This is a genomic window from Pantoea sp. WMus005 (genome assembly GCF_013415305.1).
Classification (GTDB): Bacteria; Pseudomonadota; Gammaproteobacteria; order Enterobacterales; family Enterobacteriaceae; genus Pantoea; species Pantoea rara.
This window is the reverse complement of sequence record NZ_JACBXU010000001.1, coordinates 689,332-804,674: the sequence shown is the minus strand read 5'-3', so window position 1 is coordinate 804,674 and position 115,343 is coordinate 689,332. Positions and strand designations below refer to the sequence as shown.

108 protein-coding genes and 1 tRNA gene (1 of these 109 running past the window's edge) are annotated in these 115,343 nt (G+C 53.5%); 49 read left to right on the top strand and 60 right to left on the bottom strand.

Going from position 1 to position 115,343, the window contains the following annotated elements; genetic code table 11:
• Positions 1 to 584: the 5' portion of a glucose-6-phosphate dehydrogenase gene (zwf, locus tag HZZ01_RS03510; protein WP_179895521.1), read on the bottom strand. 892 nt of this gene lie to the left of the window's left edge; the window shows 584 of its 1,476 coding nt (coding positions 1–584); it begins with the start codon at positions 582 to 584; its stop codon lies off the left edge, out of view.
• 364 nt (positions 585 to 948) lie between these two features.
• Between zwf and HZZ01_RS03505 the strand changes: the two genes are divergently transcribed.
• The 3 genes from HZZ01_RS03505 to HZZ01_RS03495 all read left to right on the top strand — a co-directional run bounded on the left by HZZ01_RS03505 (position 949) and on the right by HZZ01_RS03495 (position 4,694).
• Positions 949 to 1,827, top strand: coding sequence for a MurR/RpiR family transcriptional regulator (locus tag HZZ01_RS03505; RefSeq protein ID WP_179895520.1), 879 nt, complete (start codon positions 949 to 951; stop codon positions 1,825 to 1,827).
• Positions 1,828 to 1,934: 107 nt separating this feature from the next.
• Positions 1,935 to 3,377 carry a pyruvate kinase gene (pyk, locus tag HZZ01_RS03500; RefSeq protein WP_179895519.1) on the top strand — a complete coding sequence of 481 codons (1,443 nt, stop codon included), beginning with the start codon at positions 1,935 to 1,937 and terminating at the stop codon, positions 3,375 to 3,377.
• A gap of 84 nt (positions 3,378 to 3,461) precedes the next feature.
• Positions 3,462 to 4,694, top strand: coding sequence for an MFS transporter (locus HZZ01_RS03495; RefSeq protein WP_179895518.1), 1,233 nt, complete (start codon positions 3,462 to 3,464; stop codon positions 4,692 to 4,694).
• A 241-nt stretch (positions 4,695 to 4,935) separates the two neighbouring features.
• On the opposite strand, the gene lpxM is transcribed toward HZZ01_RS03495, so the two are convergent.
• From lpxM to znuA, 3 genes are all read right to left on the bottom strand, one after another.
• A complete protein-coding gene (lpxM, locus tag HZZ01_RS03490; protein WP_179895517.1) occupies positions 4,936 to 5,910 on the bottom strand; it encodes a lauroyl-Kdo(2)-lipid IV(A) myristoyltransferase in 975 nt (324 codons plus the stop codon).
• A 125-nt stretch (positions 5,911 to 6,035) separates the two neighbouring features.
• Complete coding sequence (gene mepM, locus HZZ01_RS03485) at positions 6,036 to 7,367, bottom strand: murein DD-endopeptidase MepM (protein WP_179895516.1); 1,332 nt, start codon at positions 7,365 to 7,367, stop codon at positions 6,036 to 6,038.
• 13 nt (positions 7,368 to 7,380) lie between these two features.
• Positions 7,381 to 8,328, bottom strand: coding sequence for a zinc ABC transporter substrate-binding protein ZnuA (gene znuA / locus HZZ01_RS03480; protein WP_179895515.1), 948 nt, complete (start codon positions 8,326 to 8,328; stop codon positions 7,381 to 7,383).
• Positions 8,329 to 8,405: 77 nt separating this feature from the next.
• On the opposite strand from znuA, the gene znuC reads away from it, so the two are divergent.
• Together znuC and znuB are read left to right on the top strand one after the other, a co-directional pair.
• Positions 8,406 to 9,161 (top strand): zinc ABC transporter ATP-binding protein ZnuC, encoded by a 756-nt coding sequence (gene znuC / locus HZZ01_RS03475; protein ID WP_179895514.1) that lies wholly within the window; start codon positions 8,406 to 8,408, stop codon positions 9,159 to 9,161.
• A complete protein-coding gene (gene znuB / locus HZZ01_RS03470) occupies positions 9,158 to 9,943 on the top strand; it encodes a zinc ABC transporter permease subunit ZnuB (protein WP_179895513.1) in 786 nt (261 codons plus the stop codon). Before znuC ends, znuB begins: the two co-directional genes overlap by 4 nt.
• On the opposite strand, the gene ruvB is transcribed toward znuB, so the two are convergent.
• The 6 genes from ruvB to aspS all read right to left on the bottom strand — a co-directional run bounded on the left by ruvB (position 9,944) and on the right by aspS (position 15,464).
• A complete protein-coding gene (ruvB, locus tag HZZ01_RS03465; protein WP_003849208.1) occupies positions 9,944 to 10,948 on the bottom strand; it encodes a Holliday junction branch migration DNA helicase RuvB in 1,005 nt (334 codons plus the stop codon). It lies immediately after the preceding gene.
• A gap of 8 nt (positions 10,949 to 10,956) precedes the next feature.
• Entirely contained in the window at positions 10,957 to 11,571 is a 615-nt protein-coding gene (ruvA, locus tag HZZ01_RS03460) for a Holliday junction branch migration protein RuvA (RefSeq protein WP_010670803.1), read from the bottom strand.
• Positions 11,572 to 11,667: 96 nt separating this feature from the next.
• Positions 11,668 to 12,195 (bottom strand): crossover junction endodeoxyribonuclease RuvC, encoded by a 528-nt coding sequence (ruvC, locus tag HZZ01_RS03455; RefSeq protein ID WP_179895512.1) that lies wholly within the window; start codon positions 12,193 to 12,195, stop codon positions 11,668 to 11,670.
• 34 nt (positions 12,196 to 12,229) lie between these two features.
• Positions 12,230 to 12,973: a YebC/PmpR family DNA-binding transcriptional regulator gene (locus HZZ01_RS03450; protein ID WP_090960203.1), complete on the bottom strand. Its 744-nt coding sequence runs from the start codon at positions 12,971 to 12,973 to the stop codon at positions 12,230 to 12,232.
• Positions 12,974 to 13,254: 281 nt separating this feature from the next.
• Positions 13,255 to 13,686, bottom strand: coding sequence for a dihydroneopterin triphosphate diphosphatase (gene nudB / locus HZZ01_RS03445; RefSeq protein ID WP_179895511.1), 432 nt, complete (start codon positions 13,684 to 13,686; stop codon positions 13,255 to 13,257).
• Positions 13,686 to 15,464 (bottom strand): aspartate--tRNA ligase, encoded by a 1,779-nt coding sequence (gene aspS, locus HZZ01_RS03440; RefSeq protein WP_179895510.1) that lies wholly within the window; start codon positions 15,462 to 15,464, stop codon positions 13,686 to 13,688. The genes nudB and aspS overlap by 1 nt, the downstream gene beginning before the upstream one ends.
• 211 nt (positions 15,465 to 15,675) lie before the next feature.
• Here aspS and HZZ01_RS03435 point away from each other — a divergent pair, with 211 nt between their 5' ends.
• The 4 genes from HZZ01_RS03435 (at position 15,676) to cmoB (ending at position 18,738) form a co-directional block, all read left to right on the top strand.
• Positions 15,676 to 16,497, top strand: coding sequence for a DUF72 domain-containing protein (locus tag HZZ01_RS03435; RefSeq protein WP_179895509.1), 822 nt, complete (start codon positions 15,676 to 15,678; stop codon positions 16,495 to 16,497).
• Positions 16,498 to 16,566: 69 nt separating this feature from the next.
• Positions 16,567 to 16,962: an MAPEG family protein gene (locus HZZ01_RS03430; protein WP_179895508.1), complete on the top strand. Its 396-nt coding sequence runs from the start codon at positions 16,567 to 16,569 to the stop codon at positions 16,960 to 16,962.
• An 82-nt stretch (positions 16,963 to 17,044) separates the two neighbouring features.
• Positions 17,045 to 17,773, top strand: a complete 729-nt coding sequence (gene cmoA, locus HZZ01_RS03425; RefSeq protein ID WP_179895507.1) for a carboxy-S-adenosyl-L-methionine synthase CmoA — start codon at positions 17,045 to 17,047, stop codon at positions 17,771 to 17,773.
• Positions 17,770 to 18,738, top strand: coding sequence for a tRNA 5-methoxyuridine(34)/uridine 5-oxyacetic acid(34) synthase CmoB (cmoB, locus tag HZZ01_RS03420; RefSeq protein ID WP_179895506.1), 969 nt, complete (start codon positions 17,770 to 17,772; stop codon positions 18,736 to 18,738). The genes cmoA and cmoB overlap by 4 nt, the downstream gene beginning before the upstream one ends.
• A 4-nt stretch (positions 18,739 to 18,742) precedes the next feature.
• On the opposite strand, the gene HZZ01_RS03415 is transcribed toward cmoB, so the two are convergent.
• Positions 18,743 to 19,366 (bottom strand): LysE family translocator, encoded by a 624-nt coding sequence (locus HZZ01_RS03415; protein ID WP_179897042.1) that lies wholly within the window; start codon positions 19,364 to 19,366, stop codon positions 18,743 to 18,745.
• A 152-nt stretch (positions 19,367 to 19,518) separates the two neighbouring features.
• Here HZZ01_RS03415 and HZZ01_RS03410 point away from each other — a divergent pair, with 152 nt between their 5' ends.
• Positions 19,519 to 20,616 (top strand): glycerol dehydrogenase, encoded by a 1,098-nt coding sequence (locus HZZ01_RS03410; RefSeq protein WP_179895505.1) that lies wholly within the window; start codon positions 19,519 to 19,521, stop codon positions 20,614 to 20,616.
• Between the two features lie 30 nt (positions 20,617 to 20,646).
• On the opposite strand, the gene HZZ01_RS03405 is transcribed toward HZZ01_RS03410, so the two are convergent.
• Both HZZ01_RS03405 and cutC read right to left on the bottom strand, forming a co-directional pair.
• Entirely contained in the window at positions 20,647 to 21,498 is an 852-nt protein-coding gene (locus tag HZZ01_RS03405) for a hypothetical protein (protein WP_179895504.1), read from the bottom strand.
• Positions 21,499 to 21,842: 344 nt separating this feature from the next.
• Positions 21,843 to 22,595, bottom strand: coding sequence for a copper homeostasis protein CutC (gene cutC / locus HZZ01_RS03400; protein WP_179895503.1), 753 nt, complete (start codon positions 22,593 to 22,595; stop codon positions 21,843 to 21,845).
• A gap of 85 nt (positions 22,596 to 22,680) precedes the next feature.
• Here cutC and HZZ01_RS03395 point away from each other — a divergent pair, with 85 nt between their 5' ends.
• Positions 22,681 to 23,826 carry a MalY/PatB family protein gene (locus tag HZZ01_RS03395; RefSeq protein ID WP_179895502.1) on the top strand — a complete coding sequence of 382 codons (1,146 nt, stop codon included), beginning with the start codon at positions 22,681 to 22,683 and terminating at the stop codon, positions 23,824 to 23,826.
• Here the strand turns inward: HZZ01_RS03395 and HZZ01_RS03390 are convergent.
• On the bottom strand, positions 23,823 to 24,383 hold the full coding sequence (locus HZZ01_RS03390) for a VOC family protein (RefSeq protein ID WP_179895501.1): 561 nt from the start codon (positions 24,381 to 24,383) through the stop codon (positions 23,823 to 23,825). The genes HZZ01_RS03395 and HZZ01_RS03390 overlap by 4 nt on opposite strands.
• Before the next feature lie 648 nt (positions 24,384 to 25,031).
• Here HZZ01_RS03390 and argS point away from each other — a divergent pair.
• From argS to HZZ01_RS03375, 3 genes are all read left to right on the top strand, one after another.
• On the top strand, positions 25,032 to 26,762 hold the full coding sequence (gene argS / locus HZZ01_RS03385) for an arginine--tRNA ligase (RefSeq protein ID WP_179895500.1): 1,731 nt from the start codon (positions 25,032 to 25,034) through the stop codon (positions 26,760 to 26,762).
• 89 nt (positions 26,763 to 26,851) lie between these two features.
• Positions 26,852 to 27,769 (top strand): LysR family transcriptional regulator, encoded by a 918-nt coding sequence (locus tag HZZ01_RS03380; RefSeq protein WP_179895499.1) that lies wholly within the window; start codon positions 26,852 to 26,854, stop codon positions 27,767 to 27,769.
• Between the two features lie 155 nt (positions 27,770 to 27,924).
• A complete protein-coding gene (locus tag HZZ01_RS03375) occupies positions 27,925 to 28,923 on the top strand; it encodes an aldo/keto reductase (RefSeq protein WP_179895498.1) in 999 nt (332 codons plus the stop codon).
• 140 nt (positions 28,924 to 29,063) lie between these two features.
• Here the strand turns inward: HZZ01_RS03375 and HZZ01_RS03370 are convergent, their stop codons facing one another.
• The 18 genes from HZZ01_RS03370 to otsB all read right to left on the bottom strand — a co-directional run bounded on the left by HZZ01_RS03370 (position 29,064) and on the right by otsB (position 49,984).
• The gene (locus HZZ01_RS03370; RefSeq protein ID WP_179897040.1) at positions 29,064 to 29,456 is read right to left on the bottom strand and encodes a flagellar protein FlhE; all 393 of its coding nucleotides are present in this window, start codon (positions 29,454 to 29,456) and stop codon (positions 29,064 to 29,066) included.
• A complete protein-coding gene (gene flhA, locus HZZ01_RS03365; RefSeq protein WP_179895497.1) occupies positions 29,456 to 31,549 on the bottom strand; it encodes a flagellar biosynthesis protein FlhA in 2,094 nt (697 codons plus the stop codon). The genes HZZ01_RS03370 and flhA overlap by 1 nt, the downstream gene beginning before the upstream one ends.
• A complete protein-coding gene (gene flhB, locus HZZ01_RS03360) occupies positions 31,542 to 32,693 on the bottom strand; it encodes a flagellar biosynthesis protein FlhB (RefSeq protein ID WP_179895496.1) in 1,152 nt (383 codons plus the stop codon). The genes flhA and flhB overlap by 8 nt, the downstream gene beginning before the upstream one ends.
• Positions 32,694 to 32,881: 188 nt before the next feature.
• Positions 32,882 to 33,523: a protein phosphatase CheZ gene (cheZ, locus tag HZZ01_RS03355; RefSeq protein WP_136196456.1), complete on the bottom strand. Its 642-nt coding sequence runs from the start codon at positions 33,521 to 33,523 to the stop codon at positions 32,882 to 32,884.
• A 9-nt stretch (positions 33,524 to 33,532) separates the two neighbouring features.
• The gene (cheY, locus tag HZZ01_RS03350; protein WP_136196455.1) at positions 33,533 to 33,922 is read right to left on the bottom strand and encodes a chemotaxis response regulator CheY; all 390 of its coding nucleotides are present in this window, start codon (positions 33,920 to 33,922) and stop codon (positions 33,533 to 33,535) included.
• A 39-nt stretch (positions 33,923 to 33,961) separates the two neighbouring features.
• Entirely contained in the window at positions 33,962 to 35,011 is a 1,050-nt protein-coding gene (locus tag HZZ01_RS03345; protein ID WP_090960156.1) for a chemotaxis response regulator protein-glutamate methylesterase, read from the bottom strand.
• Positions 35,011 to 35,883 carry a protein-glutamate O-methyltransferase CheR gene (gene cheR, locus HZZ01_RS03340; RefSeq protein WP_179895495.1) on the bottom strand — a complete coding sequence of 291 codons (873 nt, stop codon included), beginning with the start codon at positions 35,881 to 35,883 and terminating at the stop codon, positions 35,011 to 35,013. Before cheR ends, HZZ01_RS03345 begins: the two co-directional genes overlap by 1 nt.
• An 80-nt stretch (positions 35,884 to 35,963) precedes the next feature.
• Positions 35,964 to 37,640 carry a methyl-accepting chemotaxis protein gene (locus HZZ01_RS03335; RefSeq protein WP_179895494.1) on the bottom strand — a complete coding sequence of 559 codons (1,677 nt, stop codon included), beginning with the start codon at positions 37,638 to 37,640 and terminating at the stop codon, positions 35,964 to 35,966.
• A 105-nt stretch (positions 37,641 to 37,745) separates the two neighbouring features.
• Positions 37,746 to 39,308 (bottom strand): methyl-accepting chemotaxis protein, encoded by a 1,563-nt coding sequence (locus tag HZZ01_RS03330; RefSeq protein WP_179897038.1) that lies wholly within the window; start codon positions 39,306 to 39,308, stop codon positions 37,746 to 37,748.
• 195 nt (positions 39,309 to 39,503) lie between these two features.
• Complete coding sequence (locus HZZ01_RS03325; RefSeq protein ID WP_179895493.1) at positions 39,504 to 41,174, bottom strand: methyl-accepting chemotaxis protein; 1,671 nt, start codon at positions 41,172 to 41,174, stop codon at positions 39,504 to 39,506.
• A 162-nt stretch (positions 41,175 to 41,336) separates the two neighbouring features.
• Complete coding sequence (gene cheW, locus HZZ01_RS03320) at positions 41,337 to 41,834, bottom strand: chemotaxis protein CheW (RefSeq protein ID WP_090960141.1); 498 nt, start codon at positions 41,832 to 41,834, stop codon at positions 41,337 to 41,339.
• Positions 41,835 to 41,857: 23 nt separating this feature from the next.
• Positions 41,858 to 43,840, bottom strand: coding sequence for a chemotaxis protein CheA (cheA, locus tag HZZ01_RS03315; RefSeq protein WP_179897036.1), 1,983 nt, complete (start codon positions 43,838 to 43,840; stop codon positions 41,858 to 41,860).
• Between the two features lie 11 nt (positions 43,841 to 43,851).
• Entirely contained in the window at positions 43,852 to 44,793 is a 942-nt protein-coding gene (motB, locus tag HZZ01_RS03310; protein WP_179895492.1) for a flagellar motor protein MotB, read from the bottom strand.
• Positions 44,790 to 45,677, bottom strand: a complete 888-nt coding sequence (gene motA, locus HZZ01_RS03305) for a flagellar motor stator protein MotA (RefSeq protein WP_003849139.1) — start codon at positions 45,675 to 45,677, stop codon at positions 44,790 to 44,792. Before motA ends, motB begins: the two co-directional genes overlap by 4 nt.
• A gap of 133 nt (positions 45,678 to 45,810) precedes the next feature.
• Positions 45,811 to 46,389: a flagellar transcriptional regulator FlhC gene (gene flhC, locus HZZ01_RS03300; protein ID WP_010258532.1), complete on the bottom strand. Its 579-nt coding sequence runs from the start codon at positions 46,387 to 46,389 to the stop codon at positions 45,811 to 45,813.
• Positions 46,386 to 46,739, bottom strand: coding sequence for a flagellar transcriptional regulator FlhD (gene flhD / locus HZZ01_RS03295; protein WP_179895491.1), 354 nt, complete (start codon positions 46,737 to 46,739; stop codon positions 46,386 to 46,388). Before flhD ends, flhC begins: the two co-directional genes overlap by 4 nt.
• A 1,023-nt stretch (positions 46,740 to 47,762) precedes the next feature.
• Positions 47,763 to 49,199, bottom strand: a complete 1,437-nt coding sequence (gene otsA, locus HZZ01_RS03290) for an alpha,alpha-trehalose-phosphate synthase (RefSeq protein WP_179895490.1) — start codon at positions 49,197 to 49,199, stop codon at positions 47,763 to 47,765.
• Positions 49,196 to 49,984, bottom strand: coding sequence for a trehalose-phosphatase (gene otsB / locus HZZ01_RS03285; RefSeq protein ID WP_179895489.1), 789 nt, complete (start codon positions 49,982 to 49,984; stop codon positions 49,196 to 49,198). Before otsB ends, otsA begins: the two co-directional genes overlap by 4 nt.
• Before the next feature lie 454 nt (positions 49,985 to 50,438).
• Here otsB and eptA point away from each other — a divergent pair, with 454 nt between their 5' ends.
• The 7 genes from eptA to HZZ01_RS03250 all read left to right on the top strand — a co-directional run bounded on the left by eptA (position 50,439) and on the right by HZZ01_RS03250 (position 56,851).
• Positions 50,439 to 52,067 (top strand): phosphoethanolamine transferase EptA, encoded by a 1,629-nt coding sequence (gene eptA, locus HZZ01_RS03280; RefSeq protein WP_179895488.1) that lies wholly within the window; start codon positions 50,439 to 50,441, stop codon positions 52,065 to 52,067.
• On the top strand, positions 52,067 to 52,747 hold the full coding sequence (gene pmrA / locus HZZ01_RS03275; protein WP_179895487.1) for a two-component system response regulator PmrA: 681 nt from the start codon (positions 52,067 to 52,069) through the stop codon (positions 52,745 to 52,747). Before eptA ends, pmrA begins: the two co-directional genes overlap by 1 nt.
• A complete protein-coding gene (pmrB, locus tag HZZ01_RS03270; protein WP_179895486.1) occupies positions 52,744 to 53,802 on the top strand; it encodes a two-component system sensor histidine kinase PmrB in 1,059 nt (352 codons plus the stop codon). Before pmrA ends, pmrB begins: the two co-directional genes overlap by 4 nt.
• A 311-nt stretch (positions 53,803 to 54,113) precedes the next feature.
• Positions 54,114 to 54,680, top strand: a complete 567-nt coding sequence (locus HZZ01_RS03265) for a flavin reductase family protein (protein WP_179895485.1) — start codon at positions 54,114 to 54,116, stop codon at positions 54,678 to 54,680.
• A 59-nt stretch (positions 54,681 to 54,739) separates the two neighbouring features.
• Positions 54,740 to 55,273, top strand: a complete 534-nt coding sequence (gene msrA, locus HZZ01_RS03260) for a peptide-methionine (S)-S-oxide reductase MsrA (protein WP_179895484.1) — start codon at positions 54,740 to 54,742, stop codon at positions 55,271 to 55,273.
• Between the two features lie 176 nt (positions 55,274 to 55,449).
• Positions 55,450 to 55,537: transfer RNA gene (locus tag HZZ01_RS03255), tRNA-Ser, on the top strand.
• 252 nt (positions 55,538 to 55,789) lie between these two features.
• Complete coding sequence (locus HZZ01_RS03250) at positions 55,790 to 56,851, top strand: acyltransferase (RefSeq protein WP_179895483.1); 1,062 nt, start codon at positions 55,790 to 55,792, stop codon at positions 56,849 to 56,851.
• A 70-nt stretch (positions 56,852 to 56,921) separates the two neighbouring features.
• Here the strand turns inward: HZZ01_RS03250 and phoH are convergent, their stop codons facing one another.
• The 5 genes from phoH to putP form a co-directional block, all read right to left on the bottom strand.
• Entirely contained in the window at positions 56,922 to 57,710 is a 789-nt protein-coding gene (gene phoH, locus HZZ01_RS03245; protein ID WP_003852284.1) for a phosphate starvation-inducible protein PhoH, read from the bottom strand.
• 571 nt (positions 57,711 to 58,281) lie between these two features.
• A complete protein-coding gene (gene efeB / locus HZZ01_RS03240) occupies positions 58,282 to 59,559 on the bottom strand; it encodes an iron uptake transporter deferrochelatase/peroxidase subunit (protein ID WP_013358242.1) in 1,278 nt (425 codons plus the stop codon).
• Between the two features lie 2 nt (positions 59,560 to 59,561).
• Positions 59,562 to 60,677: an iron uptake system protein EfeO gene (gene efeO / locus HZZ01_RS03235; RefSeq protein ID WP_179895482.1), complete on the bottom strand. Its 1,116-nt coding sequence runs from the start codon at positions 60,675 to 60,677 to the stop codon at positions 59,562 to 59,564.
• A 55-nt stretch (positions 60,678 to 60,732) separates the two neighbouring features.
• Complete coding sequence (efeU, locus tag HZZ01_RS03230; RefSeq protein ID WP_179895481.1) at positions 60,733 to 61,557, bottom strand: iron uptake transporter permease EfeU; 825 nt, start codon at positions 61,555 to 61,557, stop codon at positions 60,733 to 60,735.
• 190 nt (positions 61,558 to 61,747) lie between these two features.
• Positions 61,748 to 63,232 carry a sodium/proline symporter PutP gene (gene putP / locus HZZ01_RS03225; RefSeq protein ID WP_179895480.1) on the bottom strand — a complete coding sequence of 495 codons (1,485 nt, stop codon included), beginning with the start codon at positions 63,230 to 63,232 and terminating at the stop codon, positions 61,748 to 61,750.
• A gap of 451 nt (positions 63,233 to 63,683) precedes the next feature.
• Here putP and putA point away from each other — a divergent pair, with 451 nt between their 5' ends.
• On the top strand, positions 63,684 to 67,631 hold the full coding sequence (gene putA, locus HZZ01_RS03220; RefSeq protein ID WP_179895479.1) for a trifunctional transcriptional regulator/proline dehydrogenase/L-glutamate gamma-semialdehyde dehydrogenase: 3,948 nt from the start codon (positions 63,684 to 63,686) through the stop codon (positions 67,629 to 67,631).
• A 772-nt stretch (positions 67,632 to 68,403) separates the two neighbouring features.
• Here the strand turns inward: putA and HZZ01_RS03215 are convergent.
• The 11 genes from HZZ01_RS03215 to HZZ01_RS03165 form a co-directional block, all read right to left on the bottom strand.
• The gene (locus HZZ01_RS03215; RefSeq protein ID WP_179895478.1) at positions 68,404 to 69,480 is read right to left on the bottom strand and encodes an acyltransferase family protein; all 1,077 of its coding nucleotides are present in this window, start codon (positions 69,478 to 69,480) and stop codon (positions 68,404 to 68,406) included.
• A 454-nt stretch (positions 69,481 to 69,934) separates the two neighbouring features.
• On the bottom strand, positions 69,935 to 70,687 hold the full coding sequence (gene tcyN, locus HZZ01_RS03210; protein ID WP_179895477.1) for an L-cystine ABC transporter ATP-binding protein TcyN: 753 nt from the start codon (positions 70,685 to 70,687) through the stop codon (positions 69,935 to 69,937).
• On the bottom strand, positions 70,684 to 71,352 hold the full coding sequence (gene tcyL, locus HZZ01_RS03205; protein ID WP_179895476.1) for a cystine ABC transporter permease: 669 nt from the start codon (positions 71,350 to 71,352) through the stop codon (positions 70,684 to 70,686). Before tcyL ends, tcyN begins: the two co-directional genes overlap by 4 nt.
• Entirely contained in the window at positions 71,352 to 72,152 is an 801-nt protein-coding gene (gene tcyJ / locus HZZ01_RS03200; protein WP_179895475.1) for a cystine ABC transporter substrate-binding protein, read from the bottom strand. The genes tcyL and tcyJ overlap by 1 nt, the downstream gene beginning before the upstream one ends.
• A 113-nt stretch (positions 72,153 to 72,265) precedes the next feature.
• Entirely contained in the window at positions 72,266 to 73,252 is a 987-nt protein-coding gene (locus HZZ01_RS03195; RefSeq protein ID WP_179895474.1) for a D-cysteine desulfhydrase, read from the bottom strand.
• Positions 73,253 to 73,452: 200 nt separating this feature from the next.
• The gene (gene fliZ, locus HZZ01_RS03190) at positions 73,453 to 73,956 is read right to left on the bottom strand and encodes a flagella biosynthesis regulatory protein FliZ (protein ID WP_179895473.1); all 504 of its coding nucleotides are present in this window, start codon (positions 73,954 to 73,956) and stop codon (positions 73,453 to 73,455) included.
• Positions 73,957 to 74,006: 50 nt separating this feature from the next.
• Complete coding sequence (locus HZZ01_RS03185) at positions 74,007 to 74,729, bottom strand: RNA polymerase sigma factor FliA (RefSeq protein ID WP_179895472.1); 723 nt, start codon at positions 74,727 to 74,729, stop codon at positions 74,007 to 74,009.
• Between the two features lie 144 nt (positions 74,730 to 74,873).
• The gene (locus HZZ01_RS03180) at positions 74,874 to 75,842 is read right to left on the bottom strand and encodes an HNH endonuclease signature motif containing protein (RefSeq protein ID WP_179895471.1); all 969 of its coding nucleotides are present in this window, start codon (positions 75,840 to 75,842) and stop codon (positions 74,874 to 74,876) included.
• Between the two features lie 171 nt (positions 75,843 to 76,013).
• Positions 76,014 to 79,421, bottom strand: coding sequence for a glycosyltransferase (locus HZZ01_RS03175; protein WP_179895470.1), 3,408 nt, complete (start codon positions 79,419 to 79,421; stop codon positions 76,014 to 76,016).
• 109 nt (positions 79,422 to 79,530) lie between these two features.
• The gene (locus HZZ01_RS03170) at positions 79,531 to 83,052 is read right to left on the bottom strand and encodes a glycosyltransferase (protein ID WP_179895469.1); all 3,522 of its coding nucleotides are present in this window, start codon (positions 83,050 to 83,052) and stop codon (positions 79,531 to 79,533) included.
• Between the two features lie 207 nt (positions 83,053 to 83,259).
• A complete protein-coding gene (locus HZZ01_RS03165) occupies positions 83,260 to 84,465 on the bottom strand; it encodes a FliC/FljB family flagellin (RefSeq protein ID WP_179895468.1) in 1,206 nt (401 codons plus the stop codon).
• A gap of 336 nt (positions 84,466 to 84,801) precedes the next feature.
• On the opposite strand from HZZ01_RS03165, the gene fliD reads away from it, so the two are divergent.
• The 4 genes from fliD to amyA all read left to right on the top strand — a co-directional run bounded on the left by fliD (position 84,802) and on the right by amyA (position 88,584).
• Positions 84,802 to 86,217, top strand: coding sequence for a flagellar filament capping protein FliD (gene fliD / locus HZZ01_RS03160; RefSeq protein ID WP_140033303.1), 1,416 nt, complete (start codon positions 84,802 to 84,804; stop codon positions 86,215 to 86,217).
• A gap of 11 nt (positions 86,218 to 86,228) precedes the next feature.
• Positions 86,229 to 86,636 (top strand): flagellar export chaperone FliS, encoded by a 408-nt coding sequence (gene fliS / locus HZZ01_RS03155; RefSeq protein ID WP_140033302.1) that lies wholly within the window; start codon positions 86,229 to 86,231, stop codon positions 86,634 to 86,636.
• Positions 86,636 to 87,001 (top strand): flagella biosynthesis regulatory protein FliT, encoded by a 366-nt coding sequence (gene fliT / locus HZZ01_RS03150; RefSeq protein WP_179895467.1) that lies wholly within the window; start codon positions 86,636 to 86,638, stop codon positions 86,999 to 87,001. The genes fliS and fliT overlap by 1 nt, the downstream gene beginning before the upstream one ends.
• Positions 87,002 to 87,102: 101 nt before the next feature.
• Positions 87,103 to 88,584: an alpha-amylase gene (amyA, locus tag HZZ01_RS03145; RefSeq protein WP_179895466.1), complete on the top strand. Its 1,482-nt coding sequence runs from the start codon at positions 87,103 to 87,105 to the stop codon at positions 88,582 to 88,584.
• 105 nt (positions 88,585 to 88,689) lie between these two features.
• Here amyA and yedD read toward each other — a convergent pair whose 3' ends face one another.
• Positions 88,690 to 89,163 carry a lipoprotein YedD gene (yedD, locus tag HZZ01_RS03140; protein ID WP_179895465.1) on the bottom strand — a complete coding sequence of 158 codons (474 nt, stop codon included), beginning with the start codon at positions 89,161 to 89,163 and terminating at the stop codon, positions 88,690 to 88,692.
• 242 nt (positions 89,164 to 89,405) lie between these two features.
• Between yedD and HZZ01_RS03135 the strand changes: the two genes are divergently transcribed.
• Positions 89,406 to 89,729 carry a DUF6388 family protein gene (locus HZZ01_RS03135; RefSeq protein WP_179895464.1) on the top strand — a complete coding sequence of 108 codons (324 nt, stop codon included), beginning with the start codon at positions 89,406 to 89,408 and terminating at the stop codon, positions 89,727 to 89,729.
• A 199-nt stretch (positions 89,730 to 89,928) separates the two neighbouring features.
• Here HZZ01_RS03135 and iraP read toward each other — a convergent pair whose 3' ends face one another.
• Positions 89,929 to 90,228: an anti-adapter protein IraP gene (gene iraP / locus HZZ01_RS03130; RefSeq protein ID WP_179895463.1), complete on the bottom strand. Its 300-nt coding sequence runs from the start codon at positions 90,226 to 90,228 to the stop codon at positions 89,929 to 89,931.
• 175 nt (positions 90,229 to 90,403) lie between these two features.
• On the opposite strand from iraP, the gene HZZ01_RS03125 reads away from it, so the two are divergent.
• Positions 90,404 to 90,643: a DinI-like family protein gene (locus HZZ01_RS03125; RefSeq protein WP_003854508.1), complete on the top strand. Its 240-nt coding sequence runs from the start codon at positions 90,404 to 90,406 to the stop codon at positions 90,641 to 90,643.
• 38 nt (positions 90,644 to 90,681) lie between these two features.
• On the opposite strand, the gene HZZ01_RS03120 is transcribed toward HZZ01_RS03125, so the two are convergent.
• From HZZ01_RS03120 to HZZ01_RS03110, 3 genes are all read right to left on the bottom strand, one after another.
• Complete coding sequence (locus tag HZZ01_RS03120; RefSeq protein WP_031593418.1) at positions 90,682 to 90,948, bottom strand: hypothetical protein; 267 nt, start codon at positions 90,946 to 90,948, stop codon at positions 90,682 to 90,684.
• 151 nt (positions 90,949 to 91,099) lie between these two features.
• Positions 91,100 to 91,441: a hypothetical protein gene (locus HZZ01_RS03115; protein WP_179895462.1), complete on the bottom strand. Its 342-nt coding sequence runs from the start codon at positions 91,439 to 91,441 to the stop codon at positions 91,100 to 91,102.
• Positions 91,428 to 91,811, bottom strand: a complete 384-nt coding sequence (locus tag HZZ01_RS03110) for a hypothetical protein (RefSeq protein ID WP_179895461.1) — start codon at positions 91,809 to 91,811, stop codon at positions 91,428 to 91,430. The genes HZZ01_RS03115 and HZZ01_RS03110 overlap by 14 nt, the downstream gene beginning before the upstream one ends.
• Positions 91,812 to 91,947: 136 nt before the next feature.
• Between HZZ01_RS03110 and HZZ01_RS03105 the strand changes: the two genes are divergently transcribed.
• The gene (locus tag HZZ01_RS03105) at positions 91,948 to 92,580 is read left to right on the top strand and encodes a helix-turn-helix domain-containing protein (protein ID WP_179895460.1); all 633 of its coding nucleotides are present in this window, start codon (positions 91,948 to 91,950) and stop codon (positions 92,578 to 92,580) included.
• 59 nt (positions 92,581 to 92,639) lie between these two features.
• On the opposite strand, the gene HZZ01_RS03100 is transcribed toward HZZ01_RS03105, so the two are convergent.
• On the bottom strand, positions 92,640 to 92,888 hold the full coding sequence (locus HZZ01_RS03100) for a hypothetical protein (RefSeq protein WP_179895459.1): 249 nt from the start codon (positions 92,886 to 92,888) through the stop codon (positions 92,640 to 92,642).
• A 319-nt stretch (positions 92,889 to 93,207) separates the two neighbouring features.
• Here HZZ01_RS03100 and HZZ01_RS03095 point away from each other — a divergent pair, with 319 nt between their 5' ends.
• Positions 93,208 to 93,408: a hypothetical protein gene (locus HZZ01_RS03095; protein ID WP_090960039.1), complete on the top strand. Its 201-nt coding sequence runs from the start codon at positions 93,208 to 93,210 to the stop codon at positions 93,406 to 93,408.
• Positions 93,409 to 93,440: 32 nt separating this feature from the next.
• On the opposite strand, the gene HZZ01_RS03090 is transcribed toward HZZ01_RS03095, so the two are convergent.
• Positions 93,441 to 94,334, bottom strand: a complete 894-nt coding sequence (locus tag HZZ01_RS03090; protein ID WP_179895458.1) for a benzoate transporter — start codon at positions 94,332 to 94,334, stop codon at positions 93,441 to 93,443.
• A gap of 347 nt (positions 94,335 to 94,681) precedes the next feature.
• Here HZZ01_RS03090 and HZZ01_RS03085 point away from each other — a divergent pair, with 347 nt between their 5' ends.
• Entirely contained in the window at positions 94,682 to 95,038 is a 357-nt protein-coding gene (locus tag HZZ01_RS03085; RefSeq protein ID WP_179895457.1) for a hypothetical protein, read from the top strand.
• A 161-nt stretch (positions 95,039 to 95,199) separates the two neighbouring features.
• Here the strand turns inward: HZZ01_RS03085 and HZZ01_RS03080 are convergent, their stop codons facing one another.
• Together HZZ01_RS03080 and HZZ01_RS03075 are read right to left on the bottom strand one after the other, a co-directional pair.
• Complete coding sequence (locus tag HZZ01_RS03080) at positions 95,200 to 95,541, bottom strand: hypothetical protein (protein WP_179895456.1); 342 nt, start codon at positions 95,539 to 95,541, stop codon at positions 95,200 to 95,202.
• Positions 95,542 to 95,903: 362 nt separating this feature from the next.
• Positions 95,904 to 96,164 (bottom strand): phage repressor protein, encoded by a 261-nt coding sequence (locus HZZ01_RS03075; protein ID WP_255434094.1) that lies wholly within the window; start codon positions 96,162 to 96,164, stop codon positions 95,904 to 95,906.
• Positions 96,165 to 96,777: 613 nt separating this feature from the next.
• Here HZZ01_RS03075 and HZZ01_RS03070 point away from each other — a divergent pair.
• The 3 genes from HZZ01_RS03070 (at position 96,778) to xisR (ending at position 100,010) form a co-directional block, all read left to right on the top strand.
• Positions 96,778 to 97,887, top strand: a complete 1,110-nt coding sequence (locus HZZ01_RS03070; protein WP_179895455.1) for an acyltransferase — start codon at positions 96,778 to 96,780, stop codon at positions 97,885 to 97,887.
• Positions 97,888 to 98,206: 319 nt separating this feature from the next.
• Positions 98,207 to 98,440: a DNA polymerase III subunit theta gene (locus tag HZZ01_RS03065; protein ID WP_179897032.1), complete on the top strand. Its 234-nt coding sequence runs from the start codon at positions 98,207 to 98,209 to the stop codon at positions 98,438 to 98,440.
• 829 nt (positions 98,441 to 99,269) lie between these two features.
• On the top strand, positions 99,270 to 100,010 hold the full coding sequence (gene xisR, locus HZZ01_RS03060) for an excisionase family protein (protein WP_179895454.1): 741 nt from the start codon (positions 99,270 to 99,272) through the stop codon (positions 100,008 to 100,010).
• 265 nt (positions 100,011 to 100,275) lie between these two features.
• Here xisR and fliE read toward each other — a convergent pair whose 3' ends face one another.
• Positions 100,276 to 100,587: a flagellar hook-basal body complex protein FliE gene (gene fliE, locus HZZ01_RS03055; protein ID WP_090960026.1), complete on the bottom strand. Its 312-nt coding sequence runs from the start codon at positions 100,585 to 100,587 to the stop codon at positions 100,276 to 100,278.
• 231 nt (positions 100,588 to 100,818) lie between these two features.
• Between fliE and fliF the strand changes: the two genes are divergently transcribed.
• The 15 genes from fliF to HZZ01_RS02980 all read left to right on the top strand — a co-directional run bounded on the left by fliF (position 100,819) and on the right by HZZ01_RS02980 (position 114,709).
• Positions 100,819 to 102,543, top strand: coding sequence for a flagellar basal-body MS-ring/collar protein FliF (gene fliF, locus HZZ01_RS03050; RefSeq protein ID WP_179895453.1), 1,725 nt, complete (start codon positions 100,819 to 100,821; stop codon positions 102,541 to 102,543).
• Positions 102,540 to 103,532, top strand: a complete 993-nt coding sequence (gene fliG, locus HZZ01_RS03045; protein ID WP_179895452.1) for a flagellar motor switch protein FliG — start codon at positions 102,540 to 102,542, stop codon at positions 103,530 to 103,532. The genes fliF and fliG overlap by 4 nt, the downstream gene beginning before the upstream one ends.
• Complete coding sequence (fliH, locus tag HZZ01_RS03040) at positions 103,525 to 104,220, top strand: flagellar assembly protein FliH (RefSeq protein ID WP_179895451.1); 696 nt, start codon at positions 103,525 to 103,527, stop codon at positions 104,218 to 104,220. The genes fliG and fliH overlap by 8 nt, the downstream gene beginning before the upstream one ends.
• Complete coding sequence (gene fliI / locus HZZ01_RS03035; RefSeq protein WP_136198748.1) at positions 104,220 to 105,581, top strand: flagellar protein export ATPase FliI; 1,362 nt, start codon at positions 104,220 to 104,222, stop codon at positions 105,579 to 105,581. Before fliH ends, fliI begins: the two co-directional genes overlap by 1 nt.
• A gap of 28 nt (positions 105,582 to 105,609) precedes the next feature.
• Positions 105,610 to 106,053, top strand: coding sequence for a flagellar export protein FliJ (gene fliJ, locus HZZ01_RS03030; protein WP_003854478.1), 444 nt, complete (start codon positions 105,610 to 105,612; stop codon positions 106,051 to 106,053).
• Positions 106,050 to 107,351, top strand: coding sequence for a flagellar hook-length control protein FliK (locus HZZ01_RS03025; protein WP_179895450.1), 1,302 nt, complete (start codon positions 106,050 to 106,052; stop codon positions 107,349 to 107,351). Before fliJ ends, HZZ01_RS03025 begins: the two co-directional genes overlap by 4 nt.
• 127 nt (positions 107,352 to 107,478) lie before the next feature.
• Positions 107,479 to 107,964: a flagellar basal body-associated protein FliL gene (fliL, locus tag HZZ01_RS03020; RefSeq protein ID WP_090960008.1), complete on the top strand. Its 486-nt coding sequence runs from the start codon at positions 107,479 to 107,481 to the stop codon at positions 107,962 to 107,964.
• Between the two features lie 4 nt (positions 107,965 to 107,968).
• Positions 107,969 to 108,976: a flagellar motor switch protein FliM gene (fliM, locus tag HZZ01_RS03015; protein WP_003854473.1), complete on the top strand. Its 1,008-nt coding sequence runs from the start codon at positions 107,969 to 107,971 to the stop codon at positions 108,974 to 108,976.
• Positions 108,969 to 109,376 (top strand): flagellar motor switch protein FliN, encoded by a 408-nt coding sequence (gene fliN / locus HZZ01_RS03010; RefSeq protein ID WP_179895449.1) that lies wholly within the window; start codon positions 108,969 to 108,971, stop codon positions 109,374 to 109,376. The genes fliM and fliN overlap by 8 nt, the downstream gene beginning before the upstream one ends.
• A gap of 10 nt (positions 109,377 to 109,386) precedes the next feature.
• Complete coding sequence (gene fliO, locus HZZ01_RS03005; RefSeq protein ID WP_090960002.1) at positions 109,387 to 109,785, top strand: flagellar biosynthetic protein FliO; 399 nt, start codon at positions 109,387 to 109,389, stop codon at positions 109,783 to 109,785.
• A complete protein-coding gene (fliP, locus tag HZZ01_RS03000) occupies positions 109,785 to 110,516 on the top strand; it encodes a flagellar type III secretion system pore protein FliP (protein ID WP_010247675.1) in 732 nt (243 codons plus the stop codon). Before fliO ends, fliP begins: the two co-directional genes overlap by 1 nt.
• Before the next feature lie 26 nt (positions 110,517 to 110,542).
• Positions 110,543 to 110,812: a flagellar biosynthesis protein FliQ gene (gene fliQ, locus HZZ01_RS02995; protein ID WP_003854466.1), complete on the top strand. Its 270-nt coding sequence runs from the start codon at positions 110,543 to 110,545 to the stop codon at positions 110,810 to 110,812.
• On the top strand, positions 110,812 to 111,597 hold the full coding sequence (fliR, locus tag HZZ01_RS02990; protein ID WP_179895448.1) for a flagellar biosynthetic protein FliR: 786 nt from the start codon (positions 110,812 to 110,814) through the stop codon (positions 111,595 to 111,597). The genes fliQ and fliR overlap by 1 nt, the downstream gene beginning before the upstream one ends.
• Before the next feature lie 628 nt (positions 111,598 to 112,225).
• Positions 112,226 to 112,861, top strand: a complete 636-nt coding sequence (gene rcsA / locus HZZ01_RS02985; RefSeq protein WP_179895447.1) for a transcriptional regulator RcsA — start codon at positions 112,226 to 112,228, stop codon at positions 112,859 to 112,861.
• 141 nt (positions 112,862 to 113,002) lie between these two features.
• Positions 113,003 to 114,709 (top strand): methyl-accepting chemotaxis protein, encoded by a 1,707-nt coding sequence (locus HZZ01_RS02980; RefSeq protein ID WP_179895446.1) that lies wholly within the window; start codon positions 113,003 to 113,005, stop codon positions 114,707 to 114,709.
• Between the two features lie 107 nt (positions 114,710 to 114,816).
• On the opposite strand, the gene dsrB is transcribed toward HZZ01_RS02980, so the two are convergent.
• Together dsrB and HZZ01_RS02970 are read right to left on the bottom strand one after the other, a co-directional pair.
• Positions 114,817 to 115,011: a protein DsrB gene (dsrB, locus tag HZZ01_RS02975; RefSeq protein WP_179895445.1), complete on the bottom strand. Its 195-nt coding sequence runs from the start codon at positions 115,009 to 115,011 to the stop codon at positions 114,817 to 114,819.
• A 62-nt stretch (positions 115,012 to 115,073) separates the two neighbouring features.
• Entirely contained in the window at positions 115,074 to 115,232 is a 159-nt protein-coding gene (locus HZZ01_RS02970; RefSeq protein ID WP_003854456.1) for a YqaE/Pmp3 family membrane protein, read from the bottom strand.
• Positions 115,233 to 115,343: the final 111 nt, after the last annotated feature.

The window sequence follows — 115,343 nt, the reverse complement described above, 5'->3', positions numbered from 1 at the left end:
GAGTTAGCGAAGCGCAGCGCCAGCAGGTTGAGCACGGTTTCTTTGCCGAGATAGTGGTCAATTCGGAATACCTGGCTCTCTTCAAAGTATTCACCCACGCTGTCGTTGATCTCCTGCGAGGTTTCCAGTGAGGTGCCCAGTGGCTTCTCCATCACAACGCGGGCAGGTTTGGCATTCAGCTTCGCGGTGCCCAGGCCCTGGCAGATCGCGCCAAAGGTGCTGGGTGGCATAGCGAAATAGTTGATGGTTGTGCGGTTTTTCTGATCCAGCATCTTACCCAGTTTCGGGAAGTGCGTGGTGTCATTAACATCGAGGTTGCAGAAGTCGAGACGGTTGCTGAGTTTGTCCCACAGCGCTTCGTCAATCTTCTCCTTCATGAAGGTTTCCAGCGCTTCACGTACCACTTTGGTGTATTCCGCTTTATCCCACTCAGCACGGCCGACACCAATAATGCGGGTTTCCTCATGGATCTGACCCGCTTTCTCTAACTGGTACAGTGAAGGCAACAGTTTACGGCGTGCAAGATCGCCTTTGGCACCGAAAATCACCAGATCGCATGCCTGGGCTATTTGTGTTACCGCCATTTTCCTCTCCTCGTTGCAGGATAGTCCGGTGGTGATACATCCTCTGCCACCGGGTCCAGGTTATTATTTTCTTTCAGCACAATGTACTTTTTTCCCCGCGCCAGGTAAACCGACTCGCCGGGTCAACCGCATTAACTCTGTACCGGATGTGCTAAGCGCGTGTGATGACACGTGCGGATTGGCGTTTTTTTCTGTTTCTGTTGGTGTCAGGAAAATCTGGCACCGGTCAAAGTATCCCAAAAAAAAGGGCAATCGACTTGTCAGCCGTTGCGCTTGCCAGGTGCTGGCGCGATATAGTCTCTGTTAATCGGCTCCCGGGACAGTGATAATTGAAATTGATAAAAGTGATTATGGTCATCAGCTTATGAATATGCTGGAAAAAATTGAGGCGCAGTTTGCGGCGCTGAGCAAAGCGGAAATGAAAGTTGCCCGTCAGATCCTGGCTGAACCGCAGGCGGCGATGCAATCCAGCATCGCCACGCTGGCGGGCATTGCCGGCGTCAGTGAACCCACCGTGAATCGCTTCTGTCACCGACTGGGGGCTCGGGGCTTCCCCGACTTTAAACTGCAACTGGCGCAGAGCCTGGTGAAAGGCAGCAACTGGGTCAGCCGGGGCGTTGAAGACGACGACACAGTAGAGAACTACAGCCACAAAATCTTCGACTCGGCGCTGGCCGGGCTACAGCGGGTCCGCGATCAGCTGAATAGCGCGCATCTGCAGCAGGCGGTAACCCTGCTCGCGCAGGCCGATAAACTCGCCTTTTTCGGGCTGGGTGCATCCGCTGTCGTGGCGCATGACGCTTTCACCAAATTTCTGCGCTTTAATCTGCCGGTCATCTGGTCAGACGATATTGTGATCCAGCGCATGAGTTGCATAAATAGTCGAGCCGGTGACGTTTTTGTTCTCATTTCGCATACTGGGCGCACAAAAAATATGGTAGAACTGGCTCGCCTGGCCCGTGTAAACGGTTCCACCGTTATTGCCATCACCTCTCCCGATTCACCCCTTGCCCATGAAGCAGCGATAGCTTTAGTGCTTGATGTACCGGAAGATACGGATGTCTATTTGCCGATGGTGTCGCGCCTGGCGCAGTTAACCGTGATTGATGTGCTGGCGACCGGTTTTACCCTGAAACGGGGTGCGCCTTTCCGGGAAAACCTGAAACGCGTCAAAGAAGCGTTGAAAGCGTCGCGCTACGAAAAGAACACCCTTCGGGAAGAGGATGATCAGCAAAAAAATTAACATCACATTTACAATGTGAGTCGTATCACAACCCATCGATCATATAGAATAGATAACCATGCTGTGTCCACAGTCCATGACACGCTAATCAGTTAACGGAGTCCTCGATGTCAAGACGTCTCAGAAGAACCAAAATCGTAACAACCCTCGGCCCGGCCACCGATCGTGATAATAACTTAGAAAAAATCATCGCTGCCGGCGCGAACGTTGTACGACTCAACTTCTCTCACGGTACCGCAGAAGATCACCAGCTACGTGCCGATAAAGTGCGCGAGATTGCCGCTAAACTGGGTCGCCACGTTGCGATTCTCGGTGACCTTCAGGGTCCAAAAATTCGTGTATCGACTTTCAAAGAAGGTAAAGTTTTCCTGAATATCGGCGATCGCTTCCTGCTGGATGCCAATCTGGGTAAAGGCGAAGGCGATAAAGAGCGCGTCGGTATCGATTACAAAGGCCTGCCTGCAGATGTGGTGCCGGGCGATATCCTGTTGCTGGATGATGGCCGTGTGCAGCTGAAGGTGCTGGAAGTTCAGGACATGAAAGTGTTCACTGAAGTCACTGTCGGTGGCCCACTCTCGAACAACAAAGGCATTAACAAGCTGGGCGGCGGCCTGTCGGCTGAAGCACTGACCGAAAAAGATAAAGCGGATATCATCACTGCCGCCAAAATCCGCGTCGATTACCTGGCTGTCTCCTTCCCACGCTGTGGCGAAGATATGAATCTGGCACGTCGCCTGGCACGTGAAGCGGGTTGCGATGCCAAACTGGTCGCGAAGGTGGAACGTGCCGAAGCGGTTGCCAGCCAGGAAGCGATGGATGACATCATTCTGGCCTCTGACGTCGTGATGGTTGCGCGTGGCGACCTTGGCGTTGAGATTGGCGATCCGGAACTGGTCGGCATTCAGAAAGCGTTAATTCGCCGTGCCCGCCAGCTTAACCGCACCATCATTACCGCGACCCAGATGATGGAGTCGATGATCACGAACCCGATGCCAACCCGCGCAGAAGTCATGGACGTGGCGAACGCCGTGCTGGATGGTACCGATGCCGTGATGCTCTCTGCAGAAACCGCAGCGGGCCAGTATCCAGCAGAAACTGTCTCGGCGATGGCGAAGGTTTGCCTGGGCGCAGAGAAGATCCCAAGTGTTAACGTCTCCAAGCACCGTCTGGACGTGCAGTTCGACAATGTCGAAGAAGCGATCGCCATGTCTTCTATGTACGCCGCAAACCATCTGCAGGGCGTTACCGCGATCATCACCATGACCGAGTCGGGCCGCACCCCACTGATGACCTCACGTATCACCTCGGGCCTGCCCATCTTTGCGATGTCTCGCCATGAGCGCACTCTGAACCTCACCGCACTTTATCGCGGTGTGACGCCGGTGTTCTTCGACAGCAACAACGACGGTGTGGCCGCCGCACACGACGCCGTTAACCTGCTGCGCGACAAAGGCTTCCTGGTCTCCGGCGACCTGGTTATCGTGACACAGGGCGATGTCATGGGCGCCACCGGCACCACCAACACCACGCGTGTGCTGCGCGTGGATTAATTGCGCCCGGGTTAACATTGTCGGTGTAGAATAATCAACGCGACTGCCTGGCAGTCGCGTTTTCTTTTCTGACAAGGAGGCAAGATGCCCCGTTTCCAGCCCATCAGCCAGCTTACCGGCCGAATTTTACTCTTCCCTCTGGCGTTAGTGCTGTTCGAGTTTGCGACCTATATTGCTCACGACATGATCCAGCCGGGTATGCTGATCGTTACCAATGAGTTCTCTGTTGGCCCTGAGTGGGTCTCTACTTCGCTGACCGCTTACCTGATTGGTGGCGTGGTGTTGCAATGGCTGCTGGGTCCGCTCTCCGATAAGTTTGGCCGGCGACCAGTGATGCTCTTTGGCATCCTGTTCTTTGCTGTCGCCTGCATGCTGACGCACTGGGTCAGCTCGATTACGGAATTTGTCAGCCTGCGCTTCATTCAGGGCATCAGCCTCTGCTTTATCGGCGCGGTCGGCTATGCCGCGATTCAGGAAGCCTTTGATGAGGCGCTGGCGGTACGCATGATGGCGCTGATGGCTAACGTAGCGCTACTGGCTCCGCTGGCAGGCCCACTGGCTGGTGCAGCCTGGCTCACCGTGGGCAGCTGGCGCAGCATGTTCTGGCTGTTTGCCGCCTGCAGCCTTGTCGCCTTTGTGGTGCTGTGGCGTGTAATGCCCGAGACCGCAGGCGACCGCAGTCACTCTATCGCCCTGCCCAATCTGGCGCGCAACTATGGCCGACTGATGAAAGATCGGCTGGTGATGTCTGGCTCCTTTGCTATCGGGCTGGTGTTTATCCCGATCCTCACCTGGGTTGCCCTTTCGCCGGTGATCCTGATGCATGACGAAGGTCTGTCACGCATGCAGTACGCCCTGCTGCAGCTGCCGGTGTTTCTGGCAATGATCGCCGGTAATCTGACGCTGAGTAAGCTGGCCGGACGGGTACCGATTGAACAGCCGGTGAAGTTCGCTGCCTGGCCGATTCTGATTGGCCTGAGTCTGGCGCTGATAGCAAGCCTGCTCAACAGTCACGGTTATCTACTGATTACGGCCGGCCTGAGCCTCTATGCCTTTGGTGCTGGCATGGTGAATGCCGGGCTCTATCGCCTGACGCTTTATGCCAGCAATGAAGGCAAAGGCAGTGTAGCGGCGATGCTGGGAATGATCAGTATTCTGACGCTGGCGGTGGGAATTGAACTGGCGAAAAGTGGCTACTTCAGCGGCGGTACGCTGTGGTTCTGTCTGATTAACTTTATCAGCGGCGTGCTGTGGTTTGGTCTGGTGATCGTGTTTATGCGCGAGCGTAAACGTCGCAGCAGGCTGGAAGCGTTATAGAAAAGCGGCACAAGCGCACTGAAGTTGTCAAAACTGCGGGTTGTGGGGTACATCTGATAGCAACGAATTAGCTCAAGCGGAGGGAACACGGGCAGAGGCGGAAAGCATCCCGTTGCCGGGCCGAGCGTGCCATGGATGGCGGTTTTGCGTCTTTCCGATCTGACCGTGTTCCCTGAGCATTCTCGCTCTTACCGCTAAGCAAACCAGACGTACAAAAAAGGCCGCTTTAGCGGCCCTTCTGCTATTTGCGCGGATAAAGCTCTTTGCGCGAATAGGGTTCTATATCACCCTCTTTGCGGGTCTTCAGCAGCTTGAGGATCCAGGTGTACTGCTCGGGATGCGGGCGGACAAACACTTCCACCTCTTCATTCATCCGTCGAGCCAGTTGATGATCATCCGCTTCCAGCAGATCATCCATCGGCGGACGAACATAAATCTCAAGCTTGTGCGTGTCGCTGTTATAAACCGGGAACAGCGGCACCACGCGGGCGCGACAGACCTTCATCAGTCGGCCTACCGCAGGCAATGTCGCCTTGTAGGTGGCAAAGAAATCAACGAACTCACTATGCTCAGGACCATGATCCTGATCGGGCAGATAATAGCCCCAGTAACCCTGTCGTATCGAACTGATAAACGGCTTAATGCCGTCATTACGGGCATGCAACCGGCCGCCATAACGGCGACGTGCCGTGTTCCAGGCATAGTCCATCAGCGGGTCACTTTGATTATGGAACATCGCCGCCATCTTCTGGCCTTCTGATGCCAGCAGCATGGCTGGAATATCCACCGCCCAGCCGTGTGGCACCAGGAAAATCACATTCTGCTGGTCCGCCATCATCTGATCGATAATGTCACGGCCATGCCATTCAACACGCTTAGCGATACTCGCCGGATCGCGCAATACCAGCTCGGTCATCATTGCCATCGCCTGCGGGGCGGTCGCAAACATCTCATCGACCAGCGTTGCACGCTGCTCTTCGCTGAGTTCCGGCAGACAGTAATAGAGATTAATCAGCGCACGGCGACGTGCACCCTTTGCCAGCTTACCGGCGAAACGGCCTAAACGGCCCAGCAGCGGATCGCGTACTTTCGGCGGTAAATAAGCCAGACCCGCCAGCGCACCAATTGCCAGCCAGCTGCCCCAGTATTTAGGTTTGAGAAAAGAACGTTCAAAAACGGGAATAAATTCAGTGTTATTTTTTTTACGGGTTTCCATGCACTCGCCTCAAGCAATGACCGGCTAATGATAGTGACGACATTGAAATTTGCAATCATCCTGCGCCAGATAGCAAAAAACCGACGGGGAAACCGTCGGTTTTTGCGCAGTTTGCCGAAATTCGCTTACTTCAGACCCAGCTGAGGCAGCCAGGATTTAACCTGTGCCATGTAATCGCTGCGATCTTTGCCGGTCAGGCCTTCCATGCGCGGCAGCTTCGCCGTTAATGGGTTGACCGCCTGATTATTGATCCAGATTTCGAAATGCAGATGCGGCCCGGTGGAGCGGCCGGTGTTGCCGGACAGTCCAATACGGTCACCCCGTTTCACTTTCTGACCTGGCTTCACCAGTACTTTTTTCATGTGCATATAGCGCGTCATATATTGACGACCATGGCGGATAGCGACGTAGTTACCGGCGGCACCGCCATTCTTCGCCACGACGATCTCACCATCACCTACCGCCAGCACTGGCGTACCGATCGGCAGCGCAAAGTCGACGCCTTTGTGCGGTGCAATGCGGCCAGTCACCGGATTAAGACGACGCGGATTAAAGTTAGAGGAGACACGATACTGCTTAACCGTTGGGAAGCGCATAAAGCCGCGAGCCAGACCGGAGCCGCTACGATCGTAGAACTTGCCATCTTCGGCGCGGAAAGCGTAATAGTCTTTGCCACCGCTGCGCAGGCGCACCCCCAGCAACTGACTCTGCGCACTCTTACCATCCAGCATTTCGCGTGACATCAGCACGCTGAACTGGTCACCCGCACGCAGCTTACGGAAGTCCATCTGCCACTGCATCGCTTTAATCACAGCGCTGGCTTCAGCCCCGCTCAACCCCGCCCGCATGGCGCTGGCGGCAAAACTGCCACGCACTTCGCCCTGCATCACGCTGTTGCGCCATTCGCCCTTCTGCATCTCCGAATCCATCTTAAAACCGCCCGCTGGGGTGCGCTCATAAGTGCGGGTTTCGCGACGGGAAATTTCCCAGCTCAGGGTTTTCAGGCCACCATCATCATCCAGCGTCCAGCTCAGCTGCTGGCCGACCTGCAGATTACGCAGATCGCGATCGCTGACCACCAGCGCATTAATGTCGCTGATGTCGATGCCATACTGATTCAGTGCACTGCTCAGGGTATCGCCGGATGACACGGTGTAATCGTGAACGCCTGCCGTATCCGGCACGTCGGTGTCAACATCGTCTGCCGGCAGTTCTTCTTCCGGTTCCGGTGTGCTCTGATCGATCGGCTCACTGGCTTCCGGTAACAGTGTGCGGAACGTATTCTTATCCAGCTCAATGTTTTTAACGATGGGCGTTACATCATCGGTGGGATGATAAACGTAGGGCCGCCAGACTGCGACGGCCAGAGTGACTACAGTTAAAGAACCCAGCATTACGCGGTGGGGGCGCGGCAAATTATTAAATGCGAGGGCGACAGAGCGGGCTATCTGCTGCACTTTTACTTATTCCTCATGCTCCATTCAGGCAGCTTTCATACTGGCTCGACAGTTGTGAGAGGAATTTCACATAGCTGTCTTTGGCTAAGCTGATGTCTGTGCCCAGGGGATCGAGCGTGCCTTTACGCACCTGCGTTCCGCGGGAGACAGCATCGATGACTGCTGGTCTGAATTGTGGCTCAGCAAAGACGCAGACCGCCTTTTGCTCAACCAACTGTGTTCGTATCTGGTGTAAACGCTGAGCGCCCGGTTGAATTTCAGGATTGACGGTAAAGTGCCCGGTGGGCGAAAGACCGTAGTGCTTTTCAAAGTACGTGTAAGCGTCGTGAAAAACGAAATATCCTTTATTTCTTACCGGAGCAAGTTGTGCGCTAACGCGTTTGTCCGTGTCCGCCAAAGCTACCTCAAACTGCTGGAGGTTGGCGTCAAGTTTGGCCTTATCTTGTGGCATAAGTTCCAATAATTTTCCATGGATTGCAACCGCGGTTTTCCGCGCTATGTCTGGCGACAACCACAGGTGCATATTAAACTCGCCGTGATGATGGTGGTGAGCTTCAGCATCCTGATCTTCGGATTTTTCCGCTGCGTGTTCTTCTTCCTCTTCAGCACCGCTAATCAATAACGGTTTTACCCCGTCGATGTTCACCATCGCCAGGTTTTTTTGGGCCGGAAGTTCAGACGCCGATTTCGCCATAAACGCTTCCATTTCAGGCCCGACCCAGACGACTAAGTCCGCGTTTTTCAAGCGTTTTGCATCAGAGGGTCGCAGGGAGTAATCGTGTTCAGAGGCACCGTCCGGCAGCAGTACGTCAACGGGCGTAACGCCATCAGCAATGGCCGCAGCAATAAAACCTACCGGTTTGAGTGAAGCCACGACATTCGCCTGGGCAGGAAGAGTAAACAGAGTTGAAACAGATAAAGCCGTTAAGGCGAAAATTGCGCCTTTTTTATTATGTAACATATTGCGTCATTCCATCGTGACCATAAGGTGGAATGTGATATTATAACATTCGAAATCCTGTGCAACCTGTAAATACTATGACCTCACTTGTCACACTCGATAACGTTTCGATAAAATTTAACCAGCGCAATGTGTTATCAGGCGTCAGCCTGACATTGCAGCCTGGCCGCATTCTCACCCTTCTGGGTCCCAACGGGGCGGGAAAATCAACCCTGGTGCGAGTGGTACTTGGCCTGCTCGCCCCTACCACCGGTTCCGTTCAGCGTGATCCCGGACTGCGTATTGGCTATGTGCCACAGAAGCTGCACATCGATCCTACCCTGCCGGTGACGGTAGAGCGTTTCATGCGTCTGACGCGAGGCAGCAGGAACGACGAAATCCTGCCGGCACTGAAACGTGTGCAGGCGGGTCACCTGCTCAAGTCTCCGCTACAAAAGCTTTCTGGAGGTGAAACCCAGCGTGTGCTGCTGGCGCGCGCCCTGCTAAATCATCCCCAGTTGCTGGTGCTGGATGAGCCGACACAGGGTGTGGATGTAAACGGTCAGGTTGCACTGTATGACCTTATCAATCAGTTGCGCGTGGAACTGAACTGCGCCGTACTGATGGTCTCCCATGATCTGCATCTGGTGATGGCGAAAACCGACGAGGTGTTGTGCCTCAACCATCACATCTGCTGTTCCGGCTCACCGGAAGCGGTCTCGCAGCATCCTGAATTTATCGCTATGTTCGGCCCGCGCGGCGCTGAAGAACTGGCGATCTACCGTCATCACCATAATCACCGTCACGACCTTCAGGGACGTATCGTTTTACGCAAAGGACAGGGTTCATCATGATTGAGTTGTTATTACCGGGCTGGATAGGCGGTGTGATGTTAGCGCTGGCTGCTGGTCCGCTGGGTTCGTTTGTGGTCTGGCGCAAGATGTCCTATTTCGGCGATACCCTGGCACATGCGTCTCTGCTCGGCGTGGCGTTTGGCCTGCTGCTGAATGTGAATCCTTACTACGCGGTGATTCTGGTGACGGTCTGCCTGGCACTGGGGCTGGTCTGGCTGGAACGTCGTCCGCATCTGGCTATTGATACCCTGCTGGGCATTATGGCGCACAGTGCGCTGTCGCTGGGCCTGGTGGTCGTCAGCCTGATGAAGAACGTGCGCGTTGATCTGATGGCGTATCTGTTTGGCGACCTGCTGGCGGTCACGCCAGACGATCTCTGGATGATGGGTGGCGGCGTGGCAATTGTGTTGCTGGTCATGGCGTGGCAGTGGCGGTCGCTGCTGTCGATGACCATCAGCCCGGAACTGGCACAGGTGGATGGCGTCAATATTCAGCGTACCCGGTTGGTTCTGATGCTGGTCACGGCGCTGACAATTGGGGTAGCGATGAAATTTGTCGGTGCGCTGATAATCACCTCACTGCTGATTATCCCGGCGGCGACCGCGCGCCGTTTCGTGCGCTCACCGGAAGGCATGGCGGGCGTCGCGGTGGTTATCGGCGTGATTGCCGTCACCGGCGGTCTGACCTTCTCCGCGTTCTACGACACGCCAGCCGGGCCGTCGGTTGTGCTCTGCGCTGCCATCCTGTTTATCTTCAGTATGGTACGCAAACCGGCCCTGTAATTACTCTTCGCGTGTCATGCCGAAGTGACGATAAGCGTGCTGCGTGGCCATCCGGCCACGCGGTGTGCGCTGAATGAAGCCCTGCTGAATCAGGAAGGGTTCAATCACATCTTCAATAGTTTCACGCTCTTCACCAATCGCAGCAGCCAGGTTATCCAGCCCCACCGGCCCACCCATAAACTTGTCGATGATCGCCAGCAGCAGCTTACGGTCCATGTAATCAAACCCTTCACTGTCTACGTTAAGCATATCCAGCGCGCTGCAGGAGACTTCACCGCTGAGATCACCATTAGCCCGTACTTCTGCGAAGTCACGAACACGACGCAGCAGGCGGTTGGCGATACGCGGTGTGCCACGTGCGCGACGGGCGATCTCTAATGCCCCTTCGTCACTCAGTGCCAGACCCAGACAGGCGGCACTGCGACCCACGATGTGCTGCAGATCTTTAACCTGATAGAACTCAAGACGCTGCACAATGCCAAAGCGATCGCGCAGCGGTGAGGTCAGCGAGCCAGCACGCGTAGTGGCACCAATCAGCGTAAACGGGGGCAGATCGAGCTTGATCGAACGCGCAGCCGGGCCTTCGCCAATCATAATATCGAGCTGATAATCTTCCATCGCCGGGTAGAGTATCTCTTCCACCACCGGTGAGAGGCGATGGATTTCATCGATAAACAGGACGTCATGGGGCTCAAGGTTGGTCAGCATCGCCGCCAGATCGCCTGCCTTCTCCAGCACCGGACCTGAGGTCGTGCGAAGATTAACGCCCATCTCGTTGGCCACGATGTTCGCCAGGGTAGTTTTACCCAGTCCAGGCGGACCGAAGATCAACAGATGATCGAGCGCATCGCCGCGCAGTTGCGCTGCCTTGATGAATATCTCCATCTGCTCACGCACCTGCGGCTGGCCGACATACTCGGTCAGCATCTTCGGGCGAATAGCGCGGTCAATAACCTCTTCTTCGCTAATACTGGCAGCGGAGATCAGGCGGTCGGCTTCTATCATGACTTACCTCAAATGGCCGCGCGTAGCGCTTCGCGGATCAGGGTTTCGCAATCCGCATCCGGTCGACCGACTTTACTGATCATACGGCTCGCTTCCTGCGGTTTATAACCCAGTGAAACCAGCGCTGCAACCGCTTCGGCTTCCGCATCATTGGTTTCCGGCTCAGCACTCGGCGTAGTTAGCGTAAACGCAGAATCGCCACCAAACAGGTCGCCATGCATCCCTTTGAAGCGGTCCTTCATCTCGACCACCAGACGCTCAGCTGTCTTTTTGCCTACGCCTGGCAGTTTCACCAGGGATGCGATCTCTTCTTTCTCAACAGCCGTTACAAACTGCTGCGCCGACATGCCAGAGAGGATAGCCAGCGCCAGCTTGGGGCCGACGCCATTCACTTTAATCAGTTCGCGAAACAGCGCGCGCTCCTGCTTGCTGTTAAAACCAAACAGCAGCTGCGCATCTTCACGCACCACGAAGTGGGTAAAAATCACCGCTTCGTGCTGAAGTTCAGGCAACTCATAAAAACAGGTCATGGGCATGTAAATTTCATAGCCGACGCCGTGTGCCTCAAGCAGCACCAGTGGCGGCTGCTTTTCCAGAATATTGCCCCGTAAACGACCTATCACCTGAATGCTTCCTTAACTAACGAATGTGGCGGATTTTATAACATAAAAAAGGCTGGATGAATATCCAGCCTGAGAGTGTGACCAGAGCGATGACGGCTAACCTGAGCGCAAACGTCCGCGCGTCAGCACCAGCTTGCTGTCACTCATGCGCGCCGCATTCTGCGCCACATGACAGTGCGTAATGGCAATCGCCAGCGCATCGGCGGCATCCGCCTGCGGATTTGACGGCAGCTTCAGCAGGGTTCTCACCATGTGCTGCACCTGACTTTTCTCGGCGCTGCCGATGCCAACGACAGTCTGTTTGACCTGACGGGCTGCATACTCAAACACCGGCAGATCATGGTTAACCGCAGCCACAATCGCGGCACCGCGCGCCTGACCGAGCTTCAGTGCGGAGTCTGCATTCTTCGCCATAAACACCTGCTCAATGGCGAAGAAGTCGGGTGAAAACTGCGTGATGATTTCGCAGACGCCCGCATAAATCAGCTTCAGGCGGGCGGGCAACTCGGTGGTATTGGTGCGGATACAGCCGCTGCCCAGATAGGTGAGCTGGCGGCCAGTCTGACGAATAACACCATAACCGGTGATGCGTGAGCCGGGATCGATACCCAGAATAATCGACATTACGCCTCTCCGGTTAACAGGGCGACAGACGCCATTACAGCGTTTCCGCCACCTCGTCGGAGATCTCACCGTTGTGATAAACCTCCTGCACATCGTCGCAATCTTCCAGCATGTCGATCAGACGCAGCAGTTTTGGTGCGGTTTCCGCATCCATTTCGGCTTTGGTCGTCGGGATCATCGCCACTTCTGCGGTATCCGCTTTCAGGCCGAGTGCTTCCAGTGCATCACGCACTGTGCCCATCTCTTCCCATGCGGTGAAGACATCAATCGCGCCGTCGTCATAGGTGACAACGTCTTCGCCACCCGCTTCCAGAGCCGCTTCCATTACCGCGTCTTCATCCTGACCTGGCGCATAGGAGATCACGCCTTTCTTATTGAACAGGTAAGCTACGGAGCCATCAGTGCCCAGGTTGCCGCCCGTTTTGGTGAAGGCATGACGCACTTCGCCCACGGTACGGTTACGGTTGTCACTGAGGCATTCAATCATGATGGCTGAGCCGCCTGGACCGTAACCCTCATAGATGATGGTTTCCATGTTGGCGTTGTCATCGCCGCCCACACCGCGCGCGATAGCGCGATCCATGGTGTCACGGGTCATGTTGTTCGCCAGCGCTTTATCCATTGCTGCTCGCAGACGCGGGTTTGAACCCGGATCGCCGCCGCCCAGTTTGGCGGCTGTCACCAGTTCACGAATGATTTTGGTGAAGATTTTGCCGCGCTTAGCATCCTGCGCCGCTTTACGGTGTTTGGTATTAGCCCACTTACTGTGTCCTGCCATTTTACATTTTCTCCGATCTTTTACAGGGTGCAGGCTATCCTGGCTTCGAACCTGTTCACCGTCCGTGCTCAAACAGATTTTTAAAACCCGTCTGCCCTTAACGGCGAGCTTCGCGCGTCATCGTCACATACCGTACATGTGCGACGTCGTGCTGGCGGTAAACAACTTCGAGGCGAAGATGACGCCTGACTGTTCAATAGGTTGGTGTAGTCCTGTTAAAACTCACCAGATTCATAAAATTTAATCTATTCGCCGCCGGAATACCGGGCGATGGCAAGCATTCAGATAAATTCTTCAATCGCCTGGCGGTTACTCCATGATCGGGTTAATGCTGCAGCGTCTGCGGGTGCCAGCCAGCGAAACGCCAGATGTTCAGTCAGCGTCACAGCGCGCTCTTCTGGCAGTTGCAGGCGAAACCAGTGCTCGTGATTATGGGTGACATCAGGTGCGTAGCGATGCCGGAAATGCGGGAAGATTTCAAAGTCGATTTGACGCTGACAATCCTCCACCTCCAGCTGCTCGGTCAGCACGTCAATGCCAACCTCCTCATTCACTTCACGACACGCGGTCGCCAGCGGTGACTCTCCCGCTTCCAGACTGCCGGTGACCGACTGCCAGAACGTGGGATCGTCACGGCGCTGCAGCATCAACACCCGGCCAGTATCGCGCGCCGAAATCACGACCAGCACTGAAACCGGGTGTTTATAGCCCATTATTTATTCTCGAGCTTTTCTTTTTTAACGACCTGAATGCCGAGCTCCAGCAGAGAAGCCGGGTTCGCTTCGCTTGGCGCTTCGGTCATCAGGCAGGCGGCTGCCGTGGTTTTCGGGAACGCGATGACATCACGAATATTGTCGGTGCCGGTCAGCAGCATCGTCAGACGATCCAGACCAAAGGCCAGGCCCGCATGCGGTGGCGTACCAAACTTCAGCGCATCCAGCAGGAAGCCAAACTTCTCACGCTGCTCGTGCTCTTCGATACCCAGAATGCTGAACACCGTCTGCTGCATTTTGCCGTTGTGGATACGTACTGAACCGCCGCCCACTTCATAACCGTTGATCACCATGTCGTAGGCATTCGCCACGGCACGGGTTGGATCCGCAGCCAGCTCTTCTGCGCTCATCTCTTTTGGCGCAGTGAACGGATGGTGCATCGCGGCCAGACCGCCTTCCTCGTCCTCTTCGAACATCGGGAAGTCGATCACCCACAGCGGTGCCCAGGCTTTTTCATCCGTGATGTTCAGCTCGCGACCCACTTTCAGGCGCAGCGCACCCAATGCATCTGCGACCACTTTGGCGCGATCGGCACCAAAGAAGATGATGTCGCCATCCTGCGCGCCGGTGCGGCTCAGAATACCTTCAACGATCTCTGCATTCAGGAACTTGGCAACCGGACTCTGCACGCCTTCCAGGCCGTCGGCACGGACGTTAACCTTCATCCACGCCAGGCCTTTCCCGCCGTAAATTTCCACGAACTTGCCATATTCATCAATCTGCTTACGGCTCAGCTGCGCACCGGTCGGCACGCGCAGCGCGGCAACACGGCCTTTTTCATCGTTGGCCGGGCCAGAGAAGACCTGGAACTCTACGTTTTTCAGCAGGTCGCCAACGTCCACCAGCTCCATCGGGTTACGCAGGTCTGGCTTATCGGAACCGTAACGATGCATCGCTTCAGCAAAGGTCATCTGCGGGAACTCGCCGAGATCAACGCCCTGTACGTCCTGCCACAGATTGCGGATTAAACGTTCCATGATTTCACGCACCTGTGGCGCGGTCATAAAGGAGGTTTCAACGTCGATCTGGGTAAATTCGGGCTGACGATCGGCACGTAAATCTTCATCGCGGAAGCATTTAACGATCTGATAATAGCGGTCAAAACCGGACATCATCAGCAGCTGTTTGAACAGCTGCGGTGACTGCGGCAGCGCATAGAATTTGCCTTTATGAACCCGGCTTGGCACCAGATAGTCACGTGCGCCTTCTGGCGTCGCTTTGGTCAGCATCGGGGTTTCGATATCCAGGAACCCTTCGTCATCCATAAAGCGACGGACAAAGCTGGTAATTTTTGCGCGGGTTTTCAGACGCGTCACCATTTCAGGGCGACGCAGGTCCAGATAGCGGTATTTCAGACGTGCTTCTTCGCTGTTGGTCTGATTCGAGTCCAGCGGCAGTGGCTCAGAGCGGTTAATAATGGTCAGCGCCTGGGCAAACACTTCGACTTCACCGGTCGCCATGTCGCTGTTTTTGTTCTTCTCATCACGCGCACGCACGGTGCCGGTGATCTGAACGCAGAATTCGTTACGCAGTTCAGAAGCCAGCTTAAAGACGTCCTGACGATCGGGATCAAAGAACACCTGCACGATGCCTTCACGGTCGCGCATATCGATAAAAATCAAACTGCCCAGATCGCGACGGCGGTTTACCCAGCCGCAAAGCGTGACTTGCTGACCCACATGAGACAGATTGAGCTGTCCGCAATATTCTGTACGCATAACACTATCCTTTTAACTTCGCCGCTGCAGCTGACAGCATCCGGCCGCGTTACCTGTTGCGATGCTGTCGCAAAAATGGCGGTCATTATAATGGAAAAAGCCAGACAGGATAAGCAGATCCGCGCCAAACCGCCGATTTCCTGTATGCATTTGCCCCCCTGCCTGACCATAGCCGATAATGGGGTATCTTAACCTGCAGCCAGGAGCGCACGTGACACTTCGTATTGGCCTGCCCCAGTGGCATCATTCACACTGGAAACGCTGGGGTATTGAGAGCCTGGCGGACTATGCCCGCTACTTCCATTGTGTAGAGGGAAATACCACGCTTTATGCGCTACCGAATGCGGAAACGGTGATGCGCTGGCGCGATATGACGCATGATGCGTTTCGCTTCTGCTTTAAGTTTCCCAATACCATCAGCCATCAGTCGGCGCTGCAGCACAGCGATGACCTGCTGACTGATTTTCTGCGCCTGATGGAGCCGCTGGCCGATCGTATCGGTCAGTACTGGCTGCAGTTGCCTGCCAGTTTCTCCCCGACTCAACTCGACGATCTGTGGCGTTTTCTGGATAGCCTGCCGCGCCGTTTTCACTACGGCGTCGAAGTCCGCCATCCGGCTTTCTTTGCCAAAGGTGACGCCGAACGGGCACTGAATCGCGGCCTGCTGGCGCGCGGCATCAATCGCGTGATGCTCGACAGCCGCCCGGTTCACGCCTCCACCTCGCAAAGCCCGGCGGCACTGGTCGCGCGTTCGCAAAAGCCCAAAGTGCCGCCTCATGCCCTGCGAACCGGTTCTCAGCCGATGGTGCGTTTTATCGGCAGCGACAGCGTGGAAGAGAGCGTGCCGCTGTTTCAGATCTGGCGTGACAAGCTGTCGGAATGGCAGCAACAGGGCGACGCCATGCTGTTTCTGCATACGCCTGATATGGGTCAGGTGTTTCCGCTGGTGCAGGCGCTGTGGCCGCAACTGCAGCAGATTGACCCCGGCATTGGCAACGGGCCTGACTGGCCGCAACAGACGTCACTGTTTTGATGACTGCACAGGACAACATGCTGTGCGCTGGATAGAATAGCCGCTTTACGGCTGGATACCGGAGTGACAATGATTAGCGCGTTATACGTCGTACTGGGTGCATTGCTGGTGATGAAATTTACGATGGATGTGGTGCGTTATCGCCGTTTCTATCGCGTGGCCTATGGTGATGGCGGCTATCACGACCTGAAAATGGCGATTCGCATTCACGGCAATGCTATCGAAACCATACCGCTTGCGCTGTTGCTGCTGGTGATGATGGAGATGAACGGCGCTGATATCTGGATGGTGCATCTCACTGGCCTGCTGTTTTTCATCGGCCGGTTTCTGCATGCCTGGGGTTTACGCAGTAGCGCCATGGCAGGCCGCAAATATGGCATGTTGCTGACGCTGTTTTCACTGTGCGGCATGGTGATCTTTAACCTCATCTATCTGCCGTGGGAACTGGTGCTGACGCTCCATTAAGCTGTCCCTGGTTAAGGGGTGCAGGCCGCCCCACTTTCTGCGAGAATAGCGCCCTTTTCCGTCGTCTCTTCGGATTTTCGATATGTCTGACCGCGATCAACTCTTCTCAGCGCCCATTGCAAAACTGGGCGACTGGACTTTTGACGAGCGCGTAGCTGAAGTCTTTCCTGACATGATTCAGCGCTCGGTGCCCGGCTACTCCAACATCATTTCGATGATTGGCATGCTGGCAGAACGTTTTGTTACCCCTGACAGCAAGGTTTATGACCTCGGCTGCTCGCTGGGTGCCGCGACGCTTTCGGTGCGCCGCAATATTCATGTGCCCGGTTGCCAGATCATCGCGGTAGATAATTCCCCGGCGATGGTGGAGCGTTGCCGTCGTCATCTGGATACCTTTCGTGCGGATACGCCGGTCACGGTACTGGAAGCGGATATCCGCGACATTGAGATTGAGAACGCCTCGCTGGTGGTGCTCAACTTCACGCTCCAGTTTCTGGAGCCACCTGCGCGTCTGACGCTGCTGGAAAAAATCTGGCAGGGACTTAAACCGGGCGGCGCGCTGGTGCTGTCAGAAAAATTCAGTTTTGAAGATGCTGAGATCGGTGAGCTGCTTTTCAATATGCATCACGACTTCAAGCGCGCCAACGGCTACAGCGAACTGGAAATCAGCCAGAAACGCAGCATGCTGGAAAATGTGATGCTGACTGACAGCGTTGAAGCGCATAAAGCCCGCCTGAAACAGGCCGGTTTCCCGCACGCCGAACTCTGGTTCCAGTGCTTTAATTTTGGATCTCTGGTGGCGTTGAAATGATCGACTTTGGCCGTTTTTATCAGCAAATTGCGGTGGGTCCGCTGGCGAAGTGGCTGGACGTGTTACCGGCGCAGATCAGCGAATGGCAGCGTGAAAACCTGCATGGGCACTTTCGTGACTGGTACAAGTCGCTGGAGTATCTGCCCCTGCTGGAGCCACAAAAGCTCGACCTGCTGCATAGCGTCACCGCTGACCGCGATGACATCAGCGATCGTCATCGTCAGGGTATTGAGAAACTACTGCGCAACCTGATGCCGTGGCGCAAAGGGCCTTATTTTCTCTACGGTACCCACATCAATACGGAGTGGCGATCTGACTGGAAGTGGGAGCGTGTGCTACCACACATCTCACCACTGGCGGGTCGCACGGTGCTGGATGTCGGGTGTGGCAGCGGCTATCACATGTGGCGGATGATTGGCGCGGGCGCGCATTTGGTGGTCGGCATTGATCCGATGCAGCTGTTCCTGGTGCAGTTCGAAGCGGTGCGCAAGCTGCTGAATGACGATCGCCGGGTGCATATGCTTCCGCTGGGTATTGAGCAATTACCGGTGTTGCAGGCGTTCGATACCGTGTTTTCAATGGGTGTGCTCTATCATCGTCGTTCCCCGCTGGATCACCTGCTACAGCTGAAAAATCAGCTGGTGAGCGGCGGTGAACTGGTGCTGGAAACGCTGGTCATTGAGGGCGATGTCCATCAGGTGCTGGTGCCAGGTGAGCGCTATGCACAGATGCGTAACGTCTTCTTTATCCCGTCAGCCGAAGCGCTGAAAAGCTGGCTGGAAAAAAGCGGCTTTGTCGATGTGCGGATTGTCGATTTTGCCCTGACCACCACTGAAGAGCAGCGCCGGACCGACTGGATGACCAGCGAATCGCTGGCAGAATTTCTCGACCCTGATGACCCGGGCAAAACGGTTGAGGGCTACCCGGCTCCCCTGCGCGCCGTGCTGGTCGCCACCAAACCTTAACGTTTCAGCGGCGAGACACCGCCAGTTTCGCCGCAAATCCAATAAACACGCAGCCAGTCAGGCGATCCATCACCTTCAGCACCCGCGGCTTTCGCAGATGACCGGCGAAGTAGTGGCTGCCGCCAATTAATACCGCATTCCAGACCAGCCCCAACACCATGTGTGCCAGCGCCATCAGACTGCACCAGAGTGCCACGGATGCCCCAGCGGGGATGAACTGTGGCAGAAAGGTGACGTAAAACACGCCCACTTTAGGATTCAGCAGATTCCCCATTAATCCCCGACTAAAGCAGGCCAGATACCCCTGCGTTCGGGCAGGCTGTTCTGCCATCACGAGCGGATCAAGGCGGGGTTTGAACAGCAATTTTATACCCAGCCAGAGCAGCCAGGCTGCGCCAATCCACTTCAGAGTGTTATAGGCGATTTCAGACGCCATCAGCAGCGCACCCAGCCCAAGGCCTACAGCCACTCCCCAGATCAGACAGCCCAGCGTCACGCCCAGAGCGGCGGCGCAGGCACGCTGCCAGCCCTGCGCGATAGCGGTTCGCAGCACCAGTGCGGTATCAAATCCGGGTGTGAGCGTCAGAATCGTTATCGCAAACAGAAATGAAAATAGCGTGGCGCTCATGGTGATTTCTCCGTTGTCGCTCTTCAGATACAGGGGGGTGTTCACGCAGCTTAACAGCCAGGGGTGGATAATGCCCGGAATCCACTGCCACGATGACCGGATTGTGCCAGGCTGGATCAGGTTGATTCATTCATATCAGGGAGTTCTGGATTATGAGTAAATTTATTTTTTCTTCACCCCGTAAATATGTGCAGGGCGCAGGTGTGCTGGATGAATTGGGAACGTACCTTACTGAGCTGGGCGATCAGGCTTTTCTGGTGGCAGATGAAACGGTCTGGACGCTGATTGGAGAACGAACGCAACAGACCCTGCAGTCTGCCGGCGTGAAATTCAGCTGGCAGCAATTCAATGGCGAGGCCTCCAGTAATGAGATCACGCGTCTCAGTGCGCTGGCGAAGAGCCAGGGCTGTAACGTGGTGGTCGGACTGGGAGGCGGTAAAACACTGGACACTGTTAAGGCCGTCGCGGATGAAATCAGACAGCCGGTGGCCATAGTGCCGACGATCGCCTCCACCGATGCCCCCTGTAGCGCGCTGTCGGTCATCTATTCTGACAGCGGCGTTTTTGAGAGCTATCGCTTTTACAGCAAAAATCCGGATTTAGTGCTGGTGGACACCGCCGTTTGCGCCAATGCGCCAGCACGACTCTTTGCCTCTGGCATTGCAGATGGGCTGGCGACCTGGGTTGAAGCACAGGCAGTGGCGCGTTCGCATTCGAAATCGATGGTCAATGGTGATCCGACACTTGCCGGACTGGCGATTGCCCGAGCCTGTGAAGAAACGCTTCTTACCTGGGGTTACAGCGCCTATGTTGCCGTCACGGAAAAACGCGTGACGCCAGCGGTAGAAGCGGTGGTGGAAGCCAATACGCTGCTCTCGGGGCTGGGCTTTGAAAACGGCGGGCTGGCAGCTGCACACGCCATTCATAATGGTTTCACCGCGATTGAGGGTGATATCCATCATCTGACCCATGGCGAGAAAGTCGCCTATGGCACACTGACGCAGATGGTGCTTGAGAAGCGTCCGGACGAGGAAATTGCTCGCTATATCCGCTTCTATCGCGCGATCAATATGCCGACCACGCTTCGGGAACTGCATCTGGAAAATGAAAGCTGGGAGAATCTGGTGAAGATAGGTGCACTGGCGAACAGTGAAGGCGACACGCTGAAAAACCTTAATCCACACCTTTCACCGGAAGATATTGCCAACGCCCTGCTGGCGCTGGATGCCTTTAGTCAGACAGTAAAATAGTCACCCGAGAGGCGATCAACCGATCGCCTTTTATTCTTCTGCCGCCGCAGGCTGGTCCCAGTACTCATACTTGTAGGCGGAACTGAGGTGGCGTTCGACTGTGCCACGCGTGAAGATTTCGGTCTCATGCAGGTAGCTCAGGGTACAGTTGCCGACCTCATCCCAGGACTGACACTCATCAACCGAACGGACAGTGCTCAGCGGGGTATTCGCCGTGCCATTCAGTCTGACTTCACGCCACTGGGGATCGTAGGTGTATTCGTCTGTGCCCTGGGCGGAGGTGGTCCGCGTCACCAGCCCCTGAGAATTCCAGTGGTAGTGAAACTCACCGTTGGTCAGCGGATCGCTGCCGCGCGCTATGCCCTTCTCCAGTCGTAACTGGCGATCGTAGCGATAGAGAGTGTCGGTAAAACCGCTTTTACCCATGCTGATAAATCTGTCGGAGGCGCTGGTGATATTGCCATGCTGGCCTTTCTGCCAGTTGATCGTCCCCTGTCGGTTATCAACCACGACCTGTTTGCCCTCTTTCAGCACTTTGACCAGATACGTATACTCCGCCACCCAGCCGCCCTGCACCCGGGCGATATGTTGCTCCATGCTGAGGATGACGTTGCGTTCACTTTTGTCATAGCTGACGTCAGCGACCGTCAGATCGCCGCAGGCATCAAACTGACCCAGTACCCGCTTTTGCGAATTGACATCTTTGCCAAATTCACCCGCAATCACCTGTTTCACCGCGCCTTTCGCATTACCGCCCAGCAAAATCAGCGTATTGCTGTTCGCAACAGCAGTATTGTTCGGGCTGCATGTGCTGGCCACTGTGTTGCCACTGCACAGCGCAGTCAGCATCAGGCTTAAAACAAGAATCTGATTGCGTTTCATAGGGTCAATTCCAGGCGATATTGCTTTCAGTGTAAACGCTGCAGTGATGAACAGCGGTAATCTGTGATGATTTCAGCCTGCATCACCCGATTAACAGTAGTGATGCGACACAACAGGGGCCTGACGGAGAATGCCTGTAATCAGGTTCCCGGCGGGCACTGACGGCCTGGATGACATTCATTATTCATAAAAGGCAGGGAATTTTAATTGAACCGGGCGAAACGATGCCACTGCAAACGGAGCGTGCTTTACACAAAAAGAACCCCAGCAAGCTGTACTGGGGTTTGGTACTTGCAAACACCACGTCAATGATCGGCGTGCTGCGCGGCAAAATCTGTTGTGGTTCAGGCGACCCGAACGGTGCTCATCTGCATCACGCTTTTCATCGCCTCAACCACATCGCCGTCTACACAATAGCGGCTGAACTCATCGGTCTCGGCTTCTGAACACATGGAGACCCCCGCTTTGCGGTAACGCATCGGCGACGCCAGCAGGCGACTGGCCGAGCTGTGGACTTCCTCAATCCCCATGTCGAGAAACTTTTGCAGGTTGCTGAGACGAACGCCGGCACCCGCCATAATAATAGGACCGGTACTGGTCTCATTAAGTTCCCTGAGTAATGCAATTCCGTTTTCAGCGCTCTGCTGCTGACCGGATGTCAGAATACGCGCCACACCCAAATCTGTTAACGCTTCCAGTGCGCGTTTAGGGCTGTGGCAGAGATCGAAGGCGCGGTGAAAGGTCACGGCCATGCCGTCACACAGCGCCATAATCTGCCGCATCTGACCATGATGAATGTGAGCCTCCTCGTCCAGCATCCCAATCACCAGGCCAGGGAAACCCAGTTCACGTATTAATGCGACGTCTGATTTCATCGCTTCAAATTCGCGTGCGCTGTAACAAAAATCGCCACCCCGTGGCCGGACAATAGGATGAACCGGAATCGAAACGTCGCGCCGGACAGCGTTCAACATGCCCGCTGAGGGGGTGAGGCCGCCTTCACGCGGTGCGGTACACAGTTCCACCCGATCGGCCCCCGCCTGTTGTGCAGTTACAGCGCAATCCACGCCATAGCAGCAAATTTCCAGTGTGGTCATTCTCTTCTCCTTTACATGACTCTGGTTCAAGGCAGATTCATCAGTTAGTCTGGCTGCTGGAATGAGTTTACCGGGAAAGTTAACTATGGCATTCAATTTCGACCAACGGATAGACCGTCGTCACAGCGATAGCCTTAAATGGAACAAATATGCGGACCAGGACATTCTGCCGCTTTGGGTGGCAGATACGGATTTTCGATCGCCTGACTGCGTTATCGATGCGATTAAAGCCCGCGCCGAACATGGGATTTTTGGCTATGGCGACACGCCGGTAGCGTTTATCGACAGCGCCGTTGCCTGGCTTGCCTCACGCTATCAGTGGCACGTTAATCCGGAGTGGATTGTGGTGTTGCCGGGCGTGGTGTGTGGACTGAATCTCACCGTGCGGGCGTTTACCGCGCCCGACGAGCTGACGATCACCCCTGTGCCCATCTATCCGCCGTTTCGTGGTGCAGCAAAACTGGCAGAGCGGGAACAGGTCAATCTGCCCTTAACGCTGGAAGAAGGACGCTGGCTGCTGGATCTGGATGCGGCTCAAGGCCAGCCAGGCGGTAAAGAGCGGCTGTTAATGCTGTGCAACCCGCAGAATCCGGGCGGCACTGTCTATCGCCGCGAGGAACTTCAGGCGCAGCTGGAATTTGCGCAGCAGCACAATCTGATTGTCTGTTCTGATGAGATCCACAGCGATGTGTTACTGGAACCAGGCGTTCAGCACATTCCATTTGCTTCACTGAGTGAAGAGGCGGCGCAGCGCAGTGTGACGCTGATGTCACCCTCCAAGAGTTTCAATATTGCCGGTCTGGGTGCGTCCATCGCCATCATACCCAACGCCGAACTGCGCGCACGCTTTAACCGGTTGCGACGCGGCATTGTGCCGGATGTGGATATTCTCGCACTCACTGCAGCGGCAGCAGCATGGCGCGAAGGTGAACCCTGGCTGAACGCACAGAACGCCTATCTGCGCAGTAACCGTGACTGGCTGGTGTCGCAGGTCAATAAAATGACTGGCCTGTCCGTCGCTGCGCCGGAAGCGACCTATCTCGCCTGGATCGATGCCAGCGCGCTGGGCGTGGCCAGCCCTGCCCTCTATTTTGAGAAGCACGGGCTGGGCTTAACGGCCGGACGCGAGTTTGGCAATGACCAGTTTGTCCGGCTCAACTTCGGCTGTACCCGTGCCCTCCTGGATGAAGCGGTGGCGCGCCTGAAGCGCGCCGTGGCCGCCCGCATCTAGTTCTGTTCGCTGGCGACAATCTCCTCCAGTCGCCACGGGTGAAACTTGATTGTCGTCTGCCCATCCGTCACCGCAAGGGTCGGATTGGGCAGACGTTCATTCTCGCCCTGTGGAGAGCTGGTTTTAAAAGAAATACCCGGCTGCGTCAGTGCCTCATCGGATAGTAACGCCATCGCTCGCATGCCCAGCGTCTGATGATCGCCGCGTAACACCACCTCTATATGCTCCCAGCCTTCATGGCGGTAACGCTTTTCACCCGGCCACGGCAGTTCAACGACATCAATCTGCCTGCCCGCGACCACCAGCGGATCATGGAGTTTAAACAGGCAAATCTGCCGTCCGTTGATCATTGCAGCCGAAAACTCGGTGCCAATCTGCTGCAGGCCTTGTTGCCAGCGGTTCGCCGTCGTGTCCTGATGACAACGCACCGAAATATGATCCACTTCCAGTTCGTTAAGGCACAAACCCAGTCTTTGCGCAAAATTTTGCAACGATTCCTCAAAACGTCCTAAATCTGTCTTTAAATCATCCAATTCTGCCGGAAAAGTTCGCTCCACCACCCTCATTCCTCTCTATTTGTTTAGCATTTATAATCAGTCTGGTTTATTGTGCGCCGCGTTCTCAGCGTCACATAATGGTAAGATTCATCTTATTTGGGCTGAAATTTAATGCAAAACCGTATAATAACATCTTTCATTTCGGATTTATCTCCTGTTTAGGGCCACCAGTTGCTTGATGAAAGCATGTTAAGTTAATGATTTAAATCAACTTCTTTAATACAATAAGATAACTCTCATTTGAAGGGCAAACAATTGCAGCCTTCCCTGCCTTCCTATAAATTTGACCTAACACAACCAAAAGGAATGGCTCTATGTCTATGCTCATCGTTGTCGCTGTCCTGATCGCATTGATGGGATTTGCAATTTCCCGCCATTGGAAGGTGCGTGAAGATAAAAGCGTAAAGAACCCACGCCGTCACTTACGACGTCGTTAACGCCTCAGGGAAACATCTTCTTCAGCTCTGTTTCCCCGCTTCATCCAACTGCTGACGCCCACCCACATTTCACGTATACTTTTCCCCTCATTTTTTTCCGTTTTGTCTGCCCCATCCGTTTCCGCCAATCCGTTACGCGATGCACTCAGGCAAGATGATGACAGCCCGGCTTAGCAGGTCAGGGCATTGTTCAGCATATGAAGGTAACCCGGTGAATATTCAGGCACTTCTTTCCGCAAAAGTCAGTCAGGCAATGGTTTTAGCCGGCGCACCCGCCGATTGCGAACCGCAGGTTCGTCAGTCCGCCCGGGTTCAGTTTGGAGACTATCAGGCCAACGGCATTATGGCTGTGGCAAAAAAGCTGGGACAGGCACCGCGACAATTAGCGGAAACGGTGATTCAGCACCTCGACCTGACCGGCATCGCCAGCAAGGTTGAAATTGCCGGGCCAGGCTTTATCAATATCTTCCTGGACCACAACTGGCTGGCAACCCACGCCCGTGAAGCACTGAGTCTGCAGCGCCTGGGCGTGCAGCTGGCCGAGCCGCAGACTATCGTGGTCGACTACTCTGCGCCTAACGTCGCCAAAGAGATGCACGTTGGCCACGTCCGCTCCACCATCATTGGTGACGCGGCGGTGCGCACGCTGGAGTTCCTGGGTCATAAAGTGATCCGCGCCAACCACGTGGGCGACTGGGGTACGCAGTTCGGCATGTTGATCGCGTTTCTGGAAAAGCAGCAGAATGAAGATCACGCAGAGATGGCGCTGGCCGATCTCGAAGGCTTCTACCGTGAAGCCAAGCGCACCTATGATGAAGATCCTGAGTTTGCCGAGCGCGCACGCAGCTATGTCGTGAAGCTCCAGGGTGGCGATGAATATTGCCGCCAGATGTGGAAGAAACTGGTCGACATCACCATGAGTCAGAACCAGAAAATCTATGACCGCATGAACGTGACCCTGACGCGCAAGGATGTCATGGGTGAAAGTCTCTATAACGATATGCTGCCTGGCATCGTCTCCGACCTGAAGCAGAAAGGCTTAGCGGTCGAGAGTGAAGGCGCGACCGTGGTGTTCCTGGATGAATTCCAGAACAAAGAAGGTGAGCCGATGGGCGTCATCATCCAGAAAAAGGATGGCGGCTACCTCTATACCACCACCGATATCGCCTGTGCGAAATATCGTTACGAAACGCTGAAAGCCGATCGTGTGCTTTATTACATCGACTCACGCCAGCATCAGCATCTGGTCCAGGCCTGGACCATCGTGCGTAAAGCGGGTTATGTACCGGCATCTGTGCCGCTGGAGCACCATGCATTCGGCATGATGCTGGGCAAGGATGGCCGTCCGTTCAAAACCCGCAGCGGCGGCACCATCAAGCTCTCCGATCTGCTGGATGAAGCTTATCAGCGTGCCTACACACTGGTGCGTGAGAAGAACCCGGAGATGAGCGAAGCGGAAGTGAAAACGCTGGCAGAAGTGGTTGGCATCAGCGCGGTGAAATACGCTGACCTGTCAAAAAGCCGCACCACCGATTACATCTTCGACTGGGATAACATGCTGGCGTTTGAAGGCAACACCGCGCCTTACATGCAGTATGCCTACACCCGCGTGCTCTCCGTGTTCCGCAAAGCGGGCATTGATGCCGATTCGCTGGATGCGGCGATTGTGATCAGTGAGGAGCGTGAAGCGCAACTGGCCACCCGTCTGCTGCAGTTCGAAGAGGTTATCACTCAGGTGGCTCGTGACGGTACACCGCATGTGATGTGTGCTTATCTCTACGATCTGGCGGGTCTGTTCTCTGGCTTCTACGAGCACTGCCCGATCCTCAGCGCAGAGTCAGAAGCAACCCGTCTGAGCCGACTGCAGTTGGCCGCGCTGACGGCGAAAACGCTGAAGCAGGGTCTGGATACGCTGGGTATCGACACCGTCGAGCGCATGTAGTCTCAGAAACGGAGAGGGTTTACCCTCTCCGTCTCTGCTCTCAGTTAACCTCCCTGAATGCCCCTGAATCTCCGCAACAGGAGAGTGTTATGTCTGTCGCCGCACACCTTATCAGCAGCCACCTCCCCACCATCAGGCAGTTGCAGTGCTTTCTGGCTGTCGCCCACGAGCTTAATTTTCGCCGTGCCGCAGAACGACTTAACATGACGCAGCCTCCGCTCACCCGCCAGATCCAAAGCCTGGAAAACCTGCTCGGTCAGTCGCTGTTCAGTCGCACAACCCACGCGGTAACACTTACCGAAGCTGGCCGTGCGCTGGTCGCGAAAGCAGAAGCGATCCTGACAGCATTAAGTGCCTTAAAGCAGGCAGCACAGCCCGCCGCCGCACAGCTGCGCATCGGGTTGACCCGCACGCTGAACTTTGAACTGATCGCGCCGCTCAATAAGCAGCTCGCCAGTTTCCTTGCCCGCGATGAGATGGAGATGCCCAGCCTGACTTCCGCTCAGCTGCTCCAGAGCCTGGCGAAAAACAACCTGGATTTGATCCTCACCGGCGAAAAAGGGCCCGAAGCCGAAGAGGTCGTCCGGTACGCCTGGGTTTACCGCGAGCCGCTGCTCGTCGCTATACCGTCGACGCACCCAGCCAGCCTGCGGCAAAACGTCTCGCTGGACATGCTCGCTGACCTGCCGTTGTTCTGGTTTGCACGCAGTGCCAATCCGCAGTTTTACGATAAGTGCGAGCGCTACTTCGCCACGCTCAGCGTCACGCTGAAACGGCTGAGAGAGCCGGATGATTCCCTGCTGATGCTATCGCACATCGCCAGAGGCAAGGGATTCGCCCTGATGCCGCAGTCAAAATGTACCTTTAACCAGGCAGGACTCTGTTATCGCCCGCTGACGGAAGGCGCTGCGCAACAGCTGGCAATTGATGTTTATGCGGCTATTCGCGCCGATGAAAAAAATGCGGCGGTTCTTGATGCGCTGCATGCACTTTCGCAGCCCGCGTAAAGCGATGCCTCTACGCGCGGCTGAGTCGAAGTACCCTCCGTTCAGTTGCTGTCTGAATCCCTCACTTCACTGATACCTTTTTTGCATGACGGAAAGAGCAATTCATTGCTTTAACGCGGAGTGAAACAATCGTGTCTCACTTACGAGGAGAGACAATGAAAAAGCGAACGTTAACTCAGGGTCTGGACGTCAGCGCCATCGGCTATGGCGCAATGGGGCTCAGCGAATTTTATGGTCAGACTGATGATCGTCATTCCCTGCAACTGCTCAGCCAGCTGCGCGACCTGGATATCACCTTCATCGATACCGCCGATCTTTACGGACGTGGCCACAATGAGCAGTTGATCGGTCAGTTTCTTGCCGGGATGAGCAAGGCTGAACGCCTGAAGTTCACCGTCGCCACCAAATGTGGTATTGAGCGTCCGGCAGATGAGGCCTATGCCCGCACCATCAACAATCAGCCGGACTACATTACCCGCAGCTGCCATGCCTCCCTGAAACGACTGGGCGTCGAACGTATCGACCTCTTTTATCTGCACCGCATCAGTCCGGCGACGCCGATTGAGGAGAGCATGCAGTGTCTCAGCCGTCTGGTGCAGGAAGGAAAGATCGCCCGGATTGGGCTGTGTGAAGCCTCTGCCGCAACACTGAACCGGGCGCAGGCGATCCACCCGCTGGCCGCGCTGCAGACGGAGTATTCACTCTGGACGCGGGACATTGAGAAAGACATTCTGCCCACGGTGAAAAAGCTCGGTATCGGTCTGGTGCCCTATTCCCCGCTGGGCAGAGGGTTCCTGACCGGTAAATACCGTAAAAACAGTGATTTTGCCGAGGGTGATTTCCGCAAAAACAATGACCGCTTCCAGCAGGAAAATATTGATCACAATCTCCAGCTTCTTAACGCGGTGACGCCGCTGGCGGAGAAATATCACGCCACCACCGGCCAGATCGCGCTGGCCTGGCTACTGGCACAGTATGAAAAAATTGTTCCGATTCCGGGGACTAAACAGATCGCTTATCTCACTGAAAATGCGCAGGCTGCAGATATCGAGCTGGAGGAGCAAGACCTCCGGTTGCTAAAGAGTATTCATCAGCAGATTGAGGTTAAAGGCGGGCGCTACTCTGAAGAGGGAATGAAAGGCGTTAATGCCTGAATTCTGACCTATACGTCGGTGCCTGATTTACCGGCTGGTAGCAGGTGCGTTAATCGTTGCTCTGTCAGCGACCCAATAGCCGATGCACATATCTGATGGGCATCGGCGTATCCCGCGCCTGAATCATAGTTGCTGATTCATTATTCGTAATTGACCATCACTTCGCTGCTCACCACCCGTAAGCCGGGTGGCAGCGCCCCGCTGCCGGCAAAACCAAACACCATGTGCAGCGTTTCACCCGCGTTCAGATGAGCCAGACCGCGCGTGGTGCCGCTGGCGCCCTCAAGCGACGTGCAACGCTGTTCGCCACACAGCCGCACTTCCATGCCAGACGGGGCCGGCCTGCTCAGCTCATAACGCCAGTTAATGATGCTGACTTCCCCACTGACGTCGGCGGGAGGCGTCAGCGGTTGCGCCCGTTGCCAGCTGCCTCGATTCGCCAGCAGCGGCCCGTTGGCCGTGCCGCTCCAGGCCCCCCCAGCCGCCTGAGCCATCAGCGGCAGTATTAACACGGCAGTCACCAGCCAGCGCATCATTTGCCTCCGATGGTCGCAGTCATACGGATCTGGCGGTTGTCGCTCAGTTCCAGATTGGAGAGCACCACCAGCTGTGGCAGATTGCGGCGCAGAAATCTCGCCAGCAGTGCTCGCAGCGGATGATTGACCAGCAACACCGGCGGCGCACCCAGCATCTCCTGACGCTGCAATGCCGCCTGTGCCTGACTTAACAGCCGATCGGCCAGACCCGGCTCCAGTCCGCCACCGCCCTGCAACGCCTGTAACAGCAGACGTTCAAGCGTGGAATCCAGCCCGATAACCTGCACTTCTTCATTGCCCGGGAACCACTGCTGAGTAATCGCACGGCCCAGCGCCACACGTACCACGCTGGTCAGTTCCTGCGGATCGCTCTGCACCGGCGCATGCTCTGCCAGCGTTTCGATGATGGTCCGCATATCGCGAATCGATACCCGCTCCACCAGCAGGTTCTGCAGCACCTTGTGCAGCGTGGTCAGTGAGATCACACCTGGCACCAGATCTTCAGTCAGCTTCGGCATCTCCTGGCTAACACGATCCAGCAGCTGCTGTGCTTCCTGACGGCCAAACAGCTCGCTGGCAAACTGGCCAATCAGATGGTTGAGGTGGGTTGCTACGACAGTACTGGCTTCAACCACGGTAAAGCCCTGAATCTGCGCCTGCTCTTTCAGTGCGCTGTCAATCCAGACCGCCGCCAGACCAAAGGCCGGATCGACGGTTGCTTCGCCCGGCAGACTGCCGGCAGCTGTGCCAGGGTTAATCGCCATCCAGCGGCCAGGATAGGCATCACCGCTGCCAATCTCCACCCCTTTCATCAGGATGCGATAGCGCGCAGGTGGCAGATCCATGTTGTCGCGGATATGCACCACGGGCGGCAGGAAACCAACATCCTGAGCAACCTTCTTGCGAATACTGCGGATACGTCCCAGCAGCTCACCGTTTTGCTGATGATCGACCATCGGAATCAGGCGATAGCCCACTTCCATACCCAGCGTATCTTCCAGCTGCACATCAGTCCACGACGCTTCGGTGGCGGCTGGCGTGTCTGCCGGTTTGTTGCTGATGCTGCCTGCAACGTCCACTTTCTTCTTCGGCTGAGCTTCGCGACCACGCAACCACCAGGCCAGACCCAGTAAGGCGGCGGTGAACAGCAGGAAGACGAAGTTAGGCATGCCAGGCACCAGACCCAGCAGGCCAATCACCCCGGCGCTGAGCATCAGTACGCGAGGATCCTTGAACAGCTGAGTGACCATCTGCTCGCCGACATCCTGATCGGTGGCGACGCGCGTCACGATAACACCGGCAGCGGTGGAGATCACCAGCGCCGGGATCTGCGCAACCAGACCATCACCGATGGTCAGTAGCGTATAGGTCTCTGCGGCATGGCCTGCATCCATACCGTGCTGCACCACGCCCACCAGCAGGCCGCCGATGACGTTGATGACCATGATCATGATACCGGCAACGGCATCACCACGAACGAACTTACTCGCACCGTCCATCGAACCGTAGAAGTCAGCTTCCTGGGTCACTTCAGCACGGCGGCGTTTGGCCTCATCTTCGCCGATCAGACCGGCGTTGAGGTCGGCATCGATCGCCATCTGCTTACCTGGCATCCCGTCCAGCACAAAGCGCGCGCCCACTTCAGCGATACGACCGGCACCCTTGGTGATAACCATAAAGTTGATGATCACGAGGATGATAAACACCACGATACCGATGGCAAAGTTACCGCCCACCAGGAAGTGGCCGAACGCTTCAACGACCTGTCCCGCTGCGGCGGCACCGGTGTGCCCTTCCATCAGGATGATACGCGTCGAGGCGACGTTCAGCGCCAGACGCAGCAATGTCGAGAACAGCAGAATGGTCGGGAACGCCGCGAACTCCAGGGTCCGCTGGGTGAACATCGCCACCAGCAGGATCATGATCGACAGCGCAATGTTAAAGGTGAACAGCAGATCGAGGATAAACGGCGGTAATGGCAGAACCATCATCGACAGGATCATCAGGATCAGTACCGGCCCGGCCAGTACCTGCCACTGCATATCTTTAAAGCCCGGTAAACGTAGCTTTACGGCCAGGTTATTAGCCATCGTTGTTGTTCTCTCCTGCAAAGTCCATCTCTGCCGGGACCGGCAGGTCTTTTGGTTTGGTTGGGATCAGGCCGCCTTCGCGCTTCCAGCGACGTGACTGCCAGACCCATGCCAGCACTTCGGCCACGGCCGCATAGAGCGCGCCGGGTATGTGCTGACCAATTTCGGTATGTCGGTATAACGCACGCGCCAGCGGCGGTGCTTCCAGAACCGGAATGCGGTGTTCAGCAGCCAGTTCACGAATTCTCAGGGCGATCTCACCCGCGCCTTTCGCAACAACCTTCGGCGCACTCATCTTCTTCTCGTTGTACTGCAGTGCCACCGAGTAGTGCGTCGGGTTGGTGACGATGACATCCGCTTTCGGTACATCCGCCATCATCCTGCGGCGCGCAGCGGCGCGCATCTGTTGACGGATACGCCCTTTAACGTGCGGGTCACCTTCCTGCTGCTTATGCTCGTCGCGGATTTCCTGCATCGACATCTTCAGCTTTTTAAAGTGGCTGTATAGCTGCCAGAAGACGTCATACCCCACCATCGGGATCAGGCCCAGCATCACCAGCGAACAGCAAATCGCAATCATCTCCATGCCGTGAATCAGCGCGGTGACAGGGGCTTCGCTGATCAGCCGCAGCATCTCAGGCCAGTGGCTCCAGATGTACCACCAGCCCACCGAGCCGACCAGAATAGTCTTAAGGATGCCTTTAAACAGTTCGGTCCAGGCCTGAGCAGCAAACATCCGCTTGAAACCGGCCATCGGGCTCATCTTCTTCGGGTCGAACTTGATCGATTTACCGCTGAAAACGATACCGCCCAGCAGCATGGGCGCGGCAATCGCCACCAGCACCAGACCGCCCATCAATGGCAGCAGCGCCATCAGTGCCTGAGTGATCAGGCTGCCGATGTGACCGACGATAACTTTGTCATCTCTGACCATGCCGTGGTCAAAACGGAGCCCGGTTGCGACCATCGCCGCCAGCCGGTGCGCCATCATGTTGCCGCCTATCCACAGGATCATGATGCCGGCCAGCAGCATCAGTACAGATGTCAGTTCGCGCGAACGCGGAATCTGGCCCTCTTCACGCGCTTTCTCAAGTCGATGGGCCGTGGGCGATTCTGTTTTGTCTTCGTCGCTATCTTCAGCCACGACAAACCTCGGTTGGCAGGAATTCTGAGCTTAGGATGCCAAATCTGGCTTAAGTTAAAGCGGAGATAAGAAGGGGGAAACAGGCGTTCTTTCGGGGATGGATCTGACAATGCAGAACGGGGTCACCCAAAGGTGACCCTGTTTAGTTTATTTTGCAGCGGTTTTGCCCGTCCGCAGGCGGACGAAACTTAGAAGCCTAAGCTGTCCAGCAGGTCATCAACCTGATCCTGGTTCGCCACGACGCCGGGGGCATCGTTGTGGATCTGCGGACCGTTCAGCAGGCTGTTGCCAACCTGACGCTTCTCAGCGCTGACTTCTGGCATGTTCTCCAGCAACACCATTAACAGCTGGCGCTCAATTTCCTGGATCACATCCATCATGCGCTTGATAACCTGACCCGTAAGGTCCTGGAAATCCTGCGCCATCATGATTTCAAGCAGCTGCTTGTTCGTAAAGGCGGTGTGTTCTGGCACGGCGGTGAGGAATTCGCGTGTATCCGTCACCAACTCCCGCGCATCACCCAGTTCAATCGGGTTCTCAAACCACTCATCCCAACGCCCTTTCAGCTGCGTTGCTCCGGCTTCCATCTTATCCTGATGGGGTTGTGCTGCTTCGACACAGTTCAACGCACGGTCGGCGGCCTGCGCCGTCATCTGCACAACATAATCCAGACGATCGCGAGCATCAGGAATGGCTTCAGCTGCATCGGCAATGGCTTTATCCAGCCCCAGCTCGCGCAGACTGTCGCGCAGCATGCGCGTCAGAGAGCCAATGCGTGAAATGATGTCGGGTGCCGCGGCATCCTCAGTTGGTTTCGGAAAGTCGCTCATCACATCCCCTTACATGCCCAGTTTTTCGAAAATTTTACCCAGCTTTTCTTCCAGGGTCGCTGCGGTGAATGGCTTCACCACATAACCACTGGCACCCGCCTGGGCGGCGGCGATAATGTTCTCTTTCTTCGCTTCCGCGGTCACCATTAACACCGGCATCGAACTCATTGCCGCGTCGGCACGAATGGTCTGCAGCAGTTGCAGGCCATCCATGTTTGGCATGTTCCAGTCGGAAATCACGAAGTCGAAACCGCCCGCTTTTAGTTTGCCGAGGGCATCCACACCATCTTCCGCTTCTTCTACGTTATTGAAGCCCAGCTCTTTCAGCAGGTTACGCACAATACGACGCATCGTATTGAAGTCGTCTACTACCAAAAAGCGCATGTTTTTATCAGCCATATCTACTCCTGAGTTGTCTCGCCCGGCGGGACGGGCTTGTTAAATACGCAATGCCTGTCCGGCGCTAATTTTCGCCAGCATGTGCTGGCTGATGTTGCTTAAATCTACGACTTCGCTCACGCCGCCTGTGGCGATGGCCTCACGCGGCATGCCAAATACCACACAGCTGGCTTCGTTCTGGGCGATAGTCCAGGCGCCTGCCCGATGCATTTCCAGCATGCCGGCCGCACCGTCGTTGCCCATTCCGGTAAGGATGACTCCTACCGCATTTCGTCCGGCGTACGTTGCCACCGATTTAAACAGCACATCCACAGAGGGTTTGTGCCGGTTAACCGGTGGCCCTTCATTCAGTTTCACCACATAGTTGGCACCACTTCGGGCCAGCTCCATGTGCATTGCGCCTGGCGCGATATAGGCGTGGCCCGGCAGGATACGCTCACCATCTTCGGCTTCTTTCACCGTAATCTGACACAGCTTATTCAGACGCTCGGCAAAAGAGCGGGTAAAGCCTGGTGGCATATGCTGGGTAATCAGCAGTGCCGGGCTGGTCGCCGGTAACGGCTGCAGCACATGGCGAATGGCCTCGGTTCCACCGGTTGAGGAGCCAATCGCAATCAGCTTCTCACTACTCAATAGCGGACCGGCTTTCAGTGTCGCTGGCACCGGCATCGCTGTCCGGTTGTGCAGACGGGCACGGGAAGCCGCACGAATTTTGTCGCCAATCATCTGGCTGTACGCCAGCATCCCTTCGCGGATGCCGAGCTGGGGTTTGGTGACAAAATCCACCGCTCCCAGCTCCAGCGCGCGCAGCGTAATTTCGGAGCCTTTTCCGGTCAGCGATGAAACCATCACCACCGGCATTGGCCGTAACCGCATCAGTTTTTCGAGGAAATCGAGGCCATCCATGCGCGGCATTTCCACATCCAGCGTCAGCACCTGCGGATTGAACTGCTTAATCAAATCGCGGGCAACCAGCGGATCGGGCGCCGTAGCGACCATCTCCATATCCGGATGACTGTTGATGATCTCGGTCATCAACTGCCGCATCAGCGCAGAGTCATCTACGCACATCACGGTGATTTTGCTCATCATCTTTCCTTCGTCAGTCCATAGACGGTTTGCCCGCGCAGCCAGAACTCTTTACTGATCTGACTGAAGTTTTCTGAGTGCCCGGCGAACAGGATGCCGCCCGGCTTCAGCAGTGGGACAAACCGACGCAGAATCTTCTCCTGCGTCTCTTTATCGAAATAGATCATCACATTGCGACAGAAAATCGCGTCGAACTGACCCGGCAGCGCCCAGTCATTCGCCAGCAGATTAAGCTGCGCGTAAGTGACCATATTGGTCAGCTCGGGGCGCGCCCGCACCATACCGGCATGCGGACCGGTGCCACGCAGAAAGTAGCGCTGCATTTGCGCGGGTGACAGCGTACGCAGCTCTTCCTGGCGATAGACACCTGACACCGCTTTTTCCAGCACCTGGGTGTCGATATCGCTGGCATGAACCTGGAACTTACCCGGTCCGGTCCCCAGCGCTTCCGCCAGCGTCATGGCGATTGAATAAGGTTCTTCGCCGGTTGACGCTGCGGTGCTCCAGACGCTGAAGTTGCCCTGTCGCTTACGTGCATGCTCCGCCAGAATCGGGAAGTGATGCGCTTCACGGAAGAACGCGGTCAGGTTAGTGGTCAACGCGTTGATAAAAGCCTGCCACTCGGCGCTGTTCGGATCGGACTCCAGCAGCGCCAGGTAGCGACCGAAATCATCGATGTTCAGCGTACGCAGGCGACGAACCAGACGGTTGTAAACCATCTCGCGCTTGTGATCGGCCAGTACGATTCCGGCACGCTGATAGATCAGCTGGCTGATACGACGAAAATGCGTATCGGAGAGCGGTAATCGCTGCACCATCTGCGACAGCAGCGTTGTCGTCTCACTTTGATCTAAAATTGTCGATTTTTTCATCTCTGCACCTGGCCCGAACTGACTATATTATTTTTCTGCTGCGATGCCCGGCGGCTTAACGGCGACCGGGCCACGGGCGATTAAAAGGTTTCCCAGTTGTCGTCGCTGCGTGTAGCAGCCGGACGACCAACGGCTAACGGTGCTTCTGACTGGAGAGTTTTCATCGCCGTTGTCTTGTTAACGGCCTGAGCGACAAATTCTTTACCAATATTGAACACTGAAACCGCTTGTTTTAAGTGACTTGCCTGATCTTCGAGCGCTGCCGCCGCTGCTGCTGACTCTTCAACCAGTGAGGCGTTCTGTTGCGTGACGCGATCCATCTCCGTCACCGCAAGGCCCACCTGGTCAATGCCACGGCTCTGTTCATCTGATGCGGAGGCGATCTCACCCATAATGTCGGTCACGCGTGTGACCGCGCTGACAATGTTGCTCATGGTGTCACCGGCGCTCTCTACCAGCACCGAGCCAGTATTAACGCGGCTAACGGAATCTTCGATCAGACCTTTGATCTCTTTGGCGGCCTGGGCGCTGCGCTGCGCCAGGCTGCGCACTTCCCCGGCGACCACCGCAAAACCGCGACCCTGTTCACCGGCACGCGCCGCTTCAACCGCCGCATTCAGCGCCAGGATGTTGGTCTGGAAAGCGATGCCATCAATCACACTGGTGATATCGGCAATCTTCCTGGAACTGCCAGCAATCTCTTTCATGGTGGTGACCACACCATCCACCACTTTGCCGCCCTGCTGCGCGGTTTCAGAGGCGGTCAGTGCCAGCTTCGACGCCTGACGGGCGTTTTCAGCATTCTGTTTCACCGTTGCAGTGAGCTGCTCCATGCTGGCAGCGGTCTGCTCCAGCGAGGCGGCCTGCTGTTCGGTACGCGAAGAGAGATCGTTATTGCCAATGGAAATTTCGCTGGCACCGGTATAGATGGCATCTGATCCATCACGCACGGTGCGAACGGTGCGCGCCAGTTCCTGCTGCATGTGCTGCAGCGAGGTGAGTAACTCACCGATTTCGTTTCGCACATTAATCTCCACCGGCTGGGTCAGATCGCCGCGCGCGATGTGCTGGATATGCTCAATGCTCTGACGCAGTGGGCGGATCAGCACTGAACGCATCACGTTCCACACCAGGATAATCATCAGCAAGGTCACAGCCAGCGTGGCAATAACGATCGTGATGGAGCGGCTGTACGCCTGCTGATTGGTTTCAACGCCCTGCTGTGCCAGCGCTTTGTTGTTCTCCAGCCAGGCGCTGTACTCTTTCTGAAACTTGTCCTGGAAGCTCTGCGTAGGCTGGTCGACAAAACCTTTGAAGTTACCGGTGGTGAAGAACACCATCAGTTCTGCCAGCGCATCGTGATAGGCCTTGTAGTTCGCCTGTAATGCCAGGACGTTCTCGGCCGTCTTCCCCTGTTCTGACAGGTTATCGTTGAAGATCTGATAGCTGACTTCAGCCTGTTTCAGCTCCTCACCCGCCAGTGCAACCAGCTCTTTTACGCTGGCACCGGATCCCGACATCTGGGCATCCTGAAGAAAACGGATACCAGCGCGGTTAAGCGTATTACGTGCCTGAACCAGCGAAACCCATGAGGTGCCCATCGCCTGTTGCAAGGTATTCAGGCGCTGGTTATAGGCAAAATTTTCTTTATCTGAACTGACAGTTTTGAAAAACATTCCGCCCGAAAAAAGCTGCAGCAGCGCAAACAGCGCCAGCACACACAGCAGGCCGGAAACGACTCGTACACGACTAAACATAAACACCTCGTTGGTTGGCGATTCGTGTTTATTTATCGGCGGAGTCAGGGGGAACTTTATGTACGGCGGCGGCTTTACGCCGCCGCCATCGTGAAAGGCGGGAAATCAGGCGCGGGAAATTTTGAAAACGGAGACGGCCTGGGTCAGTACGCTGGCCTGCTGCTCCAGTGCAGCGGCAGCGGCGGCAGACTCCTCCACCAGCGAGGCGTTCTGCTGGGTCACGCGATCCATTTCAGTAACAGCCAGTCCGACCTGCTCAATACCCCGGCTTTGCTCATCGGACGCTGAGGCGATTTCACCCATGATGTCGGTCACGCGGGTCACGGCGCCCACGATCTCATTCATGGTGCTGCCGGCGCTTTCAACCTGCAGTGAACCGCTGTTGACGCGTGAAACGGAGTCTTCAATCAGGCCTTTGATCTCTTTCGCGGCCTGGGCGCTGCGCTGTGCCAGACTGCGCACTTCGCCCGCCACCACCGCAAAACCGCGACCCTGCTCACCGGCACGCGCCGCTTCAACGGCTGCGTTCAGCGCCAGGATGTTGGTCTGGAAGGCGATGCCGTCAATCACGCTGATGATGTCTGCGATTTTCTTCGAGCTTCCGGCGATCTCTTTCATGGTGGTGACCACGCCGTCCACCACTTTACCGCCCTGTTGTGCGGTTTCGGAGGCGGTCAGGGCCAGTTGCGACGCCTGACGGGCGTTATCCGCATTCTGCTTCACGGTCGCCGTGAGCTGCTCCATGCTGGCTGCAGTCTGTTCCAGTGAGGCAGCCTGCTCTTCGGTGCGGGATGAAAGGTCGTTGTTACCGGCGGCGATTTCGCTGGCACCGGTGAAGATGGCATCAGAGCCATCACGGACATTACCCACCGTCATGACCAGCGACTGCTGCATCTCATGGATACCTGCCGCCAGCTGGCTCATCTCATTGCGCCCTTCCACTACAATCGGCTGGGTTAAATCGCCAGAGGCGATAGCACGAATCTGTGTCAGCAGCTGTTGCAACGGCTGAATCAGCACCTGACGCAGGCCAAACCAGCAGGAGATAATCACCGCGAGCACGGCGACGCCAATAATGACCAGCAGCCACATCATCTGGGTAAAGGCTTTCTGGTTCTGCGCCATGCCCTTATCGGACAGCGCGGTCTGGAGCTCACGCCATTTGTTGTAACTCTCCTGCATCGCCACCTGTTTCTGTTCTATGTTCTGTTTAAACATCCCTTCCAGGTCACGTGCCTGCAGGCTTTTCACCATCGCTTTCAGGCCATTTTCGTAATTGGCGTAATCGGCTTCCAGCTTGTCGCCCAGCGTCTCATCGAGACCGGGTGTTGTCGGCAGATGGTAATAGATTTTGAAGTGGCGATCCGCTTCCACCAGCTGCTTACTGGCTTTATTGATCAGATCCTCAAGCTGACCGCCATTCATCTGTGATGCCATGCTGGTCTGTAAGCGCAGCATGCCGCGGTTCAGTGTGGTACGGCTGTTGTTTAAGGAAATATAGGCATCCGTCATCTCGGTGACGTTGCGATTAGAGACCTGCGACAGCGCAAAGGACTCTTTATCTTTATTGAGGGCCGACCAGAAAAGGCTGCCAGCGACTAACTGGAGCGCGCCAAAGATAATCAGGACTGCGATTAAACTGGTCACCACTTTTATTCTTTTTAACATCATGTTCCCCTGCAGGTTAATTTAGGTGCAGCGGCTATATCGGCGTACTGACGGGATTAGTTAACGCTTTTCGACGCTTTCAGAAGAGAAGTGGCTTTTGTAATTATTTTTATCAGCATGAGCTGCTGAGTTTGGCTTTAAGCAGAGGAATAACGGGGTGGATGCTGCGCATCCCGCAGGATGCGCAGCTTTACATCAGAAAGTTTCCCAGTGCGTATCACTGACCGGTGCCGTCAGGGCTTTGCGAGTGGCCAGCGTCGCCGTGGCGGGCGCGGCAATCGGCAGATGCTTTGTCAGCGTCTGCCTGGCTTCGCGTTTGATTCTGAAGACCGACACGGCCTGGCTTAACCGGCTGGCCTGATCTTCCAGCGAGGCCGCCGCCGCTGCGGACTCCTCTACCAGCGAGGCGTTCTGCTGGGTCACGCGATCCATTTCGGTGACGGCCTGACCGACCTGATCGATACCCCGACTCTGCTCGTCCGACGCCGAGGCGATTTCGCCCATGATGTCGGTGACGCGCGTAACCGCACTGACGATATCGCTCATGGTTTCCCCGGCGGTGCCGACCAGCTGTGAACCCACATTGACCCGGTTCACAGAGTCATCAATCAGGCCTTTGATCTCTTTAGCTGCCTGGGCGCTGCGCTGCGCCAGACTCCGCACTTCACCGGCTACCACCGCAAAACCACGCCCCTGTTCCCCGGCACGCGCTGCCTCAACCGCTGCATTCAGCGCCAGGATATTGGTCTGGAACGCAATGCCATCAATCACACTGGTGATATCCGCAATCTTCTTCGAGCTGCCAGCGATTTCGCTCATGGTTTTCACCACACCCGCCACTACGTTGCCGCCTTTTTCTGCGGTTTCGGAGGCGCTGTGTGCCAGCTGTGACGCCTGGCGGGCGTTTTCGGCGTTCTGCTTCACGGTCGCGGTGAGCTGCTCCATGCTGGCCGCCGTCTGCTCCAGTGAGGCAGCCTGCTGTTCCGTGCGGGCAGACAGGTCATTGTTCCCGCTAGCGATCTCACTGGCGCCGGTGAAGATCGCATCCGATCCTTCACGCACATTGGTCACGGTGCGCACCAGCGACTGCTGCATATCATGCAGGCTGGCTGCGAGCTGGGTCATCTCGTTGCGCCCTTCCACCACGATCGGCTGGGTTAAATCGCCCTGGGCGATATGCTGGATGTGGTTAATGCTGCTGTTCAGCGGCGTTATGACGATTTTGCGCAGGCCAAACCAGCAGAGCACGATCACCGCCACCACCGCGACCATAATGATGGAGAGGATCCACATCATACGGGTATAGGCACTGCTGTTTTCTGCCACGCCCAGGCTGGTCAGACGACTCTGGTCAGCGCGCCACTCACGGTAGAGCGTCAGAAATGCACTCTGGCTCGGTGCGACCGGGGCTTTAGCGGCCGCGACCATGTCGTTTACCTGCAGCGCGCTCTGCAGGCTGCTCAGCGCGCCCGCATAGTCTCTGAAGCGCTGGTCAAGCTGGCTGCCGAGTTGCTCATCCATTCCTGGGGTTTCTGGCGTCTCTCTGAACGCCTTGTAGAAGCCCGCGGCCGCCTGCTGGAAACGCTGACTCTCTTCAAACAGCGTAGCAACATCCGCCGGTTTGCCTTCCAGTTTACTGGTGGCAAAACGCAGCTGAATGCGGGTCAGCAATACACGGCTCTGGTTAAGACTCATGTAGGCATCATTAAGCCCCTGCGTATTTTGCATGGCCAGCTGGGATACGGCGAAGTTTTGCTTATCGTGACTTAATGCGGAGTAAAAGACAGAACCGGAGAAGGCCTGTAACAGCCCGAACACCAGCAACACCAGTAACAGGCTGGTGACAACACGGATTTTCGTTAACATGAGTAACCCTGAACAAAGTAGGTAATTAAAAAGTGACTCAGGGATTATCGGCAGGTGATCGCAGGAAATTAGGGAGGACGTAACTTTATTCTATGAATTTAAAGGGATTATCACATGAGGAAATTATCACGGGCCAGCCATAACTGGCCCGTGAAGATTCGATTACGCGCTACGCAGGTTATCAACCAGCGCCATCTCGTCGCTGCTCAGCAGCTTCTCGATGTCGACCAGAATCAGCATGCGGTCACCGAGTGCACCCAGACCCGTCATGTACTCGGTAGACATGGTCACAGCGAACTCTGGTGAAGGACGAATCTGATCCTGGGTCAGTGACAGCACGTCAGAGACGCCGTCAACCACAATACCGACCACACGGTTTTCCAGATTCAGCACAATAACCACGGTGTTTTCGTTGTACTCAACATCGGGCTGCGCAAACTTCACACGCAGATCGATAATCGGCACGATAACACCGCGCAGGTTAGTGACTCCGCGGATGAATTCAGGCGTATTCGCAATACGTGTTACCTGATCGTAACCGCGAATTTCCTGAACTTTGAGGATATCGATGCCGTATTCTTCGTCGCCCAGCGTGAAGACCAGAAACTCCTGACCCACGGTTTCGCCAGCGATTTTTGTCACGGTTGCCATTCCATTCATGTTATTTACCCTTTCGTTATCAATCAGGCGGCAGCGCCAGCCACACGTTTTTCACGGTTAAGTGATTGCAGTGCTGAAACATCAACAATCAGCGCTACGCTACCATCGCCAAGAATGGTGGCAGCTGAGATGCCCGGCACTTTGCGATAGTTACTTTCCAGATTCTTCACCACCACCTGATGTTGACCAATCAGCTGATCGACCAGCAGCGCGTAGCGTTTGCCCGCGCTTTGCAGGATCACTACGATGCCCTGGGTGGCTTCGGTTTTGGCATCCTGCACATCAAAGACGTTCCACAACTCGACCAGTGGCAGATATTCGCCACGTACTTCCAGCACGCACTCGCCACCGGCCATTGGTTTCAGATCTTCGGCGCGCGGTTGCAGTGACTCCATCACCGCATTCAGCGGCAGAATAAAGACTTCATCGGCGACGCGAACAGACATGCCATCAAGAATGGCCAGCGTCAGCGGCAGCAGGATACGGATGGTGGTGCCTTTGCCCTGCTTCGAGGCGATTTCGACGTGACCGCCCATCTCCTGAATATTTCGTTTCACTACGTCCATACCGACGCCGCGTCCTGAAACATCCGTCACCTGCTCTGCTGTCGAGAAGCCCGGCGCGAAGATCAGCATGCCGACCTCTTCATCGCTCATGTTCTCGTGCACCGGCAGGCCCGAAGAGAGCGCCTTCGCCAGAATACGTTCACGGTTCAGACCGGCACCATCATCAGAGACTTCAATACAAATGTTGCCGCCCTGATGTTCCGCAGAAAGCGTCAGGTTACCGGTAGCCACTTTACCGGCCACCAGACGTTTCTCCGGGGTTTCGATACCGTGGTCAAGACTGTTACGCACCAGGTGCGTTAATGGATCGATGATGCGTTCAATCAGGCTCTTATCGAGTTCAGTTGAGCTGCCCAGCAGAGTCAGTTCGACCTCTTTGCCGAGTTTGCTTGCCAGGTCACGCACCAGACGCGGGAAGCGGCTGAAGACATACTCCATTGGCATCATACGAATCGACATCACCGATTCCTGCAGATCGCGGGCATTACGCTCCAGCTGACCCATGCTGTTCAGCAGGTCACCATGCGCCACCGGATCCAGTTCACCGGAACGCTGCGCGAGCATTGACTGGGTAATGACCAGTTCGCCCACCAGGTTGATCAACTGATCGACCTTCTCCACGGCCACACGGATGCTGGTGGATTCACTCGATTTGGCTGGTGCCGCGGCGCGCTTAGTTTCACGCTTCGCCGCTGCCACTGGCAGTTCGGTGACGGTCGCAGTGTGAACTTCTTCCACCACGGGTGCAGCAACGGCAGCAACAGCTACCGGATCTGCAACCGCTTCGTCAGCAGCCGGGAAACGGATCTGCGCTTCGTCGATCACGAAGCAAAGCACCGCCACGATGTCATCTTTACCAACGCCATCGATGCAGACATCCAGCATGTTGCTGCCTTTCTGCACATTGGTCAGCGTGCCGAGATTACTCATCTCTTCCAGCATCAGATCGACTTCTTTCTCTTTGAGATCGATCAACTGGACACGAAGGCCGCTGTTACTGACAGGCTCTGCGCTGGCAGTTGTCACACTGGCCGGTGCGTCAACCGGCAGACCTTTGGCCTCTAACGCCAGCTGGCGCAGCGCTTCACAGATATATTTGAAGCTTTCCGCGTTAGGCTCCTGCGCGGTTTTATAAGCATCGAGCTGTTCCTGCATAATATCTTTGGTTTCCAAAAACAGGTTGATGATGTCGGTGCTGAGCTGCATCTCGCCGCGACGAGCACCATCCAGAATGTTTTCCAGGATATGAGTCGTTTCCTGTAATACCGTAAAACCAAAGGTTCCGGCCCCACCCTTAATGGAGTGAGCGGCACGGAAGATGGCGTTAAGCTGTTCCGAATCTGGCTCCTGCGGGTCTAAGCCCAACAGGTGTTGTTCCATATCCGCTAATAGCTCATCGGCTTCATCAAAAAACGTCTGGTAAAAATCGCTGATGTCCATACTCACGGGAATCACCTCGGCTGTGAGGGGGCTGCTGTATTCACCGCGCTGCCTGGTGTTGCAGGTGCGGTAATCTGTTGGATGGCCGCCGGATCGCTGATCTGGACGGCATCACTTTCTGCGTTCTCTTTTTCTATTGCCGCTTCAGTGTCATGGTTCAACACCAGCAGGCTGATGCGGCGGTTAACTGCGTCATTACCGCCACGATTTTTCAGGCTCATGGTGTCGGCCATGCCTAACACCCGTAAAATTTTTCCGCTGTCTAAGCCGCCCGTTACCAGTTCACGGCGTGAGGCGTTAGCGCGGTCGGTCGACAGTTCCCAGTTGCTGTAGCCTTTGTCACCGTTGGCATACTGAAAATCATCGGTATGGCCGGCCAGGCTGATGCGGTTAGGGATGTCGTTGAGGATGGGCGCTATGGCACGCAGAATATCGCGCATATAAGGCTCCACCTCGGCCCGACCGGTCTTAAACATCGGGCGATTCTGGCTGTCGATAATCTGAATACGCAGCCCCTCTTCCACCATGTTGATGATCAGATGCGGGCGCAGCGCTTTCAGACGCGGATCCGCTTCAATCATCTGGTCGAGCTTTTCACGCAAACGGTTAAGGCGAATCTCTTCCAGCTTGCGTTTCTGTGCATCCATATCGACGACTTTGTTCACTTCGCCAATCTTTTTCGTTGGATCATCACCGCCGCCGGGGATCGGGCTTTCGCTATCGCTGCTGCGCGCCCCGCCGGTAAGTGCAACCTTCAGCGGTGTTTTAAAGTAGTCTGCTATCTGCACCAGCTCCTGCGGGTTGGCGATCGACAGCAGCCACATCACCATAAAAAAGGCCATCATCGCCGTCATAAAGTCGGCGTAGGCAATTTTCCACGATCCGTGGCTGCCTTCATGGCCTTTATGTTTGCGCTTTTTAATCAGCACAATTGGGCGATTGCCGTGTTTCATGAAGCCTCGTCTGAAGTCTGTTTAGCCGGGTTCTTAGCGTTACGCACATGCTCTTCCAGTTCACTGAACGATGGGCGCTCAGCGGAGTAAAGCGTCTTACGACCAAACTCCACCGCAATCTGCGGCGCGTAACCATTCAGGCTCGACAGCAATGTCACCTTAATGCACTGCATCATCTTGGTCGTTTCCGCACACTTCTGACGCAGTACTGATGACAGTGGAGAGACAAACCCATACGCCAGTAAAATACCCAGGAAGGTTCCCACCATCGCATGTGCCACCAGCGCACCCAGCTCAGCAGCCGGACGGTCAGCAGAAGCCAGCGCATGAACTACGCCCATTACCGCAGCGACGATACCGAATGCAGGAAGACCATCACCCACTGCAGCAATACTTTGCGCTGGTACGTCACACTCGTGTTCGTAGGTCTCAATCTCTTCATCCATCAACGCTTCGATTTCAAAGGCGTTCATGTTGCCACTCACCATCAGGCGTAAATAGTCAGTAATAAAATCTACTAACTGTTTATCGGCAAGAATGCGGGGATAATTAGCAAAAATTTCACTCTGGCTCGGATCTTCAATATCGCGTTCCAGCGATAACATCCCTTGCTGACGCGACTTCGCCATCAGGCGATAAAGCAGCGCCATTAAATCCATGTAAACGGCTTTATTATACTTGGAGCCGCGAAATAACTTAGGCAACGCTTTCAGTGTTTTTTTAATCGACTTACCATTGTTGCCGACTAAAAAAGCACCTGCGCCAGCGCCGCCGATCATTAATAACTCAGCGGGCTGATAAAGCGCGCCCAGATGGCCACCTACCAGCGCATATCCGCCCAACACGGAGCCTAAAACAATCAGGTAACCTATAATTATCAGCACAAAAATATCCTTACGTCCGTAACGTGTTGGTGGAAGTTAAGCCAGTGAGCCGCAGGTGTTATTCCTGAACCGCAAGCAAAAAAAAAGCAGCGGTATTAACCGCTGCTGGATGACTTCCACAATGCGAACAAATTTAAACGGCGTGTTTAACCTGTTCATCCAGCAGTTGTGGAAACATATCGGCAGGTTCTGCAGAAAGTTTACGTCTTTTTACGGCACGTGATGGCGGCTGGCACAGGCTGCAGGTAAAGCTACCAACCGGCTGATGTGCATGGTTAATAAAGCTACCGTTGCAGCTCTTACAATCTGCCAGTTCCAGCATACCGCTATCAACGAATCGGACCAGGGTCCAGGCACGAGTCAGCGCCAACAGTGGGCCCTCGTCCGATTGAGGACACTGTTCAAGATACAGGCGGTAAGCTTTGATCACGGCATCGACGCCGCTGCACAGGCCAGTTTTCAGTAAAAACTTCCAGGCGTTACAGAACATAGAAGCATGAATGTTCTGCTCCCACGTCATAAACCAGTCCGTGGAGAAAGGCAGCATGCCTTTCGGTGGCGGACTGCCACGCAATTCTTTATAGAGCTTGATCAGACGACCACGGCTCAGTTGAGTTTCACTCTCTAACATCTGTAAGCGCGCACCTAAAGTGATGAGTTCCATCGCGAGATGAATATCACGGGCTTCCTGAACAATACTTTTCTCACTCATGACATTGCTCTCTTTTTAGCTGGCGCTTCATCTTTAGACGCATTACGCAGTAAACGGCTGGATAATAAAATTCCGGTGTGGATTTGTTGTAAATCATCCACGCGTGATTCCTGCGTCAAACGATTAATGGTGCTGCTTTCGGTAAAACGAAACTGACAAACCAGTTGATTGGTTTCCGCCATTTTCACCATCTCAGGCAATGTTAATTCAGATAATGTGTTTGCCATTTTTTCGTCAATTCCGAGACGAAACATTGCAGACGCCTCATCCTGGTTAATTAAACGCTGCGCCAGAAGTAAATAAGACAAGTTGAGGTCGTAAATATGTTTTAGTACTTCAGAGGTATTCATTATTTTTTCCATCCTGAGAGATGCGACGTAACTGTATCGCAGATTATTATCTGCAGTTCGAGCTGCTGTTTGTTAAATCAAAAGATGGCAAAAAAAACCTCACATAACCTTAATGTCACCGTTTTTCGCCTTCTGTTTTTTTGTGGGTTTCAGACCCACTGAAGGTCGAAAATCCATGCCATTCTATTTTCGAGTTCTGGACATCTTCCGTGACATCTTCTTACGTTTTTTAGGACTATTCCGAAAACAACGCAAATCTATATCGTCTGATTTCCACATACAACGACAGGGAAGCGTAATTTTAGATAAAGTGTGACGTGGATCACACTTTTAACGCAAATTTCTTCAACAAAGCTTTACGGTTCCTTACTTACTGATCGTTTTTTGTACAAAAAATCCCGTTTTTAAGTCCAATTGGTCCTGAGAAAGGTTTAATAGGGGGTAAAACCATCGCTATTCGACGCTTTGAGCAGTCCGAAATGAATATTGGGTGTTATTCGTTTTAACACCCTATTTAGAACCAGATAAACAAGAGTTATCAGAAGATTATGCTGACAAGGCAGACAGGTAATTGCTTCTAAATTAGTTACTTAAGGGGAGTATCGCAGGAGGTGAGTAATGAAATCGTTAAGACTTCTACGGTATCAGGAGAGATTTATGGTAACCTGGTATTAACAGCAACAGCAGTGTGTTCAGGATCCAACATCCACTCTGACAAGGGGTTACATAAGAAAGTCGAATGAATTAACAAGAGGTTATGCGTTGGCACTATTACTATCGGCAGTCTGGTGAAGAACTTGAGTTAAGAAGGTAAAGAAAGTCTCAGAGCCTGATTTGGCGGGGTTTACGGGTTCACCTGCATTAATCAGGCCACTCCAGGAAGTCTTTAAACGGGTCAGCGTGCTATCGCACGGTAAGTCGTTAACAGATACGTCGCGTGCTTTCTGTGATCGACGCCAAAAAAAAAGCAGTGATACCACCGTTTGGGTATCACTGCTTTCAACACCTTAATCAGGACTTATTTCAGGCGAGTTTTGGGAAGGTCGCAACCTTGTTGGCCGTGTTGTGGTCAACGCTGCGTGGGTCGATGCGTTCCAGGTCTTTCAGGAAGCTTTCACGCCATGCAGTAATATCATTCTTACGCAATACCGCCATCATGTCGTTGTAGCGTGAAATCCTTTCGGTACGCGGCATGGTAATGGCCTTATCCAGTGCAGCGGCCACTTCATCACGGTCATAAGGATTGACTATCAGTGCTGACGTCAGCTCATTGGCCGCGCCGGCAAAGCGCGACAGCACCAGTACACCTGGATCATCCGGGTCCTGCGCAGCAACATACTCTTTCGCCACCAGGTTCATGCCGTCACGCAGCGGCGTCACCAGACCGACATCGGTGAGTCGGAAGATCTTCATCAACAGGCGACGGTCGAAATGCTGATTAAGGTAGTAGAGCGGGGTCCAGCCCAGCGTACCGTACTTACCGTTGATGCGCCCGGCTTCGGTCTCCAGCTGATGACGGATATCCTGGTACGCCTGCACATCGCCACGCGAGGTTGGCGCGATCTGCGAATAACGGATCTTGCCGCGATGCTCAGGGAAGTTCTCCAGCAGCGCTTCATAGGCAAGGAAACGCTCTGGCAGACCTTTGGAATAGTCGAGACGTTCGCAGGCAATAATATTGCGTGCATCACCCAGCTCTTTCTTCATAGCCGCCATTTTCGGCGGCAGCGGTCCTTCTGCCATCTCTTTAATACTGTCTGGCTCAATCCCGATCGGATACACCTCAGTCATAAAGGTGTTGCCAAAGGCGCGATGTTTTTTGTCGCCCTTATTCTGTAACTGTGTGAGCTGGCTGACGCTGTCGAGGAACGCCACCCGGTCGGATTCAGTCTGGAAGCCCAGCAGGTCATATTCACACAGCATTTCCAGCAGCTCTTTGTGCGGAGGCAGTGCGTTAAAGATTTCAGGCGTCGGGAATGGAATATGCAGGAAGAAACCGATGCGGTTATTAATGCCCGCCCGACGCAATGCGGCGGCAAACGGTAAAAAGTGATAATCGTGGATCCAGACAATGTCATCAGGCTTAATCAGCGGTTTTAAACGCTGTGCTACTGCATCATTGACGTCACAATATCCTTCCCACGCTTCACGCTGGAACTGCACCAGGTCGAGGCGATAATGGAAGGCGGGCCAGATAACCGTGTTAGAGAACTGGCAATAATAGAGATCGTAATCGTTCTGGCTCAGCGGGAACGAGGCATACTCGATACCCTCATGCTCCTGAACTTTGACGTCTTCAACGTCTTCGCCTGTGAACTCGCTGATTTCACCGTTCCAGCCAAACCACATTCCACCAGTGCTTTTCAGTGCATCGAGGATACCGACGGCCAGGCCGCCAGCGCTGGTTTTAGACCCATCTGGCATGGCGACACGGTTAGATACAACCACTAAACGACTCATAACCTAAACTCCTTACCGACGTTGTCTTGCTCTAATAGTAATAATGTTCTTTCCAGCCAGCCATAAACCGCATCGACATCGCTAAGCCGATAATCGGCCTGACTGGAACCTTCGCCGACTTTGATCGAGACGCCCTGGCGTTCATTGACGGCCAGAAAGCCCTTCTCATCAGTGAGATCGTCGCCAATAAAGACCGGCGTTCGTCCGGCAAAAGGGGACTGCTGCATAAAGTCGCCAATGGCGGCGCCTTTATCAATACCTGCGGGTTTGATCTCAACCACACATTTTCCGGGCTGAAGCGCCAGTCCGGGGAAGCGCTTCACTGACTGCTCAGCCAGACGCATCACATCCTGCTCATGCTGCATCGCCTGACGGTAGTGAAGGGCAAAGGCCATGCCTTTGATCTCCAGCTGGGTGCCAGGCCAGGAAGCCATTGCCTCCTGCAGCTCCGCTCTGAGCGGTTGCTCGACTTCAGTCGGCAGGCTGATACGTTGCAGATTACCCTCTGCATCACGGCGCTCAGCACCATGCACGCCCGCAGCCGGGCCATGCCACGGCGCAGCCAGCGCATCAAGTTGTTCAATAGGTCTGCCGGAAACCAGCGCAAGTGCGCCTCCAGAGAGTGCAGAGAGCTGCTGGAGTTGTGCGATGACCTGCTCAGGAATGAATACCGCTTCGGGACGGGACTGAATCGCTGCCAGCGTGCCGTCGACATCAAAAAAGAAGGCGTACTGCCCGCTCGTTAATGTCGGGTACCTGGCATGGGTGTCTGCCGCTTGAGTCACGTTACGTCTCCTGAAAATCGAAATTTAATAAAACATTGAGTTAAAACAAGAATGTCCTGACGCAGTCAGGTCAGCAAGCGGGAAATTCTGATAAAGCGGTGATTGAGGGATAAAACGTGGTGATTTGATAGGTCACACTCCTCAAACTTGCAAGCGCATTGCTGACAATACTGCCTAACTGAGAACATCTTCACATTCAGTGTAGTCATTAACAGGGGTAATGCCAGAAAGATGCAGTTTTCATGCCAGCCGCTGCGGTTAAGTCAGCATAAACGTTCCGTTCTGATTGACATGGTCTTTCATGAACAGGCCGGACCCGATCCACGGCTGGCTGGAGTCACCGCCGTATTGCTCTTTATAGAGAGGACCTGCCCCGAACCTTAAGCATCTTAAGGTATTCCTAATATTGAAAGCGCAATCTCATGACACTTTTATTACGCTGGTTCCTGCTCATATGGCATTTACTCTCAAGAGGCCGCTGATTAGCCGCCTTACCTTGCTGATTCTGGCTGCCGTTTATATCGCGGTTTTCCTTAATATTGTCTATTACCGTCAGGTACTGGCGGTGATGCCGCTCAACAACCTGCACACCACGCTGGTGTTTTTATCAATGCCGCTGGTCGCCTTTAGCGTGATTAACATCGTGATTACGCTGGCCTCTTTTATCTGGCTGGACCGACTGCTGGCCGCACTGTTTATACTGCTCTCGGCGTCGGCTCAGTATTTTATTCAGACTTATAATATTGTGGTCGATCGCTCGATGATCACCAATATGATGGATACCACCGCGTCGGAATCCTTTGCGCTGATTACGCCGAAGCTGCTGCTCACCCTGCTCACCTCGGGCGTTCTGATGGCGCTGCTGGTGTTCTGGCCGCGAATCAAAAAGCAGCAGTGGCGCGGGGTACTGGCGCGACTGCTCAGCGTGCTGCTGTCAGCCGCACTGATCGTGCTGGTCGCCCTGCTCTTCTACAAAGATTACGCCTCACTGTTCCGCAACAATCGCGAACTGGTTAAAGCGCTCAGCCCGTCTAACAGCATTGCGGCGACACTCTCCTGGTATAAGCATGAGCAGTTGCAGAACGCGCCGCTGATTCGTATCGGTGAAGATGCGCACCTGCAGCCCAGCCGCAGCAGTGGCAAGCCCAATCTGACCATCCTGGTGCTGGGTGAAACCTCACGTGCACAAAACTTCTCGCTCGGCGGTTACGGTCGTCTGACCAATCCCTTACTGGCGAAAGATGATGTGATCTATTTCCCGCACACCACCTCGTGCGGCACGGCGACAGCGGTTTCCGTGCCCTGCATGTTCTCTGACATGCCGCGCGCGCATTACGATGATGTACTGGCCGCACACCAGGAAGGATTGCTGGATGTGATTCAGCGCGCGGGGATCAGCGTCTTGTGGAATGAGAACGACGGCGGCTGTAAAGGTGCCTGCGATCGCGTTCCGCATCAGGATATGACCAGCCTGAACCTGCCCGGCATGTGTATTGAAGGTGAATGTTATGACGACGTGCTGTTTCACGGACTGGATGAATACATCAGCCAGCTAAAAGGCAACGCGGTGATTGTGCTGCACACCATTGGCAGTCATGGCCCGACCTACAGCCATCGCTATCCGCCGCAGTTCCGTCAGTTTGAACCGACCTGTGATACCAATCAGATTCAGGACTGCTCGCAACAGCAGTTGATCAACACCTATGACAACACGCTGGTCAATGTGGATCATATCGTCGATAAAGCGATAAATGTTCTGCGTGCGCATCAGGATCGCTTCACCACCAGCCTGGTTTATCTTTCTGACCACGGTGAATCGCTGGGTGAAAATGGCGCTTACCTGCATGGCCTGCCCTATGCCATCGCGCCGGATACCCAGAAACATGTGCCGCTGCTGATCTGGCTTTCCGATGATTATCAGAAACGTTATGCGGTTAATCGCGGCTGCCTGAATAAACTGGCGGCGACAGACGAATTTTCACAGGATAATCTGTTCTCAACCATGCTGGGATTAACCGGCACCGCGACCCATGAATATGTGCCTGCGGATGATATTTTGACGGCGTGTCGGAGCCAACCTTAATGAAAATATTGATAGTGGAAGATGATGCCCTGCTGCTGCAGGGGCTGATGCTGGCGCTGGAAGGTGAAGGCTATGTCTGCGACGGCGTGACGCGGGTGCGGGATGCTGAAGCGCACTTCGCCAGCGGCCTCTATAGTCTGGTGGTGCTGGACCTTGGTTTGCCGGACGAAGATGGCCTGCATTTCCTGATACGACTGCGTCGCCAGAAGAAGATGACGCCGGTGCTGATCCTGACCGCGCGCGACACCATCAGCGAGCGCATTGCCGGTCTCGACGCTGGTGCGGACGACTATCTGATCAAACCGTTTTCGCTGGATGAGTTGCTGGCGCGTATCCGCGCACTGATTCGCCGTCACGTTAATCAGGGCGACAGTCATGTCAGAGTGGGTGCGCTGGCGCTGGATATGACGCATCGTCAGATCATGCTCAACGATCTCCTTCTGGATCTGACGCCTAAAGAGTTTGCGATTCTGTCACGGCTGATGCTCAAGGCCGGGAATCCGGTACACCGTGAAATTCTCTATCAGGATATTTATAACTGGGAGACCGAGCCTTCTACTAATACTCTGGAAGTGCACATCCATAATCTGCGCGACAAAATTGGTAAAAGCGCCATCCGCACCGTGCGCGGTTTTGGTTATGCACTGGTGACGCAGGATGGCGTTCGCGAGGGAACATGATAAGACGTTTCGATCACCGCAGTATGCGCTTTCGCCTCATCCTGACCATTGGTCTGATCCTGCTGGTATTCCAGGTCATCAGCGTGGTCTGGCTGTGGCATGAGAGTAAAGAGCAGATTCAGTTTCTGGTAGAGGCGCAGCTGCAGAAGCGCAACATGGACAGTCACGTTAAGCGTGAAGTGCATGAAGCGGTGGCCAGTCTGGCGGTACCGAGTCTGGTGATGATTACCCTGACGCTGCTGCTCTGCTATCAGGCGGTGAAGTGGATCACCCGGCCGCTGTATCAGTTGCAGCGTGAGCTGGAGAGTCGCAGCGAAGAGAATCTCGAACCCGTCGCCTGCTACAGTGAGGTCCATGAGATCGATGCGGTCACTCAGGCAATCAACCAGCTGGTCGCCCGCCTGAACAGCAGTCTGGAACGCGAACGGCTGTTCACCGCCGACGTGGCGCACGAGTTACGTACGCCCCTGGCGGGATTACGCCTGCATCTGGAATTAATTGAACGTAACAGCGATATCAAAGTTCAGCCGCTGGTGCAGCGTTTGGATCAGATGACGCATAGCGTGTCGCAGCTGCTGAATCTGGCGCGTGCCGGACAGTCGTTTACCTCTGGCACCTATCAGAACGTCGGGCTGATCGAAGATGTGATCCTGCCGATGGAAGCAGAGCTAAGTATCATGCTGGAGGCGCATCAGCAGACACTGGTGCTTGATCTGCCGCAGGAGCAGTTTGTGCGCGGTGACGCCACGCTGCTGAAGATGCTGCTGCGAAACCTGGTCGAAAACGCCCATCGCTATAGCCCGGAGAACAGCACTATTAGTGTACAGCTGCTCTCTGTGCCCCACCTGATGATGGTGGTGGAAGATGAGGGGCCTGGCATTGATGAGAGTAAAAGTGGCGAGCTGAGTAAAGCATTTATCCGCATGGACAGTCGCTACGGCGGTATCGGACTCGGGCTGAGCATCGTCAGCCGTATCGTCCAGCTACACCGGTTTCAGTTTTTCTTAGAGAATCGTCGCGACCGAAGCGGATGCCGCGCCGTCGTTAAATTTTAAGCAGCAAACCAGGCTGACAGGAAAAGAACAACGGTGGCTGCGGCAATCAGCAATGCAGCATATTCACTCATCGGACGCGAAACAGGGGCAGACAGGGTAACAGGAGCAGTTTTCATAGCATCATCCTCAGTTAATGCTGGCAGTATCGCGAGGCTATATTAAGGAAACCTTAGGCTCGCGTAACGGCCGCTAAAAATGTTGAATCTGCCCAAACGCCCTCATCCACCTCGCATTTCTGACCACGGGTGTTCCTGCTGCGCCCGCAGTGTGCTCTACACTTAATGGCACCCTTCCGTTAAAGGAGTTACGCCATGAGCCAACGCATGCACAAATATGCTTTTCCGGTCAGCAAAGCCCGCAAGTACCTTGAACCCGGACCCGTGCTGCTGCTCAGTTCCCAGTATCAGGATCAGCACGACATCATGACGCTCGGCTGGCACACAGTTCTGGAGTTCTCGCCGTCCCTGGTCGGCTGCATGATTTCCGGAATGAATCACAGCCACGAGCTGATCCGCAATAGCGGTCAGTGCGTTCTGAATATCCCCGCCGCTTCCCTCATTGATGAGGTTGTCGCCATCGGCAATAGCCACGGCGACCAGCTTGATAAGTTTGAAGCATTTGGTCTGACCCCGGAACCCGCTCAGGTCGTGGGCGCACCGATGATTGCCGAATGTTTTGCCAGCTTTGAATGTCAGCTCTATGACGATTCGATGGTCGCCAACTACAACCTGTTTATTTTTGAGATTGTGAAAGCCCATGTCGCCGAGCAGCCGGAATATCCCGCTACCCTGCACTACACGGGCGAAGGCCGCTTCAGCGTGATGAGCGACAAAATGCTCGATAAGAGCGGCGATTTTAAACCGGAGATGCTGATCTAGTTGAAAGCAGTCTGCCGCGCCCCCATTCACCTCTTTCGACCTGACAGGAGTAAATTATTATGGCAATCGAATACGCAGTTATCGCTGGTGGCTGTTTCTGGTGTACCGAAGCGGTATTTAAGGATGTGATCGGCGTTGAGTCGGTTGAAAGCGGCTATACCGGCGGTGCCCGTCCTAATCCAACGTATGAGCAGGTCTGCAGCGGGGCAACCGGACATGCCGAAGCGATACGCATTGGCTTTGATCCAGAGAAAGTGACCTACGGCGATCTGCTGGATATCAGCTTTGTGACACACGATCCTACCCAGCTTAACCGTCAGGGTAACGATATCGGTACCCAGTATCGCTCGGCGATCTTCCCGGCTAATGCAGAGCAGCAAGCGGAAGCGCACGCGGCTATTGCCCGTGCTCAGGCCGATCATGAGGTGCCGGTAGTGACCACTATCGAGCCGCTGAAAGAGTGGTATCCGGCTGAAGCCTATCATCAGGATTACTGGGAAGGCGCGGGCCAGCGCAACGGCTACTGCATGGCGGTCATCCCACCGAAACTGCAAAAGCTACGCAAAAGTTTCGCGAACCGGGTAAAGAGCTGATTTAGCCTTTGACGGGGCACGCTATGCGGCATAAATCCCCGGTTTTATGCCGCAGTAAATCGATTCGTTCAGAGCTTAAGCGAATAGAACAAAAGAGGAAAATAGTGCTTGACCGTTTTCAGCCGACTCCCTATAGTACCGCCCCGTTGACCCAGCGCGGTCAGTGAAGTAAATCTGGTGAGGTGTCCGAGTGGCTGAAGGAGCACGCCTGGAAAGTGTGTATACGGCAACGTATCGAGGGTTCGAACCCCTCTCTCACCGCCATCTTCAAAGAAGAGCCTGAACGAAAGTTCAGGCTTTTTTTTGCATCAGAAAGAGGGAGTAAAAATCCCCGGCGGGCAAGACCGCGTGCGCAGCCCGTCGTATAACCAAGCCTGCGACGCTGTTCGCAGGGTGAGAGACGCGAATCCATTCTTTTCAAGGCCACATTCTGCCAGACGTATTAATTTCGTACATATGGGTAGGTTGTATTAAAAGACTAACTAATTATAAATTTATTCTGGAGTAACGCCCCTGATGAAGCATTTGCCAGTAAGTCAATTTTTGGATAAAGGTAATAACAATCTCGACTTAATCAGGATTGCATGCGCACTCTTTGTTATTTACTCGCATGCATTTGCCTTGTCTCCTGCTATTGGTAGCAATGATATTCTTTATAATTTTACATTACTGGGGTATGTTGCGTTTGGTGGTGTAGCCGTCAAAGCTTTCTTCCTCATCAGTGGATTACTGGTTACCAATAGCCTGCTTAGTAATGGGAGAATAGCGCATTATGTAGCCTCGCGAGTTTTTAGGGTTTATCCGGCATACCTGGTAGTTATTGTTACTTTTACTTTGATTATTGGCCCATGGTTAAGTAGCGTTTCTGTTGGAGAGTATTTCACATCCAAAGAGACCTTACATTACATTGTCAGGACCTTGAAATTTAATGTCCAGTATACGCTGCCTGGAGTCTTCACCCACAATACACTAACGGCCGTTAATGGCTCTCTCTGGACTATCCCCATAGAGGTGAAGGCTTATTTTTACTTATTGATCATATATTTAGTGAGCCTTGTTTTCGGACCTTACAAAAAAGCATTTATCGCGATGATCTCGCTAGCCATACTCATCGAACCCTTTACTCCGTTTAAAGGAATGCTGATTTCGAAATCAGATGACCCAAGCATCTATCTGTTGTACCCGTTTTTCTCAATCGGGTGCCTTCTGGCTATATTCAAAGAGAAAATCACAACCACATCGTTCTTAGTACTGGCAGTGGTTGCTTTACTGATTTTCTTCCTGGCAAATAATGATTTAACAAAAACCGCCTTGTTTTATATATTCACATCCTTTTTATTACTTTATATTTCCTCCTTATCATTTATTAACAAAATCAAAATCAAGCATGATATATCTTATGGAATATATTTATGGGCGTTTCCAATGCAACAAATTATTGCATCGTTCATTCCAGGCTCACCCTATATCAATATGCTGCTATCAGCTATGCTCTCAGGCCTGCTTGCCTATGCCAGCTTCAGGCTAATAGAACGTCCATCTATGCAATTTGCCAAAAAACTGACTAACAGAGAATGATCGTTAAAGCTGACAAAAGAAAACCCGGCCGGAGCCGGGTTTGGGCGCTACACTTCTACTCAATCAAACGCTAGCTATACGCGTGCAGGGTGCGCTGACACAGCGCAGAACGCACACAATCCTCTTTGCCAAAGCGCACAATGCCTACCATCTCGTCCTCTTCAAAACGCGCCAGCGCGTCCGCGAGACCGGAAGGCACCCCAGCGGGCAAGTCGCACTGGGTAATATCGCCGTTAACAATGACTGTGACGTTTTCGCCCAGTCGGGTCAGGAACATTTTCATCTGCGCAGCGGTCACGTTCTGCGCCTCATCCAGAATTACCACTGCATTTTCAAAGGTGCGGCCACGCATATAGGCGAAGGGCGCAATCTCTACTTTGGCAATTTCCGGACGCAGACAATATTGCATAAATGATGCGCCAAGACGTTTAACCAGAATGTCATAAACCGGGCGGAAATAAGGGGCGAATTTCTCAGAAATATCACCGGGCAGGAAGCCCAAATCCTCATCTGCCTGCAGTACCGGGCGCGTAACGATAATCCTGTCGATATCCTTATTAATCAGGGCCTCAGCCGCTTTCGCGGCACTGATCCAGGTTTTACCGCATCCGGCTTCACCGGTTGCGAAGATTAGCTGTTTCGTTCCTATGGCATTGAGATAGTGCGCCTGAGCTTCATTACGGGCTTCAATCGGCAACCGGTCGCGCGTATCGCGCGCCATGCCAATGGCATCCAGTCCACTCATATGCACCAGCGAAGTGACCGACTCTTCTTCGCGCTGACGATGACTGCGTGAGTCACTGCGAAGCACTCTTCTGGCTTCACGACGCGCTTTGATCACTGCTTTCTGTCTTCCCATAGTGGCACCTTTCAGTTGGTTTCATTTCCTGCGCGAGGCCGGTGGCCTGTTGCGATTACGTGAACGCTTTAGAGGTTTCAGTTGGCTTCCTTTAGAGCCATGACAGGACAGGATAGTGGGTATACAACAACGCACTGGCGTGGCTGAACACCGGATAAAACAGAATGCGACAGGACAAAAGAATGGGTTGAAAGAAGGGAGAAATAACGAGGCAGAATTGCCCTCGCGGTCAGGCGCAATTTATTCAGTGACAGTGACTTTCCATTAAAGACTCGACCCATGCGCGAACTCCAGTGTGATACATCAACACATCCGATTACGCCTGTTTAATAAATTGCACCATTTTACTGGAGCTTTGCAACAGTAATTTTACCTGCTGATAAAGGAATTGCTTAGTACGCGCAGATCTTTCTTTTACGCCAGAATGTAAAATTCATACATTTCAGTGAATTAGCATATTTTATCTGGACCAGACATCCGTGAAATCTCAGTTTAAACTCAGCAGGCTTAGCGCTGAAACTGAATAAGTGGACGGCCAGAATCAGGCTCGCCCACAATGGTTAAAATTTAATCAGGCTTCCAGCAGTGACTGCGCTAAATAATGGCTGGCGTCAGGAATACCAGGTAAAGCGAAAAAGTACCCGCCGCCAAATGGCCGGATATATTCCTCCAGCGCTTCACCGTTCAGACGCTGCTGCACCGTGAGGAAACCGCGTTCCAGATCGTGCTGATAGCAGACAAACAGTAATCCCATCTCCAGCTGGCCGGATGCAGAGATACCCGCGGAGTAACTGTAGCCGCGTCGCAGCATCAGGCTGCTGGCAGTCTCCGGCGTGCGGGGATTCGCAAGACGGATATGCGCATCCAGTGCAATAACATCGCCGTCCGGGTCGCGTGCATAGTCCGGAACGTCACGTTCATGCTTCATCCCCAGTGGCGCGCCGCTCAGCTTCTCGCGTCCAAAGATGGTCTGCTGCTCACCCAGCGGGGTGCGGTCCCACATCTCCACGTGAAAGCGGATGAGACGCACAGCCTGATAGCTACCATTTCGCGCCCAGTCCGGTTCGCCCTGGTCGGCGGTCACCCACAGCAGCTGATTCATCAGCGCAGGATTGTGCGTATCCGGATTAGCGGTGCCATCTTTGAAGCCCAGCAGATTGATTGGCGTCTCCTGCCCCTGACTGCGTGCCGCGTGGTCGGAGATAAAACCTTCGCGCCGCCAGCGTACGCCCAGCAGGTCAGGCGTATGCTTGATGATGTCGCGCAACGCATGAATCACCGTATCCTGCGTGTTGGCACAGATCTGCAACAGCAGGTCGCCATGACACTGACTGGCATCGAGCGAATCATTCGGGAAGCGCGTCATCGGCTGCAATTTTTTCGGCTTGTGCGGTGCTAAACCAAAGCGTTCATCAAACAGCGAATGGCCGACCGACACGGTAATCGTCAGGTTATCAGGCGCGATAGTCGCCCCAAGAATGCCGGAATCCATCGGCGGCAGTTGCGGATTAGTCACCGCGGGTGCCGGACCGCCCGTGGTGAGGAAGGCGATACGCTGCGTCAGTAGCTGAAACAGACGCTTCAGCTCCGCTTTATCACTGCTGAGCAGGTCAAACGCCACCAGCATCATCGATGCCTGCTGGGGCGTCGTGATCCCCGCCTGATGTGGACCGTAGAATGGTTGTGTCTGCTGACGTGCCTGCGGCGTTACCGTACCCGGCGAAAAGCTGTCCGCCGCAGCGGCATGGAACGGGCAACCGCCGCCGATTGCCGCCGCGCCGCCCAGCAGACCCAGGCCTTTCAGTAAACGACGGCGCGCAGGCTGCGCGTCATCTTCCTTACGACTCATGATTAATCCAGACCCAGGGTGCCACGAAGTAATGAAAGATCTTCCGCCAGCGCGGTGATCGGTCCTTTCAGCGCGTTACGGTCGGCGCTGGTCAGTTTCTCGTAAGATTCGAAACCGGTTTTGGTGCGGTACTTGCTCAGGATTGCATCGACTTTTTTGAAGTTGGCATCAACCTTGGCCAGCAACTGCGGATTCGCTTTGCTCACCATCGGGCGCAGCAGCTCAACAATTTTCTGCGCGCCATCAATGTTCGCCTGGAAGTCCCACAGGTCGGTACGGCTGTAGCGATCTTCTTCACCGGAGATTTTGCTGGAGGCCACTTCTTCAATCAGACCAGCCGCGCCGCCAACCACTTTAGCTGGCGGGAAGGCCAGTTCGCTGATGCGCACCTGCAAATCTTTCACGTCTTTATTCAGCTTATCTGCGTAGTCCGCCATGCCTTTGGTGCTGTTATCAGCAAACAGCGCTTTTTCAAGACGGTGGAAACCGGTGAACTTAGGATCGGCCGCTTTCTTTTCGTAGTCATCTTCACGGGCATCAATGCTGCCGTCGAGGTCGGAGAACAGCTCAGCAATCGGCTCAATACGCTCGTAATACTGACGCGTTGGGGCAAACAGCGCTTTGGCTTTTTCCACATCACCCGCTTTAACGGCATCCGTGAACGCCTGGGTGTTGCTGACCAGCTGGTTCACCTGATCCGTCACATAAGCTTTATATTCGGTGATTGGACCTTCCAGCTGCATCCGTGCCGACGTGCTGCTTTTCGCTGCGCCCTCGCCCGCCTGCACAATCAGCTTGCCTTTTGGGTTGCTCAGCAGGCCACAGGTCATCTCATATTCACCGGCTTCCAGATTGGCGGTCAGCTTCTGACTGAAGCCTGGCGCGATGTTTTCACGCTCTTCAACCACCAGCACCCCTTTCAGGATTTCCCACTCCAGCGCCTTCTGGCTGTTGTTTTTAATCAGAAACTGGGTCTTGCCGGCCTTGACCGTTAAGCTCATCGGCTCACACTGCTTGTCGTTGACGCTAACGGTAACCTGAGGAACCGCCGCAGCCGCGGAAGCAGAAATTGCCAGCAGAGGAAGCAGCAGTGCCTTGCGGCGGAAACGCATTGTCATCTCGATATTCCCTGTTAAGTTGCAGGCGCGCCGACCGCGCCCAAAAAATGTCTGATTAAACCGTGGCCGATGCAGCCGGACGCGCAGGCATAAAGAACAGAATCAGCGCCGGGATCAGATAGGCGAAGTAAACCGTCACTTCACTGACGCTTGGGGTCTCCTGATAGCCCAGAATGCCTTCCAGCAGTGTGCCAAACAGCGAATGGGTCGATAAGGTATTGCTGAGATCAAAGGCCATATCCTGAAAGCGATTCCATAAGCCCGCTTCGTGGAAGGCGCGAATCGCACCTGCGGCCAGGCCCGCCGCGACAAACAGAATGAACACGCTGGTCCAGCGGAAGAAATGAGCCATGTTAAGGCGAATACCGCCCCAGTAGAGCAGCATGCCCAGCACAACCGCCGTTGCCAGACCCAGCACCGCACCAATCGGCGGCGCATAACCGACATCCTGAGTAAAGGCCGCCAGCAGGAAAAAGACCGACTCCAGCCCTTCACGTGCCACAGCCAGAAACACCATCAGCACCAGGGCCAGGCCGCCACGACCGGAGCGTTGCAACGCCTGATCGACCGCCTGCTCAAGTTCAACCCTAATATTGCGGGCCACTTTGCGCATCCAGAACACCATTGAGGTGAGGATCACCACCGCAATCAGCGCCACAATGCCTTCAAACAGCTCCTGCTCTTTTTGCGGGAACTCACCGGTAGTGGCATTGATGAACAGACCCAGACCCAGACAGAGCGCAGCGGCGATAAACACGCCCGCCCACATCGCCGGAAACCATTGGGTGCGCTGGGTGCGTTTGAGATAGCTGGCTATCAGGCTGACTATCAGCGCGGCTTCGAGCCCTTCGCGCAGCATGATGAGAAAAGGAACAAACATCGCCAACCTCTTGAATGTTAAGCAGCGTCAATAAACAGTAAAAACAGGTAAAGTGTAAACGATACCGATTATCATTATCGCTGCGAAAAAAACAAGTTACTGACGGAGATAATTTCATCTCTGGGTGATTTATCTTTGTAACAAAAAGGCCCGCCCCTTGCGGGACGGGCCTTCAGACCTGACGCTTCGCTTATTTAGTCTGGAACTCGGCCTCAGCGGCGGCAAAGCGCTGCTGTGCTTCTGCTGACGGCTCACGTCCCATCAGGCTGAAGACAACAATCGCGATGCTGGCAAAGATGAAGCCAGGGATGATTTCATACAGGCCCAGCCAGCCATACTGTTTCCACACCAGCACGGTCAGCGCACCGATAATCATGCCCGCCAGCGCACCGTTGCGGTTCATGCGCTTCCAGCAGACACCGAACAGGACAACCGGACCAAATGCAGCACCAAAGCCCGCCCAGGCGTAGCTTACCAGGCCCAGCACACGGTTTTCCGGATTAGATGCCAGCGCGATGGCAACCAGCGCCACCAGCAGCACCATCAGACGCCCTACCCACACCAGTTCTTTCTGGCTGGCATTTTTACGCAGGAGGCCTTTGTAGAGATCTTCGGTCAGGGCGCTGGAGCAGACCAGCAGCTGACAGCTTAGCGTTGACATCACCGCCGCCAGAATGGCTGACAGCAGAATGCCGGCAATCCACGGGTTGAACAGAATACGCGCCAGCTCAATAAAGACGCGCTCAGCGTTATCATTGACGCCGGTGGCCAGCGTCGGGTTGTTCTGGAAGTAGGCGATACCAAAGAAGCCCACGCCCACGGCACCCGCCAGACAGAGCACCATCCACGTCATCCCGATGCGACGTGCGGAACGGATTGAGCGATGCGAATCTGCCGCCATAAAGCGCGCCAGAATATGCGGCTGCCCGAAGTAACCCAGACCCCAGCCCAGCAGCGAGATCACCGCGACGAAGTTCAGACCCTTGAGCATGTTGAGGTTCTCCAGGCTCTTCGCTTCAATCACCGCAAGAGAATCAGACCAGCCACCCACCGCGATAATCACAAACACCGGCGTCAGGATCAGCGCAAAAATCATCAGGCTCGCCTGAACGGTATCGGTCCAGCTCACCGCCAGGAAACCGCCCACCAGCGTATAGAGGATGGTCGCCGCTGCACCCGCCCACAGGGCCGTTTCGTAACTCATACCAAAGGTGCTTTCAAACAGTCGCGCACCGGCCACCACGCCCGAGGCGCAATAGATGGTGAAGAACACCAGGATCACAATGGCGGAGATCACGCGCAGGATTTTACTGTGGTCCTCAAAGCGGCTGGTAAAGAAGTCCGGCAGCGTCAGGGCGTTGTTGTGGTGTTCGGTCTGAACGCGCAGGCGACCGGCTACGATTTTCCAGTTCAGCCAGGCACCAATGGTCAGGCCAATCGCAATCCAGCTTTCCGAGATACCGGAGATAAAGATGGCACCCGGTAAACCCATCAGCAACCAGCCGCTCATATCGGATGCACCGGCAGAGAGTGCCGTGACCACGCTACCCAGACTGCGGCCACCGAGGATGTAATCATCGAAGTTTTTGGTCGAGCGCCAGGCCACAAAACCGATCACTATCATCCCGAGAATATAAACCAAAAAGGTCACCAGCATTGGTGTACTTACACTCATCTGTCTCTCCACTTATTATTTGATATCCCAGAGAAATCGCCATCTGTCCACCTGCCGGAACGGGGCAAAGCGGGCCGATTTTCTTCGTCAGGGCGTCAGTTATTTCCCAGTGGCGCGGTATCCTGCCGGAAAGGCGTTGTGCGCACAATGGATTTAACACAGGCGTTACAGTGATTTCACTAACCGTTTGTGAAAATGTGCTAATAGGTTGCACTCGCTCACAGTTATCCGGTTGCACCATCGCATTAACTGTCTGAAACCCGCTTTTCATCGGGCCTGGCAACCTGGCGAGGATCTTGCAGCAATATCCGTGCCGCATTGCAAAATTTAACAATCGGCGACATTAAAAGGGTGTTAACTGGCTCACATTTAACACGGTTGCACAAAGTTGCAACTTAAGTGATAGTGCAGCCAACGCCGTATCGAACCACTATCAAGGAGCTCTGGAGTCATGGCTACAACCACCATGGGTGTAAAACTGGATGACGCGACACGTGAGCGCATCAAACTGGCTGCGCAGCGTATTGATCGCACGCCACACTGGCTGATTAAACAGGCGATTTTTAACTACCTGGGCCAGCTTGAAAGCGGCGATGCCGTGCCGGAGGTTTCTCTTTCTGCCCATGTGGTAGCGGAAGCTGACGATATCCAGCCAGAGGAGACGCACCAGCCGTTCCTTGATTTTGCAGAACAGATTTTACCTCAGTCAGTGACCCGTTCCGCAGTGACTGCTGCCTGGCGTCGTCCGGAGACCGATGCGGTGCCGATGATGCTGGAGCAGGCGCGCTTACCGGCGGCGCTGGCAGAGAAAACCCATCAGCTGGCTTATCAGCTTGCCGACAAGCTGCGGCACCAGAAAGGGGCAACCGGACGCGCTGGCATGGTGCAAAGCCTGCTGCAGGAGTTCTCTCTTTCCTCTCATGAAGGTGTGGCGCTGATGTGCCTGGCTGAAGCGCTGCTGCGTATCCCCGACAAGCCAACGCGCGATGCGCTGATCCGCGACAAGATCAGCAACGGTAACTGGCAGTCACATCTGGGACGCAGCCCCTCCCTGTTTGTCAACGCGGCAACCTGGGGCCTGCTGTTTACGGGTCGTCTGGTCTCAACCCACAACGAAGCCAACCTCTCCAGCTCGCTTAACCGCATTATTGGTAAGGGTGGCGAGCCACTGATCCGCAAAGGCGTGGATATGGCGATGCGCCTGATGGGTGAGCAGTTCGTCACCGGTGAAACCATTGCCGAAGCGCTGGCAAACGCCCGCAAGCTGGAAGAGAAAGGCTTCCGCTACTCCTATGACATGCTGGGCGAAGCGGCCCTGACGGCGGGCGATGCCAAAGCCTATCTGCTCTCTTATCAGCAGGCGATCCATGCTATCGGTAAAGCGTCGAACGGTCGTGGTATCTATGAAGGTCCGGGCATCTCCATCAAGCTCTCCGCGCTGCATCCCCGCTATAGCCGTGCGCAGTATGAGCGGGTGATGGAAGAGCTCTACCCGATTCTGAAATCGCTGACGCTGCTGGCACGCTCCTATGATATCGGTATCAACATCGACGCAGAGGAAGCGGATCGGCTGGAGCTGTCGCTCGATATGCTGGAGAAACTCTGTTTCGAGCCAGAGCTGGAAGGCTGGAACGGCATCGGCTTCGTGATTCAGGCCTACATGAAGCGCTGTCCGTTTGTGATTGATGAGCTGATCGATCTGGCACAACGCAGCCGTCGTCGTCTGATGATCCGTCTGGTCAAAGGTGCCTACTGGGACAGTGAAATCAAGCGCGCCCAGATGGAAGGACTGGAGGGCTATCCGGTTTACACCCGTAAGATTTACACCGATATCTCTTACCTGGCCTGCGCCCGTAAGCTGCTCTCCGTACCAAACCTTATCTATCCGCAGTTTGCCACCCACAACGCCCACACGCTGGCGGCGATTTATCAGCTGGCGGGCAATAACTACTATCCGGGGCAGTATGAGTTCCAGTGCCTGCACGGCATGGGTGAACCGCTGTATGAGCAGGTGGTCGGCAAAGTGGCAGACGGCAAGCTTAATCGTCCGTGCCGCATCTATGCGCCGGTCGGTACCCATGAAACCCTGCTGGCCTATCTGGTGCGTCGTCTGTTAGAAAACGGGGCTAACACCTCCTTCGTTAACCGCATTGCCGATACCTCGCTGCCGATTGATGAGCTGGTAGCCGATCCGGTGACTGCCGTCGAGAAACTGGGTGCCAGCGAAGGCGCTATTGGCCTGCCGCATCCTAAGATCCCCCTGCCACGCGAGTTGTATGGCGAGAACCGCGTTAACTCTGCGGGTCTGGATATGGCCAATGAACATCGCCTCGCGTCGCTTTCCAGCGCCCTGCTGAGCAGCGCCGCACAGCCCTGCCTGGCTGAGCCGATGATTGACGGAAAAGCGGGTGCCGGTGAGTTACGCGATATTCTCAATCCGGCGGCTCCTGGTGATCATGTGGGTCAGGTGCGCGAAGCCACTGAGCAGGAAGTCTCTGTGGCGCTGGATGCCGCGGTGAACAGTGGGCCGATCTGGTTTGCCACACCACCGCAGGAGCGTGCGGCAATTCTGGAACGCGCCGCGCAGATTATGGAAGGCCAGATGCAACAGCTGATTGGCATTCTGGTGCGTGAAGCAGGCAAGACCTATAACAACGCTATCGCAGAAGTGCGTGAAGCGGTTGATTTCCTCTATTACTACGCCGGAATGGTGCGCGACGACTTCGACAACGAAACCCATCGTCCGCTGGGTCCGGTGGTCTGCATCAGCCCGTGGAACTTCCCACTGGCGATCTTCACCGGTCAGATTGCAGCGGCACTGGCCGCAGGCAACAGCGTGCTGGCTAAACCGGCTGAGCAGACACCGCTGATTGCCGCGCAGGCGGTTCAGATCCTGCTGGATGCGGGTGTACCGCCAGGCGTGCTGCAACTGCTGCCGGGCCAGGGTGAAACCGTGGGCGCGCAGCTGACCGGGGATAATCGGGTGCGTGGCGTGATGTTTACCGGCTCGACTGCGGTCGCGACACTGCTGCAGTGTAATCTGGCCGGTCGCCTTGACCAGCACGGTCGTCCGGTGCCGCTGATTGCGGAAACCGGTGGGATGAACGCGATGATCGTCGACTCTTCTGCGCTGACTGAGCAGGTGGTGATCGATATCGTCGCTTCGGCCTTCGACAGCGCCGGACAGCGCTGCTCTGCCCTGCGCCTGCTCTGCATTCAGGAAGATGTTGCCGACCATACGCTGAAGATGCTGCGTGGCGCGATGGCGGAGTGCCGCATGGGCAATCCGGAGCGCTTCTCAACTGATATCGGCCCGGTGATTGATGCCGAGGCGAAAGCCAATATCGATCGCCATATTCAGGCCATGCGTAACAAGGGCTTCACGGTTTATCAGGCGGTGCAGGATAACCCGCAGGACAGCAAAGAGTGGAACAGTGGCACCTTCGTTAAACCGACACTGATTGAACTGAATCAGGTCAGCGATCTGGATAAAGAGATTTTTGGCCCGGTGCTGCATGTGGTGCGCTTCACCCGCACCAACCTGCCGCAGCTGGTTGAGCAGATCAACGCCTCCGGCTACGGCCTGACGCTGGGCGTGCATACCCGCATCGACGAAACCATCGCGCAGGTGACGGCGAATGCGCGGGTCGGCAACCTCTACGTTAACCGCAATATGGTGGGCGCAGTGGTTGGCGTCCAGCCATTTGGTGGTGAAGGCTTATCCGGTACGGGTCCGAAAGCCGGTGGTCCGCTCTATCTCTACCGCCTGCTGGCCCATCGTCCGGATAGCGCGCTGCGTCTGACCTTTGATCGTCAGGATGCGGAACGTCCGGCGGACAGCACGCTGCGTCAGGCACTGCTGGCACCGCATCAGGCGCTCAGTAACTGGGCCAAAGATAAGCCGGCGCTGGCAGAACTCTGCCAGCATTATGGCGAGCTGGCCCAGGCGGGCGTTGTCCGCCTGCTGCCAGGCCCGACGGGCGAGCGCAACACCTTCTCGCTGTTGCCGCGTGATCAGGTGCTCTGTCTGGCTGACAACGAGCAGGATGCATTAATCCAGCTGGCTGCGGTCACCAGCGTCGGCAGTAAAGCGTTGTGGCAGGATGATGAGCTGCATCGCGCCCTGCGAACTTCGCTGCCTGACGCCGTGAAAGCGCGCATTACACTGGCGCGTGACCCGTTAACGGCGGAGTTTGATGCGGTGATTTATCACGGCGATGCCGATCAGCTGCGCACCCTGTGTGAGCAGATTGCGGCCCGTGACGGCGCGATTGTGTCGGTACAGGGCTTCGCCCGCGGCGAGACCAATCTGCTGCTGGAGCGTCTGCTGATTGAACGTTCGCTGAGTGTGAATACCGCGGCAGCGGGCGGCAATGCGAGTCTGATGACCATAGGGTAAGGGGCGTTCGCCGGGGTTGTTCGCTGCGCGAACGGGCTATGAGAAGGTTTCGTTCTCCTGGCTGGCATGTCCCTGTTGTTCGCTGCGCGAACGGGCTATGAGAAGGTTTCGTTCGCCTGGTGAGCCGGGCAGTTTCAGTAACCCCTCTGCAGGCGACCCACAAGGGGGCGCCAGTCGCCGCGCCCCCTTGACCCCGCGCTCCGGCCTGCTTCACCGCCGCTTCGCGGTCCCTTCGTGTCTTCCGGATTTCTTACGGATCGCCGGGACGCGCCATCCCTGGCGCGAACCCGCCTCTTCGCGGCATCCCTGCCGCTTGTCCTGAAATCCCTCATCCGCTCAGCGGTTCTGACGGCCTCCCTGAACCCCACGTGGTTATCTCTTAATTTTTATGTTGGGTGATTTATCGCTGTGAATATCAGGGATTAACTTCCTGAACCCGCAGGCAGCTCTTTATGACAGAAAACTTAAAGAAAATTCAGGCGGGGGTTGGGAGAGGCATCCGAAGCGCTGAGGAACAACCGGAGGCGAGGATGAGCCGACAGGACGTCGGCGAAAGGACGGCTCGCGCCAGGGATGGCGCGTCCGGACGGTCCGTGGGCCGCAGGGCGTGGCGAAGGCACCCCGCGCAGCGGGGCGCGCAGGCAGCCGGACGCCGGGATTGTTAAGGGGCGGGCGTCCGCCCCTTGACGCGTCCGCCTGCACGGGCGACCTGAAACTGCCCACCGCCTGGCGGGCGTAACCTGCTCATAGCAATTCCCACAACAAACCGAACCTACCCCCTGCCATGCACCCGCTTAACCAGTGTCGGAAACACAAACAGCGACTGCCCTACTCCCCGATTGGTCAGTGACCAGATTGCCACTGAACAGAGCGAACAAAGCCCTACGATCGCCACCGGATAGAAGCACGCCCACACAAAGGAAAACCACGCTTGCTCAAACAGATGGTGCCGCTGTGCGAACAGAATTGCCGACATGCCAAAGAATTCGATAAAAATACGGTGGATGACATATATCTGCAGCGTATTGCGGCCTACCCAGTTGAGATAGCGCATGCTGAAATGCTGATTCAGCCAGCGGCAGGCGGCAATACTGAATAACACCGCCAGCACACACAGGAACAGACTCTTATCCAGACCGAATATCACATGAATTCCTGCGATGGCAGCCAGTAGCGCCCAGGGCATCAGATTCTCCCGCCGCCATTCACTCAGGCGCAGCATGGTCTGGCTCCAGAACGCCCCTAACAGAAAGAACAGGAAATATTGCGCCAGACTCTGGGGTCCCCAGAACGGAATCACTTTTTCGACTGCCAGATAATTGAGCAGGATCGCCACCGCCACCAGGGCCAGCTTATATTGGCGGAAAACTTTGGCGCAGAGAAAATAAAGCCCCAGCCCATAGAGATACCACGAGGTACTCATCGCCATAAAGGTCAGCTTAAGAAACTCCAGCAGCGAGCCGGCATAGGCGGCATTGAGATTTTTTGAAATACGCTGGCCGGTAATTTCAGTAGAGATACCAATGATTGACCACCACTGAATAAAGCCCCACAGAATATAGAGATAAAAGAGATTGGTGATACGACTGGTAAATACCTGTTTCCAGGGCCGGTTAATAATGCCATTGGTCGCCAGCAATCCTGAAACAAAGAAAAAGGCGGGCATACGCAGCGGCGACAGGACCGTATTAAACTGTATCCATATTTCGGCGGGAATCCATCCGGCAGTGAGGTATTTCATCGTCCCCTCAAAGCCGGGTAAAACCGTATGGTACAGGACCACCAGCAATATGCAGGCGCCCTTCAGGGTATCCACCCACGCTATCTGGTCTGACTTAATATGGCTCATTCAATGACTCCTGCTGTGTAGGTCAGAATGCTGGAAATTAAAAGCGAGAAAATCAGTATTGCTTTTATGATTATCCAGCGATTATTCGCCATTGAACCCGTGATGAATGTAGCGAAACTCTTAAAAACCGCTGACTGGTCCTGTTGCCACAGATATTTACTTAGCAGAACGTTTCCTTACACTTATTAATCAGTGTGGCAATGTATTAATAATACGCGCTGCGCCCAGAGCAAAGCGTAATATCGCTTGATAATCCACAAAATATAAATAAGAGAAAGCGGCAGCAGTTAAAGCCATTAAATAGGCGATGAAAAGAAAAGATTTGTCAGATGTGGCAGAAGGTTTAACAGTTAAATAATTATCTGTGATAACGCCTGGCAAATTTAGCGAGTTGCCGCTGTAAAAATAGGGGGATTGAAGAGGTTAAAACTGCCTTCCGGAGAAGGCAGTGCGGTTACTGATTAAGAAATTTATCAAGGAACTGACGGGTTCGCGGCTGCTGCGGGTTGCTGAACAACGCTTTCGCCTCGCCCTGCTCCACAATGCGTCCCTGATCCATAAAAATGGCGCGGTCAGCAACGTCGCGGGCAAAGCTCATCTCATGCGTGACAATAACCATGGTGCGTTTCTCCTCGGCCAGTGCACGAATGGTGCTGAGCACTTCGCCCACCAGCTCCGGATCCAGCGCCGAGGTAGGTTCATCGAACAGGATCACTTCCGGCCGCATCGCCAGCGCACGGGCAATCGCCACGCGCTGCTGCTGTCCACCCGACAGACGGCGCGGATAGCTCTCCTCTTTGCCGTGCAGCCCGACCTTCTCCAGCAGCGTGCGGGCGCGGGCTATCGCATCTGCTTTCGCTTCGCCTTTAACGATAACCGGTCCTTCAATAATGTTCTCCATCACCGACCGGTGCGGAAACAGATTAAAGTTCTGGAAGACAAACCCAACCTGCTGCCGCAGACGTCGCACCTGCTCTTTCTGCTTACTCTGGGCCAGCGCCGCATCCACGGTAATCTCCCCGACCCGGATCGTGCCGCTATCCGGCACCTCCAGCAGATTAATACTGCGCAGCAGCGTGGTTTTACCTGAGCCGCTCGGGCCGATAATTGCCACCACTTCACCAGCAGCCACATCAAGGTCGATATCGTGTAGCACCCTCTGGCCGTTAAACGATTTCACCAGCTTTCTGACTTCGATGGCGCTCATTTCGACTCCGAATCCTGACGATTAACATGCTGTTCCAGCCGGTTCTGCAACGCAGAAAGCACCGTTGCCATCACCCAGTAGATCAAGGAGGCCGCCAGATACATGGTAAAGACTTCCAGCGTGCGCGAGGTGATCAGCTGTGCCTGACGGAACAGTTCAGGCACCTGAATGGTCGCCGCCAGCGAGGTATCTTTCACCAGACTGATAAAACTGTTACCCAGCGGAGGCAACGCAGTACGCGCCGCCTGCGGCAGGATGACCCGGCGCAGTGTCTGCCAGCGCGTCATGCCGATACTTGCCGCCGCTTCCCACTGACCGCGCTCAATCGAGGCAATTGCGCCGCGCAGAGACTCTGACGCATAGGCGGCGGTATTCAGGGAAAGACCAATCATCGCAGAGGGGATCGGATCCAGCTCAATACCAAACTGCGGCAGACCGTAGTAGATCATAAACAGCTGGGCGATCAGCGGGGTGCCACGGAAAATCGAGACATAGACCCGCGCCAGCCAGCGAACCGGCCAGAAGCGCGACAGACGCATCAGCGCCAGAATAAAGCCCAGCAGCAGACCAAAGAACATCCCGCCGATGCTGAGCTGAAGCGTAAACAGCGCGCCTTTTAATAAAAAAGGTGCTGAGTCCAGCACCAGTTGAAGACTTTCCTGCATTATTTCGTCACGTCCGCGCCAAACCATTTCTCAGACAGCTTGCTCAGCGAGCCATCTTTCTGCATGTCAGCAATGGCCTGATCGATCGCTTTCAGCAGATCGTCGTTGCCTTTACGAATCGCAACGCCTGATTCCTGACGGGAGAATGCATCACCTGCAACCGCCATGGTATTGCCGGTTTTCTTCACCAGATCCAGTGCGGCCAGACGGTCAACCAGAATGGCATTCAGACGACCAGAGCGCAGATCCTGATATTTCGTCGGGTCATCATCATAAGTACGGATGTCCACGCCTTTCACATTCTCACGCAGCCACTGCTCGTAGTTAGTACCCAGACCGACGCCCACTTTCTTGCCCGCCAGATCGGCTGGTTTGGTAATCGTGTTCGCGTTGGCTTTCATGGTCAGCGCCTGAATCCCGGAGACCGTGTAGGGCGTTGAGAAGTCATACTTCTTCTTACGCTCATCAGAGATAGTTACCTGGTTGATCACCACATCGATGCGCTTCGCGTCGAGTGAGGCCAGCATGCCGTCCCATTTGGTCGGTTTCAGGCTCGCCTTGACGCCCATGTGCTGCGCCAGCTGCTCTGCGAACTCCACTTCAAAGCCGGTCAGTTTGCCCTTTTCATCCTGGAAGCTGAAGGGCGGATACGTTCCTTCCAGACCCACCAGCAGCGTGCCGCGCTCTTTAATTTTATTCAGCAGATTTTCCGCTGCAAAGGTTTTAACGTTGACGCCTGCGATCAGCGCCACAGCCATGACGCCCATCACCATCTGACGACCTGCACGAGAAAAGGACATATTCACCCCATTATTGACAGTATTGTGTGTGTGTTTTTATAAGGGCAGCACCGCTTATCGCTGCCAGTCCAGAATGATAACGCACGGAGTATAAACTGTTTTATTCGCTTGTCTCAGACCGAAGGATGATAAGCAAATAACGCCGGTGCCCCGCCCGTATGAATAAACAGCAACGGACCTTCACGGCGGAAACGATTCTGGCTGATCCCATCCAGCAGTCCGGCCATCGCCTTGCCGGTATAAACCGGGTCGAGCAGAATCCCTTCCAGCTGCGCAAGCAGTTTCACTGCAGCCATGCCTTCATCATTCGGCTCGCCGTAGCGCGGCGCGAAATAGTCATCCCACAGGGTGATCGGGGCCTTAGCCTCTACTTCCAGCTTCTCTGCCAGCGACTGACGCAGCCGTTCAACGAGCGGCAACTGCGCGTCGACCTGACGTGAAACGGTGACGCCTACCAGCTCAGTTTCCGGCAGCAGATGCTCCAGACCCACCGCCAGTCCGGCATGGGTGCCGGCACTGCCCGAGGCGACGACTACAGCGGCAAAATCGACCACGCCTTCACTCTGATGAGCGATCTCCTGCGCGCACTCAACATAGCCTAGCGCACCCAGGGCATTTGAGCCGCCGACCGGCACAACGTAAGGACGGAAGCCCTGGGCTTCCAGACGCGTGGCCTCTTCAGCCAGCTGTTCAATGGGATTGTGCAGCGCATCCACCATGATCACTTCCGCGTCCATCAGATCCAGTATCAGACGATTGCCGTTGCTCAGGTAGTTTTCAGCGTGGGTGCCAATCGGGTTTTCCAGCAGCGCCACACACTTCAGGCCAAGACGGGCCGCGACAGCCGCGGTCTGGCGCACATGGTTGGACTGAATTGCGCCTGCGGTCAGCAGCACATCGGCACCTTCGCGCAGCGCATCGGCCGCCAGGAATTCGAGTTTGCGCAGCTTGTTGCCGCCCATCGCAACAGGCGTGAAGTCATCGCGTTTAATAAAGATGTCGCGACCCAGATAGTCGGAGAGCCGTGGCAGATGTTCTAACGGCGTCGGAGCGCCCAGCAGCTCAAGACGTGGGAACTGGTGTAACAGATGTAAAGACAATGCTGCCTCCATTCGGGCACGAGAGTTATCTTTATAGTGTTACAGAAGATGCGTAAAGGATCACCCTGATTCAGGTATCCTCAGATGCGGTGAGACACAGGCACTGAGATCAACGCGAGGGGAAAGAAGCGCCGTGCTCCCCCTTCCCCTTACCCGGCTCGCGGGCAAAGAAAAGGGGGAGCAATCGGTGCAGATCAGGCTTACGCCTGCTGCCAGCCTAAAAATTGATCGTACTTGCGCAGCGCGATGCGGTAATTGTTATTACCGGCATCAGGCAAATCGCTTTCCAGACACTGATGCCAGCTATTTCCTTTAAGCCTGTCGGCCGGGAAATTTTTGGCTTTCAGCATCTCATCCAGTCTACGAAGACGCACCACATACTCACGAATCGTGCTGGGGCTCATCTCTGTCTGCTCAAACAGGTACTGTTTGAACGCCATAATGTCGAAATAATTAGGATGGGTATTGCAAAAAATATCACTGCAAAAACGACAAAGCGCAGTCAGTTCGGGCTGAAGCTTCAGCCACAGCTGCTCATCAATCATCTGGTCCATCCGTGCGATGGCCTCTTTATTGATGATCTGGCCACGAAAAACGAGCGCCATTCGATCTAATACTTTGCCACAGTGTGAACAATTGCTCTGGCTGTGTTTATAGTCTTTAAGATAACGACTTAACGGTCTGGCCTTGGTCTTGGCTCCCATTATTGAGTCCCCGGTTTCTTATAATTTTGAATCGCCAGGAACTGATACTGCTAGCGCGCTCCCGCAAGTCGGGCCCGCAGGCGTTTGATCGCCTGACTGTGCAGCTGGCTGACACGGGATTCACCCACATCAAGCACCGCGCCAATCTCTTTCAGGTTCAGTTCTTCCTGGTAGTACAGTGTCAGCACCATCTTTTCACGATCGGGTAATGCTTCGATCGCTTCAATGACGCGCTCACGCAGACTCCCTTCAAGCAACTGGTGAAGCGGATTAGCCTCTTCATGGCCTTCCGTCACCAGCTCCGCGCTGTCGCCGTGCTCTTCCCGATACTCGTCGTAGGAGAAAAGTTGACTATTGTTGGTGTCCAGCAGGATCTGCCGGTACTCCTCCATGGAAACATTCAGCTGCTGCGCGACTTCCTGCTCAGAGGCAGAGCGCCCCAGCGACTGTTCCACTTTATGCATTGCTCCGGCCACCTCGCGTGCATTACGACGCACACTGCGAGGCGCCCAATCCCGACTACGAAGCTCGTCGAGCATTGCGCCACGAATACGCTGCACGGCGTAGGTGGTAAAAGCTGTACCCTGAAGCGCGTCATAGCGCTCTACGGCATTTAACAGCCCTATCCCACCTGCCTGCAGCAGGTCGTCAAGCTCAACGCTTGCCGGCAGGCGAACCTGCAGACGCAGCGCTTCGTGACGCACCAGCGGCACGTAGCGCTGCCAAAGCGAATGCTTGTCCATCACACCTTCGGCGGTATAGAAATCGTTCACGGTGACTATCCTGCGTTAATGAAGTTATCGGCATGATTATGCAATTCTGTAGCGTTTTCGATTGACTGAATAGGCGGGGTAAAACGAGGCTATTTCATTTTTGTTAAGTCAGAGTGCAGATCCTTCTGCACTCATCAGTGGCAATTAACGACGGGCGCGCAGCCGTTGCCGCGTGGCGGGTGGCACTGCCGCCCACAGGCTGCAGATGCGACCATCCAGCTCCTGATACCAGGGCGCGATATGCTGCCGTGCCTCCTCGCCAGGATGCACCTGAATCTCTCCCGACTCACCATTTATGCTAATCAATCGATTAAGAAATAATCGCTGCAAATCACTGCGTAAAAACAGGCCGTTATCGACGCTGTTATCGGCCAGCACGCCGTCATCGCCTTCCTGTGTGTCGATATGGCAGGCTTCCACCCACGGGCAGCCGTGGCGTTCGGTCAGCTCGGTTCCGGTCATCACACAGGCACCATAGCGGGCTTTGACACCGGCGCTGAATTCGGCCTGACTGGCGCGCTGCAGCACCCGTGCTTTGACGCGACGTCCGACTTCAGTACCCGGCATCACCGCCACAGGGACTTTGTGCTGCGGCGTACTCAATACCACGATGAACTGAATGCGCTGCGACTGCGGAAAACAGGGTTCTGCCTGAGGGCTAAAGAGCTGCCAGTAAGCGTCGTCATCATCCTGATGCATCTGCACCAGTTTGTAACCGCGACTGTTAAGCAGGTTCTGCGCCGTGGCGGATTGCGGATCGATCATCGCGAAAACCTGGCTGCTGCCCATCACCTTCCACAGGTTTTCGCGCTTCTCGTTCTCACTACGACGAAAATAGAGGAAAGAGAGATTCTGCTTAAGGTAGTGCTCAAAGCGACGCAGGTAGTTTTTCCGCTCGTTATCATGGGAGATGAACAGCAGGTCCTCCAGCGGACTGTTGCTCTCTTCCTGCGCGAAAACGGCACGGATTTTCAGCGTGCGCAGGCCGGTTGACGGACTCAGCAAGGCGCGCGCCGTCAGCTCTTTATCATCCGGGTATTGCAAAGCATAACGCCGGGCGATCTCGTCGAAGGTCAGCCGCTCGCCCGGTAAAAGGTCATAATTGAAGCGCATAGACACTCCACAAAGTGAAAATCATTAATGATGTTGTTCTGTAGAGGGTTATCGGCAGGCTGAGGTGGAACTGTAACGGGTCAGGGGATCATCATTACCTGGCTAATATAAGCCATGAGCTGCGAAAAATCATGAGCAGGATGAATACGCTGACGTACCCATCCCCCTCTTTTAATGATCTTTACGGGTCAGCCATGCGGGCAGTTCACCTGGCTGATAAATCCACTCTGCATTAACTTCATGATAGATATTTTCACCCAGGCTGCGTAACAAAAGGGGATTACTGATCATTTTGTTGATCATAAATCGCCACTGCGACGTTTTATTTTTAATGCGCTCAACGCTCATTATCTCTTTATAAGCATCATGATCGCTGGCAAGCACCGGGTAACCACAGGCACCTAACTGTGCAATAACCCGATGCCCTTCCGCCTGATTCAGTAAAGAATCTGAAAGGGGGGCAAGTGCAAGATCTAACCTGAGCGACTGAAACATCTCTGGCAGTCTGTTTTGCGGCACTTTACGATGATATTCATGAATAGCTGTTTTCCATGTGTCAGGACAGGCACCGTAAATAATCCAGCAGATATCTTCACTCATCTCTTTGATAAGCACCTCAATATGTCGCCAGTCTTCCGGTAGCAGATCCGACAGCACGATACCCACTCTGGGCTTATCGTGATTTTCGGGCGGAACCGGACGGGCCCGGATTAAATGCTGCCAGTCTGTACCGAGTTTGTCAGCCTGAAGGACTACATTTTTGTGGCTGAACAATTTCAGCGCAGCGGTATTTCTCACTACCAGTAGGTCGGTGTTCCGCAGGATCTCATCATGACCATACGCAGGACAGTTCACGCTGAACGACCCCCGGGTCGCCTCAACAATAAAACGGGTGTCTGGGAAAAGATGTCTGTTTCTGAACAGCCGCCCGTTTTTATGGGCAATGACATCGCTCAGAACAACACAAGCAGGCTTCATTCTGTAAAGCTCAGCAACAGATAAATGCTGACACATTAAGGTATGTATGCCATTACCGGCTTGCGAAACTGACAGCGAGCGTTCTTTGACCCGCTGTACTTCCGTGGAGTCTTCGGCATTAAATAAAAATAACACATCAGGTTTTAAACCCTGCCGTGCTGCTATCAGCGAACGATTATTCTCCCGGACTAAATGCTCACCTTTCCAGGAGAGGTTAGGATTAACAACAGGATCGCGGGATAAGCGGTCGATCCATTTTTCATAAAAGAGAGAATCAACAGGGATGCGTTCTGCGTCAGAAACGATGTCATCGCAACATATTCGCGACTGAGGCACCGCTAATATTACCGTTTCTTTGTCAGACGCCCTTAGCAGCAGATCGCTGATCGCCTCATTTATCGTCGGAAAGTGTTCATCCAGTCCTCCCGCCTCATGGCACGCCGCGGTTCTTAGCATGATACATTCACTGCTGAGCAGTAAATGTTGTCGGGGAACGCTCAGTTCCGGTGCGTGCATCCCGTTCAGCGAGTCCGCTGTGCAGGACGGACTGTAGCAACAGCGCATCTCTCCTTCCAGCACTTCTGGGGAATAGAGATAGCTGCGTTTATCTGTTAAAAAGGGTGCGCAGGCTAAAAGCTCAGGTCGGCTGCAGTGATTCAATAAGGCGTTAAGCCACAATTTATTGTTAAAATAAATCCCGCATGAAAGATAAAGCGTAAAATCGCCTCTTGCCTCTGATAGAGCATAATTCAGCGCACTAACGATATTGATTTTTTCCTGAACAAAATAGACTCTGAAGACATCCTCATTGATATCAGACAGTGAGGATAGCCATGATCTGACGTTCTCGTCCGCTGAATAGTTATCAATGAAAATAATTTCGTAGTCAATATCGGCGACGGTATCCACAAAGGTCGACAGAAGCCGCTTAACATTAAGAATTTCATCTTCTACGACAATGATGACGCTAAGCTTTTTAATGTCTGACGCATTAAAATCTATATTAAAAGCATTATTCTTTCTTTCAATTAGTGCATTGCTGCACCCTCTAAGGGTCAGATGCTCTGCCAGCAAAGATTGCTTCAACAGGTGATTGTCATTTTCTGTTGATGATACCGCCAGTAAAGGTAGCGGGATATGCTGAATATCAGCGCTAAGCCCTGCATTAACCAACTGCAACATAAAATCCATCTCTACAGTCTGGTGTGAGATGTCGCGCGATTTAATGACCTCTATGCATAATTCACGTCTGAAGAAAGCCCCCCTGGCAAAGTGTTCCGGTAGCGCTAAAAAGTAATCCAGATCGAAATCAGGCAGAAAATGCGACTCAATGATTTCTTCCTCATGCAAGACGATCCTGTCTGAATAAAACGCCAGGGATGTACCTATTTTTTCCCTGAAAACAGAGAGTCCAGAGAATATATTCGGGTAAATCCGATCACCGGCACGCAGGAAAAGTATCCATTCATTCTGGTCTTCAACAAGCAGGTGACTCAGCCAGCGGCTGAAATTTTTCGGTTTTCCATCCTCATCGCCTGTTGCCACAACAGAGTAGATCTGAACATCCACGCCCAATGCATGAAGCAAGGAGAGTGTTGTATCAAGTGCCTGCGGTGATTGCTGATCATCCACGACCACAACGCTGAGAGATAAAGTGCAACTCGCTTCGGCCAGAGATTGTTCAGGCACAGGATAGCGGGCCAGCCAGTTTTCCGTTGCTAAAAACTTCTCTTCACTTTTCTTCTGTGCAGCTTTCTGCGTTTTACTGAAAAAATGCATTAGTTGCTGTGAGAAGTTTGCTTCAAACTTTCTCATATGGTCACGGACTTTATAAAGCCCGGAACGCGTGCGCTGCAATTCTGCGGGATCGTCACTAAAGCAGACGCCCGCCCCGCCCATATCGCGAATCGACGCGTCAGAGATGGCGAGCTTTTCATAACCCGGGGCGACCAGAGAAACCACCGGCACCCCACACAGCGCAGCAAGGTTACAGGTTCCGGACCATTCAAAGGTGTACATCACCGTCGCCGACTTTAACATCTCTGCCAGCTCCGCCAGAGGACGAGGGTTTTGAACCGATATAATCGTGATATCGTCAGGTAACCCCGTAAAATCAACGGTCTCTTCGGGTACCCGATTCAGATAAAGAAGTTTTGTCGTTTTTACTCTGCCGTCATCCGAGAACATCTCTAAATCGGGGCCTACCATCGTTAAAAAATCAACATCAGGTTCTTTCACAATCAGCTGTGAGCTGTACCAGAAAAAGAGATCCTCTTCTGTTTCATTAAGACGATTACCATTGAGTAGCGCTTCATGATTTAACATGTAGCGCACACAGACGTCAGCCTTAATCGGATTACCCGAATAGATTTCAGGATAAACAGCGATGGGTATAAGCGCCGATTTTTTATGCTGATCATAAATCTCAACATCCAGCTTTGGGGTATTCCAGGCAGGATTGATGATATCGCTGTTTACCATCCAGGCATTGCCGCCATGAAGATTTATTTGATGGCAGAGTTTGTGCAAAGCCTGAATACCGCCGGATGACTCCCGATAGTCAGGTGAAACTATATAATAAGGATGTTTAAATTCAGACATTGCAACTCCGGCCTGCCAGGTTTATGGAATCACTTAACCGTTCTGCGCTGTGTCGGGCCATCTGACATTTTCATCAGATAGCCTGAAAGGGTAAAGCTACCGACAGGCATCAGGGCTGCCATGCCCTGGCCCACAGACGCAGACTTTCACCGGTCAGCATCCAGTTGCGTCGGATTTCAGCCTGCAATTCCAACCCCATTTTTGCGCTCGCATCTGGATCAGCGAGGTGCATCCGGATAGCATCGCGCCAGTCAATAAACCGGTTATTAACTCTTGTCACCGGAAGATTATCTTCCCGATAACAGGCTACATTGCTGCAGATAACCGGCACGCCACAGGCACCATATTCCAGTAACCTCAGATTGCTTTTACAGGCGTTAAAGATATTGTCTTCAACCGGTGCCAGCGCCAGATCGAGATTGAGTGACGCGAGCGCTGCGGGATAAAGATCCAGGTCAACACCGCTGTGGATTTCATGCACATAAGGCCGGAGTTTATCCGGACACATCCCCATGAAGACCCAGTCCACGTCATTCGAGAATTCCCGAACGACATCGAAAATCATTTCAAGATCGCCACGATGGCTGACCCCACCAGCCCACCCCACGCGAGGTTTTTTACCCTGCTGACGCAGTGAGCGAAGGCTGCCCCACGTCTCTGAAGGAAGGCGATTTTTCATCACAACGATGTCCGGATGCATATCACGCATCGCGTCGGCCAGTGGCGCGGTTGAGACCACAAAGCGGTCAAAGAAGCTCAGGCTTTTACGTATTAATTTTGCCGTCTCCTGCTTATAAGCGTGACGGCCATGATGTTTCATGGGCAGATTGATGATGTAATCGTCCAGCTCAAACACTTTAAAGACGTTATGAAGTTTACTGACCCGCTCCATCCAGTTATGAAATGCCGGTGCATACCGGCGCTGGATAATCAGGCTATCGGGTCTGAACTGCCCTATTTCGCTCAATGTCAGCAGTGTCATGCCACTTTTTCCCTGCGCAACGCCTTCGGCTATCATCGCCTCAAGCGGTTGCGTAATACGGTAATGTCCGCAACCGTAAATGTCGGCATTATGCGCAAGGAAGGTGGGCAGATTTTCTGCTCTGACCGGCAGCCAGTTAACATCGTCATTTCGTAGTTCGAAGTGACGACTTCGCATTGACAGGTTGGGGTTATATGCAGGATCACTGGCGACAACCGGCATCCATTCAGCATAAATTTTGTCTTCTTCCAGCTGTTTTAATTTACTGGACGTCTGCACGGTTTCATCCGGGAACGGGCTGGTGCGTGCTGCAGGACGATGCAGACGGGCATAAGGTGTCCAGACCGTCAGATAGCCCTGCTCCCGTGCCTTCAGGCACAGATCAACGTCAGCATATAAGCGCTTATCCTGATCAAATCCTCCCAGCTCATCGAATACCGATTTGCGCATCAGCACCAGATCACCCGAAACAGCACTGTAGTTCTGATCGACATTCATGCGCCCAAGATAGTTGGCGTCTTTGTCGTCATTACCTCTGAAAACTTCACCCACTGCACCGTTTACACCGAGAACATAGCCCGCATGCCTGATCTTGTTGTCAGAGGAGAGATGCTTTCCACCCACAGCAAAGACTTCGGGTCGTAGTCCATGATTCAGGAGATTATCGAGCCATTCACCGTCAGTGACCGCCATTTCACAATGCATGAAAAGCAGATAGTCACCTGTGGCCTGCTCAGCGGCGAGATTAGCCATGACACTGTGACTGAATGTGCCGTTAAAGCTCGCCGTTTTTATACGGGCGGGGTCTACGTTACTGATATCCGATAACCATTTGTCCCGCTCAGGCGTACCCTGGTTATCAGAGATGATGATCAACTCATACTGGTGCCAGGAGGTTTTTTCCAGCACGGTCGTTACGCAACTAATCAGCGAGGCGAGATCCCAGTTAGCCAGAATGATGATTGAAACAACCGGCTTATCGGGATGGTTGTATCGCAAACGATAATTGAAGAATTTATCTAATGCCGCCCGTCCATCCGGGTAGCCGCGGTTATGCAAATGCCGCTCAATGATCGCCACATCTTCAAGGATATCTCTGCTTTTCAGGTGGCCTGTTAACAACGGCTCAGCGAGGTGACCAATACCCTCAAACCCCTGTGATTCAATCAGCTTAACAATGAGATCAAACTCTGCTGAAGCAGGATAATCAGCATCCAGTCCTTCCGCCGCTAACAGCAGCTCACGCCGGAATAACCAGTGTTGCGCCATCGTTTTGGGCGAACTGAGCAGTAAATCAAGATTAAAATCGGGCCTGAAAGCGGCACCAAGTGGTGCATTATCGATATAAAAAAACTCATCCGCATACAGGGCTAAATATTGGTTTTGAACGAGTAGCATTTTGCTCAATGCGAGCACACCAGAGGTGTGCAGAATACTGGTCGCCTCAAGAAACATGACCCAATGGTCTACTCGTTCATGGATAAGTTGATTGATGACACTGATTCGGCTCTGCTCTGTTGCGGCATAGCATTCAGCGTCCGAGTCAGGCGCTACGTCGAGGGCAACGATAACCGGTTCAAACCGGATGCCTACTGTCGCTGTCTGGCTGATCGATTTTAAAAGTGGATCCAGACCACTGACGGTCTCTTCTGTAACCGTAATCACAACCAGCACGCTAATGGGGTGCGTGTGTGTCGCGGCAAGATCCACCAGCATATTATGCTGCAACGGATTCAGGGTGCGTGAAGCTCTCCAGGTCGCAAGCGTCTCTAAGGTAAAGTTCTTTTGCTGCTCTTCAGAAAGATTTTTGAGGCTAAAAAGATCAGGTCTTTCAGGGGAAGCAACTCGCGCAAGATGCAGTGCATGGTCGATATCTTTAAACCCGCTTTCGTTACGGATTTTTTCATATAAAGCTTCACGCCCGTTTCTGAACAGGTCGTCACTTTCACGTTGATGAGGTTGATGCTCAACGTCTGACGCGCGCACGCTACACAGCGGCGTGGCAAACCAGAGAAGGTGGCTGTGGCTTAACTGACTATAAAAAATAACCAGCGCCGGAACCGCCTGCAGTGCCGGGTCGCCCGTAGTCAGCAGTGAATGATCGATGAGGCTGAGGGCGAGATCTTCTCTGTAGAACATCGCTGCACTCATTTCCCCCAGCAGGCTGTAAGCTTTCAATGTCTGATTACGCAGCAAATCCTGCCCGTTGATAATGATATTTTCACTGTTGACGGCTGAGGTGGAGATAAGCGCGGGCAACGCTTCGCCCTGAGGTCCGATACGCTCCCGGCGGGACACGGCAACACGGCACGCAGGAAAGGCAGTCAATCCTGACACAAAGGTAGAGACACAGGATGGTTTCAGGAGATCGGCATCTGACAGAAACTTGATATATTTTCCACGCGCCACGTCTACAGCCGCCTGATAAACAGGTGTCGTCGCATCATCAATTTTTAAATAACGGAGAATGTGACTGTATTTGGCAAGATAGCCCTGTAGCTTCTGATGAATGAAAGAAGCATCGCTGTAATCAGCGACGATAATTTCGATATGCGGATAATCCTGATTGAGCGCGCTGTCGAGTGCGTTAGTGAACCAGGCTGAAACGCGTGCGGTAATGATGATGCTAACAAGATCATGTTGAGCCATTTTCTCTCTCTCACTGACTCCTCTCAGTCACGAACGACTAAGAGCAGCGCATATTTTCCATAGCATAATCTTTGCGCCTCAGTTCAATCGGAGAAGTAAAACAGCAAACAGGGCCTAATCTGCCTGAACGGCTTCAACGTTCAGGTTTTTAGCCAAAAAAAAACCCCGCCGGAGCGGGGTTCTGATTGCGTTGCTAAGTGGAACTTATTAGCCCTGCAGCAGAGACAGAACCTGCTGTGGAACCTGGTTAGCTTTCGCCAACACGGAGTTACCAGCCTGCTGTACGATCTGCGCTTTAGACATGTTTGAAACTTCAGTTGCGTAATCAGCATCCTGGATACGAGACTGTGCAGCTGACAGGTTAGTCGTGGTGTTGCTCAGGTTAGTCACGGCTGAGTTCAGACGGTTCTGAATCGCACCCAGTGAAGAACGGAACTTATCCACGCTTGCAATTGCGTCATCCAGTTTAGCCAGTGGATTAGCTGATGCACCAGTGGTCAGGCTGGACAGACTCATGTTAGTGGTGTCCAGTTTGAATGCTGCGGTGCCAGCAGTGGTTGCTGTATCAGCAGACTGTGGATCAACCGCTACGAAGAAGCTTTTCGCGCCGGCTGCGCCGCTGGCGATATCAAAGCCATTCGCTTTCAGGTTGTTAGTTTCAGCATCGCTGCCTGAAGTCACAGTGACTTTAGCGAACATTTTGCCGTTGTCATCTTTATAGACGGTGCCGGTATCTACAGCAACACCTGAAGTTGCCACACCCAGACGGGTAGAGAGTGCATTAGCAGTAGATTCAGCAACAGTCGCGCCAGTTACGTTGGTAGTTGAACCGTAAGCTGCCTTGAATTCAGTTGCGCCAGCTGCAGTTGGGGTGCCTGCAGGACCGTTGACGTTGAAGCTATCCAGACCCAGAGTTTTAGAGTCGATTTTCTTCAGGTCGATAGTGATGGTTTCGCCGTCGTTTGCGCCAACCTGGATGTTCATTTTGCCGTCTTTAGCCAGCACGTTCACGCCGTTGAACTGAGTCTGACCAGAAACGCGGTCAATCTCGTCCAGACGTGATTTGATTTCGTCCTGGATTGAAGATTTGTCAGAATCAGAGTTAGTACCGCTTGAAGCCTGTACAGTCAACTCACGGATACGCTGTAAGTTGTTGTTGATTTCTGACAGCGCGCCTTCAGTAGTCTGCGCAGCAGAGATACCGTCGTTAGCGTTACGAGCAGCCTGAGTCAGGCCCTTGATGTTAGAGGTGAAACGGTTGGCAATTGCCTGACCAGCAGCGTCATCTTTCGCGCTGTTGATACGTAAACCAGAAGACAGACGCTCCATTGAAGTAGACAGAGCTGACTGGTTCTTGTTGATGTTGTTCTGAGTGATCAGCGAGAGGCTGTTGGTATTAATGACTTGGGCCATGATGAATTTTCCTGTTAATCAAGTCTTTCGGTTAAGGTGTGGGCTTCAACCCGCCGGCTTCAGCGCCGTCAAAGTTGTTATCGTCTGCCGTTTAACAACCTTTAGAATTTTTTTAGTACCAGGCGAATTTTTCTGCTTCAACCTGTCACGTTTTAAGTTATCGCCACCCGTCCGAACTTCTTTAGACTTAATTCATTAATTTTCTAGCCGCTGAATTACCCTTCTCTATAGTGCCTATTTACCTCATTACCCTAAGGCAAATAACCTTAAACTTTCCTTATTCAAGGCCGATAACCCAGGTATCAATTTCTCTGTCGACCTTATAAAGGAATTAACATGGCTAGTATAAGCAATCTCGGTGTCGGTTCCGGCCTGCCACTCAGTACCATGCTTGACAGTTTGACCACCGCTGAAAAAGCGTCGCTCACACCGATTTCAAAACAGCAATCGGCTTACACGTCCAAGCTCAGTGCCTATGCCACGCTGAAAAGTTCACTGACAACTTTTCAGACCGCGAACACCAAGCTGAACAGTGCTGACCTGTTTACTGCTACGACCGCAACCAGCAGTTCGACGGCATTCAGTGCCACTACCTCTGGCAGCAGCACCGTAGCCGGCAAATATGCCATTAACGTCACACAGCTGGCACAGGCGCAGGTTCTGACCTCAGGAGTACAGAGTAGCAACACTGCCGCACTGGGCGACAGCTCGGTAGCCAGCCGCAGCATCGCAATTACCTTAAAAGATGGCACCAGCAAAAGCGTGACGCTTTCCAGCGATCAGACTTCGCTGGCTGGCATGCGTGACGCGATTAATGGTGCGAATGCAGGCATCACCGCCAGCATCATTAAGGTGTCGGATGGTAGCTTTCGCCTCTCCATGAGCGCCAATAAAACCGGCAGCGACAATGCGGTGGCAACCATCGCCGTCACCGGCGACAGCACGCTGCAGGGGGTTATAGGCTTTGACGCCAGCGCCAGCAGTAATGTGATGACAGAAAGCGTACCGGCGCAGAATGCCCAGCTCACGGTTAACAACGTGGCCATTGAGAACAGCAGCAACCAGATTAGTGATGCGCTGGAAGGCATTACCTTAAACCTGAATGCTCTGACGGGCGGTAATCAGACGCTGACCATTACCAAAGACACCTCAAAAGCGTCAGGCGCTGTCAGTGCCTGGGTAGATGCGTATAACACATTGCTGGATCAGTTCAATACCCTGACCAAATTCACCAAAGTCGATACCAATAGCGATGCACAGGACTCCAGCAATGGTGCCCTGCTGGGTGACAGCACGTTGCGCACGATTGAAACGCAGCTGAAAAGCATGCTGACCAATGCGCAGAGCACATCTACTTTTAAGTCATTGAGTCAGATTGGTGTTAACACCGATCCTACCACCGGGTCTTTGAAACTGGACTCCACTAAGCTGAGCACCGCACTGGATAAAGATGCTGCGGGCGTAAAAGCGATGATCGTGGGTGACGGTAAAACCGGCATCGCCGCTAAAATTGACAGCAAACTCACTGACTGGCTGGCATCTAAAGGCATTGTTCAGGCTGCCACCGATGGCGTCAGCAAGACACTGAATACCTTAACTGCGCTCTATAACACCACCAGCGATCGCATTGATGCGGATATCGCACGTTACAAGACACAGTTTACTCAGCTGGATATGGCCATCAGTAAACTCAATTCGACCAGCACGTATCTGACGCAGCAGTTTGACACGTCCGATTCATCTAAAAAATAACAGGAGTGTCCATGTATAGCGCTACAGGCACCAAAGCCTATGCAAAAATTGGCGTCGAAAGCGCCGTCATGAGCGCCACCCAGCAGCAGCTGGTTGGAATGCTGTTCGACGGCGCACTGAGCGCGTTAATTCGCGCCCGCTTGTTTATGCAGGATGGCAATATTGAAGGCAAAGGCAGCTCCATCTCCAAAGCAATCAATATTATCGAAGCAGGCCTGAAAGAGGGCCTGGCTGAAAACCGTGGTGATGAACTGGCAGATAATCTGCTGGATCTTTACAACTACATGACCCGTCGCCTGCTGCATGCCAACCTGCACAATGATGTTGCTGCAGTTGAGGAGGTCGAAGGCCTGCTGCGCAATATCGCGGACGCGTGGAAAGAAGTAGTTCAATCTCCCCTGATTCAGGACGCCGTTTAATGACCACTGCACCGCATCTGATTACCGTTTACCACAAGTTACTCGATCTCAGCCATGGAATGCTGCGCCATGCAGAACAAGGCGAATGGGATGAATTGATCAGCAGGGAGATGGAGTATGTCAGTGCGGTGCAGAACTTAGCCGAATCGACAGATGCTGTGTCGCCATCATCACAGACGCAGGAGCAATTACGCCCGGTGCTGCGCCGTATTCTGGATAATGAGTGCGAAGTGAAACGTCTGCTGCAGGCGCGGATGGATGAGCTGGCCTCGCTGGTAGGCCAGAACACCCGACAGAAATCGGTGATGTCCGCCTATAGCAGTCAGGGCGGCTTAGTCATGGTGCCGCGCGAAACGCTCTCCTGATCCCCGCCTCTGCCACGCCGCCAGATTTATTTCTCTGCGCGGCGTCTCTTTTTTGCCGTTTACTCCATACTTGATTTTCATCATCCCCTGGAGTGTGGTACATGCAAAACCCAACGTTATTACAGTTTTTCCATTGGTATTACCCGGATGGCAGCAAACTGTGGCCGGAAGTCGCCGATCGCGCGGCCTGGCTCAGCGAAATCGGTATCACGATGGCGTGGTTGCCACCGTGCTACAAAGGGGGTTCAGGGGGCTATTCTGTCGGCTACGACAGCTACGATTTGTTTGACCTGGGTGAGTTTGATCAGAAAGGCGGCGTTGCCACTAAATATGGCGACAAAAAGCAGTTACTGGCAGCCACCGAAGCGCTGCGCAGCCACAACGTTGGGGTACTGCTGGATGTGGTGCTGAACCACAAGATGGGCGCTGACGAGAAAGAGGCGATCAGTGTTAACCGGGTCAACCCGGATAACCGCGACGAAATTTACGACGAGGTCGTCGAGTGCGAGGCCTGGACGAAATTCACCTTTCCGGCCCGCGCCGGGGAATATTCGAAATTTGTCTGGGACCACAAATGCTTTAGCGGCGTAGACCACATCGAAAATCCGGATGAAAACGGCGTATTTAAAATCATTAACGACTACACCGCCGAAGGCTGGAACGATCAGGTCGATAACGAGCTGGGCAACTTCGACTATCTGATGGGTGCCAACATCGATTTCCGCAACAATGCGGTCAGGGAAGAGCTGAAGTTCTGGGCGCGCTGGGTCATGGAACAGGTGCCCTGCACCGGCTTTCGTCTGGATGCGGTAAAACATATTCCGGCCTGGTTTTACAAAGAGTGGATCGAGCATATTCAGGAGGTCGCTGAGGAGCCGATGTTCATCGTCGCAGAATACTGGTCGTTTGAAACCGAGAAGCTGCAGGAGTATGTGCATCAGGTGGAAGGCAAAACCATGCTGTTCGATGCGCCACTGCACATGAACTTCCATCAGGCCTCAACCGCGGGCAGCGCCTACGATATGAGCCAGATTTTTGCTAACTCGCTGGTCGTGGCTGACCCATGGCATGCCGTAACGATCGTGGCTAACCACGACACCCAGCCGCTTCAGTCGCTGGAAGCGCCGGTTGAAGCCTGGTTTAAACCGCTGGCCTATGCACTGATCCTGCTGCGTGAACAGGGCGTGCCGACCATTTTCTATCCCGATCTGTTTGGGGCGACCTATGAAGATGAAGGCGGCGACGGTGAGAAACATAAAATTGAAATGCCGGTGATCCCGGAACTGGAAGGGTTAATCCGGGCGCGCCAGCAATATGGCTGGGGCGTACAGACCGACTATTTCGATCATCCCAACTGCGTGGCGTTCAGCCGCAGCGGCACTGAAACACAACCAGGCTGTGTCGTCATCATGTCAAACGGTGATGCGGGCGAGAAAAGCGTGCCGATGGGTGAAGGTTTTGCCGGCAAGGTCTGGCGCGATCACCTGGGGAATTGTGAAGAGACGATTACCGCCGACGAGCACGGCACTGCGGTATTTGTCTGTAACGGTGGCAGCGTCAGCGTCTGGGTTGTTGCTGACTAAGCGCGTTCCAGAAGCATTGACGTTATAAAAATGAAAAACCGCCCCGGCAGGCATGAGCGTGAAGTGCGCTCTGCCCGGCCGGGGCGGTTTTGTTATGGGCAATAGTTACGATTTCGCGTTGTTTTCAGTAATCGGTGTGCGCAGCAGTTGCGGTTCGATGTTCTGAATCACGGCGGCTTTGGGCTGCTTCGTGACTTCTTCCAGCGCCTGCTGACACTCGACGGTCGGACGCGCCACTTTACGCAGGGTCATCCGGTCGTAGCGCAGTTCACCATTATCCACCACCAGCGGCATGACCCGCAGCTGACGTGTCACATTGACATAATCACCGCTCAGGCGAGTCAGCTTGCCCGGCTTCGCGATGACCCGCATCCACTGACGGCAATCCAGGGTGCTGCCATCCGCATTAATAATCACACTGGCCATCGCCTTCTCGTTGATCAGGCTGCTCTGTGGGCCGACAGTTTGCCAGGTTCCCTGCAGATCGGCGGGTGCCGGTGTCTGCACCGCGTTTTCATAATCGTTGATTTGCGCACAGCCACCCAGTGCCATTGCGGCAATCAGCATCCACTTTTTCATGTTTAATCCCTAAGATCACGTCAATGGCGGCTACGTTATAATTTTTCCACCGCGTTACGCAAGATATCCGGGTGCTAAACACCCGGGAGAATCTGATTGCAGCAGATTTTAACCGGCAGCGAAATCAGCGGTAACGGTTCTGAACGGCAAATGGCTGGCAGTTTAGGTTCTTTGCCACGCCTGACAAGCGGAAGCCAACCCGTTACACTGGCGCGCTGCAACAGACTTTAAGGAATATGAATATGAAAACGCCAGAAGCGTACTATGCCCAGGCTCGCGAGATGTTTTTTACCGCGCATCCCGACTTTCAGTCTGCACTGGATGAATTAACCGAAAGTGATGCCCGTGCAGCCAACCTGTCCCTGCGACAGCTGCGCGAATGGCATGCCGAACGCATCTATGCGGCTTTTTTGCGGCAGAAGAATCTGGATGGGATGATTTTCTCTATTCAGCTGGCTGAGCCGGATAAAGCGGTGGCGGCTGACGCAATTGAGACCTATCTCAAATCTCATGCTGAGTCGCTGGGGATGAGCTGGGAAGAGTTTTGCATCAAAAATGAGCTGTAATCCGCACAGGGCAGAAGGTGCCTGTTACAAACACCTTCTGCCAGTCTTAACATGGTGGATAAAATTGTACAAAATACAGAAAACTGTATAAATTCAGATCACGACTCAGGTCGTGATTTTCCTGAACGAATAGTGCGCTTGCACTGCCTCTGGAGATGTTGCTGGATTTCCACCTCCAGAGGCGAATTTTTTCCCTGCTCTACTCTCTTTCTTCCGTAGCTTTACCCTTCACTTCGACATAACTTGCGACGGCCAGCAGACGATTAATGTGCGTCAGCAGCAGGTCAACATCAGATTGTAAAAACTCAGTGGATGATTGCGAAGCGGTCACAATGGCATCCTGCACCGTTTCTGAAATGGTCAGTGAGTTGTCCTGTTTCGCCTGCACAAGCAGCGCTGCAACCAGCAGGGATTGCGCTTCTAACTGCGCCGTCAATTCTTTCGCATCGACGTCCATCTTTGCCAGTTTTAGCAGAATATCAATTACCAGTTGTCGCATCGCGGACCTCCTGAAAAGTAAGCCGCCATTATGTCGCGATGCATGCATATTTTGCTAGTCGAAGATCGCGGTTTACGCGACATAAAATTTTACGCGAAATCAGGCGCGCCACCTTGCTACTGTTTTTATTTACAGTATTATATCTCAGCGATTTTGCCCTGAATGGATTGCCATCATGTTTGTTGAGTTAATTTATGACAAGCGCAACGTTGCCGGTTTACCGGGTGCGCGCGAGATGATTCGTGAGGAACTGGAAAAACGGGTGCATCGGGTGTTTCCTGACATTGAAGTTAAGGTTAAGCCGATGGAACGTAACGCGATAGATACGGATCTGAGTAAGAACGATAAAGCGACAGTTGCGCGGATTGTTGAAGAGATGTTCGACGAAGCGGAGATGTGGCTGGTGGCCGATTAATCCCTTAACGGCCACCACATCAGTTAGCGGGAGATGACTTAACTCTCCTGCTCACTGTGATTAATTTCAATCTCGATGTCCTGAATCGCGGCATCCAGATCTTCCAGCAGCTTACCCTGCTTATTAAGCAATGCATCGATTCGGTCGGCATTGGTCTTATCTTTATACTCACCGGCATCAAACGCCAACCACTGGCTGGAAAGGGTTTCGGTGTTGGTCTGAGCATAGTGACGCATCTCTTTTAGCTGAGAAGTCACGTCACGCAGATATTCAGTTTTGGTCTTGGTTTCTGTTGAATCGCTCATGCTAAATTTCCTTCTGGTCATTTATCCAAAGTGAGTAGGCTTAGCGGTTCATCAACCGGCCAATCAGCGGGCCTGCATTCAGGTACAAAATGTTGCCCGGAGATTTAAAACTAGTCGATAATAGCGAAGCCGCACTAAGAATAATCGGAAGTTACGGTTTCTGGCCGGGTTTTGCCGCCGTCTGCCTGCCTTCGATGACTACCTCTTTAACTTTATTCAGCGTTTTATCGGCTGTACTATCCGGTATCACATCAAGCTTATGCTGAAGTGTGGTGACTTTTTCTGTCAGCACATCAACCCTTTCATCACGCCGTGCCGCTATTGCCCGGTAATCCGCACGAATCTCCTCAACCCGCTTGTTTGCGGTGTTACTGACATAAAGAAAAATAATTGTCATCAGGATACAAATCATCGAACAACTCAGCATAATGCAGCCGATGATCACTTTGCGCCGGTATGGCAGGGATTCTTTGCCGCTATTAATCATTACCATTGCTGCGATCCTCCAGAGTTGAGATAAGCCGATCGACTTCATTACGAAATTTATCGTTCTGATCGGTTTCTGTCATTGCCAGTAAAATCCCTACCGCATTCTTGATTAACCGAAGATCGGTTTCCAGTGTCGAGATACGACGCAGATTCTTGTCGTGCCGTTCGCGTAATTCATCGTTTTCCTCCCGTATCATGAGGTTGCTCTCTTTCAGCAACACCACCTGCTCTTTGTAGCTGGTAATAATTTCGCCGCCGGCTCGATTACTGGTCACGATTGACGCGATTCCCGCCAATAATGGTTTCCAGAACAGTGCTGCTGCCCCCCCACCCAGAACTAACGCACCCATACTGGTAATCAGACTACTTTCCATGCCACACCCCTTTTTACGGTAAGGTCTCTGGAACTTACTGCGTGCTGCTTAGCCACGTCCCCCGCATGAAATTTAAGATTGCTTAAATACCAGGCTTAAGTATACTTAAGTCATTCTCAACCAAAAAGTCAAGCTTATGAAAAACGAAACGCTGGGTGACCGCATCCGACTCCGACGTAAATCACTGCAGTTAACGCAGAAGCAATTGGCACAACAGGTAAAAGTGTCCCATGTGGCCATTTCTCAATGGGAAAAAGAGGAGACGCTGCCGCGTGGTGAGAACCTGCTGCGGCTCGCCGAAGCGCTGGGATGCACACCGGCTTTTCTGATAGATGGGGATGGACCTGTTTTCAGCGAAAGCGCCTGGAGCGGCATGCACCAGATCCCACTACTTGCACAGCGCGACGTGCCGCAATGGCTGAGTGAAGCCAGTTCCGTCCGGCATGAACTGCTGATGCACAACGACATGGCGCTTTCACAGCAGAGCTTTGCATTCCGGGTAGAAGAACAGGCGATGACGCCCGCGATTCTGCGTAACGATGTGGTGATTATCGATCCCAGGCAGGCACCTCAGCCCGGCGACTGCGTGCTGGCATTGCAGCAACAGGTCGTACTGCTTCGCACCTGGCGTCAGCGCGGCAGCGAAAATGGCGTCATGCAGTTTGAACTTGCACCGGTCAATATCAATTTCCCTGAGCTACATTCAAGCCGGGATAGCCTGAAGCTGCTGGGTACGCTGGTAGAGCTACGCCGCTATCGCCAGCCATAAAAAAACCCGCCGGACGCGGGTTCACTTTTTCATTGTACAACAGTGGCCTGGCCGAACAGTTACAGGGCGTCGGTCAGTTGATCCACCACGACTTTGCCCTGCAGATCGGTCTGCATAATGCGGTAATTAACCGGCCATGAGCGGCGGGTACTCAGTTTATCGAACAGGGTTACACCGCCTTTTTTAACACCCTGGCGGTTTACAATAATCCATTCGGTGACCTCTTCCTGACCACGATTTCTCAGGCTCAGCGAGCGTTGTTCGATTAACTGATCTTCAGCTTCAATCTTTAAATGGTCTCTTAACATAATTTCTATCTCCTGGTAACGCTGGTCACTATATTCCTTTTGCTAATCCGTTCAATCGAATTTATTTATCGATGTAGTTATCGACGGGAATGTGACCTGCCGCAAGCGACATGACAGGTTTGTCCATTACTGCATCAGTGATTCCCGGTTAGCATGAACCTGCTGTACACACCCAAACATCGAAAAATGACGTGTTCAGTATGAGAGAAACTCCGATTAGCCCGCCTCTGGCGGGCTTTTTTTTCATCTTTAATCCGTTGCGTATGCGGGATGCCAGTGCTGGTCTAGACTTAAGGGACTGGATTAAAAGGAGTGAAGTATGTTTAAGCACAATACGAATGAAGAACGTAAGAAAGAAGGTGATGTCAGCAAAAGCTTGCCGGAAGCCGCGCCACATGCCGGTAATGCTTATGAGGAAGATGATCACCCTGCCACTGATGCCCCAAAGGATCATGGCGAAGTGCCGCGGAAAAATGATGACAGCCAGGATGACAAAAAAGATCCCTACAAAGCAAGCTGATGTGCGAGAGGCGCGCCCGATGGGCGCGCTGGTCAGTGTGATGATTTAATGAGTTCTGTAAGCTGATGCTGATGTTCAACCAGCCAGGCAGGAAAATATTCTGATGTGACCGGCACTATCTCCATCTTTCGCGGACGGTTCCAGATATCAATATTGTTCTCAACGCACCGCCGGATGTGATCCGGGTTGTTGAATTCAGGGCAGTTATGTTCGGTATGAGAAATCGACGCCATTTTTTCACTGATGCGCTCATCGCTCATGACCCAGGAAAAATGCCATCCTCCCTCTTTAATGACCTTTGTCCGGACATTGAGCCACTTCCGGCGCCACCAGCTTTCGCGTATCGGGGTACCCCGGCGCTTAACGTTACGCAGCAATTCCGGTTGCCCCATAAAAAAGGTACGCAGGGTTTTAAAGGTCACCATTTTTGCCAGTGTGGCACAGCGCGGTGTGCCATCGTCATTTAAAACCCGGACATTAAATTTAAAATTAAAATATTGCTGATGCAACGTTGTGCAAAGATGACGTCTGCTGAAGGCTTTAATCGCTTCGGGCCGGGGAATTTCATCGACGTCTGATACAATAATAATATCATCATCCTGCGCGCCAGCCAGTCCCTGCATAATCTGATTGCGTGCAGTGGATTCATTTTCCCAGGGGTCTGTCTCGCCCGCTTTAACCAGAGAGCTATTCGATTTAAACGCCTGTTGATAAAACACAGGCGCAATATCGTTAACGACATAAATAATTTTGTCGCGAAAACGAGCGAACTTCTCAATATCAAAATGAAGCTTTTCCCGACGTTTTCCGGTAAAGGTATAGCGTGATTCCACAATCACAAACCGGTCAACAACATGCTCAAGCGTGTTCAGACGCATTTCAAGCAGGATATCTTCGTCATAGTATAAGAAACAGTCATAAATCATAATAATCAGAGGCACTTAAGAAGAAAAATTTTCATCGGCAGACCTCTGTACATCAAGCATAACAGAGGTGAAGTGACCTGTTTATGAGCCTGATTCAGGTAAGCCTGATGGATGGAGTCATTTGCTGCGTTAAACTTTCCGTGTTTATAGTAAGCCGGCTAACAATATAGCAATGAAATAAAATAATATTGAGGTTCAGGCTTATTCGCTGCTTTATTTATCAGGCCGGATGTTACATTTACTCAGCAACGCTAGCAATATTAAGCGCCATTTTTTGATTGAAAAAGAGCGGAGCAGACGAATTCCGGATATTATCATTCGACAAAATAATCATGTTGGTTTAGCCGATGAAGAAGATAATTATTGCCCTGAGCCTGACTCTGCTGGGTGGATGCGTGGATATGGGACGGGTTGGGTTGCACCCGGAAACGAAAATCGCTTATTTTGACGGTCATCCTTATCAGGTTGAATCCTGCCTTACCGTAGCGGCACAGGATCGGAGACTCTATCTTGAGCAGGATGATCCGCTGCCTGCTGGTGAGAAGCGGTTTAACCTGGTGCAGGATAATGAAACAGTCGCCTGGGTTGAAATGTCAAAGTTCAGTCATCATCAGACCAGCGCGACGTTTTACTATGACCCAAAAGCACCGGAGATAAGCGCATCCGTTTCAGCCATTATTGCGGCGTGTAAAACATCGCTTTAGTGGCATTGTAAGAATGGCATGGTAAGTCGCTAAAATATTGAGCTCAGTTGTCAGGTCAGCAGGAATACCAGTACTTGCCTGACAACCTCAATCACTCATCTCAACGAAAATTTTAATCAGGCCCACTTCAGGTTTCTGACACTTGCAGAAGTGTGCATGACCTATTTTGCCGGTTCGCAATCATAGTCACCCCGGATACGGATCTGACTCTGGCTGGTGCGAACGATTTCCGCTCTCAATAATCCTTTGCCATTCCGTGTCGTCTGCTCCATTTCCACCATACCCGGCGCTTTGCTGTTTTTAACCAGCAGTTTGACCGTGGCATTGTCGTAATCACCCTTCTCTTTCGCAAACGTCACCTTCTGCGTTTTTGCCCGCTCCCCGTTCACGGAGAACCAGCCGCTTTTGTCTGCCTTAAGGTAGAACGGCCCGCATTGCGTCGCGGCAAAGGCTGGAACTGTTAAGCCGATTAACGATGCGATAAGGATGATTTTTTTAAGCATGGGGTGGCGTCCTGCTGGTGGGTGATGAGCCGGCTGCGCCGAAGAGTGAGTTCCCTGCTGCACGACTCGTAATAAAAAGCAGTATAGTCAATGACGCCTGCATCATAAGCAGTAAAGGGTCATAGACTCAATTAAGGAATCGGCTTTTATGCTGCCATTACACACCCTAATCCGCGACTACGCTGATGTACTTAGATCAGCGTGACTTGCTCACTACGACGGTATATTCATAATTTCACTTTGAAGATCATAGCCTTTAAAATAATGCAGGCTGAAGCGTGGTTTTACAGAGACATACTACAAGTCACAAACTGCCGGGGTGGCGGTTTTGAGGTGATTTGCGGTATTTTTTTGTGCTACGGCTAAATGATAGGCCTGCCTGGCTCAGGCATGGAAACTATCCCGGCCGTTACTTTGCCCGGCACGATAATTCCGTCCATGCCCTCTCCGTCGATCGTCTCACCGTCGGAAGTAATAATCCCTGTTTTGAACAGTCTGCCCAATTGCGGAAACTCGTCGAGCTGGAACGTGACTTTATCGCCTGGTACACGCTTCGTTGATTTGTCTGCCAGCACGAACCCGTCAGGCATCTCAATCAGCACCATGTTATTACGGTGAGACATCAGGATGTCGTTCAGATCGAGACGGCGCTCAATGTAGTCCGTTGCTGGTGATGGAAATCCTATGTCAGATACTCCCGTTCGGATTGGACTGCTGATACGTCTTCGCTTCCCTCTCTTGCGTGGACACGTCACGAAATGTCGTTGTATTCGTTTTTACCCATTGATGCACCTCACGCAGGCTGAAGTGCCAGTTAACGCGTTCAAACTAATGCACAAACTCTAGGGTAGTGACGAAGTAGTATCCTAATGGGTATCGTTTTATCGCGCTGGAAAATGCGTCTTTGATTTCATAATCTCGCAGCATGATAAATCCTCCTCTGATAGATACTATATGGTTAATCAGCAATATCGATCGGTATGATTAATCAAGGCGGAACAGGTCACAGATTTGTAAAGGGGTTGATCGGGAAGTGTTTTTAATCGGCCGGTCATGGTGATGGGTGACTAATCTCAATTGACCCGCCCCGTAACCTTCTCAGGCAGGAGAGGTTAAGTCATTGCTCGGTCGCCGGGCTTTTTTATGATCATGCAACATGTAAGCGATTTTTTGTTTTGCACTACAAAAGTTTCACGTACCCTAACATGCAGATTTATAGTTTATTCGAGATATACGATGAACCCAAGGCATTACGATTTCATTGATTCTTTAAGAGGCATAGCTGCGCTAAGTGTTCTAATCGTGCACTTAGGTAGGCTTACAACACCGAAGATAGATGTTCCGGCATGGATATTCCCACTGACTGACATAGGCGGTACTGGTGTATTATTATTCTTCGTTCTAAGTGCGTTCACCTTATCGCTTTCCATGAACTCAAGGAAGGATGAATCCAATCCTCTAAGAAATTATTTCATTCGTCGATTCTTCAGAATAGCTCCACTTTTTTACGTAGTAATGATTACTACCTACTTCAGAGATATCTATGTTTTTGGCGTATGGCAACCATGGAGCGAAGTACTTAAGAGTACATTTTTTGTTCTAAACTTTTTCCCCGGTAGTGAGCAGGGATTTGTTTGGGCTAGCTGGACCATTGGCGCTGAAATGGCGTTCTATGTCATCTTTCCATTAGTCTTTATGTTATCCAGAAGTTTGAGTAGTTCGTTAATGATCTTGCTTTTATCCTTCATAATTAGATGGGCTTGGAAGCTATTTATTTTTAACATGATGGGAACTACTGAGGCTTCCACATTTTACTCAACAAGCATCCTGCATCATCTACCACATTTCATTATGGGGATTGTAACCTATCACATTTATGAGGCTACCAAAGATAAGAGTTTAAATAGAATTGCTTGCTTGGTATTTTTACTGGCTATGCCAGCATTGATCTTTACGTTAATCGCTTACAAAGTAATTAGCTATAACATCCTTGGGGATAGAAGCACTTCATGCTCGTTATTATTCTCTATGCTTTTAATCGGAGTCTCAAGGGTTCCATTTAAAGCAGTTGTAAATAAATTTACCATGTATGTTGGCAAAGTTAGTTACTCTGTTTACCTTATACATGCTAATGTAATTTATTTTGCTGGATCTTACATATCTTCCTTACTTGAAGGGCATATTTATAATGGATGGGCTTATGTTCTTTGCCTGCTGTCGGTCCTGACTATAACTCTGACATTATCAACTTTGAGCTATGAGATGATAGAAAAAAAAGGAAATAGACTAGGCAGAAACTTCATTGGATGGCTCAACCAGCGCAAAATGAAATCTCAGGAATGCTAAAAAAAGTGCTTGGGCAAGCCCTCACTTTTTATGGCTTGACGAGCCATGATATATTCTCATCTATATCATGCTTCCACACCTGAAAATGTTGGGCTTTCGAAAGAAGAAATACTTAACAATTTAATAAAAAACTTACCTTTAATAATCATTTAAACTTTAACTTTAAGAACTCATCGCTACCCACCATGTTAACAAGAAAAAGATGAAGGTAAGAAACATTTAACTTAAAAAATAAAAATTAGATAAGGTTTCTCTATACCAGCATTATTCCTAATATGTCAAATGCATCACTATTCTAACACTAGTCTAATTACCCCAAATTTATCTTAGTAAAATCAAACCAGATCACGACCTTAATAAAGTTCACTTATCGGCATCAGGCCCCGCTTACAAGGAGCGCATGAACCAGCAGATTATCCCAATGGAAGCGGAGATGCAGCGGCCTGAGAACCAGCGAGAGAATTTCAAAGAGAGATTGCATTATTACAGGAACGTTGCGCTGCAATTCCCGCACGGCACGGACCCGGTTTATTTCAAAGAGGAAGGGAAATGATTGAGATATTGTACTTTGATGAAAATAGAGAACCGACTGTTTATCAAAGTAACTAAATAGGTGACTCCGTAAGGATCGAACAAAAGAGCGGCGAATTTCATATAACTGATATAGAGAAATTTACGCCGTAGGTTGATCCGGGCAAAGTTGAAAAATCATATTACGTTTCTTCGTTTTACAAGTTAAGCCTGGAAGAAGTCACCAGAGCAATCAGGCTTAAGAACGTCAAGCCTATCTAAAACTCACTACAAGAACCTCGCTACGGTGGGGTTTTTATTATCTGGAGACTGATATGCACGCAGATATTATGGATGAAGCTGCAGAGCGCGAGCAGCAGATGATTGAGATTGCCCTGGCAAACCGCAAGCATCCGGAGATGGTGTTTACGGGCGCCTGCTATTACTGCTAAGGGGTGGTGCAGGCGGAATGCTTCTGCGACGAGGATTGCCGGAGCGATTACGAGGGCAGTGAGCATGCAAAGCAGCACCGCAGAGTTGCTTCAGCCTGACGCAGGAGAATGCGCTTAGGGCGGTAGCGTGTAAGTACAGGAACGAAATCATTAATGTTATAGATGGCAGGCCCAGGAAAGAACACGACCGCATCATCACATCACTTCTCGATAAACACGCCAAATCAATCATCGCCCTGCCGCCTGATACGTTTTCAGCCAAGCTATGGCTGAGCTATTACGTGTGGCAGGTAGATAAGGAGGCAGCCTCTGCAAAATGAACACCACATGCGACGAAATCACCCCGGGCGAGATCTTAGTTGACCTCGCCCTTTTTATTGCCCTGATTAATACGTGGCCCTGGCCGCCAAAGGAGTAGATATGGAAAGCATTGTTCAGCTGATGCCGAGCAAGTGGGTATCTGAATCAGTGCTGATGACCATCACCGGCATGAAGAAGAACACCATTAAGACTGCCCGCGAAGTGTCATGGATGGAGGATCGCGAATACAAGCACGTTTCGCCCGATGGCTCGCCGCGTGATAACAGCATGTGCTTTTATGACTGGAAGGCTATCCGGTCAGTCATGCAGAAAGATATCCTCAATCTCCGTATTGAGCTTCTGAATGGCAGCTACTTTACCGGCAGGAAGATGAATATCGAAAAGAAAGGCAGGACGGCGGCAACGGTTAACTCCAGCATGGCAGACCTGAAAGCGATCTTCGACTTTGCTCATGGCAACGGGTATATAGAGGCAAACGCGATGACGGGCATCAAGCCTCTGAAGAAGTCCAGTAAGCGGCCGGACCCGATTACGCGGGAAGAGGCCCCTCGCCTCATCGCAGCATGCTCAACACGTCAGACGTCAAACATGTGGGCACTCGCCATCCTGACGGGATTACGCCATGGCGAGATATGCGCGCTGGCGTGGGAGGATGTAGACCCTGAAGCGAAGAAGCTGACAGTCAGCCGCAACCTGACGCCGCAGGGTTTATTCACGCCGCCGAAGACGGAAGCGGGAAACCGCGTCATCTGTCTTATAGACGCAGCCGTTGATATTCTGCGTGATCAAAGGGAGTTGCCTCAGATGTATCCTCAGACCTCATTCACCTTTCATACCTGAGAGTATGGAGAGCGTATTAATGATCAGTCCCATCATACGTTCGCCTGCTGGGCGCTCTCAGCAGGCGCAAACCCGAACTACATTGCATCGCAAATGGGGCACTCCGATGCGCAGATGATGTACCGGGTTTATGGCGCCTGAATGTCAGAGAACAATACCGACCAGCTATCGCTCATCAACATGAAAATGCGCGATCTTGTGCTACATACGTGCTCTACTCAAGTGGCAGTATGATAAACCTCAACATCTTCAGACAGTTACCCGCCTAAACCTGCATATTCATAATTTCACTGTACGCCGACACCAGCTTGTTCCTGACCTGAATCCCCATCTGCATTGAGATTGAAGATTTCTGCAGATCGACCATCACATCATTCAGGGCGATACCGGGTTTCCCCATCTCAAAATCCTGCGCCTGGGTGCGTGCGGTGGTTTGCGTCTCGCTGATCTTATCCAGCGCGGCTTTCATGGTCGCGCCGAAATCGATCTGATTAGGGGATTCACTGCTGCGGTTACTGGCCTGCAGTGAGGTCGCCTGTAGCTGCTGCAGTACGCCATCAATTGCCTGAATGGACATGAACGATACCTTATAAAGAGGGTGATATTTTTGATGTGAGCAAAAGTTAGCACGTTGTCAATGAGACAAAGCCGCTAAATGACATCAAAAACCCTACCTTATCCAGCCATCGAATTTTGGTTATCACTTAATAATGCCTGGCATTGAAGTGGAAATTTTATCTACGCAGGTCAGGGAGTCTGTTTTGCCATCTCAACTTACCCGGTCAATTACGTCAGGCAGGAAACGGTCATGAATGCGAGTACAGCCGCCACAACAGAACAAGAAAAGAAAGGCTTCGGTGACCTGTTTGCTAGCCTGCGCGCAAATCCGCGTATTCCTTTAATCATCGCCGCTGCTGCCGTCATGGCAATTGTGGTCGCGATGGTGCTCTGGGCGAAACAGCCATCGTATAGCGTCCTTTATAACAACCTCACTGATGAGGATGGCGGTGCCATCGTCACGCAGCTGACAGCGATGAACATCCCCTATCGCTTCGCCGAAAACGGCGGCGCATTAATGGTGCCTGAAGCCAACGTGCATGAGCTGCGTCTGCGTCTGGCTCAGCAGGGTCTGCCGAAAGGCGGTTCAGTTGGCTTTGAGCTGCTGGATAAAGAGAAGTTCGGTATCAGCCAGTTCAGCGAGCAGGTTAACTACCAGCGTGCGCTGGAAGGCGAACTGGCCCGCACCATCGAATCGCTCGGCCCGGTCAAAAGCGCCCGCGTTCATCTGGCGATGCCAAAACCGACCTTATTTGTTCGTGAGCAGAAAGCGCCATCCGCCTCTGTCACCTTAACGCTGCAGCCTGGCCGTGCGCTGGATGAAGGTCAGATTCAGGCCATCGCCCACATGGTTTCAAGCAGCGTCGCCGGTTTACCACCGGGCAACGTGACGGTCGTCGATCAGACCGGTCGTCTGCTCACCCGCTCTGATTCTGCCGGTCGCGACCTGAATGATGCGCAGCTGAAGTACTCTTCTGAAGTTGAAGCGCGTTACCAGCAACGTATTGAAGCAATCCTGAATCCGATTCTCGGCCAGGGCAATGTGCATGCGCAGGTTACCGCGCAGATTAACTTCGACACCAGCGAGCAGACTGACGAGAAATATCAGCCTAACGCGAACCCGTCGAACTCAGCGATTCGTTCGCGTCAGACCAGCACCAGCGATCAGTCAGGCAGCCCTTATCCGGGCGGCGTACCGGGCGCACTGTCTAACCAGCCTGCGCCAGCCAACACCGCGGCGGTGACGACGCCTAACAACAATGCAGCCAACGGTCAGGCCGCGAATGGTCAGAACAACGCAGCGAACAACGCTAACCAGACCACCAGCACTGCACCGGCCAGCTCAGGACCCACTAACTCGCGTCGTGATGACACGGTGAACTACGAGCTGGATCGCACCATCCGTCATACCAAGGTCAATGTCGGCGACGTACAGCGTCTGTCGGTGGCGGTGGTGGTGAACTTCCGTGCAGATGATAAAGGCAAAGCCGTTGCGCTGAACGAACAGCAGCTGAAGCAGATTGAGGACCTGACCCGCGAAGCGATGGGCTACTCCCAGACGCGTGGTGACAGCATCAACGTGGTGAACTCGCAGTTCAATACGACTGAGCCAGTGACCGCAGACCTGCCCTTCTGGCAACAGCAGTCCTTCTTTGATCAGCTGATGAACGCCGGTAAGTGGCTGTTGATTGCCCTGGTAGCCTTCATCCTCTACCGCAAACTGGTTCGTCCGCACCTGGTTCGCAAGCAGGCCGCAGAGAAAGCCGCTGCTGAAGCCATTGCCGCTCGTGCGACAGAGCAGCCGGAAGAAGAAGCCTTTAATGTGCAGCTCAGCAAAGATGAGCTGGATCAGGAACGTAAGTCTAACAACCGCATGAGCGCAGAAGTGATGAGTCAACGCATCCGCGACATGTCAGAAAACGATCCGCGCGTTGTAGCGCTGGTAATTCGCGAATGGATGAGTAAAGAGCTATGAGTCTGACCGGAACCGAAAAAAGCGCCATCCTCATGATGACCATTGGCGAAGAGCGCGCCGCGGAAGTTTTCAAACACCTGAACCAGCGTGAAGTGCAACATCTGAGCGCCTCGATGGCCAACATGCGTCAGGTGTCCCATAAACAGCTGACCGAAGTACTGCGCGAGTTCGAAGCGGATGCTGAACAGTTCGCGGCGTTGAGTCTGAACTCGAACGAATACCTGCGTTCAGTGCTGACTCGTGCCCTGGGCGAAGAGCGCGCCTCCAGCCTGCTGGAGGACATTCTCGAAACACGCGAAACCACCAGCGGTATGGAAACGCTCAACTTTATGGAACCGCAGGCCGCCGCCGACCTTATTCGCGACGAGCATCCACAGATTATCGCGACCATCCTGGTGCACCTCAAGCGTGCCCAGGCGGCCGATATCGTGGCGCTGTTCGACGAACGTCTGCGTCACGATGTGATGCTGCGTATCGCGACCTTCGGTGGTGTGCAGCCAGCCGCGCTGGCCGAACTGACCGAAGTACTGAACGGCCTGCTGGATGGCACCAACCTCAAGCGCGCGAAGATGGGCGGCGTGAGAACGGCAGCCGAGATCATCAACCTGATGAAAACGCAGCAGGAAGAAGCCGTTATCGAAGCGGTACGCGACTTCGATGGCGAACTGGCACAGAAAATTATCGACGAGATGTTCCTGTTCGAAAACCTGGTGGCCGTGGACGACCGCAGCATCCAGCGTCTGTTGCAGGAAGTGGAGTCCGAGCAGCTGCTGGTCGCACTGAAAGGTGCCGAACAGCCATTGCGCGAGAAGTTCCTCAAAAACATGTCAGCCCGTGCGGCCGACATCCTGCGCGACGATCTGGCCAACCGCGGTCCGGTGCGTATGTCCGCAGTGGAAAACGAACAGAAAGCGATCCTGCTGGTGGTACGCCGCCTGGCCGAATCTGGCGAGATGGTGATTGGTGGTGGCGAGGAAACTTATGTCTGATGCATTTTCTGCGCGCCCCTGGCAGCTGTGGCAGCCCACTGATTTAGGCCGTTTCGACGAGCCTGCTGAACCGGAGCTGCAACCCGAAATTTACGAACCTCAGGAGGGCGTTGATGAGCAGCAACAGCAGCTCGAACGCCTGCAGCAGCAGATGCGCAAAGAGGCACAGAGCCAGGGTTACAACGAAGGCTATCAGCAGGGTGTAACCGAAGGTCAGAAAGCAGGTTATGACGCCGGTTTTCAGCAGGGTCTGGCTGATGCCCAGCAGCAGCAGGCGCCCCTTCAGGCGCGGATGCAGCAGCTGGTAACGGAATTCCAGAACACGCTGGAATCGCTGGACAGCGTCATCGCTGCCCGTCTGATGCAGCTGGCGCTGGAAGCGGCTCGCTCGGTCATTGGCCAGGCGACCACAGTAGATGGCACCGCCCTGCTGCGCCAGATTCAGGGTTTACTGCAGCAGGAACCGATGTTCAGCGGCAAACCGCAACTGCGTGTTCACCCGGATGATTTACAGCGCATTGAGCAGACCCTGGGGCCAACGCTGGATCTGCACGGCTGGCGCCTGATTGCTGACAGCACCCTCCATCCTGGCGGCTGCAAACTCAGCGCAGAAGATGGCGACCTGGATGCCAGCGTCGCGACGCGCTGGCAGGAACTCTGCCGTCTTGCTGCACCTGGAGAAATTTAATGACCACCCGTCTGAATCGCTGGCTTGGCTCGCTCGACGCCTTTGAGAAACGTATCGCCCAGGTGCAGCCGGTGCGCCGCTATGGCCGCCTGACCCGCGCCACCGGCCTGGTGCTGGAAGCGACCGGCTTACAGCTGCCGCTGGGTGCGACCTGCGTGATCGAACGCAACGATGGCAAAACCATCAGCGAAATCGAAAGCGAAGTGGTGGGATTCAATGGTCAGAAGTTGCTGATGATGCCACTGGAAGAAGTGGACGGCATCTTACCGGGTGCGCGGGTCTATGCGCGCCAGAATGGTGAGAACCCGCAGGCGGGTAAACAGATGATGCTGGGCCCGGAACTGCTGGGCCGCGTACTCGATGGCAGCGGCCGACCGCTGGATGGTCTGCCGTCACCGGATACCGGCTATCGCGCACCGCTGAACACCCCGCCGTTTAACCCGCTGCAGCGTACGCCGATTACCGACGTGCTGGATACCGGCGTGCGGGCGATCAACGCCCTGCTGACGGTGGGTCGCGGGCAGCGTATGGGCCTGTTCGCCGGTTCCGGCGTGGGTAAAAGTGTTTTGCTGGGCATGATGGCGCGTTACACCAAAGCCGACGTGATTGTGGTCGGTCTGATTGGCGAACGTGGCCGTGAAGTAAAAGATTTTATCGAGAACATTCTCGGTGCTGAAGGCCGCGCCCGTTCGGTGGTCATCGCCGCGCCGGCTGACGTGTCGCCGCTGCTGCGTATGCAGGGTGCGGCTTACGCCACCCGTATTGCAGAAGATTTTCGCGACCGCGGCAAGCATGTGTTGCTGATTATGGATTCCCTGACCCGCTACGCCATGGCGCAGCGTGAGATCGCCCTGGCCATCGGTGAACCGCCCGCAACCAAAGGCTATCCGCCTTCCGTGTTCGCCAAACTGCCTGCGCTGGTTGAGCGTGCCGGTAACGGCATCGACGGCGGCGGCTCGATTACCGCCTTTTATACCGTACTGACCGAAGGCGATGATCAGCAGGACCCGATTGCAGACTCCGCGCGCGCTATTCTCGACGGCCACATTGTGCTGTCGCGTCGTCTGGGCGAAGCCGGCCACTATCCGGCCATTGATATTGAAGCCTCGATCAGCCGTGCGATGACCTCGCTGATCGATGAGAACCATTATGCGCAGGTGCGCCAGTTCAAGCAGTTGCTCTCCAGCTTCCAGCGTAACCGCGATCTGGTCAGCGTCGGGGCCTATGCAGCCGGCAGCGATCCGATGCTCGATAAAGCGATCACGCTCTATCCACAGATGGAAGCCTTCCTGCAACAGGGCATCTTTGAGCGCAGCGATTACGACGACGCCAGCCTGCATCTGCATGCGCTGTTTGGCTAGTCACACGAATTAACACGAGGTAACGGCAATGAAAACTGCAAATGCCATTGATACGCTGCGCGACTTAGCGGAGCAGGATCTCGAACGTGCCGCCATCTATTTAGGCGATATGCGTCGCGGCCAGCACGCCGCTAACGAGCAGCTGACGATGCTGCTCGATTATCAGGACGAGTATCGCAATAAGCTCAACGATGATATGTCATCCGGTATCGCCAGCACCCGCTGGACGAACTACCACCAGTTTATTCAGACGCTGGAAAAAGCGATTGAGCAGCACCGCAACCAGCTTAATAACTGGAATCAGCGACTGGAGCAGGCACTGATTAACTGGCGCGACAAACAGCAACGGCTCAACGCCTATCAGACTCTGATTACGCGGGCAGCGGAAAATGCATTACGACAGGAAAACCGTCTCGATCAGAAACGGATGGATGAATTTGCCCAACGGGCCGCATCGAGGAGAGGCGAATGATTACGCTGCCAAACATTGCCATGAAAGCGTCGGTTAAAACTAACGCGGAACCATCAGTCTCAACCGACCTTGCTGTGGGTGAAAATGCCCTGCCTGAGGACTTTCTGACTGCGCTGGGAAACCAGCTGATCGGCCTGGCAAAACAGCATGGGAAAGTGGCACAAACCGCTGACACTAAAGCAGAAACTGTCGATGATGCCCGCCCTAAGGCGCCCCTGAATGCGCTGATGGCGGCGCTGGATAATCCAGCTGCGCTGACCGCCCTGTTTAAACCTGAAAATATTAAAGCTGGGTCAAAATCAGCCGATGATAAAGACAAGCCGGACGTGGCACCTTTAAGCGCCACCGACATGCAGAATGTGCAGGCGTTGTTCGCCATGTTACCCGGTGCGGTGACGCCGACAGCGCCGCCTTCGACCCCGGTCAGCAGTGAGGCGGGCGAGCTGATTGCCCAGACCGACACCGGCCGGAAAAGTCAGACTTCGCTGGCACAACTGCTGACCAGCGCACAGCCGGGCCATGCAGAAAGTGATGATGAGAAGGCTGAAGTCAGAAGCGATGCACAGAGCAAACCTGCCGTCACCACTGCCGCCAGCGACAGCAAACCTGGCGTCACGGCTGCCGCCAGCCAGAGCAACACTGCCGCGCAGAGTGCAGCCAGCAATGGCCTGACGCTTGATAGCAGCTTCCAGCAGGCACTGAGCAACATGGTTAAGCAGGATGATCAGGGTGCGATTAAAGCCAGTACCAGCGACAGCACGATCAACGCGATGCCCGTCGCCACCGCCAGCAGCCTGCCTGCTCCGGTGACCGCCTCCGCGACCATCAGCACCCCGTCAACGCCGACGCTGAACTCACAGCTGGGCAGCGACGAGTGGCAGCAGGCGCTGAGTCAGCAGATTGTGATGTTCAGTCGCAACGGCCAGCAGAACGCAGAGTTGCGTTTACATCCGGCAGACCTTGGCGCTATCCAGATCAGCCTGAAACTGGATAACGATCAGGCACAAATTAATCTGGTTTCCGGCCATAGCCACGTCAGAGCGGCACTGGAAGCCGCGATACCGCAGCTGCGCAGCGCGCTGGCAGAAAGCGGTATCAACCTGGGCGAGAGTCAGGTGAGCAGTGACAGTTCCGCGCAGGGCCAGCAATTCCAGCAGCAACAGGAGGCGCGCCGCGATGGACAGCATGGCCGCTTCTCCCTCACCCAGGACAGTGACACCGACATTACGCCGATCGCCGTTCCCGCTGCCCTTCAGGCTCGCGTCAGCGGCAATAGCGCCGTCGATACTTTCGCCTGACAGCGGCAAACGCTGAAGGTAAGCGTAAAACCCGCGTCTTATCTACCCATTGGTTTGACTTAAGACGCGGATAATCTGTCTCGTGAGCCGAGAGGCTTGCCTATAATTCACAGGAAGTAACTGCACCATGTCTGATAACGCGAAAGCAAAAGGCAGCAAACGTAAACTCTTAATACCAGTGTTGCTCATTTTGACGCTGGCCGCTTGCAGCGTGGCAGGCTATGCAGTCTGGCGAATGATGAATAAACATGAGGGCGATAAGCCTGAGGTGGCGAAAGTTGAACCGCCTCCCGCTCCGGTCTTTTTTGCACTTGATACATTTACGGTTAACCTGGTCAATCCCGATAACGATCCTGACCGCGTGCTCTACGTAGGCTTTACCCTGCGTCTGGCCGATGAGGATACCCGACGTCGGATGAATGACTATCTGCCTGAGGTGCGCAGCCGTTTGCTGCTGCTGCTCTCGCGTCAGAGTGCTGCGGCGCTGGCGACAGAGCAAGGAAAGCAGGCGCTTGTTGAACAAATCAAACAGGCGCTGACACCCCCGCTGGTAAAAGGTCAACCTCCGCAGGCTGTAAACGACGTGCTGTTTACTGCCTTCATTTTGAGGTGAATCAATGGGCGATAGCATTCTCTCCCAGGCTGAAATTGACGCCCTTTTAAACGGCGACAGCGGCAGCGCGGAAGAAGAAAAGAAACAAAACGGACCGGAAGGCGATATACGTCCTTACGATCCGAATACCCAGCGCCGTGTGGTTCGCGAGCGTTTGCAGGCGCTGGAGATTATTAATGAGCGTTTTGCCCGTAGTTTCCGTATGGCGCTGTTTAACCTGCTGCGCCGTAGCCCGGATATCAGCGTCGGGGCGATCAAGATTCAGCCGTATCATGAGTTTGCCCGCAATCTGCCGGTGCCAACCAACCTGAATCTGATCCACCTGAAGCCGCTGCGCGGCACCGCGCTGGTGGTGTTTTCACCGAGCCTGGTGTTTATCGCTGTCGACAACCTGTTTGGTGGTGACGGACGTTTTCCGACTAAAGTCGAAGGCCGTGAGTTCACCCATACCGAGCAGCGCGTGATTCGCCGCATGCTGAAGCTGGCGCTGGATGGTTACAGCGATGCATGGAAGGCCATTTATCCTCTGGACGTCGAGTATGTACGTTCAGAGATGCAGGTTAAGTTCACCAACATCACCACTTCACCGAACGACATCGTGGTTAACACGCCGTTCCAGGTGGAGATTGGTAACCTGGTGGGTGAGTTTAATATCTGCATCCCGTTTTCAATGATTGAACCGCTGCGCGAGCTGCTGGTGAACCCACCGCTCGAAAACTCCCGTCAGGAAGATAACCACTGGCGCGACAACCTGGTCAAACAGGTGCAGCACTCTGAGCTGGAACTGATTGCTCACTTTGCCGAAACCTCACTGCGTCTGTCACGGATTTTGCAGCTGAAACCCGGTGATGTGCTGCCGATTGAGAAGCCGGAACGTATTATCGCGCATGTCGATAGTGTCCCGGTATTAACCAGCCAATATGGCACGATGAATGGTCAGTACGCACTTCGTGTTGAACACCTGATTAACCCGATTTTGAATTCGCTGAACGAGGAACAGCCCCATGACTGACAGTAATAAACCGTCTGACGATGTCTCTGCGGACGATCTGTGGGCTGAAGCGATGAATGAGCAGGTCGGCAGCAGCAGTGCGCCGCAGACCGAAGACGTCTTCAAATCATTCGACAGCGGCAATGTCGCTGGATCGCTGCAGGATATCGATCTGATTATGGATATCCCGGTAAAACTTACCGTGGAACTGGGTCGCACCAAAATGACCATCAAAGAGCTGCTGCGTCTCGCGCAGGGTTCCGTGGTGTCACTGGATGGCCTGGCGGGTGAACCGCTGGATATACTGATCAACGGCTACCTGATTGCGCAGGGTGAAGTCGTGGTTGTGAACGACAAATATGGCGTTCGCATCACTGACATCATCACCCCTTCTGAACGTATGCGTCGTCTGAGTCGCTAAGAGTCACATTATGAATAGCCAGAATCAAACACTGCAACCGGCTGCACCGCACGCTCAGGCGATCTCGACCGGCTCTATGCTGGCTCAGGTCAGCAGCGTGTTAGCCGTGATTATCTTATTGATTCTGGCCTGCGCCTGGCTGGCGCGCCGTGTCGGCTTCGCGCCGAAAAAGGTCAGCAGCCAGGAGCTTAAACTCACCGCCAGCGTCTCTGTAGGCCAGCGTGAGCGGGTGGTGATTATCGATACCCCCGATGCCCGTCTGGTGCTGGGCGTCACCGCACAGCAGATTACCCATCTGCATACGCTGCCGCCGGGTGAACCGGTCTCTGTGACGCCAGTAAACAGTGCGCCACAGGATTTTCGTCAGCTGTTACAGAATCTGGTTAAACGTCCCGGAAAACCACAATGATGCGTCGACTGCTTCCTTTATTGCCACTGCTGTTACTGGCACCGGTTGCCCATGCCCAGCTGCCGGGCCTGGTGAGTCACTCACTGCCGAATGGCGGTCAGAGCTGGTCACTGCCGGTACAGACGCTGGTCTTTATCACTGCGCTGACTTTTATTCCGGCCGTGCTGCTGATGATGACCAGTTTCACCCGTATCATCATTGTGTTTGGTCTGTTGCGTAACGCCCTGGGCACGCCATCAGCGCCGCCTAACCAGGTGCTGCTCGGACTGTCATTGTTTCTGACCTTCTTTATTATGGCGCCGACCTTCGACAAAATTTATCAGGACGCCTACCTGCCGTTCAGTCAGGACAAGATCAGCATGGAGGTGGCGATTGATAAGGGTGCTCAGCCGCTGCGCGAGTTTATGCTGCGCCAGACCCGCGAAGCGGATTTAGCCTTGTTTGCACGTCTGGCGAATACCGCCCCGATTGCGGGTCCTGAAGCGGTGCCAATGCGTATTCTGCTGCCTGCTTATGTAACCAGCGAGCTGAAGACCGCGTTTCAGATTGGCTTTACCGTGTTTATCCCGTTCCTGATTATTGACCTGGTCGTTGCCAGCGTGCTGATGGCACTGGGGATGATGATGGTCCCGCCAGCGTCTATCGCGCTGCCGTTTAAACTGATGCTGTTTGTTCTGGTCGATGGCTGGCAACTGCTGGTCGGTTCACTGGCACAAAGCTTCTACTCCTGATCCCCCTTTTCTTACCGGAGCAACACATGACACCCGAATCAGTAATGGTAATGGGACAGGAAGCGATGCGCGTCGCCCTGATGCTGGCCGCCCCGCTGCTGCTGGCAGCCCTGGTCAGCGGTCTGCTGATCAGCCTTATCCAGGCTGCGACCCAGGTCAACGAACAGACCTTATCCTTTATTCCTAAGATCCTGGCGGTAGCGACTACCGGTATCATTGCCGGCCCGTGGATGCTGAATCTGCTGCTGGACTATATCCGTACCGTCTTTACCAACCTGCCTTACATCATCGGCTGATGATTACTCTCGATAGCAGCCAGCTGGTTCAATGGGTCAGTCAGTTCTTCTGGCCTCTGGTGCGCATCATGGCGTTGTTCGCCACCGCACCGATCCTCAATGAACGATCTATCAGCAAGCGTGTCAAAATCGGTCTGGCGGTGATGATCACCTGGCTGGTGATGCCGCTGTTACCGGCTGTTAACGTCACCCTGTTCTCACCGCCCGGCTTTTTGCTACTGATTCAGCAGATGTTGATTGGTATTGCGCTCGGCTTCACTATGCAGTTCGCTTTTGCTGCTGTGCGCCTTGCCGGTGAAGTGATTGGGTTGCAGATGGGCATCTCGTTTGCCACCTTTTTCGATCCAGGCAGCCGTCTTAACATGCCGGTACTGGCCCGTTTTCTCGACATGCTGGCGATGCTGCTGTTCCTGACCTTTAACGGACACTTGTGGCTGATTTCGCTGCTGGTGGACAGTTTTCATACACTGCCGATTGGCGGTGAGCCGATAAATGCCAATGCGTTTATGGCGCTGGTGAAGTCAGGCGGATTAATTTTCCTTAATGGCATGATGTTAGCGCTGCCGTTAATCGTTTTGTTACTCATGGTAAATCTGGTACTGGGTTTGTTAAACCGTGTTTCACCACAGTTATCAATCTTCGCAATTGGCTTCCCGATTACCTTATCAGTCGGAATTTTAACCATCAGCTTGCTGATGCCCCTGCTAGCCCCGTTCTGTGAGCGTTTGTTCGGTGAAATATTCGATTTACTCGCCCTGTTTCTGACCGAACTATCCCGTCCCTGAACATTAAGTTTCTAACTATCTTCGTACATAGACACTTAAGTATCGCAAAACCATCCATGCATTTTCAGAACCATGTTTTCCAGAATGCAACTAAGGAAATTCTGATAAATGTGCAGAGAGTCTGAAAATAATTCTTATTAAACCTGGCTTCGCGTATTTTAGTGGGGTGGTTCACAGAAGCTGTCAGACTGTGAATGTGCAGGCAAAATCGGCAATGCATTGTATTTACAGGAAAAAAATCTTTAAGTGATTTTTCTTGTTAAAAAATGTTTTTTCCGGCATTGTCACCGCACGCTGAGACATCACACTTTCGTAAAACAAATGTTTTTGAGAATTGTCCTATCAGAAAACATCCTGTTTTCAGGGATAGTGACACAGCTCTCAAAAAAATGAGCTTTACTGAATCTCCGGCACTTCACTGGCATTCCCCGCCATTGCCGGAGGATATGTGACGTTATGGCAGCACAAATTTTTTGCAGAACGGGTCAGGGATGAAGACTTTTACGGGCGTTTGTCCGTTACCACACTGCACGAGCAGAATAAAAAAGTATCTAAGAAATCTCTCTCGTACCGCAACGCGTATTCATCGTTGATTTAAACGGATAACAAATTGGTGAGGGTCGCTATTATGCCAACTATTATTATGGATTCCTGCAACTACACACGCCTGGGATTATCAGACTATATGTCTTTAAAAGGAGTTAAGAAGAAAAATATCTCTTCTGTCTCCGATATTGAGCAACTACAGCAAAAATGTGAGCAATTAAACCCTGGTGTCGTCTTTATTAATGAAGATTGTTTCATTCATGAGTCAGATTCCAGTGAACGTATCCGCACTATTATTACGCAGCATCCCGATACACTGTTTTTTATATTCATGGCGATTAGCAATATCCATTTTGAGGAATATCTCTACGTTCGTAAGAACCTGATTATTACGTCAAAATCGATGAAGACATCGACCCTGGACTCTTTACTTGGTACCTATTTGCAGAAGAAGCTTAACCAGTCTGCACGTATCTCTTCGGGCATGGATGTTCATCCATTAACCCTGAGCCAGACTGAGTCAAACATGCTGAAAATGTGGATGTCAGGTCATGATACCATCCAGATCTCAGATAAAATGCAAATTAAGGCCAAAACGGTATCGTCACACAAAGGTAATATTAAACGCAAAATTAAAACACATAATAAGCAGGTTATTTATCATGTGGTGCGTTTAACCGATAATGTGACCTCGGGTATTTACGTTAATATTCGCTGATCGTAAAACCTGAAGAACCGGCCATTATGGCCGGTTTTTTTTTGCGCTGAATTGCGATCTATGTCTCATTCTTACCGCTAAGCTTTTACGCTCTTTTGCCGATGTTATGCCCTATAACAACAGCCTCAAGAGAGCAAGGATATGAACACTGCATTAGATAATGATGGACATACGAGCGCTGGCATCTGGCAGAATCTCCGCCTGGTACCACTGTTTAGCCTGATCTTCGGCGGCATTTTGCTGCTGTTCGCACTCTGTATTGGTGTCGCCAGTTACTTTCTGATTTTAGGTAATCATTCCCTCAGTGATGCCACGGACGAAATTCAGGTTCGCATGGGCCTCTCTAACAGTTCAAACCACCTGCGTACTGCGCGTCTGACGATCATTCAGGCCGGTGCCGCCGCACGTATTGGTGACATGGATGAGTTTCGCGCCAATGTAACTGCGGCTGAAAAACGTATTCAGCAGGCAAAAGATGGCTTCGCTGTCTATCAGGCACGTGAAGTGAAGACCCCTGCTGACACTGACCTGGATGCCACGCTGCAGGCTCGCTTTAACGATTACATTAATAAAGGCCTGATACCGATGATCGACGCCGGTAAACAGGGCAGCTTTGAGGGCATCATCGCGCAGGAAACGGACGTAACCCGCAAGCTGGATGAAGACTATAATGCGGTGTTACTGAAGGCCATCAGGATCCGTACTGACCGCGCCAATGCCATTACCGTCGAAGCCGACCACCAGTCCCGTATCGGCTTTATCGCCATGGCCGTGGCGTTCGGTGCCGCTCTGGTGCTGGTGCTGCTGACCTTTGTCTTCCTGCGCCGGGTGGTCATTAATCCGCTGCGTCAGTCGGTGATGCGTATCGAACGTATTGCACAGGGCGATCTGACCTCCGCTCCCCTGCCCTTTGGTCGCAGTGAGATTGGTACACTGATCCATAATCTGCAACTGATGCAGCAGTCGCTTGTAACCACAGTCGGAACAGTGCGCGAAGGCGCTGTGGCGATTTATCAGGGCTCCAGTGAGATTTCCGCCGGTAACACCGATCTCTCTTCCCGTACCGAGCAGCAGGCGGCGGCGCTGGAGCAGACGGCAGCCAGCATGGAACAGCTGACCGCAACAGTGAAACAGAATGCCGAGAATGCCCATCACGCCAGCCAGCTGGCTGCGGATGCTTCCGGCAAAGCACGCAGCGGTGGCGATCTGGTCAATAGCGTGGTGAAAACCATGACCAACATCTCCGGCAGCTCGAAGAAGATTGCTGAAATCACCAACGTCATTAATAGCATTGCATTCCAGACCAACATCCTGGCCTTGAACGCAGCGGTAGAAGCGGCGCGTGCCGGTGAACAGGGTCGTGGTTTTGCGGTGGTAGCCAGCGAAGTACGCAGTCTGGCCCAGCGCAGTGCGCAGGCGGCTAAAGAGATTGAATCCCTGATTGCTGAGTCGGTCACGCTGATCAAGGATGGATCGCATCAGGTTGGTGAAGCGGGCAGCACCATGGGTGAGATTGTAGAAGCGGTTCGTCGCGTTACCGATATTATGTCGGAAATTGCAGCCGCCTCGGACGAGCAGAGCCGCGGTATTCAGCAGGTGAGCCAGGCCGTCACTGAGATGGATAATGTTACTCAGCAGAACGCCTCACTGGTGGAAGAAGCTTCCGCAGCAGCGGCCTCGCTGGAAGATCAGGCGGGCAAACTAACGCAGGCGGTAGCAGCATTCCGCCTGCAGGACTTAACCGCCACCGCAGGCGTGGCGCCTCGTGCTTCTTCCCCGTTAAAAACACCGGCTCTGGCACCCCGTCCAGCGCTGGCCTCTGGCACGGATAACTGGGAAACCTTCTAAGGGTATGCCGGGTGATATTCATCGACTGACATCAGTCGATGAATCACCCAGAGTAAAAAGCCGCCTTTCCGGCAGTCGGAAAGGCGGCTTTTTCATGCGTGTCAGTCTTAGGCGTCGTGGCAGGGCTCCACGAAGATGCCATCCGGCTGGTGTGTCTCATTAAAAAACCAGATGCCTAGCGGATAATCTTCCAGCGCCACCAGAAACATGGTGCCTTCATTAAACGGCTCCATTGCCAGAATGGTGCCAATGCGACGCGGGCCGCCATCGGTTTTGACGCTGACGCGGTCATTTACCTTCATTTCGGTTCTCCTGATTATTTACTGAGTACAGTCTAAACGAAGAACCGTGCCAATGCAGCGCGTTAGCGGCGGGCAATAACCCAGACGGCGTGAATAATACCAGGGATATACCCACAGATCGTCAGCAGGATGTTCAGCCAGAAGGCACCGCCAAAACCGACCTGCATAAACACGCCCAGCGGTGGCAGCAAAATCGCAATAATAATTCTTAAAATGTCCATAACCATTCCTTTAGGTATTGATAAAAATCAGCTTTATTTTTAACTATAGCTGAATCTGCTCTGTTGAGGCTTAAAGTCAGGTAAATCTGAGTAAGGACGGACTTTTGCAAT

Bases quoted from the DNA above. Each gene is read 5' to 3' on its own strand.
- HZZ01_RS03505 (WP_179895520.1), top strand. From the start codon at position 949: ATGAATATGCTGGAAAAAATTGAGGCGCAGTTTGCGGCGCTGAGCAAA.
- pyk (WP_179895519.1), top strand. From the start codon at position 1,935: ATGTCAAGACGTCTCAGAAGAACCAAAATCGTAACAACCCTCGGCCCG.
- HZZ01_RS03495 (WP_179895518.1), top strand. From the start codon at position 3,462: ATGCCCCGTTTCCAGCCCATCAGCCAGCTTACCGGCCGAATTTTACTC.
- lpxM (WP_179895517.1), bottom strand. From the start codon at position 5,910: ATGGAAACCCGTAAAAAAAATAACACTGAATTTATTCCCGTTTTTGAA.
- znuA (WP_179895515.1), bottom strand. From the start codon at position 8,328: ATGTTACATAATAAAAAAGGCGCAATTTTCGCCTTAACGGCTTTATCT.
- znuC (WP_179895514.1), top strand. From the start codon at position 8,406: ATGACCTCACTTGTCACACTCGATAACGTTTCGATAAAATTTAACCAG.
- znuB (WP_179895513.1), top strand. From the start codon at position 9,158: ATGATTGAGTTGTTATTACCGGGCTGGATAGGCGGTGTGATGTTAGCG.
- ruvB (WP_003849208.1), bottom strand. From the start codon at position 10,948: ATGATAGAAGCCGACCGCCTGATCTCCGCTGCCAGTATTAGCGAAGAA.
- ruvC (WP_179895512.1), bottom strand. From the start codon at position 12,195: ATGTCGATTATTCTGGGTATCGATCCCGGCTCACGCATCACCGGTTAT.
- HZZ01_RS03450 (WP_090960203.1), bottom strand. From the start codon at position 12,973: ATGGCAGGACACAGTAAGTGGGCTAATACCAAACACCGTAAAGCGGCG.
- nudB (WP_179895511.1), bottom strand. From the start codon at position 13,686: ATGGGCTATAAACACCCGGTTTCAGTGCTGGTCGTGATTTCGGCGCGC.
- aspS (WP_179895510.1), bottom strand. From the start codon at position 15,464: ATGCGTACAGAATATTGCGGACAGCTCAATCTGTCTCATGTGGGTCAG.
- HZZ01_RS03430 (WP_179895508.1), top strand. From the start codon at position 16,567: ATGATTAGCGCGTTATACGTCGTACTGGGTGCATTGCTGGTGATGAAA.
- cmoA (WP_179895507.1), top strand. From the start codon at position 17,045: ATGTCTGACCGCGATCAACTCTTCTCAGCGCCCATTGCAAAACTGGGC.
- cmoB (WP_179895506.1), top strand. From the start codon at position 17,770: ATGATCGACTTTGGCCGTTTTTATCAGCAAATTGCGGTGGGTCCGCTG.
- HZZ01_RS03415 (WP_179897042.1), bottom strand. From the start codon at position 19,366: ATGAGCGCCACGCTATTTTCATTTCTGTTTGCGATAACGATTCTGACG.
- HZZ01_RS03410 (WP_179895505.1), top strand. From the start codon at position 19,519: ATGAGTAAATTTATTTTTTCTTCACCCCGTAAATATGTGCAGGGCGCA.
- HZZ01_RS03405 (WP_179895504.1), bottom strand. From the start codon at position 21,498: ATGAAACGCAATCAGATTCTTGTTTTAAGCCTGATGCTGACTGCGCTG.
- cutC (WP_179895503.1), bottom strand. From the start codon at position 22,595: ATGACCACACTGGAAATTTGCTGCTATGGCGTGGATTGCGCTGTAACT.
- HZZ01_RS03395 (WP_179895502.1), top strand. From the start codon at position 22,681: ATGGCATTCAATTTCGACCAACGGATAGACCGTCGTCACAGCGATAGC.
- HZZ01_RS03380 (WP_179895499.1), top strand. From the start codon at position 26,852: ATGTCTGTCGCCGCACACCTTATCAGCAGCCACCTCCCCACCATCAGG.
- HZZ01_RS03375 (WP_179895498.1), top strand. From the start codon at position 27,925: ATGAAAAAGCGAACGTTAACTCAGGGTCTGGACGTCAGCGCCATCGGC.
- HZZ01_RS03370 (WP_179897040.1), bottom strand. From the start codon at position 29,456: ATGCGCTGGCTGGTGACTGCCGTGTTAATACTGCCGCTGATGGCTCAG.
- flhA (WP_179895497.1), bottom strand. From the start codon at position 31,549: ATGGCTAATAACCTGGCCGTAAAGCTACGTTTACCGGGCTTTAAAGAT.
- cheZ (WP_136196456.1), bottom strand. From the start codon at position 33,523: ATGAGCGACTTTCCGAAACCAACTGAGGATGCCGCGGCACCCGACATC.
- cheY (WP_136196455.1), bottom strand. From the start codon at position 33,922: ATGGCTGATAAAAACATGCGCTTTTTGGTAGTAGACGACTTCAATACG.
- HZZ01_RS03345 (WP_090960156.1), bottom strand. From the start codon at position 35,011: ATGAGCAAAATCACCGTGATGTGCGTAGATGACTCTGCGCTGATGCGG.
- cheR (WP_179895495.1), bottom strand. From the start codon at position 35,883: ATGAAAAAATCGACAATTTTAGATCAAAGTGAGACGACAACGCTGCTG.
- HZZ01_RS03335 (WP_179895494.1), bottom strand. From the start codon at position 37,640: ATGTTTAGTCGTGTACGAGTCGTTTCCGGCCTGCTGTGTGTGCTGGCG.
- HZZ01_RS03330 (WP_179897038.1), bottom strand. From the start codon at position 39,308: ATGTTAAAAAGAATAAAAGTGGTGACCAGTTTAATCGCAGTCCTGATT.
- HZZ01_RS03325 (WP_179895493.1), bottom strand. From the start codon at position 41,174: ATGTTAACGAAAATCCGTGTTGTCACCAGCCTGTTACTGGTGTTGCTG.
- cheW (WP_090960141.1), bottom strand. From the start codon at position 41,834: ATGAATGGAATGGCAACCGTGACAAAAATCGCTGGCGAAACCGTGGGT.
- cheA (WP_179897036.1), bottom strand. From the start codon at position 43,840: ATGGACATCAGCGATTTTTACCAGACGTTTTTTGATGAAGCCGATGAG.
- motB (WP_179895492.1), bottom strand. From the start codon at position 44,793: ATGAAACACGGCAATCGCCCAATTGTGCTGATTAAAAAGCGCAAACAT.
- flhC (WP_010258532.1), bottom strand. From the start codon at position 46,389: ATGAGTGAGAAAAGTATTGTTCAGGAAGCCCGTGATATTCATCTCGCG.
- flhD (WP_179895491.1), bottom strand. From the start codon at position 46,739: ATGAATACCTCTGAAGTACTAAAACATATTTACGACCTCAACTTGTCT.
- otsA (WP_179895490.1), bottom strand. From the start codon at position 49,199: ATGAGTCGTTTAGTGGTTGTATCTAACCGTGTCGCCATGCCAGATGGG.
- eptA (WP_179895488.1), top strand. From the start codon at position 50,439: ATGGCATTTACTCTCAAGAGGCCGCTGATTAGCCGCCTTACCTTGCTG.
- pmrA (WP_179895487.1), top strand. From the start codon at position 52,067: ATGAAAATATTGATAGTGGAAGATGATGCCCTGCTGCTGCAGGGGCTG.
- pmrB (WP_179895486.1), top strand. From the start codon at position 52,744: ATGATAAGACGTTTCGATCACCGCAGTATGCGCTTTCGCCTCATCCTG.
- HZZ01_RS03265 (WP_179895485.1), top strand. From the start codon at position 54,114: ATGAGCCAACGCATGCACAAATATGCTTTTCCGGTCAGCAAAGCCCGC.
- msrA (WP_179895484.1), top strand. From the start codon at position 54,740: ATGGCAATCGAATACGCAGTTATCGCTGGTGGCTGTTTCTGGTGTACC.
- HZZ01_RS03250 (WP_179895483.1), top strand. From the start codon at position 55,790: ATGAAGCATTTGCCAGTAAGTCAATTTTTGGATAAAGGTAATAACAAT.
- phoH (WP_003852284.1), bottom strand. From the start codon at position 57,710: ATGGGAAGACAGAAAGCAGTGATCAAAGCGCGTCGTGAAGCCAGAAGA.
- efeB (WP_013358242.1), bottom strand. From the start codon at position 59,559: ATGAGTCGTAAGGAAGATGACGCGCAGCCTGCGCGCCGTCGTTTACTG.
- efeO (WP_179895482.1), bottom strand. From the start codon at position 60,677: ATGACAATGCGTTTCCGCCGCAAGGCACTGCTGCTTCCTCTGCTGGCA.
- efeU (WP_179895481.1), bottom strand. From the start codon at position 61,557: ATGTTTGTTCCTTTTCTCATCATGCTGCGCGAAGGGCTCGAAGCCGCG.
- putP (WP_179895480.1), bottom strand. From the start codon at position 63,232: ATGAGTGTAAGTACACCAATGCTGGTGACCTTTTTGGTTTATATTCTC.
- putA (WP_179895479.1), top strand. From the start codon at position 63,684: ATGGCTACAACCACCATGGGTGTAAAACTGGATGACGCGACACGTGAG.
- HZZ01_RS03215 (WP_179895478.1), bottom strand. From the start codon at position 69,480: ATGAGCCATATTAAGTCAGACCAGATAGCGTGGGTGGATACCCTGAAG.
- tcyN (WP_179895477.1), bottom strand. From the start codon at position 70,687: ATGAGCGCCATCGAAGTCAGAAAGCTGGTGAAATCGTTTAACGGCCAG.
- tcyL (WP_179895476.1), bottom strand. From the start codon at position 71,352: ATGCAGGAAAGTCTTCAACTGGTGCTGGACTCAGCACCTTTTTTATTA.
- tcyJ (WP_179895475.1), bottom strand. From the start codon at position 72,152: ATGTCCTTTTCTCGTGCAGGTCGTCAGATGGTGATGGGCGTCATGGCT.
- fliZ (WP_179895473.1), bottom strand. From the start codon at position 73,956: ATGGGAGCCAAGACCAAGGCCAGACCGTTAAGTCGTTATCTTAAAGAC.
- HZZ01_RS03180 (WP_179895471.1), bottom strand. From the start codon at position 75,842: ATGCGCTTCAATTATGACCTTTTACCGGGCGAGCGGCTGACCTTCGAC.
- HZZ01_RS03175 (WP_179895470.1), bottom strand. From the start codon at position 79,421: ATGTCTGAATTTAAACATCCTTATTATATAGTTTCACCTGACTATCGG.
- HZZ01_RS03170 (WP_179895469.1), bottom strand. From the start codon at position 83,052: ATGGCTCAACATGATCTTGTTAGCATCATCATTACCGCACGCGTTTCA.
- HZZ01_RS03165 (WP_179895468.1), bottom strand. From the start codon at position 84,465: ATGGCCCAAGTCATTAATACCAACAGCCTCTCGCTGATCACTCAGAAC.
- fliD (WP_140033303.1), top strand. From the start codon at position 84,802: ATGGCTAGTATAAGCAATCTCGGTGTCGGTTCCGGCCTGCCACTCAGT.
- fliS (WP_140033302.1), top strand. From the start codon at position 86,229: ATGTATAGCGCTACAGGCACCAAAGCCTATGCAAAAATTGGCGTCGAA.
- fliT (WP_179895467.1), top strand. From the start codon at position 86,636: ATGACCACTGCACCGCATCTGATTACCGTTTACCACAAGTTACTCGAT.
- amyA (WP_179895466.1), top strand. From the start codon at position 87,103: ATGCAAAACCCAACGTTATTACAGTTTTTCCATTGGTATTACCCGGAT.
- yedD (WP_179895465.1), bottom strand. From the start codon at position 89,163: ATGAAAAAGTGGATGCTGATTGCCGCAATGGCACTGGGTGGCTGTGCG.
- HZZ01_RS03135 (WP_179895464.1), top strand. From the start codon at position 89,406: ATGAAAACGCCAGAAGCGTACTATGCCCAGGCTCGCGAGATGTTTTTT.
- iraP (WP_179895463.1), bottom strand. From the start codon at position 90,228: ATGCGACAACTGGTAATTGATATTCTGCTAAAACTGGCAAAGATGGAC.
- HZZ01_RS03125 (WP_003854508.1), top strand. From the start codon at position 90,404: ATGTTTGTTGAGTTAATTTATGACAAGCGCAACGTTGCCGGTTTACCG.
- HZZ01_RS03120 (WP_031593418.1), bottom strand. From the start codon at position 90,948: ATGAGCGATTCAACAGAAACCAAGACCAAAACTGAATATCTGCGTGAC.
- HZZ01_RS03115 (WP_179895462.1), bottom strand. From the start codon at position 91,441: ATGGTAATGATTAATAGCGGCAAAGAATCCCTGCCATACCGGCGCAAA.
- HZZ01_RS03110 (WP_179895461.1), bottom strand. From the start codon at position 91,811: ATGGAAAGTAGTCTGATTACCAGTATGGGTGCGTTAGTTCTGGGTGGG.
- HZZ01_RS03105 (WP_179895460.1), top strand. From the start codon at position 91,948: ATGAAAAACGAAACGCTGGGTGACCGCATCCGACTCCGACGTAAATCA.
- HZZ01_RS03100 (WP_179895459.1), bottom strand. From the start codon at position 92,888: ATGTTAAGAGACCATTTAAAGATTGAAGCTGAAGATCAGTTAATCGAA.
- HZZ01_RS03095 (WP_090960039.1), top strand. From the start codon at position 93,208: ATGTTTAAGCACAATACGAATGAAGAACGTAAGAAAGAAGGTGATGTC.
- HZZ01_RS03090 (WP_179895458.1), bottom strand. From the start codon at position 94,334: ATGATTTATGACTGTTTCTTATACTATGACGAAGATATCCTGCTTGAA.
- HZZ01_RS03085 (WP_179895457.1), top strand. From the start codon at position 94,682: ATGAAGAAGATAATTATTGCCCTGAGCCTGACTCTGCTGGGTGGATGC.
- HZZ01_RS03080 (WP_179895456.1), bottom strand. From the start codon at position 95,541: ATGCTTAAAAAAATCATCCTTATCGCATCGTTAATCGGCTTAACAGTT.
- HZZ01_RS03075 (WP_255434094.1), bottom strand. From the start codon at position 96,164: ATGTCTCACCGTAATAACATGGTGCTGATTGAGATGCCTGACGGGTTC.
- HZZ01_RS03070 (WP_179895455.1), top strand. From the start codon at position 96,778: ATGAACCCAAGGCATTACGATTTCATTGATTCTTTAAGAGGCATAGCT.
- xisR (WP_179895454.1), top strand. From the start codon at position 99,270: ATGGAAAGCATTGTTCAGCTGATGCCGAGCAAGTGGGTATCTGAATCA.
- fliE (WP_090960026.1), bottom strand. From the start codon at position 100,587: ATGTCCATTCAGGCAATTGATGGCGTACTGCAGCAGCTACAGGCGACC.
- fliF (WP_179895453.1), top strand. From the start codon at position 100,819: ATGAATGCGAGTACAGCCGCCACAACAGAACAAGAAAAGAAAGGCTTC.
- fliG (WP_179895452.1), top strand. From the start codon at position 102,540: ATGAGTCTGACCGGAACCGAAAAAAGCGCCATCCTCATGATGACCATT.
- fliH (WP_179895451.1), top strand. From the start codon at position 103,525: ATGTCTGATGCATTTTCTGCGCGCCCCTGGCAGCTGTGGCAGCCCACT.
- fliI (WP_136198748.1), top strand. From the start codon at position 104,220: ATGACCACCCGTCTGAATCGCTGGCTTGGCTCGCTCGACGCCTTTGAG.
- fliJ (WP_003854478.1), top strand. From the start codon at position 105,610: ATGAAAACTGCAAATGCCATTGATACGCTGCGCGACTTAGCGGAGCAG.
- HZZ01_RS03025 (WP_179895450.1), top strand. From the start codon at position 106,050: ATGATTACGCTGCCAAACATTGCCATGAAAGCGTCGGTTAAAACTAAC.
- fliL (WP_090960008.1), top strand. From the start codon at position 107,479: ATGTCTGATAACGCGAAAGCAAAAGGCAGCAAACGTAAACTCTTAATA.
- fliM (WP_003854473.1), top strand. From the start codon at position 107,969: ATGGGCGATAGCATTCTCTCCCAGGCTGAAATTGACGCCCTTTTAAAC.
- fliN (WP_179895449.1), top strand. From the start codon at position 108,969: ATGACTGACAGTAATAAACCGTCTGACGATGTCTCTGCGGACGATCTG.
- fliO (WP_090960002.1), top strand. From the start codon at position 109,387: ATGAATAGCCAGAATCAAACACTGCAACCGGCTGCACCGCACGCTCAG.
- fliP (WP_010247675.1), top strand. From the start codon at position 109,785: ATGCGTCGACTGCTTCCTTTATTGCCACTGCTGTTACTGGCACCGGTT.
- fliQ (WP_003854466.1), top strand. From the start codon at position 110,543: ATGACACCCGAATCAGTAATGGTAATGGGACAGGAAGCGATGCGCGTC.
- fliR (WP_179895448.1), top strand. From the start codon at position 110,812: ATGATTACTCTCGATAGCAGCCAGCTGGTTCAATGGGTCAGTCAGTTC.
- rcsA (WP_179895447.1), top strand. From the start codon at position 112,226: ATGCCAACTATTATTATGGATTCCTGCAACTACACACGCCTGGGATTA.
- HZZ01_RS02980 (WP_179895446.1), top strand. From the start codon at position 113,003: ATGAACACTGCATTAGATAATGATGGACATACGAGCGCTGGCATCTGG.
- dsrB (WP_179895445.1), bottom strand. From the start codon at position 115,011: ATGAAGGTAAATGACCGCGTCAGCGTCAAAACCGATGGCGGCCCGCGT.
- HZZ01_RS02970 (WP_003854456.1), bottom strand. From the start codon at position 115,232: ATGGACATTTTAAGAATTATTATTGCGATTTTGCTGCCACCGCTGGGC.